We start from the raw sequence: 114097 nt of genomic DNA, 5'->3' as shown, positions 1-114097 counted from the left end.
GTACACAGTCGTGCTACTTTGTTGTGAACACGATCGTACCAACAAGGAGCGCTCATGGTTCTGGCAGTCATCGTCGCGTGCGAGATCGGATTCTGGGTGGCCATCGCCGCCGGCCTCACGCTCCGGTACGGCGCACGGCGCCCTCGTGCCGGTGCCGTGGTTCTGGCCTGCGCCCCGGTCGTCGATCTCGTCCTGCTCTGCGCCACCGTCATCGACCTCCGGTCGGGCAGTACCGCCACGTGGCATCACGCGCTGGCCGCTGCCTACATCGGCTTCTCGATCGCGTACGGACACCGCATGATCCGCTGGGCAGACGTGCGAGTCGCTCACCACTTCCGCGGCGGGCCCGCGCCGGTTCGTCTCCACGGCGCTGCCTATGCGAGAGCGTGCTGGGCGGACGTGGTCAGAACCCTGATCGCCGTGGCCGTCACCGTCGGGCTGCTCGCCGGCCTCGTCGCGCTGGTCGGGTCTCCCGAGCGAACCGAGGCGCTGACGGCCTTCATGCCCGTGCCCCTCGTCGTGCTCGCCGTCGACGTCGTCGCCGCGATCACCTACACGGTGTGGCCACGACAGCCACGACGGCGGGACATGGACGGTCGAGTCAGTTCGGCAGCATCCCGAGTCTCGTGACAGCCTCGCGCTCGGCCTGCAGTTCCGCGACGGATGCGTCGATACGGCGCCGGGAGAACTCGCCGATCTCGAGGCCCTCCACGATCTGCCAGGCGCCGCCGGAGGACCGCACGGGGAACGAGGACACCAGGCCCTCGGGCACGCCGTACGCGCCCGTCGACGGGAATGCGACGGACGTCCAGTCCTCGGCGGGAGTGCCCAGGACCCAGTCGCGCACATGATCGATGGTGGCGTTCGCCGCGGAGGCAGCGGACGACGCACCGCGCGCCTCGATGATCGCGGTACCGCGGCGCGCCACCGTCGGCACGAAGACGTCCTCGAGCCAGGCGGTGTCCGCGGCGAACTCGGCTCCCGACCGGTCACCGACCCGCGCGTGGAAGATGTCCGGGTACTGCGTGGCGGAATGGTTGCCCCAGATGCTGACCCGCGAGATCTCACCCACCGGGACGTCCGCACGGGCGGACAGTTGCGCGACGGCGCGGTTGTGATCGAGCCGGGTCAGCGCGGTGAACCTATCTGCGGGGATGCTGGGTGCGTGCGCCGCGGCGATGGCCGCGTTGGTGTTGGCGGGATTTCCCACGACCACCACCCGGATGTCGGATGCGGCGCCCGCCTCGAGAGCGGCGCCCTGCGGCCCGAAGATCGACCCGTTGGCCTCGAGCAGGTCGGCGCGCTCCATCCCCGCGGTGCGAGGGCGAGCGCCGATCAGCAGTGCGACGTTCGCGCCGTCGAACGCGTCGACCGGATCGTCGTGAATTTCCACCGACCGCAGCAGGGGGAACGCGCTGTCGTGCAGTTCCATGGCCGTGCCCTCGGCTGCGCGCAGTGCCGGCGGGATCTCGAGAAGCCGCAGCGTGACGGACGTGTCCGGACCGAGCATCGCACCCGATGCGATGCGGAACAGTGCCGCGTAGCCGATGCTGCCGGCCGCGCCTGTGACGGTGACGATGCTGTGCGCCATGTGAACTCCTTCGTTCCCCTCGACCGTAGATCCGGCAGTCGACCGAGTGCACGGATGTGTGTCGGACTGCACCCGATCACCGTTCCATCGGGCTCTCTCTCGCTCTCTAGCGATGCGACTAGAAACATAAATATCGTCCTGTGCACGTCCGATTTGCCTGACCACCATTCCTCGTTCACAGTGACGCCATGACCCTGTCGGACAGTTGGGCCAGCAAACAGGCCACGGTGACGCGCGTGGGGGCGGCCGAGGCCGTCCTGCGCGAGCTGCGTTCGGCGATCGAGAGCGGCGAACTCGAGGTCGGCACCAAGCTCCCGTCCGAGGCCGCTCTCGCGACGCGCTTCGGCGTCAGCCGGTCGGTGGTCCGCGAGGCACTGCGCTCGACCACGGCTCTCGGACTGACGGAGACGCACACCGGCAAGGGAACGTTCGTCCTGGCGAAAACCGTCGAGACCGACAGAGTCTTCGGCAACCATTCCGTCGATTCCCTGCGCGAGGCCCGCCCGCACATCGAGATTCCTGCCGCCGCACTCGCTGCCGAACGGCGGACGCAGGAGCAGATGGACGCGATCCGCAGCCTGTTGAATCGGATGATCGCCGAGAACGATCCCAAGGAGTGGGTCCGTCTCGACGCGGAGTTCCATCTGCTCATCGCGACCGCGAGCGGCAACGACGTCTTCGCCGCCGTCATCACCGAGATCCGCGAGGCCCTGTCGCAGCAGTCCGAGATGGTGAACCTGCTGCCCGACCGTCGGCACCGGTCCAACGTCGAGCACGAGAGCATCGTCGACGCCATCGATTCCGGGTCCGGCGAGGCCGCGTCCGAGGCGATGAGCCGACACCTGACGCACGTGCAGGACGCACTCGGCCAGCTCCGCGGCCGATGACTCCCGTGGTCCGGACCCGCCCTCGGCATCACTTAGAATGAGCAGGTCACAGCGCCGTACAGGCTCGCCCACCAGCACGTCGGGAAGGTCCACCATCACACAGCCGCCAGCCCTGCAGAACGTCGAGACGCCCGATGTCTACCTCGTCCCGCCCGACAGCGGCGAGATCGAACGGGCGCGCGTCGCGTCCGCGGCGTCCCGACATCGGTTGACCGAGCGCTCCGACATCGTGTGGGTCAAGGACAAGTTCGCACTGTCCATCACCACCACGACGCCCCACGAGGCGATGGTGGAGGACCTCTTGTTCGTCCGTGATGTGCTGGACGCGACCGCAATCGAGTACCTGCTCGTCCGCGGCAACGACGAGCGGCCCGTCATCGCCATCGACAGGCACGACAGGCCGACGTTGCGCGATGCCCTGGTCGCGGCCTGCGCGGACGAGCCGTTCTACTCCAAGCCGATGGACGTCAAGGGATCCCCGGCACTGCTCATCGCGGACGGACTCCTGGCGTCGGCCACGCAGGCGCGGATCTTCCGGTTGTTCCGCCCTCGTGCGCACCGCCCGAGCGGGCTCTTCTACGGATCCGGCAAGGGCATCCAGATCGAACTGTGGGAGTTCTCGGACGACACGATCGTTCTCCCCGTCGAGAACTCGCTGACCCGACGCACCATCCGTCAGGACGAGGCGGTTCGTGGCACGGTCGAGCGCTTCGGCCGACACTGGCCGACCATCGAGAACATGTTCGCCGACCACGCGTCGGACATCGACTTCGACATCGACCTGATCTTCTCCTGGGTCGACGGCACCGACGTGGAGTGGCAGGCGGAACGCGCGGCGATGCTGCGTGAGGTCGTCGTGGGCGAGGGCGACGATCACGAGGCCCGCTTTCGCCAGATCGACGAACTCAAGTACGCACTGCGCTCGGTACACCTGTACGCGCCGTGGATCCGGCGCATCTTCGTCGTCACCGACTCACCGAAGCCGGGGTGGCTCGACGACCATCCCGACGTCACGTTCGTGCGCAGCGAGGAGTTCTTCACCGACACCTCCGTGCTGCCCACCTACAACTCGCAGGCCGTGGAATGCCAGCTCCACCACATCGACGGTCTCGCCGAGCACTTCCTGTACTCGAACGACGACATGTTCTTCGGCCGCCCGGTCGGTCCCCAGATGTTCTTCTCACCCGGCGGCATCAGCATGTTCGTCGAGGCGGGAACCCGGATCGGACTGGGCTCCAACGACGAGCAGCGCAGCGGATTCGAGAACGCCGCGCGGGTCAACCGTCGCCTGCTCCACGACCGATTCGGTCGCATCACCACGCGCCACCTCGAGCACGCTCCCGTGCCGCTCCGGCGCAGTGTGATGTTCGAGCTCGAGAAGGAGTTCCCCGACGAGTTCGCGGCCACGGCCGCCAGTCGGTTCCGCGCGAGCTCCAACATCTCGGTGACCAACTCGCTGTACCACTACTACGCCCTGCTCACCGGCCGCGCCGTGGTGCAGACACAGGCCTCGGTCAAGTACGTCGACACGACGATGCGCAGTGGACTGCGGGACATGGACCGCCTGCTCGCGAAGCGGTCGATGGACTTCTTCTGCCTCAACGACGGCAGCTTCCCCGAGATCGACGCCGACGAGCGCGCAGCGGCGGTGACGACGTTCCTGAGCACCTACTTCCCGGTGCCGGCGCCCTGGGAACAGGCCGTTACACCAGCCGGCTGATCGCCACAGCTTCTACTGCCGGCTGATCGCCTTCTGGGGAGCGTCGGCGATGACGACGCCGGCATCGTGCAGGCGCTGGGCGGCCTCGTCGGCAGACACGTAGGTGCCGACGGTGTCGCCCGTCCCGATGGGCACCACCGAGTGGACCACCGTGTCCTGGTACAGATGCACCAGGTTGTAGGCCTGCGCCCCGTCGCGCCCGCGTTGCGCACCCACCGGGACGTTGAGGTCCTGGGTGTAGCAGGTGGCCGACGCCACCGACACCGGGATTCCGGCGAAGGTCGCGGACGTGGAGTAGTGCAGGTGGCCCGCGAGGATCGCCCGTACGTCGCTGCCCGCGAGCACCTCCGCGAGCGAGTCCTGGTCGCGGAGTTCCACCAACACCGCGAGATCCTGCACGCAGGGAACCGGCGGATGGTGCAGCGCGAGCACGGTGCCGTCCGGCGCGGGCACCGCGAGTTCTGCTGCGAGCCAACGTAACTGATCCGCGGAGATCTGGCCGTAGTGGTGGCCGGGGACGGTGGAGTCCAACGTGATGACCCGCAGTCCGCCGATGTCGTAGACCCGGTCCACGGGCTCGGTCGATCCGCGCTCGTCGAGCAGGCCGCGACGGAACGCCGCTCGGTCGTCGTGGTTGCCCATCGCCCAGATCACCTCGGACCCCAGGGCTGCGGCGACCGGATCGACCAGTGCGCGCAACGAGTCGTACGCGTCGGGCTCGCCCTTGTCCGCGAGATCACCCGTGAACACCAGAGCCTCCGGCCGGGCACCCGTCGCCTCGAGCTCCGCGAAGATCTGGCGAAGACGCGCCTCGCTGTCGACCGCGTCGTACAACTCGCCCGCGCCGACCAGGTGCGTGTCACTGATGTGCAGGAGGAAATGGTCCGGCCGTGGATGCTCGGCGGTGCGCCAGGTCTGCTCGACTGGCTCCATGAGTTCTCGCTTCCCAGTGCTCCCGGATCGGAGCTCGGCACCGTGTGTGGACCGGCCTCCGTCCACCCTAACCACAGGAGGTGACGCGCCGCCGAACGTCGGGCGACACGGGGTTGACCACATACCGTAGGGGGGTATGGTAGTTCTCATGACCACGAAGACCGTCACCGTCGTCGGAATGACCTGCCAACACTGCGTCGCAGCCGTGACGGAGGAGGTGAGCGCCCTACAGGGAGTCACCTCGGTGCGCGTCGATCTCGAGTCCGGACGCGTCGATGTCGAGTCCGACACACCCGTCGACGACGCTGCCCTCGCGGCCGCGGTGGACGAGGCCGGGTACGAGCTGGCTCAGCCGTGACCACCGGGGAGAAGTCCGCGAACATTCAGCTCGACATCGGCGGCATGACCTGCGCGTCGTGCGCCAACCGCATCGAGAAGAAGCTCAACCGCCTCGACGGTGTGACCGCGACGGTCAACTACGCCACCGAGAAGGCGAGCATCGCCACGGACGCGACCGTCGATACCGGGGACCTCATCGGCACCGTCGAGAAGGCCGGCTACACCGCGACCGTGCACGAACCCCACCGACCGGCCGGCCCTCCCGCAGCCGAGTCCGATGCCGCCGCAGCCGAGTCCGATCCCCTTCGCACGCGTCTGCTCGTGTCGACGCTGCTGTCCGTTCCCGTCATCGCGATGGCGATGATCCCGCCGCTGCAGTTCGACAACTGGCAGTGGCTCTCGCTCACCCTCGCCGCGCCCGTCGTCGTGTGGGGCGGGCTGCCGTTCCACCGCGCCGCCTTCACCACCGCGCGGCACGGTGCGACCACCATGGACACCCTGGTGTCGGTGGGCACGCTCGCTGCCTTCGGCTGGTCGCTGTACGCGCTCTTCTTCGGCCACGCGGGCATGCCCGGCATGCGCCACGTCTTCGAGTTCACCGTCTCGCGTGGCGACGGCAGCGCGAACATCTATCTCGAGGCGGCGGCCGGCGTCACGACGTTCCTGCTCGCGGGTCGGTATCTGGAAGCGCGGTCCAAGCGCAGCGCCGGTGCCGCCCTGCGTGCGTTGCTCGAGGTCGGCTCCAGGAACGCGACCGTGCTGCGCAACGGCAGTGAGGTCAGTGTGCCCGCCGACGAACTCGTGGTCGGAGACCGCATCGTCGTCCGGCCGGGCGAGAAGATCGCCGCCGACGGCACCGTCGAGAGCGGCACGTCCGCCGTCGACGCCTCGATGATCTCCGGTGAGTCCATCCCCGTGGAGGTCGGTCCGGGCGCCACGGTCACGGGCGGGACCGTCAACGTGGGTGGCGCGCTCACCGTCGTCGCCGACCGCGTGGGCGCGGACACGCAGCTCGCGCGCATGGCCCGCATCGTGGAGGACGCGCAGAACGGCAAGGCCGAGGCGCAGCGCCTGGCCGACCGCATCTCGGGCGTCTTCGTTCCCGTCGTGATCGGTCTCGCCGTTGCCACCCTGCTGGGCTGGGTCCTCGTCAGCGGCAGCTGGTCCGCCGCGTTCACCGCATCCGTCGCGGTCCTCATCATCGCGTGCCCGTGCGCGCTGGGCCTGGCCACTCCGACAGCCCTGATGGTGGGCACCGGACGCGGCGCCCAACTCGGCGTCCTCATCAAGGGACCCGAGGTGCTCGAGCGCACCCGCCGCGTGAACACCATCGTGCTGGACAAGACGGGCACCATCACCAGCGGTGTCATGAGCGTGCAGTCCGTCGTGGGCGACGCTCGCGACGACGCGCTGCGGTTCGCCGCGGCGGCGGAGTCCGGTTCCGAGCACCCGGTCGCCCGCGCGATCGTCGACGCGTACCGGTCCGCGCACGGAGAGCCCGTCGCCGGCACCGACTTCACCACCACGGCGGGACGCGGTGTCACAGCGACGGTCGACGGCCACCGCGTGGTCGTGGGACGCCCCGGCCTGGTGGGCGGCGCACTGCCCAGTGCTCTGCAGACGGCCTTCGAGGACGCCGAGGCCACCGGGGCCACCGCGGTCGTCGTCGGGTGGGACGACGAGGCCCGCGCCGTCATCGCGGTCTCCGACACCGTGAAGGAGACGTCCGCGCAGGCGGTCTCGGAGCTCCGCGCACTGGGTCTCGACCCGATCATGCTCACCGGTGACAACGAGCCCGCAGCCCGCACGGTGGCCGCCTCGGTCGGTATCGACACCGTCATCGCCGGTGTGCTGCCGGAGCAGAAGGTGGACGCGATCCGCGAGCTGCAGGCGTCGGGCAAGGTCGTCGCCATGGTCGGTGACGGCGTCAACGATGCTGCGGCACTGGCGACGTCGGACCTCGGACTCTCGATGGGCACGGGCACCGACGTCGCGATCGAGGCCGGCGACCTCACGCTGGTGCGGGGAGATCTGCGCGTCGCGGTCGACGCGGTGCGCCTCTCGCGCGCGACCCTCCGCACCATCAAGGTCAATCTCTTCTGGGCCTTCGCCTACAACGTCGCGGCGATCCCGCTCGCGGCCGCCGGACTGCTCAACCCCATGCTGGCCGGTGCCGCGATGGCGCTGTCGTCGGTCTTCGTCGTCACCAACAGCCTGCGGCTCCGATCCTTCCGGTCCTCGGTGGTGTGACTCAGCCTACGAGCAGGGCTCGGACTCGGCCGTCACGCAGCCAGAGTCCGAGCCACGCGGCGATGCCGACGTAGATCGCGAAGAACACCGTGCTGACGAGTGGCTGGTCGGTGCGCCAGTTCGTGATCACCGCTCCACCGAGGTAGCCGGTCAACAGGACGGCACCCAGCGGCGCGGTCCGCGGAATCACGTACAGGGTCACGATCACGAGGCAGACGACGCCGATCTTCGGGGCCATGTCGACGGGGAGTCCGAGTTCGGCGGACGCGTCCTTCACGACGTCGAGGTTCAGCAGATGGATCACGGCGTCGAACAGCATGAAGACGACCACCAGCGCGCTGACGATCCATCCTGCTCGAACAGCTCCGCGGGACGGTGCGGTGGTGGTGGCGCGGGTGAGGTGTGTGGTCATGTGACTGTCGCCCGCGTACGCCACGGAAACGCATCACTAAGCCCCGAAATTTTCCTCGGCGAGTCGTCCCTGCGAGGACTATCCTCCTCGCATGACTGCGACGCAGGAGCTCGGCAACGACTTCATGACTCTCGCGGAACCGTACCGCCGCGAGCTCCTCGCGCACTGTTACCGCATGACCGGATCCATCCACGACGCGGAGGATCTGGTGCAGGACACCCTGGTCCGAGGGTGGAAGGGGTACGCCAACTTCAAGGGCGACTCGTCGCTGCGCACGTGGCTCTACCGCATCGCCACGAACACCTGCCTCACCTCGCTCGAGGGCCGCAAGCGCCGACCGATGCCGTCGGGGCTGGGTACGCCGTCGTCCGATCCGTCGGACGAGCTGGTCGAGCGCCACGAGATCGCGTGGCTCGAGCCGGCGCCGCCGTTCGGCGATCCGGTGGACGACGACCCGGCATCGCTGATCGGCTCGCGTGAATCGGTGCGGCTCGCGTTCGTGGCCGCGTTGCAGCATCTGTCCGCGCGGCAGCGAGCCGTCCTCGTACTCCGAGAGGTGTTGCAGTGGAGGGCATCCGAGGTAGCCGAACTGCTCGGCACCTCCACTGCTGCAGTCAACAGCCTGCTGCAACGTGCGCGCGGCCAGATCGAGGCGATCATGCCCGACGAGAACTCCGTGTCCGAGCCGGAGTCGCCGGAGACGCGAGAGTTGTTGCGACGCTACGTCGAGGGATTCGAGACGTACGACATCGACGGCATCGTGAAACTTTTCGCAGCAGAGGCGGTCTGGGAGATGCCGCCGTTCACCGGGTGGTACCGCGGCCCGGCCGACATCGGCGCCCTCATCTCGACGAAGTGCCCCGCGACCGGCCCCGAATCGATGCGGATGATGGCGACCACCGCCAACGGGCAGCCGGCCTTCGGCCTCTACATGCTCGGAGAGGACGGGGTGCACCGCCCGTTCCAGCTGCACGTCCTCGAGATCATCGACGCCCGCGTCGCGCACGTCGCGTGCTTCTTCGATGTCACGCTGTTCGATCGGTTCGGCCTGCCTCCGGTGTACCCGGGCTGAGCCCGGGCCACCTGCCGCGGCTCACATGTCGGGAGGCGTGGCCTCGCCCGAGGCGACGGCCGGGTCCATCCAGGTCACTTCCCACACGTGACCGTCGAGGTCGCGGAACGACCGCCCGTACATGAAGCCGTGGTCCTGCGGATCCATCCAGTCACTGCCGCCCGCGGCGAGCGCCGCGTCGGCCATGGCGTCGACGGCCTCCTTGCTGTCGGCCGACACGGCCAGCAGCATCTCGCGCGAGGTGGAGAGGTCGGCGACGTCGTCGCGGATGAAGTCCTTGAAGCGCGGGACGTTCAGCAGCATCACGACGGCCTGCTCGTTGATGATCAGGCACGCAGTGTTCTCGTCGCTGAAGGTGTCGTTGAAAGAGAATCCCAGCGACGTGAAGAACGCGCGGCTCGCGGCGACGTCGTGGACGAAGGTGTTGACGAAGATCATGCCGGACATGGTGTCTCCTGGTGTGGTGTCGTCGGCCCCGGCGTCAGGGCCACTCACCACTACCGACACCGCCCGAGCGGAAAAGTCATCGCGCGGGCGGTGTCGGTCGTGCGGCGTCAGGCCGCGGTGGCGTGCAGGTGCTGCTCGGCGAGCAGGCGGTAGGAGAGCAGTCGCTCGTCGGTGTCATCGATACCGCTGGCCACGATGACCTCGTCCGCCTGCGCGTGCGCGGCGAAACGATCGATGTAGTCCGACGCCTCCGCCGGCGTTCCGACGGCCGAGTACTTCACCATTCCCTGGATCTGTCGGCCCGCGGGCGAGTCCATGATCATGTCGACCTCCTCCTCGGAGAAGGAACGGCCACGTCCCACCATCTGCACCACCCGGCGACGCAGACCGGCCGTGAACAGCTCGTGCGCGCGAGCAGACGTCGGTGCGACCGTCGCGTTGACGGCGGCGATGACGTAGGGCTCCGCGAGCTGCGCGGACGGCTGGAACGTGTCCCGATAGACGGCCACGGCCTCCTCGAGCGAGTCGGGGGAGAAGTGCGACGCGTTGGCATACGGAAGGCCGAGATGTGCGGCGAGCTGAGCACCGAAGAGGGAGGACCCCAGAATGTAGAGCGGCACATCGGTTCCCGCGCCCGGCACTGCCTGCACTCCCGGAACCCGACTCGAACCAGACAGGTAGCCCTGGAGTTCGAGAACGTCCTGCGGGAAGGAATCGGCCGACGACGGGTCACGGCGCAGCGCACGCATGGTGGTCTGATCGGATCCCGGTGCTCTGCCGAGACCGAGATCGATACGGTCCGGATGGAGTGTGGCCAGCGTTCCGAATTGCTCGGCAATGGTCAGCGGAGAATGGTTCGGCAACATCACTCCACCCGATCCGAGACGAATGGACGAGGTGTGCGCGGCCACGTGTGCGATGAGGACCGACGTCGCCGAGGACGCGATGGAGGGCATGTTGTGGTGCTCCGCGTACCAGACTCGCCGATATCCGCTCTCCTCCGCGAGGCGGGCCAACGCGACACTGGCATCGAAACTGCTTCGAGGAGTTTCACCCTCGCCGACCTGTGCGAGATCGAGTACGGACAGTGGTACGGCCACGAGCGTTCACCCTTTCGAGAAAAGAAGACTTCTCAGGTGCGAACGCCGGCCCGGCGGAGAATATTTCCCGAGCCGCGTGACCTCGAACGACCGGACCGTGCGGTATCGAGGTCGGCGCGGGCGCACGACTCCGAACCGGAATTGGCAGTGACTCGCTAATCGGGCTTCGAGATGGATAAACTCTGGCGGAAGAACCGCGTTGGTGTTCGGAACCACGAGTCGAGACGGCTCGATGAATACCTGTCCGGTTCGGTCGGGGAACTCACCATCGAAAGGAACCACAGCGTCATGGCGAAACAGGTCTTCGTGGAATTGGTCGACGATATCGACGGCGCACCCATCAAAACGGGTAAAGGGGAGACCATCGGTTTCTCGGTCGACGGTGTGGAGTACGAGATCGATCTCGGTGTGAAGAATGCCAAGGAGTTCCGCAAACAACTCGATTACTGGACCGAGCACGCCACCAAGGTGTCGTCGCGCGGCAAGAAGGCCATCGCGAAGAAGGCGTCCGGAACGGCGACGCAGGTCGGCTCGTCTCCGCGAGATCCCTTGCAGACCAAAGCTATCCGTGAGTGGGCGAATCAGAACGGGTACACGGTCTCGAGCCGCGGACGTATTCCGGCCGAAGTCGAAGAGGCGTACAACTCCGCCCAGTGACGTTCGGGCTGAAGTGACGTCAGGGCTGCAGTGACGTCATGACTGCAGTGACGTCAGGGCTGCAGTGACGTCATGACTGCAGTGAGCGCCGGCGCTGCAGCATCCACCGTCCGGCCGACCCTGCCGACAGGACCCCGATTCCGACCACCACCGCCGCCGCGGGCAGTGTGACCGCCAGCAGGACGCAGCCGCAGAGCCCGAGGATCTGCAGTGCCCGCGGCCACCGGCGATCGGAACCGGTCTGCGTGAATGCCGCGGCATTGGCCACGGCGTAATAGACGAGAACTCCGAACGACGAGAATCCGATCGCGTTCCGCACGTCGAGCGTGAGAACCACGACCACCACCACGGCGGCCACGGTGATCTCCGCGGCGCGCGGAACCGAGCGGCGCTCGTCGACGTGCGCGAGGTATCGCGGCATGTCCCCTTCCCGCGCCATCGCCATCGTGGTGCGGCCGATCCCCGCGATCAGTCCCAGCAGGGCTCCGAGAGCCGCGGCCGATGCCCCGACGCGCACCACCGGGCCCGCCCAGTGTGCCCCGACCGCGTCCATCGCAGCGGCCACCGGAGCCGTCGAGCGCGCGAGTGCGTCCGCCCCGAGAACGTGCAGCAGCATCACTGCGACGGCCGCGTAGATCACGACCGCGCACGCGAGGGCGCCGACCACGGCGCGCGGGATGGTGCGCGCCGGGTCCCGCACCTCCTCTCCGAGCGTCGCGATGCGCGCGTACCCAGCGAAGGCGAAGAACAGGATCCCCGCGGATTGCAGAACGCCCACCGGACCCGAGGTCGCCGAGAACCCGGCGCCCGTCACGGTGGACGAGCCGGTCGCACCGACGATCAGTGCCGCGGCGAGCACGACGAGCACCACCGCCACGAGCACGCGCGTGACCGACGCGGTGCGGGTGATGCCCAGGCAGTTGACCGCCGCCAGCGCCACCACCGCGATCACGGCGAGCGCCCGTGCGTGCTCGGGCCACGCGTACGCGCCGAACGTCAGGGCCATGGCGGCACAACTCGCGGTCTTGCCGACCACGAAGCTCCAGCCGGCCAGGAAGCCCCACCGGTCACCGAGTCGCGCTCGCCCGTAGGCGTAGGAGCCGCCGGACGTGGGGTGCACCGCGGCGAGCTGGGCAGTCGACGTCGCGTTGCAGAACGCCACGACGGCGGCGACGGCGAGCCCGAACAACAGCCCGCCACCCGCGGCCGCCGCGGCCGGTCCGAAGGCGGAGAACACCCCGGCGCCGACCATCGATCCCACGCCGATGACGACGGCGTCGCGCGTGGTCAGTCGTCGTTGCAGCGGCATCGACGAAGCATAGGGACCCTCGGTGAACGCCGAACGGAGACACCGCGACTTCGATGAATCACGATTAACCGAAATCGGGGAAACCGCAGACGGGCGGCTGTCCCATGGATTAGCGTCGCGGAGGTACCCGAGCCTCGAGGAGCGACTTTGTCACCGCAGACTTCCTACTCGTCCGGCCCGACCGACACGCCGCTGCTCGACGAGACGATCGGACGGAACTTCGATCGCACCGCCGCGCGGGTGGGCTCGTCGGACGCCCTCGTGGACGTCGCGTCCGGTCGCCGGTGGACGTACGACGAGTTGCGATCCGACGTCGACGATCTCGCCCGCGGCCTGCTCGCTCGCGGAATCCGTCGCGGGGATCGCGTGGGGATCTGGGCACCGAACTGCCCGGAGTGGACCATCGTCCAGTACGCCACCGCGAAGATCGGCGCGGTGCTGGTGACCATCAACCCTGCGTACCGTGCGCACGAGCTGCAGTACGTGCTCGACCAGTCCGGCGCCACCATGCTGGTGGCGGTCCGGGCACACGGCACCTCGGACTACGCCTCGATGATCGACGCCGTGCGCGGCGAGTGCACCGATCTGGCCCACGTCGTCTACATCGGCACCGACGACTGGACGGGCCTCGTCACCGATGGTGCGTCCGTCGACGTCGACGAACTCGACCGTCGCAGTGCCGAACTCGGTCCCGACGACGCCATCAACATCCAGTACACCTCCGGCACCACGGGATTCCCCAAGGGCGCCACGCTGAGCCATCGCAACATCCTGAACAACGGCTACTTCGTCGGCGAGCTCTGCCATTACACCGAGGCGGACAGTGTCTGTATTCCCGTGCCGTTCTATCACTGCTTCGGGATGGTGATGGGAAACCTCGCCTGCACCTCGCACGGTTCGACCATGGTGATCCCGGGACCGTCGTTCGATCCGGCAGCGACACTGGCCGCGGTCTCCGCCGAGCGGTGCACCTCGCTCTACGGAGTTCCCACCATGTTCATCGCGGAACTGGCCGTTCCCGACCTGGCGGAGCACGATCTTCGGTCGCTGCGCACGGGCATCATGGCCGGATCACCCTGTCCCACCGAGGTGATGAAGCAGGTCATCGACGTCATGGGAATGGCGGAGGTCTCCATCTGTTACGGGATGACCGAGACGTCCCCGGTGTCACTGCAGACCCGCTCCGACGACACGATCGAGCAGCGCGTGTCCACGGTCGGACGAGTCGGACCGCATCTCGAGGTGAAGATCGTCGACCCCGTCACCGGGGAGACGGTTCCCCGCGGAGAGCCCGGTGAACTGTGCACACGGGGGTACTCCGTGATGCTTGGTTACTGGGACGACCCCGAGAAGACCGCCGAGGCACTCGATTCCGAGCACTGGATGCACACGGGCGACATCGGCACCATGGACGACGACGGCTACGTCGCCATCACCGGGCGCATCAAGGACATGGTGATCCGCGGCGGCGAGAACATCTACCCCCGCGAGATCGAGGAGTTCCTGTACTCCCACCCCGACATCCTGGACGCCCAGGTCATCGGTGTGCCCGACGACAAGTACGGCGAGGAACTGATGGCCTGCGTCCGTCTGCGTGAGGGCGCCGCGGCCATGACCGTCGACGATCTCCGGGCATACTGCGCCGGCCGCATCGCGCGATACAAGATCCCGCGCTACCTGCGCGTCATGGATGCCTTCCCCATGACCGTGACCGGCAAGATCCGCAAGATCGAACTACGCGAGGAAGCCACGCGCCTGCTGAATTGACGGAACGGCTGGGTCGATCGAACGGCTAGGGTGATCAGGCTGCGTGGAACAGCATGGTCTCGGCGGTGAGTCCCGGGCCGAACGCCATCGCGCATCCCGACCCGGTGTCCCCTCGCTCGAGCATGTCCGCGAGCACGAACAGCACGGTGGCCGACGACATGTTGCCGTAGTTCTCGAGCACGCGGCGCGACGAGGTCAGAGCGTCCGCGTCGAGGTGCAGCGCGCCCTCCACCGCATCGAGGATCGAGCGACCACCGGGATGCACGGCCCACAGGTCGATCGACGACGTCTCCGCCCCCGAGAGCACCGTCTTCATCGTGGTCTCGTCCAACGCGCGCGACAACGAGCCCGGCACCCTGCCGGAGAGCACCATGTCGAACCCCATGCCGCCGATGCGCCAGGTGATGAGGTCGCGGGAGTCCTCGATCATGAGGGCCTGGAAGGAGTCCATGGCCAGACCGGTGGACTCGGCAGTGACCAGCACGGCCGCGGCGCCGTCGCCGAACACCAGGAACGACAGCATCGTCTCGAGATCGTCGGTCTGCTGCATGTGCAGCGAGCACAGTTCGACGCTGACCACGAGCACCTTCGCGGCGGGCTCGGAGCGCACGATGTGGTGGGCGAGCTTGAGACCGTTGATGCCGGCGAAGCAGCCCATGAAACCGACCTGGGTGCGCTCTGCCGTGGTGGGCACGCCGCACTGCTTCATGATCTCGAAATCGATTCCCGGAGTGTAGAACCCGGTACACGTCAGGACGATGAGATGGGTGATGTCCGCTGCCGCGTCGCCGAGGCCGAGCCCGTCGACGGCACGAACGGCGAGTCCGGGAGCGGTGCGCTCGAACTCCTGCATCCGCGCCTGCGTGTCGACGGCGTTGGGATCGTCGCCGTAGAAACTGGCGATCGACGGGAACGCGGACCACCGGTGGGAGATCTGCGCGCGATCCGCCATGCGGCGGAACAGCAATTGCTTACGTCGCAGCGTGAACGTGCTGTCGGCGTAGGCGACGAAGTCGTCGTGGACGTCGTGCTCGGGAACGGCGGTCGAGATGGCATTGATGTATGCGGTCGTCACAGGTGCCTCTCGTGAAGGTGGGGGCTCGACAGGTCGAGTTCCCCCTGACCACCGCAGTCAACCACCGAGCGGGGCCTCGCGTCGGACAGAATGACCGTCATGAGAATCGAGGACCGTTCCTGGGTGGAGAACGCACTGCGCATCGTCGAGGCCGACGCGAACCGCAGCGCGGACACTCATCTGCATCCCTTCCCACTGCCCACCGAGTGGGGCATCGATCTCTACCTCAAGGACGAGTCGGTCCACCCCACCGGATCGCTCAAGCATCGGCTCGCACGGTCGCTCTTCCTCTTCGGCCTGGCCAACGGGGACATCGGGCCCCGCACCACGCTCGTCGAGGCGTCGTCCGGGTCGACCGCCGTGTCGGAGGCGTACTTCGCCCGGCTCGTCGGCCTCGAGTTCGTCGCGGTCATGCCGGCCACCACCAGCCCGACGAAGATCGCGCTGATCGAGCGCTACGGCGGCATCTGTCGCCTCGTCGAGCACTCGGGTGCCGTGTACGACGTCGCGGAGGAACTGGGTGCGCAGAGGGACTGGCTGTATCTCGACCAGTTCACCAATGCGTCGGTGGTCACCGACTGGCGTGGCAACAACAGCATCGCCGCCTCCATCTTCGATCAGATGGCCCTCGAACGGTTCCCCGTCCCCACCTGGGTGGTGGTCGGCGCCGGCACCGGTGGCACCAGCGCGACCATCGGCCGGTACTGCCGCTACCGGCGCGTGCCCACCCGGGTGTGCGTCGTCGACCCCGAGGGATCCGCGTTCTTCGAGGCATGGCGCGACGACACCCGCGGCGCCGTCGGCACCGGATCGCGCATCGAGGGAATCGGTCGGCCCCGCGTCGAGCCGTCCTTCGTCCCCGCCGTCATCGAGCACATGATGCAGATTCCCGATGCCGCCTCGGTGGCGGCCGTCCGCATGCTCGATCAGGTGACGGGCCTGCACGCCGGTGGATCCACCGGGACCAACCTCGTCGGCGCGTTCCGGTTGGCAGCGGACATGAAAGCTCGCGGAGAGCAGGGCAGCATCGTCACGCTGCTGTGCGACGGGGGAGAGCGCTACGAGGGCACCTACTACGACGACGCCTGGGTGACGAGCCACGGCATGAACCCCGACGCACACCGCGCCTGCATCGACCACTTCCTCGCGACGGGCGTCTGGTCGGAGTCCGTGTGATGACTCTCTACTCGGAGCTACCCGCCCGCCGGACCCGTCAGGTGGTCGCCGACGTGGTGGTCGCGGTGTGGACGATCGTCTGGGTCCGGGTGGGCCTGGCGCTGCACGACGCGGTGATGGCGCTGGCTGCGCCCGGACGCGAGATCGCCGACGCCGGAAGCGGACTGGAGAACAACCTGCGGTCCGCGGGCGAACGGGTGTCGTCGGTCCCGCTCATCGGTGACGACGTCCGCACGCCGTTCGACCGGGCCGGGGACGCCGGCGCCGCACTACGTGGTGCGGGTGAGGCGCAGGTCGCGGCGGTCGAGGCGCTGGCGACGTTCCTCGGCGTCACCGTCGCCCTGCTCCCCATCGTCGCGCTGCTTCTCCTGTGGCTCCCGCGGCGGATCCGTTTCGCCCGGCAGGCCACCGCCGCGGCGGCGCTGCTCCGGTCCGGCGCCGACCTCGATCTCTTCGCGCTGCGTGCTCTCGCCCGGCGACCGCTGACGGAACTGACCGACATCCATGCCGATCCCGCCGGCGCCTGGCGCGCGGGCGACCCCGCCGTGGTCCGCTCGCTCGCAGCGCTCGAGCTGGCGGCGGTGGGGATGCGCGTACCCGGTCCCGACCTTTCGACGTCCGGCGGCGCCACGGCCGTTTACGCTGAGCCCATGGCCGAGAAGACGACGAAGGACGACTCCACCGACGAGCCCAAGGGCGGCCGACCCGGACCCGCCGATCAGGGCGGCGCCGGCGGTATGGCGACGCGAGAGAACGCTCCCGACGTCGCGGAGTCGGAAGCGACGAACGACGCCGACTAGGACACCGCGCATGTCGACACGACGATTCCTCACCGCGGCAGTGGCCGCGTCCGCCGCCGCCGCTCTGTGCGCGGCTCCTGCGACCGCCGCACCGGAACCCGGTGCCTATGTCGCACTGGGTGATTCGTTCTCGGCCGGAAGCGGAATAGCACCGCAGACACCGTCCGGGATCTGCGGTCGGTCCGCGGTGAACTACCCCACGCTGGTCGCTCGCGAACTCGGCATCGACACGGTGCGCGACGTGACCTGCGGCTCGGCGGAGAGCACGAACCTCACCGGTCCGCAGACCGGACTCGGCGGCGGAGTCGCCGCGCCGCAGTTCGACGCGCTCGGTGCGGACACCACGCTGGTCACCCTCGGCATCGGCGGGAACGACATCCAGTTGGTTCAGCTCGCGGCCGGCTGCATCAGCCTGCTTCCGGCTCCCCTGACGCCGTCGTGCTCCGATCGCCCGGACGTCTACAGCGACCGTATCGAGGCGTTCGCCGCGACGTACGACTCGATCCTCGACGAGATCGCCGGCCGGGCGCCGGCCGCGCAGGTGGTGATGGTCGGGTATCCCACCGGCATCAGGCCCGGCGGCTGCCTCGACTCGCAACCCGTGCGGCCCGCGGACGCGACCTACCTACAGGCCCGCATCGATCAGCTCAACGCCGTCATGAGTCGGGCCGCCGCCGCGCACGACGCCACGTTCGTCGACCTCGCGCCGACCACCCGCGACCACGACGTGTGCGCCGCCGACAGCTGGATGGTCGGCGCGGTGCCGACGTCGCCCGACGCGGTGGCGCCCCTGCATCCCACGGCGGCGAGTCACGAGAACACCGCGCGCGAGATCGTGGCCGCACTGCGCTGACGCACGGTGCACCACCGACTGCCTCGCTCGACCGCTGCCGTTGGTCATCGTGCTCACTCGCTCGGTTGTCTCTTGCGCACTGTGCGGTGTGGTGATTGTGTGACCTGACACACAGCGTTCACGAGTGCACTCACGAGGAGCATCCGCCATGTCCACGGTCAAGACATTCCTGCTGCCGGACCTCGGCGAGGGGCTCGCCGACGCCGAGCTGCTCACCTGGTCGGTCGACGTCGGCGACACCATCACCCTCAACCAGACCATCGCCGAGGTCGAGACCGCGAAGGCGTCCGTCGAACTGCCGTCTCCCTACGCCGGGGTGGTCGTGGCGCGGCACGCCGAGGAGGGCACCACCATCGACGTGGGCGCACCGTTCCTCGACATCGAGGTGGCGGGTCCGGCCCCGGCCGACACTGCCGGTCCGGCTACCACCGACGAGGCGGCAGCCGACGCGCGTCCCGAGCCGTCGGTCGAGAAGGCGGAGACCGAGACGGTCGAAGCCGCGCCGACGCGGACGCCCGTCCTCGTCGGCTACGGAGTCGCGGAGGAGACGTCGAGTCGACGGCCCCTGGCCGCGCCGCCGGTACGCAAGGAGGCGCGCGATCGCGGTATCGATCTCGCGACCGTGGCCCCGACGGGGCCGCACGGCAACGTGACCCGCGACGACCTGGCCGTCTCCTCCGCCCCGCTCACGGACGAGGAGCGCACGCCGATCAAGGGCGTCCGCAAGCACACCGCCGAGGCCATGGTGCGCAGCGCCTTCACCGCGCCGCACGTCACCGAGTTCGTCACCGTCGACGTCACGCCGATGATGGAGCTGCTCGACGAGCTGAAGGCGAGCTCACTGCTGGCCGGTGTCCGCGTGACGCCGCTCGCTCTCGTCGCGAAGGCCCTGCTCATCGGTGTCCGGGAGCACCCGAGCCTCAACTCGTCGTGGGACGAGGCGGCGAACGAGATCGTCACCAAGAAGTACGTGAACCTCGGTATCGCCGCGGCGACACCGCGCGGGCTGATGGTTCCCAACATCAAGAACGCACAGACCCTCGGATTCCGCGACCTGTGCTCGTCGCTGTCCGCGCTCACGGCCGTCGCCAAGGAGGGGAAGACCGGTCCGGCGGAGCTGGCCGACGGAACGATCACGATCACCAACATCGGCGTGTTCGGCATCGATTCGGGCACCCCGATCCTCACGCCCGGCGAGGCCGCCATCCTGTGCTTCGGGGCCGTCCGGCGTCAGCCGTGGGAGTACCGCGGGGAGATCGCGCTGCGACACGTCACGACCCTCAGCCTGTCGTTCGACCACCGGCTCGTCGACGGCGAACAGGGCTCGAAGTTCCTGTCCACCGTCGCGACCCTGCTCTCGGATCCGGTGGGGTTCACGGCACTGGGATAGTGGTGCGGTGACCAGCATCCATCACGCTACCGTTCGAGACGTCGATCCCGTTGCGCTGTACCGCGTCCTGCAGTTGCGCACCGAGGTGTTCGTCCACGAGCAGGGCATCGTCGGCGAGCAGGAGATCGACGGGCGCGATCTCGAACCCACGACCACCTTGTTCTGGTCGGAGGAGCCGAACGGCGACGTGCTCGCGACACTGCGGGTGCTGCAGGACGAGGTGCCGGCCCACATCGGCCGCGTCGCCACGGCGTCGGCGGCACGCGGACGCGGGCTGGCCGCCGACCTGGTGCGGGCGGCGATCGAGTTCGCGGGCACCGACGTCGCGATCTCCGCCCAGGCCTACCTGGAGGAGTGGTACGGGCGCCTCGGCTTCGTGCGCACCGGGCCGAACTATCTGGAGGCAGGAATAGACCATCTGCCGATGCTGCTGACCCGTACCTGACACCAGGAGGACACATGCAGATCGATCTGAGCGGCCGGACAGCCCTCGTCACAGGTTCCACGCAGGGCATCGGCTACGCCATCGCCGTCGGCCTCGCCCGAGCGGGAGCGACCGTGCTGATCAACGGCCGGTCCGACGCGTCCGTCGGTGCGGCTATCGACCGCCTCACCGCGGAGGTACCCGACGCGACGGCCGTGGCGGCCCCGGCGGACGTCAGCACGGAGGACGGCACACGCGCCCTGGTGCAGGCGCACCCCGACGTCGACGTCCTGGTGAACAACCTCGGAATCTTCGGCGCCACACCGGCTCTGGAGATCGATGACGACGAGTGGCGCCGTTACTTCGAGGTCAACGTCCTCGCCGCCGTGCGTCTGATCCGCGCCTACCTCCCGGGCATGAAGGACCGCGGCTGGGGCCGGATCCTGTCCATCGCCAGCGACTCGGCCGTCGTGATTCCGGCCGAGATGATCCACTACGGCATGTCCAAGACCGCGCTGCTCGCGGTGTCGCGCGGCTTCGCGAAGGAGGCGGCCGGCTCGGGCGTGACCGTCAACTCCGTCATCGCCGGACCGACACACACGGGAGGTGTCGAGACCTTCGTCCGCGATCTGGTGGGCGACGAGTTGCCGTGGGACGAGGCGCAGCACGAGTTCATGGTGAAGTACCGCCCGCAGAGCCTGATCCAGCGACTCATCGAGCCCGAGGAGATCGCCAACATGGTGGTCTACCTCAGTTCACCTCTCGCGTCGGCCACCACGGGCGGCGCACTGCGAGTCGACGGCGGCTACGTGGACTCGATCCTGCCCTGACCAGCGGGCCACTCCGCGAGGTCCGCGGCGATGCGTGCAGTGCTCTCGAGGAACTCGCGCAGCAGGGCGTCGCCGTCCTCGGCCTTCCGCACCGCCGAGTAGGGGAGCACGAACTCGCCGAGATCGCGATCGAAGTACGCCTGCGCCGGCTCGACGGCCGCGGTGTCGAAGCCGTCGGGTTGCGGGTAGGCGTACGAGTAGAAGATGCCCTCCGACGCCCCGCCGGGCCAGTACCCGGCGCTCGACACCTCCTCGTTGTAGGCCTCGTGCATCACCCAGTCGGGGCAGTTGGGCACCCCTCCCGGATGCTGCGCCGCGGGGCGACCCGAGAACCGGGTCACCGCCAGGTCGAAGGCCCCCCAGAAGAAATGGGACGGACTGGACTTCCCGCGGAACCCGCCGCGGAACGCGGAGAACACCCGATGCGCCGACACCAGCGAGCGCCAGTATCGCGTCATCGCCTCGGCGTCGTAGCTGGCATGCACGGTGTCCTCGGCGAACGGGATCGACGGGTCGACCTCGACAGGGGAGCCCATGATCGAGACGTGGACCCCGAGCGCGTCGAGGTGGGCGAAGAACTCGTCGTGGAAGTCCGCGACCGTGCGCGGCCGCAACTCCATCTCGCGTGCGTCGCCCCACGTGGTCTCGATGGTCAGCCGGTGTCGGAGGAAGTCGAAGCGGATCTCTACTCCGCCGCCGCGGTACGGCATGAGCGAGGTGGTGAGTCCGGACGCATCGACGTAGGACGTCACTCCCCACCAGTGGTTGAGCGGTGGCGCCAGAGCCATGCGCACCTTGCCGACGATCTGCGTCCACATGTGCACGGTGTCGCGGGTGTCCTGCCACGAGTCCACGAGGAGTTCAGGCCAGGCATCGTTCGTTTCGGTCACTGCATCCCTTTCACGGAGATATCGGCGCACACGTAGGACGATGGTCCCATGACGACACTCGCTCCTCTCGGTCTTCACCACGTCACCGCCATCGCGTCGGACCCCGGCCGGAACGTGGAGTTCTACACGCGCGTTCTCGGCCTGCGGTTGGTGAAGCAGACCGTCAACTTCGACGACCCCGGCACGTACCACCTGTACTACGGCGACGAGCACGGGAGCCCGTCGTCCCTCATCACCTTCTTCCCGTGGAAGGACGTCGAGCGAGGGCGGCAAGGAACGGGTCTGGCCACCTCGACGGCGTTCAGCGTTCCGGGCTCGTCGCGGTCCTTCTGGCACGACCGGCTCCGGGAGCTGAACGTGCGCGTCGAGGCGCCGGTGACCCGCGGCGACGACGAGGTCCTGCGCCTGTACGACCACGACGGCATGGTCCTCGACCTGATCGCCTCCGACGGGGACACCCGCTCCGGCTGGGACGGCGTGGCATCGGTGCCCACCGAACACGCGGTGCGCGGACTGCACTCGGTCACCCTCACCGAGACGACACTCGACGCGACAGCCGAGCTGCTCACCGACCGGATGAGCATGACCGTCGCCGCGGACGGTGCCGCGAGCGCGCGCTTCGCCATGGCCGCGGGCGGCGCGGGCGCGCTGGTCGACGTCGTCACCGACCGCAGCGACCGTGGTCTGCAGGCAGGCGGCACCGTTCACCACGTCGCCTTCCGTGCGCCCGACCACGAGACGCTCACCGCCTGGCGCACCGAGCTGATCGACAGCGGCGCGCACGTCACCGAGATCCTGGACCGGCAGTACTTCCAGTCGATCTACTTCCGGGAACCGGGCGGCGTGCTGTTCGAGATCGCGACCGAGGCACCGGGATTCGACGTCGACGAGCCACTGCTCGAACTCGGGCGCTCGTTGAAGCTGCCGCCGTGGCTCGAGCCGACGCGGGAGCAGATCGAGCAGAATCTCCCGGCACTCCCGGTGGAGGACGCGTCGTGACGTGGACGCAGGTGACCGACGGCCAGGCGCTGACGGCGATGTTCGGCACGCCGAGCTTCCGCGCCGCCCACAAGGATCGCCCCCGGCTGCATCCGCTCGACCGTGACTTCCTCGCGGCCTCGCCGTTCTGCCTGGTGGCCACCTCCGACGAGACCGGACGGTGCGACGTCTCGCCGAAGGGAGACCCGCCCGGCTCGCTGGTGCACGTCCTCGACGACGCCACCATCGCGCTGGCGGAACGGCCCGGCAACAAGCGGATGGACGGGTACCGCAACGTGCTGAGCAACCCGTTCGTCGGGCTCGACTTCCTGGTCCCCGGCCGCGGGGACACGCTGCGCATCAACGGCCGCGCGCGGTTGATCTCCGACGCGCCGTTCTTCGACGACCTCGTGGTCAAGGGACACCGCCCGATCCTCGCGCTCGTCGTCGACATCGAGCAGGTCTTCCATCACTGCGCCAAGGCGTTCCTGCGGTCACGGCTGTGGGAGCCGGACACCTGGAATCCGTCGGTGCTCCCGACGGTCGCCGAGATCTCCAAGACGCTGATCCCCGAGTCGCCGGAATCACTCGAGGAACTGCGGGCGTACTACGGGCCGGCGTACGAGGAGTCGCTGTACCGGTCGTAGTGCGCTCCGCGCCTGTGCGCCTCTTGCGCATCCAGGCATACGCAAAAGGCGCACGGGCGCGAAGCGCACTGGGTAACGTCCCACCCGTGGCGGACGCAACGTTGTCGGTGCTGATCTACAGCAGCCACGCGTCCACGCGGGCGCTCGTCCACCAGGCGCTGGGCCGTCGCCCGCACCCCGACCTGCCCGAGATCGAGTATCTCGACGTGGCGACGGCGCCCGTCGTGATCGAGCACCTGGATCGCGGCGGTGTCGATCTGGTGATCCTCGACGGCGAGAGCGCCCCCGTCGGCGGGATGGGCCTCGCGAAGCAGCTGCGCGACGAGATCGACCCGTGTCCACCACTTCTCGTGCTCACCGGCCGCCCCGACGACGCGTGGTTGGCCACGTGGTCGCGTGCCGACGCGTCGGTGTCGCACCCGATCGACCCACTCGAACTCGGCCGCGCCGTGGTGGGACTGCTCCGCAACTCTGCCTGATGCCCCGCCGGATCTCCGATCTGTGACGCCGGATCTCCGATCTGTGACGACGCCGGGGATCACCGATTCGCGACGATTGTGAGCCCGAGTCACCAAACCGGACCCATCGCGACGAAAAAGTCCTACTGTGTGGCACAGATCACCTCGAGGCGTAGGGCGGTTCCGGTCGGAACCCACGACACGGGCAGGAGTTCGAGTGGCATGAACGCATATGTGCCGGTCCTCGTTCTCGGCGCGATCGCGGTCGCCTTCGCGCTGTTCTCGGTCCTCGTGGCATCGGAAGTGGGACCGAAGCGATACAACCGCGCCAAGCTCGACGCGTACGAATGTGGCGTCGAGCCCACACCGCAGCACATCGGCGGCGGTCGCTTTCCGGTCAAGTTCTACCTCACCGCAATGCTTTTCATCATCTTCGACATCGAGATCGTGTTCCTGTACCCGTGGGCTGTGCACTTCGAGGCGCTGGGTGTGTTCGGTCTCGCCGCGATGGCCCTGTTCATCGTCAACGTTTCCGTCGCCTACGCATACGAGTGGCGTCGTGGAGGTCTCAGCTGGGACTGATCCACTCGCCGTGGAAGAAGTGATCGCATGGGATTGGAAGAGAAGCTGCCGAGCGGCTTTCTGCTGACCACTGTCGAAGGCCTCGCCGGCTTCGCCCGTAAGGGGTCTCTGTGGCCCGCGACCTTCGGACTGGCGTGCTGTGCGATCGAGATGATGTCGACGACGTCAGGCCGGTTCGATCTCGCCCGATTCGGTATGGAAGCCTTCCGCGCCTCCCCCCGCCAGGCCGATCTCATGATCGTCGCGGGCCGGGTGAGCCAGAAGATGGCGCCAGTGCTCCGGCAGGTGTACGACCAGATGGCCGAGCCCAAATGGGTTCTGGCGATGGGTGTCTGCGCGTCCTCGGGAGGAATGTTCAACAACTACGCCATCGTGCAGGGCGTCGACCACGTGGTACCGGTCGACATCTATCTGCCCGGTTGTCCGCCGCGGCCCGAGATGCTGATCAACGCCATCCTGCAGTTGCACGCGTCGATCCAGGCGATGCCGCTGGGCGTCGACCGCGAGAGGGCCATTGCCGAGACCGAGAAGGCCGCGCTGAGTTCTCCGTCCGTCATCGACGCGAAGACGCTGCTGCGATGAGAGCGCGGGGCATGTTCGGAGTGCGCGGTTCGGGCGACACGTCGGGTTACGGCCGACTGGCGCCGCCGAAACCCCGACACGACAACGCGAGTCGACCGTTCGGTGGGGACCACGACGTCGTGGCGGACGCACTGGAGTCGGCGCTCACGGCTCGGGGCGAACGCTGGGACGACGCCGTCGAGCGTGCCGTGCTCCACCGCGGTGAGCTGACTCTGCACATCGCGCGTACGCACCTCCCCGCTGTCGCGTCCGCGCTACGCGACGACGAGGCACTCCGCTTCGAACTGTGTCTCGGCGTCAGTGGCGTCCACCAGCCCGGCGAGACCGGACGCGAACTGCACGCCGTCTACCATCTGCAGTCCATCACGCACGGTCGTCGGTTGCGTCTCGAAGTGTCTGTGCCGGAGTCCGACCCGCGCATTCCGTCGCTGTGCGGCATCTACCCCACCACCGACTGGCACGAGCGCGAGACGTACGACTTCTTCGGCATCGAGTTCGACGGGCACCCGTCCCTGACACGCATCGAGATGCCCGACGACTGGGTGGGACACCCGCAGCGCAAGGACTACCCGCTGGGCGGCATCCCGGTCGAGTTCAAGGGCGCGCGGATCGCGCCCCCCGATCAGCGCAGGTCGTACAACTGATGACACTCGAGAAGGATCACACCACGCCGACCGTCTACACCGCGTCGGGCCAGGACTGGGACGAGATCGTCGACCTCGCCGGCACTGCCGGTGAGGAGCGCATCGTCGTCAACATGGGACCGCAGCACCCTTCCACGCACGGGGTCCTCCGCCTCATCCTCGAGATCGAGGGGGAGACCGTCACCGAGGCGCGGTGCGGAATCGGCTACCTGCACACCGGTATCGAGAAGAACCTCGAGTACCGGAACTGGACGCAGGGCGTCACCTACGTGACGCGGATGGACTACCTGTCGCCCTTCTTCAACGAGACGGCGTATTGCCTCGGCGTGGAGAAGCTGCTCGGCATCACCGACGACGTGCCGGAACGCGCGACCGTGATCCGGGTGTTGCTGATGGAACTCAACCGCATCTCCTCGCACCTGGTCGCTCTGGCCACCGGCGGCATGGAGCTCGGCGCGGTCACCGCCATGCTCTTCGGATTCCGGGAACGTGAACTGATCCTCGACATCTTCGAGACCATCACGGGCCTGCGGATGAATCACGCGTTCGTCCGGCCGGGCGGTCTGGCGATGGACCTGCCCGACGACGCCGTGCCGAAGATCCGGGACCTGCTGCACCTGTTGCCGATCCGCCTGCGCGACATGAGCGCGATGCTGGACGACAACCCCATCTGGAAGGGTCGGACCCGCGGTATCGGGTATCTCGATCTCACCGGGTGCATGGCGCTCGGGATCACCGGTCCGGTGCTGCGTGCCACGGGGTTACCCCACGATCTCCGTCGCGCGGAGCCCTACTGCGGCTACGAGACCTACGAGTTCGCCGTGATCACCGAACAGGAGAGTGACTGCTACGCGCGGTATCTCATCCGTGTCGACGAGATGAGCGAGTCGCTGAAGATCGTCGAACAGTGCCTCGACCGACTGGCGCCGGGACCCGTGATGGTGTCGGACAAGAAGATCGCGTGGCCTGCGGACCTGGTCTCGGGCCCCGACGGACTGGGCAACTCCCGCGAGCACGTGCAGAAGATCATGGACGGATCGATGGAATCGCTGATCCACCATTTCAAGCTCGTCACCGAGGGCATCCGCGTGCCCGAGGGACAGGTGTACGTCGCGGTGGAGTCACCCCGCGGCGAGCTGGGTGTGCACATGGTCTCCGACGGTGGATCACGGCCCTATCGGGTGCACTTCCGGGACCCGTCGTTCACCAATCTGCAGGCCGTCGCGGCGATGTGCGAGGGCGGCATGGTGTCCGACGTGATCGCGTCCGTGGCGAGCATCGATCCCGTGATGGGTGGGGTGGACCGATGAGCACACGGGAACCGGTGGCGATACCCTTCGGACCCCGTCCGGAGGAACGCGTCCAGCTCGTGCGACCCGGCGCCCGGCGTACCTACCCCGAGGACGTGCTGGCCCGCCTCGAGGCGGACGCGGCCACCATCGTCGCCCGCTACCCGCGCGCCCGGTCCGCGATCATCCCGATCCTTCATCTGCTCCAGGCCGAGGACGGGTACCTCACCCCCGCCGCGATCGACTTCTGTTCGGACACACTCGACCTCACGGGTGCCGAGGTCGCGGCGGTGGCGACGTTCTACTCGATGTACCGCCGCGAGCCGACAGGCGACTACCTCGTCGGCGTGTGTACCAACACTCTCTGCGCCGTGATGGGCGGGGACGCCGTCCACGAGGCCCTCGTCGACCACCTCGACGGCGTCACGGACGGCACCGTGACGCTCGAACACATCGAGTGCAACGCCGCTTGCGACTACGCACCGGTGGTGATGGTGAACTGGGAGTTCTTCGACAACCAGACTCCCGAGTCGGCGCGCACGCTGGTCGACGAACTCCGCGCCGGGCGCCCGGTCACCCCGACGCGCGGGGCGACCCTGTGCACCTTCCGCGAGACCTCGCGCATCCTGGCGGGCTTTCCCGACACCCGGCCCGGCGCGCTCGACGCACCGACCGCCGGCGAGGCGACGCTGGCAGGCCTGCGTGTCGCGCGGGAGAAGGACATGCGCGCCCCCGATCACGCGGAACCCGACGCGGCGGCGGCAGCCGAGCCGCCGACGGACTCCACCCCGGACAAGCCCGCGCCCGCCCCGTCGGCCGAGGTGCCCCACCCGGACGGCACTGCAGCGAAGGAGGCCCGGCCGTGACACTCACCCCGGTTCTGAGCCGCTACTGGGACGAGCCCGAGTCCTGGACTCTGGACACCTACCGCCGCCACGGCGGGTACGACGGACTCGCTGCAGCCCTGGCGATGACACCCGACGAGGTCATCGGCACGGTCAAGGACTCCGGCCTGCGTGGTCGCGGCGGCGCCGGTTTTCCCACCGGCACGAAGTGGAGCTTCATCCCCCAGGACGGCCCGACACCCGCGGACCAGACCGTGCCGCACTACCTGGTGGTGAACGCCGACGAGTCGGAGCCGGGCACGTGCAAGGACATGCCGCTACTGATGGCAACACCGCACGCGCTGGTCGAAGGCATCGTGATCGCGGCGTACGCCATCCGCTCGTCGCACGCGTTCGTCTACCTCCGCGGTGAGGTGGTGCCGGTGCTGCGGCGGCTGCAGGCCGCGGTCGCCGAGGCCTACGCCGCGGGGTACCTGGGCACGGACATCCAGGGCTCCGGGTTCGATCTGGACCTCGTCGTCCATGCGGGGGCGGGCGCCTACATCTGCGGCGAGGAGACCGCACTGCTCGACTCCCTCGAGGGGCGCCGCGGCCAGCCCCGGCTGCGGCCACCGTTCCCCGCCGTGGCGGGGCTCTACGCGAGCCCGACCGTCGTCAACAACGTCGAGTCCATCGCGAGTGTGCCGACGGTCCTGGCGCGCGGGACGCAGTGGTTTCGCTCGATGGGCAGTGAGAAGTCACCCGGCTTCACCCTGTACTCGCTCTCCGGCCACGTCACCCGCCCCGGACAGTACGAGGCGCCGCTCGGCATCACGTTGCGCGAGTTGCTCGAGCACGCGGGCGGTGTCCGCGCCGGGCACACGCTGAAGTTCTGGACACCGGGCGGATCCTCCACCCCGATCTTCACGGCCGAGCACCTCGACGTCCCGCTGGACTACGAGGGCGTGAGTGCCGCGGGATCGATGCTCGGTACGAAAGCACTCCAGATCTTCGACGAGACGACCTGCGTGGTCCGCGCGGTCCGTCGCTGGAGCGAGTTCTACGCGCACGAATCGTGCGGGAAGTGCACCCCGTGCCGCGAGGGCACCTACTGGCTGGTGCAGATACTCGCGCGCCTCGAGAACGGCACCGGATCGGAGGGTGACCTGCAGAAGCTGCTCGACGTCGCCGACAGCATCCTGGGAAAGTCGTTCTGCGCGTTGGGAGACGGGGCTGCCAGCCCCATCGTCTCGTCGATCGCCCACTTCCGGGACGAGTACGTCGCGCACGTGGAGCAGGGTGGTTGCCCCTTCGATCCGCACCTCTCCACCCTGATGGCAGGACAACTGACATGACCGCGGTGCAGAACGACGGCGCGCGCGCCGAGACGACGGTGGACATCACCCTCGACGGTGTCCCGATGTCGGTCCCGAGAGGCACCCTGGTCATCCGGGCGGCCGAGATGCTCGGTGTGCAGATCCCGCGGTTCTGCGACCACCCACTGCTCGACCCGGTCGGCGCGTGCCGGCAGTGCCTGGTCGACGTCGAGGGCCAACGCAAGCCCCTGGCGTCGTGCACCACCACGGTGTCCGACGGCATGGTGATCCGGACGCAGCACAGCTCGGAGATCGCCGAGAAGGCGCAGCGCGGAGTGATGGAACTGCTCCTGATCAACCATCCGCTGGACTGCCCGGTGTGCGACAAGGGCGGTGAGTGCCCGCTGCAGAACCAGGCCATGTCCACCGGCCGCACCGAGTCGCGGTTCACGGAGACCAAACGCACGTACCCCAAGCCGATCCCGCTGTCGACCGAGGTCCTGCTGGACCGGGAGCGCTGCGTTCTCTGCGCCCGGTGCACGCGTTTCTCCGAGCAGATCGCCGGTGACCCGTTCATCGACCTGCTCGAACGCGGTGCGCTGCAACAGGTCGGCATCTACGGCGCCGAGCCGTTCGAGTCGTACTTCTCCGGCAACACCGTGCAGATCTGTCCGGTGGGGGCACTCACCAACACCGCCTACCGTTTCCGGGCGCGGCCCTTCGACCTGGTGTCGACTCCCAGCGTCTGCGAGCACTGCTCCAGTGGGTGCGCCCAGCGCACGGACCATCGCCGCGGAAAGGTCCTGCGTCGGTTGGCCGGCGACGATCCCGAGGTCAACGAGGAATGGAGCTGCGACAAGGGCCGCTGGGCGTTCGCGTACGGCACGCTGCCCGATCGCCTCGACACCCCGTTGGTCCGACGCGGAACCACCCTCGAGCCCGCGTCGTGGTCGGAGGCCCTGGCGGTGGCCGCTCGCGGCCTGACGGAGGCCCACGGACACGCCGCGGTGCTCACCGGTGGCCGTCTCACCGTCGAGGACGCGTACGCCTACAGCAAGTTCGCGCGGATAGCGCTGGGTTCCAACGACATCGACTTCCGGGTCCGCCCGACGTCCGAGGAGGAGACCGACTTCCTGTCCGCTCGGGTGGCCGGCCGCGGGATCGACGTCACGTACGCCGCACTCGAGGCCGCACCGATCGTCGTCCTCGTGTCCTTCGAACCGGAGGAGGAGAGCCCCATCGTCTTCCTCCGCCTGCGGAAGGCAGTGCGCGGGGGGCACACTCGCGTACTGACACTGGCGACCTTCGCGTCGCCCGGCAGCACGAAGCTGAGAGCCGACGTGCGTCCCACGGTGCCGGGGACGGAGGCCGCGGGGCTGGCGGACCCGGACGTGCTCGAGCAGCTGCGCGTGCCGGGCGCGGTGATCCTCGTCGGCGAGCGCGCGGCGTCGAGCCCCGGCACCCTCGCCGCGGTCGCGCGCACCGCCGACACCACCGGCGCCCGCGTCGCGTGGATCCCCCGCCGTGCCGGCGACCGCGGCGCCCTCGACTCGGGTGCGTTCCCCACCCTCCTGCACGGTGGTCGCCGGGTGGACGACCCCGCGGCTCGGCACACGGTGGCCGCGGCGTGGGGTGTCGACGATCTGCCGGCGACACCGGGACGGGACACGGTCGGCATCCTCGGCGCCGACCTCCGCGCGCTCGTCGTGGCCGGTGTCGAGCTCGACGACCTCCCCGATCCCGACGCGGCCCGCGCCGCGCTCGACCGAGCCCCCTTCGTCGTCGCACTGGACCTGCGCAGCAGCGAGGTGACCGACCGAGCCGACGTCGTGTTCCCGGTCGCCGCCGTCGCGCAGAAGGCCGGATCGTTCACCACCTGGGAAGGCCGCCGGCGCACGTTCGGAGCAGCACTCCCGACGCCGTCCATGATGGCCGACCTGCGGGTCCTCGACGCGATCGCCACCGAGATGGGTCACCGCCTCGGACTGCCGGACGCCGACGCGGCACGCCGCGAACTCGACGCGGCCGGGTCGGCACCCGGGACTCCCGACGTTCCGAATCGCGGCAGCGCGTCTCCGACCGCCCTCGGCGCAGGAACCGCCGTCCTGGCCGGCTGGCGGATGCTGCTCGACGCCGGGCGGATGCAGGACGGGGAGACCGATCTCGCCGGCACGGCGCGGACCCCCGTCGCCCGGCTGTCGCCCGCGACCGCGGCCGACACCGGGGTGTCCGACGGTGAGCCACTGACCGTCTCCACCGACTCGGGGTCGATCACGCTGCCGCTCCGCGTCACCGCCATGCCGGACCACGTGGTCTGGCTGCCGTGGAACTCCGCACCGTCCCGGGTGAGTGCGTCCCTCCACGTCGCACCCGGCGCCGTCGTGCGTCTCTCGGCAGGAGCACCGTCATGACCGACCTCTCCGTCTTCGGGATCGACCCACTGTGGCTGGTCGTCGCCAAGGCGCTCGCCGTCTTCGGCTTCCTCGTGCTGACACCGCTCATCGCGATCTACGCCGAGCGCAAGGTCATGGCCTGGATGCAGATGCGCATCGGCCCCAACAGGGTCGGGCCGTGGGGCATCCTGCAGAGCCTCGCCGACGGTGTGAAGCTCGCCCTGAAGGAGGGGATCGTCCCGAGGGGCGTGGACCGTCCGATCTACCTGCTGGCACCGATCATCTCTGTCGTCCCCGCCTTCATGGCCTTCGCCGTGATCCCGTTCGGCCCCACCGTCTCCGTGTTCGGGCACATCACGCCGCTCCAGCTCACCGACATGCCCGTCGCCGTGCTCTACATCCTCGCGGTGACCTCGATCGGTGTGTACGGCATCGTCCTGGCCGGGTGGTCGTCCGGTTCCACGTATCCGCTTCTGGGAGCACTTCGCTCGACCGCACAGGTGATCTCGTACGAGGTGGCCATGGGCCTGAGCTTCGCGGCCGTGTTCCTCTACGCGGGCACCATGTCGACGTCCGGCATCGTCGCCTCGCAGGAGCGCCTGTGGTTCGTCGTGATGCTGCTGCCGTCGTTCCTCGTCTACATCACCTCGATGGTGGGCGAGACCAACCGTGCGCCGTTCGACCTCCCCGAGGCGGAGGGCGAACTGGTCGGCGGATTCCACACCGAGTACTCCTCGCTCCGGTTCGCCATGTTCATGCTCGCGGAGTACGTCAACATGGTCACCGTCTCGGCGCTCGCGACCACGCTCTTTCTCGGCGGCTGGCGCGCCCCTTTCCCGATCAGCCTGTGGGACGGCGCGAATCAGGGCTGGTGGCCCGTTCTCTGGTTCACGATCAAGGTGTGGGGCTTCCTGTTCGTCTTCGTCTGGCTCCGCAGCACCCTGCCGCGCCTGCGTTACGACCAGTTCATGAACTTCGGGTGGAAGGTGCTCATTCCCGCTGCGCTGCTGTGGATCATGGTCATCGCGGCCGTGCGCGTCCTCCTCCTCGACTCCCCGCACGTCCGGCCGGTCACCGTGGTGGTGTCACTGCTGTACACCGCCGCCCTGATCGCCGTGCTCGCCCGGACGCTACGGCGTGGGCGCCTGGAACGGACCCACTCCGGTGCGACGGCGGACCAGCAGGGGATCGATGCCGCGGCGGGCGGGTTCCCCGTGCCTCCGATGCCGGACCGCTCACCCGGTCCGGCCCGCCCTCGACCCATCACCAAGGAGACGACCGATGCCTGAATTCCTGGGTCCTGTCAAGGGTTTCGGCGTCACGTTCGCCACCATGTTCAAGAAGCCGGAGACCGAGTCGTATCCGGAGGAGAAGGTGCCGACGGCGACGCGGTACCACGGCCGTCACCAGCTCAATCGCTACGCGGACGGCCTGGAGAAGTGCATCGGCTGCGAACTGTGCGCGTGGGCGTGCCCCGCCGACGCCATCTACGTCGAGGGTGCGGACAACACGGAGCACGAGCGGTACTCGCCCGGTGAACGGTACGGGCGCGTCTACCAGATCAACTACCTGCGGTGCATCGGCTGCGGTCTGTGCATCGAGGCGTGCCCCACCCGCGCCCTGACCATGACCAACGAGTACGAGATGGCCGACGACAATCGTGCCGATCTGATCTACGAGAAGACCGATCTGCTGGCCTCGCTCGCCGAGGGGATGGACGCGCCCCCGCACGCCATGGCCGACGGCGCCACCGACGAGGACTACTACCGCGGGTCGGTCACCGCCCGGCGGGAGGCGGACCGATGATCGTCTCGACCTCCGAGGCCGTCGCCTTCTGGATCCTCGCCCCGCTCGCTCTCATCGGCGCGCTGGGCGTCGTGGCGTCGGCGAAAGCCGTGTACTCGGCCCTGTTCCTGGCATCGACGATGGTGGTGCTCGCGATCTTCTACATCGTCCAGGGTGCCGTCTTCCTCGGTGTCGTCCAGATCGTGGTCTACACCGGCGCCGTGATGATGCTCTTCCTCTTCGTGCTCATGCTCGTGGGGGTGGACTCGTCCGACTCGCTCGTCGAATCGCTACGGGGGCACCGCATCGCGGCCGTCGTCGTGGGTCTCGGTTTCGGCATCCTGCTGATCGGGGGGCTCGGCAACGCCGCGCTGAGCGACTTCCGCGGTTTCACCGCGCAGTCGCCGGCGAACGTCGAGGGGCTCGCCGAGCTGGTGTTCGTACGCTACGTGTGGGCCTTCGAGCTCACCGGAGCGCTGCTCATCACCGCCACGATCGGCGCCATGGTGCTGACCCACCGAGACGCTCTCGGCCGCAACAGAACCCAGAAGGAGCTGTCGCAGGACAGGTTCCGCTTCGGAGACCGAGTGACACCGCTGCCGAGCCCGGGGGTCTACGCACGCCACAACGGTGTGGACCGGCCCGCTCGTCTCCCCGACGGCAGCGATGCCGAGTCGTCGGTCAGTCGGCAGTTCCGCGACGGGCCGAGCCGATGAACCCCGAGTACTACCTGTACCTGTCCGCGGCCCTGTTCACCATCGGCGCCGCCGGTGTTCTGCTGCGCCGCAACGCCATCGTCGTCTTCATGTGCATCGAGCTGATGCTCAACGCCGCGAACCTCGCCTTCGTGACGTTCTCGCGGATGCACGGCGGCCTGGACGGCCAGGTGTTCGCGTTCTTCACGATGGTCGTCGCCGCCGCCGAGGTGGTGGTGGGCCTGGCCGTGATCATGGCCATCTTCCGCTCCCGCCGATCGGTCTCGGTCGACGACGGCAGTCTGTTGAAGTACTGACATGGCGACGACTCTCGTTCTGCTGCCGCTGGTTCCCCTCGCCGGAGCCGCAGTGCTGCTGCTGGGCGGACGCCGGAGCGATGCGTGGGGCCACCTGCTCGCCTGCGCGGCGATGCTCGCGTCGTTCGCGCTGGCCGTCGTCGCCTTCGTAGACATGGCCGGGCGGGCGGCGGAGGACCGTGCGCTCTCGCACACGGTCTTCACCTACATCCCGATCGAGTCGCTGCAGATCCAGTTCGGTCTCCGCCTCGACCAGCTGTCGGTGTGTTTCGTGCTGCTCATCACCGGCGTCGGAACCCTGATCCACGTGTACTCGATCGGATACATGCGAGACGACCCCGCGCGCCGCCGTTTCTTCGCGTACCTCAACCTGTTCGTGGCCGCGATGCTGCTGCTGGTCATGGCGGACAACTTCCTCGGCCTGTACGTCGGATGGGAGGGCGTGGGCCTCGCGTCGTACCTGTTGATCGGGTTCTGGTCCACCCGGCCGTCGGCGGCCTCGGCCGCACGCAAGGCGTTCGTCGTCAATCGTGTCGGCGACATCGGACTGGCCGTCGCGCTGATGATCATGATCTCGTCCGTCGGATCCGTCTCGTACGACGACGTGTTCGCCGGGGTCGACGGCATGGGCGACGGCACCGCGACCGCACTCGGCCTCGTCCTCCTGCTCGCCGCGTGCGGCAAGTCGGCGCAGGTGCCACTGCAGTCGTGGCTGGGCGACGCGATGGAGGGTCCGACGCCCGTCTCGGCGCTCATCCACGCCGCGACGATGGTCACCGCCGGTGTCTACCTCATCGTGCGGTCCGGGCCCGTCTTCGAGGCGTCCCCGGCCGCCCAGAACGTCGTCGTGCTGGTCGGCGCCGTGACGCTGCTCTTCGGGGCCGTCATCGGCTGCGCGAAGGACGACATCAAGAAGGCTCTGGCCGCGTCGACGATGAGCCAGATCGGGTACATGGTGCTCGCGGCCGGCCTCGGCCCCGCCGGGTACGCGGTCGCGATCCTGCACCTGCTCACGCACGGATTCTTCAAGGCCGGCCTGTTCCTCGGCGCCGGGTCCGTGATGCACGCGACGAACGACGAGACGGACATGCGGCGGTACGGCGGACTACGCACACTCCTGCCGATCACCTACGTGACGTTCGGGCTGGCCTATCTCGCCATCATCGGTGTCCCACCGTTCTCGGGGTTCTTCTCGAAGGACGGCATCATCGAGGCCGCGATCGACGCCGGCGGTGCGAAGGGTGCGGCGCTCGGCGCGGCCACCCTGGTCGGCGCGGGACTGACCGCCTTCTACATGACGCGGGTCATGATCCTCACGTTCTTCGGCGAGCGGCGGTGGCGGAGCGGAGTCCACCCGCACGAGGCGCCCGCGAGCATGACCGGCCCGATGATCGTGCTGGCCGTCGGATCCGTCGGTGCCGGTGCGCTTCTCGCGATCGGCACCCGATTGGAGGTATGGCTCGCCCCGGTCGTCGGTGAATACGACCCCGCACACCTCGTACCCGCGTGGGTCGTCACCCTCGCGGTGCTGGTGACCGTCGCCTCGGGTGTCGGCGTGGCCGTGCGCATGTACGGCCGATCGGCGATCCCGGTGACCGCACCCACGGGGTCGGTCCTCACCGCGGCCGCCCGCCGAGATCTGTACGGGGACGCGGTGAACGAGGCCGTCTTCATGCGGCCGGGTCAGCGGGCGACCGCCGCGGTGGTCACCGCCGACCGCGTCGGCGTCGAGGGAGTGGTGAGTGCCGTCGCCACCGCGGTCCGGGAGTCCTCCACCCGACTACGCCGGTGGCAGAACGGGTTCGTCCGGTCGTACGCCCTCTCGATGTTCGCCGGAGCCGTCCTGGTGGTCGTGGCCCTGACCGTCGCACTGGGAGTGACGCGATGACCGGTCTCCCTGTGCTGAGCGCCCTCTGGCTCGTCCCGCTGATCGGAGCGCTGGCCGTGATCGCCGTGCCGCCCACCCGGTCTCCGGCCGCCCGCGCGGTGGGACTCACGACATCGTGCGTCGTGCTGATCCTCGCCGTGCTGTGTGCGATCGGATTCGAGGCGGGCGCGCCGGGATACCAGTTCGTGGAGCAGCACGAGTGGATCCCGAGCTTCGGTGCGGGCTACACACTCGGGATCGACGGCATCGCACTGACTCTCGTACTGCTGACCGCGGTGCTGGTCCCGATCCTCCTGCTGGCCGGGTGGAACGACACCCCGCCCGCGTCGCGCTCACGCCGCACCCACACCTACGTCGCGTTGATCCTCGTCGTCGAGTCGATGGTCATGGTCTCGTTCGTCTCCCTCGACATCCTGCTCTTCTATCTCTTCTTCGAAGCGATGCTCGTGCCGATGTACTTCCTCATCGGTGGCTTCGGCCGTGATGCCGGACGTGCGCGCTCCGCCGCGGTGACCTTCCTGCTCTACAACCTCGCGGGCGGGCTCGTCATGCTGGCGGCGGTCATCGGCCTGTACGTCGTCACGGCCTCGGATGCGAGTCCCTTCTCGGCGGGCACGTTCGACCTGCGCGCCATCGCGGACGCCGCGGCGGCGGGCGAGCTCGGCGCCTCTCCCGGCGTGCTGAACGCGCTGTTCCTGGGATTCCTGGTGGCCTTCGCCGTGAAGGCGCCGCTGTGGCCGCTGCACACCTGGTTGCCCGGCGCGGCGACCGAGAGCACCCCGGCCACCGCGGTGCTGATGATGGCCGTCGTCGACAAGGTGGGCACCTTCGGGATGCTGCGGTACTGCCTGCAGCTGTTCCCGGAGTCGTCGGCGACGTTCGCGCCGGTGGTGATCACGCTCGCCGTCGTCGGAATCGTCTACGGCGCGGTGCTGGCGATCGGCGCGACCGACATCATGCGCCTCATCGCGTACACGTCGATCTCGCACTTCGGGTTCATCATCCTCGGCATCTTCGCCATGACGAGCCAGTCGCAGGCGGGGTCCGCGCTGTACATGGTGAACCACGGGATCGCGACGGCTGCACTGTTCCTCGTCGCAGGGTTCCTCGTCACCCGGCGCGGGAGCGCCCTCATCGCCGACCACGGGGGTGTGCAGAAGGTGGCGCCCGTGCTCGCCGGGACGTTCCTCGTCGCCGGACTGGCCACGCTGTCGCTTCCCGGCCTCGCCCCGTTCGTCAGCGAGTTCCTGGTCCTCGTGGGCACCTTCCCTCGCTACGGCGTCGCGGCGGTGATCGCGGCGTCGGCACTCGTGCTCTCGGCGGTCTACGTGCTGTGGCTGTATCAACGGGTGATGACCGGGCCCGTCGCCGCCGGCTCGGAACGGATCCGCGATCTCGTGCCGCGCGAGATCGCCGTCGTCGCACCACTTCTCGTGCTCGTCATCGCGCTCGGCGTGTACCCGAGACCCGCGCTGGACATCCTCACGCCGGCCGTCGAACGCACATCGGTCGAGCAACTCGAGACAGGAGTGGCCGCGCCATGACCATCGACACCCCGTCCCTCGAGTACAGTCTGCTGTCGCCCATGATCATCGTGCTGGCGGCCGCGGTGATCGGCGTCCTGGTCGAGGCGTTCGTTCCCGCCGATCGGCGCCGCGTCACCCATCTCGTGCTCGCCCTCGGCGCACTCGCGGCAGCATTCGCCGCCGTCGTCGCGCTGGCCGGAACCAGCACCGTCGCCGCGGTGGGGTCGGTGGCCGTGGACGGGCCCACATTGTTCCTGCAGGGGGTCATCGTCGCGGTGTCCGCGGCGTCGGTCGCACTGATGGCGCATCGTTCGTCCGAGCATCCCGAAGTGGCCGCCGTCGATGCCTTCACGCCCGCCGCGTCCACGGTGCCGGGCACCGTCGCCGAGGCTCGCGCCGTCACCGCCCGGGTCACCCGCACCGAGATCTACCCGCTCACCCTGTTCGCCGTCGGCGGCATGATGGTGTTGCCGGCCTCGAACGATCTGCTGAGCATGTTCGTCGCGCTCGAGGTGCTCTCACTCCCGCTGTACCTCCTGTGCGGTCTCGCGCGTCGTCGGCGTCTGCTGTCCCAGGAGGCGTCGCTCAAATACTTCCTCCTCGGAGCGTTCTCGTCGGCCTTCTTCCTGTTCGGCACGGCGCTGCTCTACGGCTACGCGGGCAGCGTCCGACTCGACGACATCGCCGATGTGGCCGACGGGGACCAGATTCTCGGCGTGCTGGGGGTCGGGCTCGTGGCCGTCGGCCTGCTGTTCAAAGTCGGTGCGGTGCCGTTTCATTCGTGGATCCCCGACGTGTACCAGGGCGCTCCCACGCCCGTGACCGCGTTCATGGCGTCGGCCACGAAGGTGGCGGCCTTCGGCGCGCTGCTGCGCATTCTCGTCGTGGGCGTGCCCGATCTCCAGGACGCGTGGCGGCCGATGCTGTGGGCCGTCGCCATCGTCACCATGCTCGTCGGAGCCGTCATCGCGGTGACGCAGACCGACGTCACGCGCATGCTGGCGTACTCGTCGATCGCCCACGCGGGCTTCATCCTCACGGGTGTCTCCGCGGGAGCTGACGGGGTGTCCGCCACGCTGTTCTATCTCGCGGCCTACGCCTTCAGCACACTCGGCGCCTTCGCCGTGGTGTCCCTCGTGCGGGATCAGGGCGGTCAGGTCACCGAACTGTCCCGGTGGGCGGGCCTCGGACGATCGTCGCCCCTGACCGCAGCGGCCTTCGCGCTGTTCCTGCTCGCCTTCGCCGGCATCCCGTTGACGAGCGGCTTCACGAGCAAGTTCGCCGTCTTCCAGGCCGCACTCGAGGACGGCGGTGCCGCACTGGTGATCGTCGGCGTCGTCAGCAGCGCCATCGCCGCGTCGTTCTATATCCGCGTCATCGTGGTGCTGTTCTTCACCGAACCGGACGGACCCTCGGCGACGATCACCCACGGGACGGGTGCGACCGTGGCCGTCGCCGTCTCGGCCGTCGCCACCGTGGTGCTCGGGGTCTTCCCGCAACCGCTGCTCGACCTCGCCGAGCGCGCTGCTGCCGCGATGGTCTGACCCCCTTCTCCCGCCCCGTTCCCGCCTAATTCCCGCGAGTACGTCCGAAGTGTCGTGAATCGGCGGGGAATCGCGACCCTATGGACGTACTCGCGGGGGATCAGTGGGGGTGCCGTCAGCTCAGGGCAGCGACGAGTCGATCCGCCAGAGCCTTGGTCGACGCGGGGTTCTGGCCGGTGTAGACGGTGCGGTCGACGATGACGTGGGGCGACCAGGCATCCGCCGCCGAGAAGCTCGCTCCACCGTCACGCAGACGGGTCTCGAGCAGCCAGGGCGCCTTGTCGGCCAGTCCGGCCTGCTCCTCCTCCTGGTTGGTGAAGCCCGTGAGCTGGTACCCGGAGAAGGGCCAGCTGCCGTCGTCGCGCTTCGCCGACAGCAGCGCGGCGGGTGCGTGGCACACGGCCGACACGATCTTGCCCGAATCGAGGAACTCGGTGACCAGGGCGCCGAAGTCGTCCGACACCGCGAGGTCCTCCATCGGGCCGTGACCACCGGGGACGAAGACCACGTCGAACGACGACGCCGTCTGGTCTTCGAGGCGCGCAGGTGACGCGAGCACGTCCTTCACCGACTCCAGGTAAGACTTCAGATCGGCGACCTTCGCCTCGTCACCGCCGTTCGCCTCGACGGCCAGCGATCCCTCGTCGACGGTCGGGGTCACACCACCGGGCGTCGCGACGACGATGTCCCAGCCGGCCTCGGTGAAGGTCCGGTGCGACTCGACGAGCTCCTCCGCCCAGTACCCGGTGGGGTGCGCGGTTCCGTCCTTCAGCGTCCAGTGATCCGATCCGGTGACTACGTACAGAAGCTTCGTCATGCGGTGATGTCCGTTCGTCGAGGAATGCTTGCCGTCATCGTGTACCCGTCCGCGCCGTGCCGACCCGGGAACGGATGAAGCTCACCGATCGTTGAGGGAGTAAAGCCCGTCACACCACACTCTGCGAGGTACACCATGAGCGGCAAAGGACAGTTCGGTTTCGATCCCGAGGACTTCGAGCGCGTCGCTCGCGAAGCGGGCGAAGGCCTGCGGGACATGCTGGGGCAGGCCATGAAGATGGCCGATCAGTCCGGCGGAGGCGCTCCGTGGGCCGGCATGTTCACGTCGGCCGCTCCCACGTCCGCCCCGGAGCCGGAGACCACGGGTCAGAAGGGCGACGGGGTGTGGGCCGTCTACTCCGTCGACTCCGACGGGTCGGCGAGCGTCGATCAGGTCTTCGCGACCGAACTCGATGCGCTGCGTGCCCACCGGGACAACGTGGACCCGAATCGCAAGGTGCGCTTCCTCCCCTACGGTGTCTCGGTCGGGATCCTGTCGGCCGGTTCGGAGCTCTCCACCGAGGAGTGATCCCCTCCTGCTTGCACCGTCCGCTTCCGGGCCGTGAACTTCTGAGCCGTGAACTTCTGGGGCATCACCCCGAGGAAGAAGTGCACCAGCGGGCCGATCGCGAGCGCGTACAGCACCGTCCCCACACCGGCCGTGCCGCCGAGGAGCCATCCGGTTCCCAGCACCGCGAGTTCGATGGCCGTGCGCACCAGGCGCACGGACAGTCCGGTCCGCGCGACGAGTCCTGCCATCAGACCGTCGCGCGGGCCCGCGCCCAGGCCGGCCGAGATGTAGGCCGCAGTGGCGAGACCGTTGAGGACGATCCCTCCGGTGAGCAGTGCCGCGCGTGACGGCATCGAGGCGACGTCGGGCAGCCATCCCAGCGCGAGGTCGACGCTCACCGCGATGATGACGATGTTGGCGACGGTTCCGATGCCCGGCCGCTGACGCAACGGGATCCACAGCAGCAGCACCACGACGCCGGTCACCGCCGTGATCGCCCCGAAGCTGATCGGGAGCCGACCGGCGAGCCCTTGATGGAACACGTCCCACGGGTTGAGTCCCAACCCACCGGTGATCATCATGGCCATCGACGTGCCGTAGAGCATCAGACCGCCCACGAGCAGGGCCGTCCGACATGCGATGTCTCGGGAGTTCATGCCGTCGAGTCTGTCCGCCCGCCTCCTCACGATGTGCAGTCCACCGACCCGCAGTGGACTGAATATCAGCCGCCGTACCCGATCCGGGGACCCGTACGAGCACGGCGCATCACCGCGGGTGAGCAGTCTGTCGCAACGGTCTCCACGTGCGGTTGCGGTAGTGGATACTGCACTCGATAACAACGAAGCCGTTGGGGACGACTGAGATGTCACAGGGGGTTCCCGTCCATGCGAAGGACGACCTTGCCTGCGACACCCGAGCCGGACATGCGCAGTCCGGCAGCGCGGGCCGCCACCGACCTCGCCCTGTTGACCGCCGCCGTCTTCATCGCCGCGATCATCGGAATCCACTCCCGGCCGCCGGGACTCCTCGCCTCGGTATGGGTTGCCAACGCGGTCACGCTGAGCGTCTTCGTACGCTGGCCCCGCACCTTCACCGCGCCCGCGGCCGTCGCAGCACTGCTCGCCCTCGTCACCGCGGATCTCGTCTCGGGTACCGACGTCTACGCGGCGGTCGCGTTCAACATCGCGAACATCGTCGGCGTCCTCGGCGGCACACTGGTGATCCGTCGCCGACACCCCGAGCCGATGACCTTCGCCGGGTCCGCGAATTTCGCCCGGATGTGCGTCGGCATCGTCGTCGCGGCACTTCTGTCGATGACGGTCGCCACCCTCTCGAGCAGCCGACTCGGACCACACGCGCCCGCCGTCGACGCTCTGAGCTGGTTCGCGTCCGAGCTCACGAGTTACCTGCTCATCGTCCCCGTACTGCTGTCCTTCCGCGCCTCGACGCCGCGCCGCCGCAGCGCACCTCCCACGCTGCGCCGTCTGATCACAGGGGAGACGGCGCCGATAGCGCTGACGGCCCTGCTGATGTCGGCCGGACTCATCGTCCAGGGCCCGTTGTTGTTCGCCCTGCCGCTGCCCGCTCTTCTCTGGTGCGCCACGCGGGTCCCGATCTTCGGCACCGCGCTGATCACCGCACTGTGGTCCGCGTGGACGCTGCTCTTTCTCGGACGCGGTGAACTGCAGATCGGTGGAGTGCTGAGCGCGGACGTGCAGGACAGCGCCTCCGCGGTGCTCTCCGTCGCATTGGTCGCACTCGGACCGCTGCTGGTCGCCGCCGTGTCTCTGGATCGGATGGCCGTGCAGAACAAGCTGCGCGAGGCCCTCGAGTACGACAGTCTCACCGGCGTCCTCTCCCGTGCCGCCTTCCTGCGACGGAGCCAGCAACGCCTCGACACCCTCATCACCGACTCGCGGCCGGTCGCGCTGCTCATGCTCGACCTCGACCACTTCAAGTCCATCAACGACACCCTCGGCCACGCCGTGGGCGACATCGCGTTGGTCCGTAGCGCCGCCTGCATCCTGGGCGCCCTACCGAACGGCGCGATCGCCGGGCGCATGGGCGGCGAGGAGTTCGCGATCCTGCTCCCGCACGCGGATCAGGAGGACGCTGCTGCCATCGCCGACTCCATCCGTCGCGATCATGAACGGTTGCACATACTCTCGTCGCGCACGGCGACGGTGAGCATCGGGTTGACCTGGACGAGCTACGCCCCGCAGTCGGTCTCGCCGCTGCTCGTGTCCGCGGACCACGCACTGTACGACGCCAAGCGACTCGGCCGGAACACGGTGGTCGCGGTCAGCCTCGACTGACCGACGTCAGGCGGCGACCTGCCATGGCCGCTCGCGTCGCCCCACCGCCCACACGACCGCGAGGATCGCCGCGAACAGCGCGGACACGAGCACCAGCGTCGCCACCACACCCGAGTGCAGCACCACCACGGTGCCCAGGATCGCGCCGAGGAACATCGCGACGACGGAGGACAGTCGACGCAGTACGGCCGCCCCGTCGCGCTTCCGGAGGTCGGACCCGATGCCGGTGAGGGCCATCGTCAGCACGGTGGTGGTCATGTCCGGAACGGCGATATGCCGCACCGCCGCGTTCTGCAGGCCCAACCCCAGTGCGAGCAGCACGACGATGAGGTATCCACGGCCGGCGCCGTCCACCATGAGGATCGCGGCGATCAGCGACGCGATCGCGAGGACGAGCTCGACCCCGAGTGCGTTGCGCAGCAGATGATCTCGGCGCCCACCCGCCCGCGTGATCAGTGTTCCGCCGACCATCGCGCCCAGCAGGAATCCGACCAGGGCGAGCACGGAGCCCCACAACGAGAAACCGGGCGCCCCGCCCAGCGCGAAACCGATGAACACGACGTTGCCCGTCATGTTGGCCACGAACACCCGACCGAGAGCCAGCAGGCTGAGCGCGTCGATCGCACCGGTGACGACCGTGACGGCCAGCAGGATCATCGGCAGCGGCCCGTGGCGGGGATGCGCGACGTACTGCGAGAAGCCATGTGTGGTCACGGCCACGCATTCTGCCCCAGCAGCGCGGATACAGTCGGGTGATGACCACCTCGAGCAGGACCCTGACCGCGGCGGACGGCACGCTGAACGTCCACACCGGGGTGACCGGTCGAGCATCGAAGATGGGGCACCGGCTGACCCTCGCGTTCCGCGACTGGAGCGTCACCGTCGACGAGTCGGACGGCGCACCGACGGCGGTCTCGGTTCGGGTGCGCGTCGACTCCATGGAGGTCGTCAGCGGCGAGGGCGGCGTCACACCGATGTTCGGCCCCGAGAAGTTGCTCGCGCGGTCCAACGCCCTCGGCACGTTGGACGCGTCGGACCATCCCGAGATCCGCTACGACGCGACCACCGTCGAGTCGACGAAGGACGGCTACCGTCTCGACGGCACGCTGACGATCCACGGCGTGACACGCGAGCACACCGTCGACCTTTCGGTCTCCACCTCCGACGGGACGACGCACGTCGCCTTCGACGCGGTGGTGACGCAGACGGACTTCGGCGTGAAGCCCTACTCCCAGCTGCTCGGATCGATGAAGGTCGTCGACGACGTCGACGTGTCCTTCTCCGCCTCGATCTCGTAGCCGGTCCCGGCGATCCCGGCCGACTAGCCCCGCGCCATGTCGACGAAGCGCGACAGGTGCAACTGGTGCGCCACCGTGATGGTGGCCGTGGGTCCGTTGCGGTGCTTGCCGAGGATCAGGTCTGCCTCGCCGCCGCGGGGATCGTCGCGCTCGGTCGCATCCGGCCGGTAGAGCAGGATGACCATGTCGGCGTCCTGCTCGAGCGAGCCGGACTCACGCAGGTCGGAGACCATCGGCTTCTTGTCCGTACGCTGCTCGGGACCACGGTTGAGCTGACAGATGGCGACCACCGGAACCATGAGCTCTTTGGCCAACAGCTTCAGCGATCGCGAGAAGTCCGAGACCTCCTGCTGACGCGACTCCACCTTCTTGCCGGACGACATCAGCTGCAGGTAGTCGATGACGATGAGCTTGAGATCGTGTCGCTGCTTGAGTCGCCGCGCCTTGGCGCGGATCTCCATCATGGTGAGGTTGGGGGAGTCGTCGACGAAGAGTGGTGCCTCGCTGATCTCGCTCATCCTGCGGGCGAGGCGGGTCCAGTCGTCGTCCGTCATCTTTCCCGAGCGCATGTCGCCGAGCTTGATCTTGGCCTCGGCGGAGAGGAGACGCATGACGATCTCGGTGCGGCTCATCTCGAGCGAGAACATGACGCTGGCCATGCCGTGCTTGATGGAGCACGAGCGCATGAAATCCATTCCGAGAGTGGAGTTGTGTGTCGGCACCATCGAACGACCGGCGAGATAGAGGTGGTCCGTGTTATCGACCTCGACACATCTGACCGGCACCGAGTCGACGCGACGAACGTCGACGATGAAGCGACTCGAAGACCTGGACACATTCGACGAGGCACGACGCTCTTTGTGCAGCAACTGCTTTCGATGCAGACCGAAGACCACATCATCGGTCGAGAAGGTGAGTGTGAACGCCGTCGACGACGCCTCGGTGCGTCCTGCCACCCTCTTCGTCGATCGATGTACTCGGTACCCCAGACTGACGATGAGTTCCTCGACGTCGAGTGCCAGTCGCTCATCGGTCACACTGAACTGCGCGGATCCGCCTGCCGTGACGGTCCCGTCGGTGTCCAGCAGGCCGGCGAGTACAGCTCGCCGCTGCGACTCCGACGACCTGAGGTACGCCATGGGAATGTGCTTGTTGTTCAACACACCAAGTGTTCGGAGGCGAGCTTGCACCGTCCCCGAGGCGTTTCGGCACTTCTGGCACATCCGAAGTCCGGTGCACAGCTCACCGCAGAGCGGGCACAGCGGCTGATCCACCACGTCATCCTGGAAACGAGCCCGGCCACCGCATGAACGGCCGCAGGTACGCACCTGAGAAGAGAACGGCACGAAGCGTTTTCCGCACACCGTACAGAACTTGGCCTGCACAGGTTCGGGTGCGGGAAGCTGAATCGAGTATCGCAACTCAGCAGCTGCGGATCGAACGGCCACCAACCCCTCACCTTCGATCCGAGCAATGATCTCGGGATCGTCGGAGGTGATCTGCGCGCAAGCGCTGGTGCCGTCCCCCAACCACGCGCCCAGCGTGTAGGGAGGGACGGCAAGGACCGCGTCCGGACGCTGAATCGGCTTCGCATTGGTCACCGAGTGATTCAGTCGAGCGTCCTTGGTCGCGCACCTGACCGAACCGGCGATCTGCTCGGTGGTTCGCACCTCGGCGAACGTTCCTTGGTTCTTGGTCCTGTTGTATCGAGCAGCCGCAGCCTGCGCCGAGTTCCGCGATGCGCGGGTATCCGTGAGCCACTGATGCTCCGCGTCGGCCACGATGACTGTGCCGTCGGAGAACTCGACCTCGTAACACGGCCGACCGACCATCACGTCGGTCGCAGCGACGACCCGAGTCGCAGATCCGGACGCATCGATGAGGTGGTCCCCGACCTCGACTTCACCCATCGTCGTCCACCCAGTGGGCGTCGCCAACGGCGTGTCGAGGGCGAGCGCCTTGCCCACACCCGGCCTCGCCGCGACGATGATCATCTGGCCCGGGTGCAGACCGTTGGTCACCTCGTCGAGCTCGGTGAACCCGGTGGGGACACCGTTCGACATGCCGCCGCGGCTGGCGATGGAGTCGATCTCGTCCATCGTGGGCTGCAGCAGTTCCTCGAGCTGGACGAAGTCCTCCGCGGTACGCCGTTCGGTGACCTCGTACACCTCGGCCTGAGCCCGGTCGACGACCTCGGACACGTCCTGACCGTCCGCGCCCGCGTAGCCGAACTGGACGATGCGCGTGCCGGCCTCGACGAGGCGACGCAGGATCGCCTTCTCGACGACGATCTCGGCGTAAAACGACGCGTTGGCCGCCGTGGGGACCGTCTGCGTCAGCGTGACGAGGTAGGGCGGGCCGCCGATGCGCTTGAGCTCGCCGCGCCGTTCGAGCTCGGCGGAGACGGTGACCGGGTCTGCGGGGTCACCGCGGCCGTACAGGTCGAGGATGGCGTCGTAGACCATCTGGTGGGCCGGGCGGTAGAAGTCACCGGGCCGCAGCACCTCCAGGACGTCCGCGATGGCGTCCTTGCTGAGCAGCATGCCGCCCAGCACCGACTGCTCGGCAGCCATGTCCTGCGGGGGCTGACGACCGAAGTCCTCGCCGGGAGCCTCGGACGGCCCCTGGTAGTCGTTCGTTCCCCGATCGTCCACGACTGCCACCGATGTTCGCCGCCCTCTCGCTCGACCGAAGCTCGCCCCCGGAGATGTCGTCCGTCCTCGACCGTGTCGGCCGAGTCCGTGCTCACCACGTTGTACCCCCGGCCTCCGACACGGCCCGAACACGTGAATGCACGCGCGTGCGCGAGCGGCTGTCCGGCGGTCGACGAGGCCCGTCGATGGTGTGCCGGAGGGACGTTAGGTGCTCGGTCCGCCAGCACCAAACGGGCCTGTTGAGCAATCTGTGGACGGGGTGTGGACAACGCAGGCGAGTCGTGTTGACCACCTGTGCAGAACCTGTGCAGTATCAAGATCACAGTGCCCATCGATGCACGTCAGGGGGATTTCGCAATTTTTCTCTCTGTGGATGAATTCGCACCCGGCGTGTCCCGCCGACTTGACATGCCGGGCGTGTCAGGTCTCCGTGGCTGGAGTTATCAACATGACCTGGGTCACATGTCGGTATCCACCGGTCAAACCGACGACTGATTCTGATCCGGTCCGGATAACAGCCGCCGGACATGCGGCGGGGCGCCGCGATGCCCTGCATCGCGGCGCCCCGTGGCGACCGTCGTCAGTTCTGTGCGGACTCCTGATCGAGCTCGGTGACCGAGGCCGCGTCGACGAGCACGACCCGCGCCGTGGGAATGTCGAAGAAGAGTCCGACGACCTTCAGCCTCCCCTCGGCGACCGCCTTGCCCACCACGGCGTGACGCGACAAGGTCTGCAGCTGTACTGCCACGTTCACCATGGCGAGCTGGTCGATCTCGGAGAACCCGAGCTCCGCGGCGTCCCGCGCGACGGGGTGCCCGCTCCGGAAGGCACTGAGACTCGCCCGGCCGTGCGAGAGCCACTCACCCACCACCCCGTCGGCGTCGTGAGCGTCCGCGAGCAGCCCTCGCATGGCTCCACAGCCGGAGTGGCCACAGACCACGACGGAACTGATGGCGAGCGTGTTCACGCCGTACTCCAGAGCCGCCTCGAGCGAGGTGTCCGGATCGCCGACCGGGATCAGATTGCCCATGTTGCGGACGGTGAAGAGGTCTCCGGGTCCGGCGCTGGTGATCGTGTTCGGCAGCACGCGCGAGTCGACACAGCTCAGGAAGAACGTGTCCGGGTCCTGGAACTCGCTCAGCTTCTCGAGGTGCGGGCGCATGGACGACGCGCTGCGACGGTGGTACTCCTCCACACCGGCCAGGACCGGCCGGAGTGCCGCCGGGGTGACGGCGTCGGCGGTGAACGGCCCGGAGTGGCTGTCGACGGTCTGCCATTGCGACCACGGCATGAACGTGCGCGCGGACAGCATGTGGGGCATGCGTCTCGGTGGCCCGGCCGTGGCCGACGCCATGTCCACGGCGCCGACCTCGTCGACGACGACGGTGCCGCCCGTCGCCTCGTACTGCTTCGTCCACTCGTGCAGCGCGTCGTACACCGCGTGGTCGAGGAAGTCGACGGTCAGCTCGATCGTCACGGATCGGCCGGCAGGAACGGACTGCAGCACCCGCGTGAGGCGAGGAAGCGACAGGAAGCTGAGCGATCCCTCCACCACGACGCGCCAGGAGTCCTCGGTGAGCTGCTCGGCACGCACCCGTGCCCACAGCACGCGGCGCAACACCATCAGGACGGAGATGGCGAGCCCGATCAGCACACCCTCGAGCAGATTGAGGGTGACGACACCGACGACCGTCGCCGCGTACACCACCACGTCGCCGGTCCTCGTCGCCGAGCGGATGTCCGCGAGCTTGACCAGCTGCACACCGATCATGACGAGCAGACCTGCCAGTGCGGCGTAGGGGACCAGCTCGACCACACCGATGAACAGGACCGAGAAGATGAGAACCCAGACACCGTGCAGCACAGCCGAAGCGGGGGATTGGGCGCCGGATCGGACGTTGGTGGCGCTGCGCACGATGACGCCGGTGACGGGCAGTCCGCCGGCGACACCGGACACCATGTTGGCGGCGCCCTGACCCATGAGTTCGCGATCGAAGTTGGTGCGTCTGCCCGAGTGCATCTTGTCGATGGCGACTGCGGAGAGCAGACTCTCGACGCTCGCGATCAACGCGATGGTCAGCACACCGGTCGCGAACGCTGCCCACTGCCCGTCCGGGAATGCCGGCAACTCCACGGCCTCGATCAGGTTGCCGGGCAGATCGATTCGTTCGACGTTCATCGAGAAGGCCAGTGAGAGACCGGTTCCCGCGACCACGGCCACCAGCGGGCCGGGGACCTTACCGAGTGGGCCGGTGATGCGCGGCCACAGCAGCATCAGCGCGACGACCACGCCGCCGATGGCGACCGGCGCCGCCTCGGCGTTCAGGATCGAGGAGGGCAGGGACGTGATGTTGGCGACCGCAGAGCTCTGGCTCTCACCGCCGAGCAGCACGTGGATCTGCTGCAGTGCGATGGTGATACCGATACCGGCCAGCATCGCGTGCACCACCACCGGCGAGATGGCGAGCGCCTGACGGGCTATGCGGCTCAGGCCCAGTGCCACCTGCAGCACGCCGGCGAACACCGTGATGAGACACGTGATGCGCCATCCGAACTGGTTCACCAACTCGGCGACCACCACGGTCAGGCCCGCCGCCGGCCCACTCACCTGCAGCGGGGAGCCGCCCAGCGCACCGGCGAGGATACCGCCGATGACGGCCGCGATGAGGCCTGCCATGACGGGGGCGCCCGAGGCCACGGCAATACCGATGGAGAGCGGCACCGCCACGAGGAACACCACGAGGGATGCGGGGACGTCGTATCGGGTGATGCTCGCCAGCCGGTCGCGCGGCGAGGGGCTCGGGTCGGGGACGGGTGGTTCGGCAGGGCGGTCGAGTTGTGCAGTCACGGTGAAGCCTCCAGGCGGACACTGATGGTGTGGGTCTGTGCGGTTTCGTCGGTGCAGGACGCCCGATCTCTCGTCGGGCGCATCGTCGGGCTCGGTCGGGACAGACGTCGGTAGGGACAGACGTCGGTCTCGCCACAGATGAGTCAAGACATCGTGAAGAGTACGTAAAGGTTTCGGCACGCCGTCGGCCTCGGACGGTGTTCGAGACGCGTTCCCCTCGGGGTTCGGGGACGATGCCAGTGGGCCCGCCCGGAAACACACACCGAGCACAGAATCACTGCCTCACTCGCGCTGGAGGACGGTCGAGGCAGGCAGGAAAAGAACGCACGCAAATGCAGAATGCCCCGGCCGAGAATCGGCCGGGGCATTCTGTATTGCGTGCGAGGTGATGCTTACGAGGCGGTGACCTCGAGGTCGAACGACGCGGTCACATCGGGGTGCAGCGCGACGGAGATGCGGTGCGTTCCGGTGGACTTCACGTGCGACTTCGGCAGTTCGATGCTGCGCTTGTCGAGCACCGGGCCACCGGCGCTCTTGACGGCAGCGGCGACGTCGGCCGCGGTGACCGCACCGAAGAGCTTGCCCGAGCCGCCGGTTCGCACCGACAGCGTCACGGACGTGAGGCCCTCGATGGCCTGCTTGAGCTCGTTGGCATGGTCCAGCCCGCGCACGGCGCGAGCTTCCTGGGCACGACGGATGCCCTCGACCTGCTTCTGCGCTCCGCGGGTGGCCGCAATGGCCAGCCCACGGGGCAGCAGGAAGTTACGTCCGTAGCCGTCCTTGACCTCGACGGTGTCTCCGGGTGCGCCGAGGTTGTCGACATCAGCGGTGAGGATGAGCTTCATGGTTACCTTTCCCCTTATCGCGCAGTCGCGGCGTAGGGCAGCAGTGCTACCTCACGCGAGTTCTTGACTGCGATGGCGATGTCCCGCTGGTGCTGGACGCAGTTGCCGGTGACACGACGAGCGCGGATCTTGCCGCGGTCGCTGACGTACTTACGCAGCAACGTCGTGTCCTTGTAGTCGATGGACGTGTTCTTTTCCTTGCAGAAGGCACAGACCTTCTTCTTGATCACCTTGTCGCGCAACGGCGGTTTAGGCATGGACAATCTCCGAATCTTGATTCACTGCATGTGTGGTGCGTACCGGATCAGAACGGCGGTTCGTCGTCGCCGCCGCCACGGGAGCCACCGAACGATCCCGATGCCTGCGGGGCACTGCCCCACGGATCGTCACCGCCCGAGCTGCCACCGGACGAACGACTCGACGAGCCACCCGATCCACCGGAGGAACCACCGAACCCGCCGCCGCTGTTGCCGCCGCCTCCGCCGCTGCCACGACTGACCTTGTTGACCTTGGCCGTCGCGTAGCGGAGGGAGGGACCGACCTCGTCGACCTCGAGTTCGACGACAGTGCGCTTCTCGCCTTCACGCGTCTCGTAGGAACGCTGCCGCAACCGGCCCGTGACGACGACTCGCGCTCCGCGGGTGAGTGACTCCGCGACGTTCTCCGCAGCCTCGCGCCAGATGTTGCAGCGCATGAAGAGTGCGTCGCCGTCCTTCCATTCGTTGGACTGACGATCGAACGTGCGGGGCGTGGACGCGACGGTGAAATTCGCGACCGCTGCACCTGCGGGGGTGAATCGGAGTTCGGGATCGGCCGTCAGGTTCCCGACGACGGTGATGACGGTTTCGCCTGCCATGATTCCTCTTTCTCGTGCCTTGTCAGCGCATGATCTTCTCGGTTGCCGTCAGCCTAGGGCGAGACGGTGACACGAGGGATCACTTGCCGCGGCGCAGAACCTTGGTGCGCAGCACCGATTCGTTCAGGCCGAGCTGGCGATCGAGCTCCGACACCGTGGCGGGCTCCGCGTTGATGTCGATCACCGCGTAGATGCCTTCGGCGTGCTTCTCGATCTCGTAGGCGAGACGGCGCTTTCCCCACACGTCGACCTTGTCGACCTTGCCGCCGTCCTTGCGGATGACGTTCAGGAACGTATCCAGCGACGGGGCGACCGTGCGCTCGTCGAGATTGGGGTCGAGGATGACCATCAGTTCGTAATGACGCATAAGACCTCATCACCTCCTATGGACTGTGAAACGGTCACGGACGATCCGTGACAGGAGGGTCGTTGCGTCAGCAACCGGTCCAGGCTACCTGGACAGCGGCTCACCACGAAATCGACGGATCGATGGTGCGGACAGCACGGTGCGAGGTCCGCGGCACCTACTCTTGTCCTCATGACCCCCGGCCGCGCGACCGTCTCCGGTCGCGCCGGTGTCGCCACGGCGGCCACCGTCACCGCGGTCTCGGTGATCACGATGGTGCTCGGCTACCTGAACAAGGCCCGGTGCGCCGGGGCGCCGCTCGACGAGGCCGGGCGCAGCCTCTCGTTCGATCGTGTCAAGTACTCGTCCGTCTGCTATTCCGACATCCAGTTCCTGTGGCTCGATCGCGGGATCGACCAGCACCTGTTCCCCTATCTGACCGGTGGCATCTCCGCCGACGGCACGCTCACCGGCGGAACCGTCGAGTATCCGGTGCTCAGCGGCGTTCTCATGTGGATAGGCGGGATCGCCAGCCACACGGATGCACAGTTCCTCTTCTTCTCGGCGCTCCTGCTCGCACCGTTCGGTGCGGTGACGGCCTGGATGCTCGGACGCCTCGCCGGCCGCGTCGCGCTGCTCTGGTCGGCCGGCCCCGCACTGGTCCTGTACGCCTTCCACAACTGGGAACTCCCTGTCGTCGCGACGGCCGTCGGCGCCGTGTACGTGATGTCCACCCGCATGCCGCTCCGACGTCGGGCGTACGTGGCGTCGGCACTTCTCGCGGTGGGCTTCTGCCTCAAGCTCTATCCGGGCGCGTTCGTTCTCCCGCTCGCGCTGTACGTCCTGGCGGGGGGAGTGGGCGGGACGGAATCCCCCGGGGCTGCAGGCCGATCGCCCCGACGACTCGACCTCCGGGGAGCGGCCGGGGTTCTCGGCGTCGCCGGCGCCGTCGTGGCAGCCGTCAACGTGCCCTTCGCGGTACTCGGCTACGACGGCTGGCGTGCGTCGTTCGCGTTCCAGACGATGCGGCAGGCCGACAACACCACCAACTCCATCTGGTACTGGGGACTACGGGTCCTCTACGACGTGCCGTCGGCGACACCGGACATGAACGCCGCGAACGCGGTGGCGTACCAGAACATGGTCTCGACGCTCTCCCCGATGTTGGTGCTCGTGTCGTTCGCCGCCGCGCTGTGGTTCGGCTGGCGCCGATTCCTCGGGGAGGGAACCTACCCGTGGGTGCAGGTCAGCGCGGTGATGCTCGTGACGTTCCTCCTCTTCCACAAGGTGCACTCACCGCAGTACACGCTGTGGCTCGTACCGTTCTTCGTCCTACTGCACGTTCCCTGGCACGTGGTGACGGCATACCTGATCACCGACGTCGTACTCGGTGTCGGCGTCTTCCGTTACTTCGCCGCGTTGTCGAGTGGCAGCGACGCGACCATCGAGGAGAATGTCGTGGTGTTCGGGGTGTGGGTGCGCGCCGTGCTGTTGGTCGTCCTGATCGTTCTGTTCGCACGGTCCCGTCGCCGCACTCTCGACGCCGGCCCCACCCGGTCCCCGCGCCGCCGGACCGACGCAGAAGCAGAGGTACCCGTGTGAGCAGCACGCCGTTCGATCCCGGTCCCCTGCTCGGCGAGCACGTGCACCTCGAGCCGCTCACCATCGATCACGTGGGCGAACTGGCCGCCGCCGCGGACGACCCCGCGATCTTCCGGTGGACCGGCTCCGTCGTGTCCGACGACACGACTGCCCGCGCGTACATCGATTCCGCGCTCGCGGACACGACGCGGCGGGCGTTCCTGCAGCGGGACACGCGCACCGGTGTCGCGGTGGGGACCACGTCCTACTACCAGATCGACGCCCGCAACCGGAGCCTCGCCGTCGGGTACACCTGGCTCTCGCGCTCGGCGCAGGGCACCAGGATCAACCCCGAATCGAAGTTCCTCCTGCTCGAACACGCTTTCGGCTCCGCCGACGTGGTGCGGGTGGAGTGGCACACCGATGCGCTGAACGAGCAGTCCCGTGCGGCGATCTCCAAGCTCGGCGCGCAGTTCGAGGGTCTTCTGCGCAAGCACCGTCGCCGCATCGACGGATCCTGGCGCACCACTGCGCTGTTCTCGATGACGGACGACGAGTGGCCGGACGCGCGGGAAGTCCTACGCACCCGCATCGGCAGCTGAGTCGTCCGTCGACCTGCGCGTTTTACAGAATGTGTGCACTCGTGCGGCACAGTTCACTCGACGTCACCCTCCGGGGAACGATGACAGAACCGACTGTTCGGTGAGATACTGCTGAAGAATCCGGCAGATCGACCGAAACCAGGGACACGAGAAACAAGGGCACACCAGTGACGACCACGACTCGGCGCCGACCGGATCAGGACGGCTCGGCCACCGTCCGCACCGATGGCCACACCGACAGCACCACCTACCAGCGCCCCAGCCTCACGGTTCGTGAGATCGAAGTTCTCATCAGCTGGTTCCGCTGCGATTCCAAGCCGGCCGTCGCGGCCAGCATGTTCCTCTCGCTCGGAACGGTGAACACCCACCTGACGCGGATCCGTCAGAAGTACGCGGCCGTCGGCCGACCCGCACCGACCAAGGCATCCCTGGTCGCGCGGGCCCTGCAGGACGGCCTGATCGACATCGACGAACTCTGAGGTCCGCCCGTCACTCCTGGATGTGCACCTTGGCGTCGTCGGCATGCCCCTCGGCCGCGAGGCGCCGGTTACGGCGCACGCTGGACAGGAACGACAGTCCGATGAGGACCACACCGACGAGTCCGGTGATGATCTCGTTGATGTGCACGCCGATCGAGACCAGCAGGATGATCGACAGTGCGCCGATGGCCCAGTGGGCACCGTGCTCGAGGTACACGTAGTCGTCGAGCGTGCCCTTGCGCACCAGGTAGACCGTCAGCGACCGGACGAACATCGCACCGATGAAGCCGAGGCCCAGAGCGATGATGATGGGGTCGGCGGTGATGGCGAACGCGCCGATGACGCCGTCGAAGCTGAAGGACGCGTCGAGGACCTCGAGGTAGAGGAACAGGAAGAAACCGGCCTTGCCGGTCGCCTTCGCGAGGTCCGACGGCCCGCCGGAGGTCTCCTCCTCCTCGTCTTCACCGGGGACGTGGAACAGATTGCCGAGGCCGTTCACCGCGATGTAGGTGACCATGCCCAGCACGCCGGACACCATGACCGTGGAGATCTTGTCGTCCTCCGCCATGAACTCGGCCGCGAGAACCAGCAGGATGCCGGCGACGATCACGGACATCATGTCGAGCTTGCCGGCCTTGGCCAGCGGCTTCTCGATCCATGAAAGCCAGGTGTGCTCGCGCTCCTCGAAGATGAAGCCGAGGAACAGCATGAGCAGGAACATGCCACCGAACGCGGCGATCTGCGGATGCGCGTCGGTGATCAGTGTCTCGTAGGACGGGCTGCCGTCGGGGAAGTACGCGGCATCGTCCGCGGGCGGGTTGAGAGCGAGGCGTAGCGCCGCCACGGGGCCCAGGCCCGACGCGGCCCAGACGATGACCAGCGGGAACACCAAACGCATACCGAAGACGGCGATGATGATGCCGATGGTGAGGAAGATCTTCTGCCAGAACTCGCTCATCCGGCGCAGAACCGTCGCGTTGATGACCGCGTTGTCGAAGGACAGCGACACCTCGAGGATGCCGAGGATCACGACGAGCGCGACGGCCTGCCAGCTCCCGTAGATGAAGGCCACCACGATGGCGAGCGCGGTGATCGCGAACGACCATCCGAAGATGCGTAGAACCACGGGTGGTGGCCTTTCTCTGGTGTCGATCCCTGCGGGCTCCGGCGACGGGAGTCGTTGCCCCGACATGCAACGGAGAGTGTCGCAGCGCCGTCCGACGAGGACGACGCGCAACACTCTCCGGTACTCGGACCGAATGCCCCGTCGAGCGGGACATTACTCCTTCACAGGTGTCAGACGTTCACTCCGAAGTCGCGAGCGATGCCGGCCAGACCGGAGGCGTAGCCCTGGCCCACGGCGCGGAACTTCCACTCGGCACCGTTGCGGTAGAGCTCACCGAAGACCATGGCGGTCTCGGTCGAGGCGTCCTCGCTGAGGTCGTAGCGGGCGAGCTCGGTGCCGTTGGACTTGTCGACGACGCGGATGTACGCGTTGCGGACCTGCCCGAACGACTGCGAGCGCGCGTCGGCCTCGTAGATGGACACCGGGAAATTGATGGTGTCGATGTTCGGCGGCACGGCGGAGAGCTCGACATTGATGACCTCGTCGTCGCCGTCGCCCTCACCGGTGGTGTTGTCACCCGTGTGCTCGATCGATCCGTCGGGGCTCTTCAGGTTGTTGAAGAACACGAAGTGCTGATCACTGACGACCTTCTTGTCCGTTCCGAGCGCGATGGCGCTCGCATCGAGGTCGAAGTCGGTACCGGTGGTCGTGCGGATGTCCCATCCGAGACCCACCGAGACGGCCGTGAGGTTCGGTGCGGCTTTCGTGAGGGAGACATTGCCACCCTTGGTCAGGCTGACGCCCATGGCTCGAGTCCTTTCGGTTGCGTGCTGGCGGGCGCGTGCTGGAAGTGCTGCCCACTCGCGTTCATACCCTGAACGTGCGGCATCGCACCAGCGTTCCCTCGAGCCGGTACGACTCGAGAATGCCGACACGTCCGTCAGTACCATCGGGCGGGTGACACACCGCTGGCCCGGGCGCCTGAGCCGCGGCCGGGCGCGCACCGAGGCGGTCGCCGCCATCCGGGCCGACACGGTCCGGACCTTCCTCGACATGGACAAGCGTCAGTCGATCGCGTCCGCGGGAGTCGACGCACTCGAACGACTGGGCAGATCGGACGACAGTCTCCGAGCTCGCTGGCGACCGGTGGAGGAGCAATGCTTCGCAGCGGGTTCCTCCTACCTGGGGGCCACGGAGCGCCCCGAGTCCGACGCGACCGAGGAGGCGTACGACGCCTTCGCCGGTGCCATCGCCCATCTCTCCGCCGCCAGCGCCGCGGTGGACCAGTTCTACGAGGCGCATCGGGCACGGCTCGAACACGCGCTGAGCGAGTACGCCGCGGTCCCGCGACTGGCGAACGACGCACGCACCGCGGCGACCTCCGTGCTGGCGACCGTCACCGGATCGGAGCCGCATCATTCCTACCGCTCGGTGCGTGACGCGGTAGACGCGGTGCACCGTGCACTGGACGGTCTCGCAGCCGCGGAATCCGGTGGCAGCGGCACCGCGGTCACCGGCCGCGCGGCGCAGGTGCGCTCCGCCGTGGACGATCTCCGCCGCGCTCTGGCGGAGGCACCCGGCCGCGCCGGATCGGCGTCCACCGCCCTGGCATCGGTCCGCACCCGACTCCAGGCGGTCGGCACCAAGGCCGAGTACATCGCGCCTGCCTACTCCGCCCTGCTGCGCGAGTTCGTGGCCGCCAGCTCGGACGATCTCTCCCGAGCTCGGGAGAACTGCGAGACCCACATGGTCGAGGCGGCCCGCGACATCGACGACGCGGCGACCGCACGCGACGGAGGCGATCCGGAGGAGGCACTCGACCGGATCACCGCCGCACGGCAGCATCTGTCCGACGCGGAGGCCGACATCGAAGCCGTCACCGGACGCCTGGCGCGCCTGCGCGAGGTGCGGGACGACCCGGGCGCGGTGGATCGGCGCGTCCGGTTCCGGTTGCGCGACGCACAGCTGCTGGCGGTGGACCGGGGACTGGTTGCCGAATGGGGCTCGGTGTTGGATGCTCAGCTCGCACGGATCGAGAGGGCCGCCGAGGCACTCGGAACGGGCCGGCCCGACTACTGGGCGTACCTGCGCGAACTCGATTCCGTCGAGGACTTCATCTCCGGGGTGGTCGACCGCATCCGCGGCCGACAGCGTCGGACCTGATACGAAAGGGGTTGCAGTGCAGCACTTCTCTCACCTGGAACCCGCCACACTCGAGTACCTCTTCCACCGGCCGCCCGTCGCCGTGACCGCGGAGAGCGACCTCACGACGCGTGCGCTGGCGCTGGGCGCCACGCTCTACGTCCCGGCCACCAGGGCGAACCTGGTGGAGACGGTGCGCAAGCGTGCGGCCGAGGGCTCCCGGTCCGTCGTGCTGGATCTCGAGGACGCCGTCGCCGACGGTGACCTCCAAGCGGCACGCGGACACGTCGTCGCCGCGCTGGACGCCCTCGCCGTCGACCCGCCCGAGGCCGCCGTCTTCGTCCGCGTTCGCACGGCGGAGGACATGCACCACGTCTGCGACCGTCTCACCACCGGCATCGACGTCCTGCACGGCTTCGTTCTTCCCAAGTTCCGGCCCGAGACCGGCGAGCGGTTCCTCGAGGAGGTGGCCGCGCGGTCGGCCGCAGCGGGCCGACACCTCGTGGTCATGCCCGTGATGGAGTCCCGCGAGATGGTCTACCGGGAGACCCGCGACGACGAGTTGGCCGGCGCCCGTGACGTGCTCGGCCGACACCGCGACAGTGTCCTGGCGGTGCGCGTCGGCGCCACCGACATGAGCGGCGCCTTCGGGATCCGTCGCGACCGCGACCTCACGATCTACGACGTGCGCGTGGTCGCGGACACCATCGGCGCCATCGTCAACCACCTCGGGCGCAGTGACGGAACGGGTTTCGTCGTCACCGGCCCGGTCTGGGAGTACTTCGCCGACCACGAGCGGCTGTTCCGCCCGATGCTGCGGGCGACGCCGTTCGCCGAGCACGACGCCGTGCGCTTCCGCCAGCAGCTGGTCAGCCGTGACATCGACGGTCTGCTCCGTGAGGTCGCGCTCGACCGCGCCAACGGACTGCACGGCAAGACCGTCATCCACCCGTCTCACGTCGCCGCCGTGCACTCGTTGTCGGTGGTCACCCACGAGGAGTATCAGGATGCACAGGCCATCGCATCGTCGTCCGGCGGAGGCGGCGTCCTCGCCTCGGGCTACGGGAACAAGATGAACGAACTCGGCCCGCACCGGCCGTGGGCCGAGCAGACGCTGCGCCGGGCCGCCGTCTTCGGCGTCACCGCCGAAGGTGTGTCGTTCGTCGACGTGATGCAGGCACTGGCCAGGCGTCCCGCGTCCACGACCGGCACTGCACGATGAGCCGCGCGATGGATCGCCGACTACCTTGGGCGACAGCCGAACTGGGGCTCGTCCTCGAGCACGGCACCTCGTCGGTGGGCCGGCGGGTCGGCGACCTGGTGCAGCCGGGGCTGCGACGCAACCCGCGCCGGGCCCACCTGTTGGTGTCGACCGTTCTGGGCAAACACATTCCGCAGGATCCGGCCGAGGTGATCCGAGCGGGTGAGCTGCTGGGCTCCCTGTGCGCCGACGTGCTCGCCGGCCACGACGACGGAGTGGTGGTGCTCGGATTCGCCGAGACCGCCACGGGACTCGGCCACTGTGTGGCGACGCGTCTCGGAGCGCGGTCCTACATCCACTCGACTCGTCGACCGGTCGAGGGATTCGCCGTGCACGGCGAGTTCGAGGAGGGCCATTCGCACGCGACGGATCATCGCCTCCTGCCCACCGATCCGGAACGCGACCTTCCTCCGTACCTCCCGATGGTTCTGGTCGACGACGAGATCTCGACGGGAACGACAGCCCTCGGTGCCATTCGTGCGGTACATGCTCTCGCACCCCGTGCGCGCTACGTGATCGCCTCACTCGTCGACATGCGCTCGGCGGACCACCGCCGCGAGACCGATCGTGTCGCAGCGGAACTCGGTGTGGTCATCGACTCGGTGTCGCTCGCGACGGGCACCGTGCATCTGCCGGACGACATCATCGCCGTGGTGGAGGCGTTACCGGCCGCACCCGCACCGGTGGATGCTCCACGACCTGGATCCGTCACGCGGGTCGACGTGCCCTGGCCGGCCGGGGTTCCCGACGGCGGTCGCCACGGTTTCCGGGCGGCGGACACCGCCGCCTTCGACGCCGCGGTCGAGGAGTCGGCCGATCTGCTGCGGCCCCATCTCGGCTCGGACACCACCGTCGTGATCGGGCACGAGGAACTGATGTACCTCCCGCTACGGATCGCCCGGGCACTGTCGGACCGAGGGACGCCGACGCTGTTCCAGACCACCACCCGCTCACCCGCTCACGTGCTCGACGAACCGGGATACCCGCTCCGACGCGGCTTCTCCTTCCTCGCACCGGAACCTGCGGCCGGTGGCCGACGTCATCTCTACAACGCCCGGGTACCGGACGAGACGGCGCCGAGCCCCGTTCTTCTCGTCGTGGATCCGCCCGCGGACACCGAGGCGTTGACGGGTCCGGACGGCCTCGTGGACGCCCTCACCCGCACCGGCATCGACGTCACCGTCGCCGTGGTGGCGGCGGAGCCGCACTCGCTGCGGACGGGGTCTCGATGACGGCACCGCTGCACGGTCCGGCGTTCGGGTCCTACGCGGCGGACGAGGTGTCCTGGCTCCTGAAGGATCTCTCGCACGTCTCGCTGGAGGCGGACACCGCGTCGCGGGAGCAGCAGATCCAGTCGGGCGCAGCGCACTACGCCGAGAGCCTGCCCGTCGAGTATCAACCCGACGCCGCCTACCGCGACCTGTTCGCCACCGTCCTGGAGGAGAGTGCGACCCGCCTCGCCACCGCGGTCGGCGTCGTCACCGACCTGGTGATCGCCGAGCGCGGTGAGAACCTGGTGCTCGCCTCTCTCGCCCGCGCCGGCTCTCCCATCGGCATCCTGATGCGCCGCTGGGCGCGGGACGTGCGTGGTCTCACGTGGCCGCACTACGCCGTCTCCATCGTGCGGGACCGGGGGATCGACTCCGCCGCGCTGCACCACCTCGCCCGCCACCACGATCCTGCCGACGTCGTCTTCGTGGACGGGTGGACCGGGAAGGGCGCCATCGCCAGGGAGCTGACCGCCGCCCTGGACCACGTCCACGATTCGGGTGGCCCGCGCTTCGACGACCGGCTCGCGGTACTGGCGGACCCCGGGCACTGCGTCACCACCTACGGGACCCGCGACGACTTCCTCATTGCATCGGCGTGCCTGAACTCGACCGTGTCGGGCCTGGTCTCGCGCACCGTGCTCAACGACACGCTCATCGGACCAGCTGAGTTCCACGGCGCCAAGTTCTACGCCGATCTCGCCGCGGTCGATGTGTCGAACCTGTTGCTGGACACAGTGTCTGCGCGGTTCGGTGATGTCACCAGCGCGGTGGCGACGGGACTGTCGGACGTCCGTTCTGCCGATCGGACTCCGACGTGGAGCGGGTGGGCCTCGGTCGAGCGCGTACGGGAGGAGTACGGCATCAGCACGGTCAACTTCGTCAAACCCGGGGTGGGAGAGACCACCCGGGTGCTGCTCCGCCGGGTCCCGTGGCGCGTTCTCGTGCGCGACGCGGACGCGCCGGAACACCGCCACATCCGCATGCTCGCCGAGGCGAGGGGAGTGCCCGTGGACGTCGTTCCCGATCTCGCCTACTCCTGCGTGGGTCTGATCCGGGACGTCTCGTGACCGAGGCGAGGACCGCACTGGTCGCTACCGATCTCGACCGCACGATGATCTACAGCGCCGCCGCGTTGGCGGAGGGTCGTGCGGACGAACAGAGCGGTGACGACGACGTGCGCTGCGTCGAGTACTACGAGGGCGAGCCGCTGTCCTACATGACGGCACGCGCTGCGGGCCTGCTCACCGCTCTCGCGTCCGAGACGGTGGTGGTGCCGACCACGACGCGCACCGTCGAGCAGTTCCGACGCATCACCCTGCCGGGAGCACCCTGGCGCCATGCGATCACGACCAACGGAGCCACCATCCTCGTCGACGGCGAGCCGGATCTCGACTGGCGCCGTTCTGTCGAGGACGCCGTCGCCGCCTCCGCGGTGCCGCTCGCGGAGGTGACCGCGGAGATGACACGGCGGGGCGACGATTCGTGGGTGCTCAAGCAGCGGACAGCGGACGATCTGTTCTGCTACCTCGTCGTGAACGTGGAGACGATGCCCGACGGGTTCGTCGACCAGTTCGCACACTGGTGCACCGAGCGCGGATGGGGCGTGTCCCGGCAGGGCCGTAAGGTCTACGCGATGCCCGACGCGGTGTGCAAGTCGCATGCCGTCGCCGAGGTGCGCCGACGGTGCGTGAGCGCGGGAGTACTGGACACCGACGCCCCGGTGCTCGCCGCCGGGGACGGCGCCCTCGACGCGGAGATGCTCCGCGCCGCGACCTTCGCCATCCGTCCGCGGCACGGTGAACTGGAACTGCTGCAGTGGGACGCCCCCGGCCTGGTGGTCACCGAACGGTCCGGCGGCGCTGCGAGCGAGGAGATCCTGCACTGGTTCCGCTCGACGGCCGGCACGTCGGGCGCCGCCGCTGCCCGGCCGACACACGTACGCTGAATTCGGACGTACCCGACCACCCCGGAAGAGGACGAGACGTGGCTGCACAGCCGTTGACCAAGGGACAGAATGCTCCTCTGTCCACCGCCACCGTTCGCATCGGTCTCGAGCTGACCGCGCCCGCGGACATCTCGGCCCTGCTCGTGACCGACAGCGGCAAGGTTCGCTCCGACGCCGACTTCGTCTTCTTCAACCAGCCCGCCGGCCCCGGAGTCCAGCTGGTCCCCGGCCAGGGTGGCCCGCAGGAGGTCGCCGTGACCCTCGCCGGTGTCCCGGCCGACATCACGCAGATCCGTGTCGTCGTCACGCTCGACGACGCGTCGAGCAGCTTCGGACGCGTCTCCGCGCCCACCGCCCACGTGATCGACGGCGGCACCGGCGCGACGCTCTACTCGTACACCGTGGACGGCCTCACGACGGAGTCCATCGTCATCGCGCTCGAGCTGTACCGGCGCGGCGACGGCTGGAAGGTCCGCGCGGTGGGCCAGGGGTACGCGGGCGGATTCGCCGCCCTCGTCGGCGATCACGGCGTCTCGGTGGACGACGCTCCCGCTGCGGCACCCGCGCCTGCAGCACCCACACCTCCGCCCGCCGCTCCCACACCTCCGCCGGCCCCCACGCCTCCGCCCGCGTCACCTCCGGCACCTTCTGCGCCCGCGGCCCCCGCCGAGGTGAGCCTGACGAAGGCTCGGCCCGTCAGCCTCACCAAGGGTCAGAAGGTGACGCTGAAGAAGGACGGTGGCGTCGCACTGACCACCATCCGCATGGGCCTGGGCTGGGACCCCATCAAGAAGGCCGGCTTCTTCGGAGGCGGGCGCAGCGCGGACGTCGATCTCGACGCCTCGGCGCTGATGTTCTCCGGCGACAAGCACGCCGACGTCGTCTACTTCGGCCAGCTGCGGTCGAAAGACGGGTCGATCGTCCACCAGGGCGACAACCTCACCGGCGAGGGCGAGGGCGACGACGAGGTGATCACGGTGGACCTGACGCGGGTGCCCGCCCATGTGAGCTCGATCGTCTTCATCGTGACCTCGTACCGCGGGCAGACGTTCGAGCAGGTGGCGAACGCGTTCACCCGCCTGGTGGACAACACGATCAACACCGAGCTGGCACGCTTCACACTGCAGGGCGGCATGCCGTTCACCGGGCTGGTCATGGCCAAGGTGTACCGAGCCGGCAGCGAGTGGAAGCTGCAGGCGATCGGCGACGGCATCAACGCCAAGCACGCGGGCGAAGCGTTGCCGCAGCTCCGTCCGTACCTCTCCTGACGAGGAGTCGTAGGCTCGGGTCGTGACCTCGTCGAACGATCCCTCCGTCTTCGAGTACGGCGTGGACGGCCCCAAGCTGATCGTCGTGGGCCTCGACGGCTCCGACTCGTCCTGGCGGGCGGCCGCGTACGCCGCCGGACTGGCGCGCCGGCAGCACTCCAAGCTCGTGTTGGTCTACGTGCAGACGCTGGCGGCCGGCGCCTTCGCGCAGGCGAGCGGCGTGGTCTACGACTCGGGGAGCCAGGTCGCGGACCAGCTGCTCACCGAGATCCGCGACCATGTGGTGCGTTTCGGCGAGCACCAGCACGTGAACTGGGAGTTCCGGACGTTCCGCGGCGACCCGGCGATGGGACTCGCCGCCGTCGGCGACGAACTGCGTGCCGACGCGATCGTCGTGGGCACGTCCGAGTCCGCCGGGCACCGCATCTTCGGCTCCGTCGCCGTCCGACTGGTCAAGCTGGGTCGGTGGCCGGTGACCGTGGTGCCCTAGGCGGTGGCGCCGCATCCGCGATCGGAACCTCGACGGGCCGCGGACGCACCATCGCCGGCACCCACGACGGGTACGCGTCGGGTGCGCCGTCGAGTACACCACCGGCCGGATCGTCGTCGCCGCTGCGACGCACCAGATCGTCCACCGGCCGGTAGATCTGCCGCATCACCAGGACACACAATCCGACGACGGCGAGATCGCGCACCAGGACGGTCGCCGTGAAGTACTGCTCGGGCAGACCCTTGTCGGCCACGCCCAGGTAGTACATCATCCGCGGAACCCAGACGAGTGCGTCGATGGTCATCCACGCCAACAGGATTCGCCGGTGCGGTAGGGCCAGGACCGCGAGCGGCACCAGCCACAAGGAGTACTGCGGACTCCACACCTTGTTCGTCAGCAGGAAACCGGCGACCACGAGGAAACACAGCTGCATCAGGCGAGGACGCCGCGGAGCCGTCAGCGCCACCCAGCCGATGGCGAGGCACACGACCACGAAGAGCAGCGCCGTCACGAGATTGAGGATCACCGGCTTCTCGCCGGGACCGAGCGGGCCGTCGAATCCGGCCCAGCCGCTGAACGACCGGGCCACGTTGTAGAGCGAGTCCGGATCGGCGCCGCGGTCGGAGTTCAAACGGAAGAATTCCGACCAGCCGCGCGGAAACAGCAGTGCGATGGGCAGATTCACCAGAACCCACGCCGAGAGCGCTGCCGCCGTGGTCCGCGACCAGTCCCTGATGTTTCCCGTGCGGATGCACAGCACGAGGAGCGGGCCGAGCAGGAACAGTGGGTAGAGCTTCGTCGCGCCCCCGATACCGAGCAGGACACCGGCCAGCACCGGCCTCCGCCGCGCCCACGCCAGCAGCCCACCGGAGGCGAATGCCGTTGCGAGAGCGTCGAAGTTGGTGAAGACGTGAACGATCACCAGAGGGGAACATGCGGCCAGCGCGGCGTCCCACACCCGGCGTCCCGCCAACATCGTGGTCGCCCAGATCGTCACGAGCCAGGCGAGAGCGGAGCCGAACGCCACCACGTTGAAATACAGCGCGACCGTGAGCGCCTGCGGCAACCACGGGACCGCGGACCACGCGTGGGCCACCTGCATCGACACGTACTGGTACAGCCCCGCCACCACCGGATACTCCATGTACCGGGTGATCGTGGAGCCGTCGGAACCCGTTTCCTCCCATGACTTCTTGTACGGGAACGCGCCCTGATCGAGTCGCTCCGCACCGTAGAGGGGGACCACGTCGGAGTAACACATCGCGACGTACTGACGGCTCCCGGTCCAGTCGAGTCCCAGCTCGCCGCCGGGGCCGTTCGGGGCCTGCTGGATGCACGCGGCCTTCCCGAACCAGCCCAGCGCGAGAAAGACGACCGTGAACGCGAAGATCACCCGCAGTGGCGTGATGTGGCGCTGCCGCCCCACCAGCGCGTGCTTGCCCACGGGGCCGCCCACCACCGTCGACAACTCCGCGACCATGGGGTCGGTCAGACTCGGCCGATCGCGACGACGAGCGGAGCGTCGATCCGTCGCCAACTCACCCGGACTCGCCAACAACTCGTCGGACGAATGGTCCCGACCGGCCTCCGGCCTGCCCGCCGAGTCGTCCCGACCGGCCTCCGGCCTGCCCGCCGAGTCGTCCCGACCGGCCTCCGGCCTGCCCGGCACCCCTAGCCGCCGGGCGGCGTGGCCGGCTCCGGAACCGCCCCGTCGTCGGGCGGGGTCACGGCGGAGGGTTCGGTCGGAGCCGGGGCCAGACCGGGAACCGGAATCGTGATGCCCGGCAGGATCTCGACCTGCGACGGGACGACGACCGGCGGAGCGACGGGCTCAGGCGTCGTGGGCTCCGGCGCGGCCGAGGAGGACGTCTGCGGTGCCGCCGTCCGAGTCGGCGCGGGTGCCGAGTACTGCGGCACACCGGCCTGGCCGGCGATCGCACCCGGTGCGGGGAACGACTCGACGGGCGAGCCCTCGAGGGACGCGTCGAGCGTGTCCTTCCAGATGTCCGACGGGAGTCCGGAGCCGTAGATGGGTCCGCCGTAGCTGTTCTCCAGCGGGAGGCCCTGCTCGGTACCGACCCACACCGCCGTCGCCAGAGACGGCGTGTACCCGACCATCCAGGCATCCTTGTTCTCGCCGGTGTCACCGAGCTGCGCGGTGCCGGTCTTCGCGGCGGAGGCGCGTCCCTCGGCCAGGTTGTGGCCGTTCGAGTAGCCCGCGATGGGACGCATGGCTGCGGTGACGTTGTCCGCGACGGCAGGGTCGACCCGCTGCTCGCCGGGGTCCGCTCCACGATCGAGCAACACGGTGCCGTCGGCCGTCACGACCTTCTGCACGAAGTGCGGTGCGTGATAGGTCCCCGACGCGGCGAGCGTCGCGTAGGCGCTGGCCATGTCGATGACGCGGGACTGGTACTGCCCGAGCACGATGCCGTTGTTGGGTCCGGCGCCGTTCGGCTCGGTCAGGGTCTCGCCGATGCCCTCGACCTCGGTCGGGATACCGAGGCGGTGCGCCATGTCGGCCACCGCCTGCGGGCCGCCGTCGAGGCTGAGCTGCAACCGATAGAAGCTCGTGTTGAGCGACCGCTTGAGCGCCTCGGCGATGGTGCAGGTGCCGCAGGACTCGCCCTCGACGTTGCCGATGGAGATGCCGTTGACCGTCAGCGGTGAGCTGTCGTACATCTGGGAGAGCGGGATACCCTGATCCAGTGCGGCCGCCAGGCCGAAGACCTTGAACGACGAGCCGGTCTGCAGGCCGGACTGCGCGAAGTCGAAGCCACGGCCGTCGACACCGCCGTAGTACGAGCGCACCGCACCGGTGCGGGGGTCGATCGACACGGACGCCGTGCGCAGCTCGGACGGTTCGCCCTCCATGTTGGAGTTCACGGCGTCGATGGCGGCTTGCTGATCGCGCGGATCGATCGTCGTGGTGATCTGCAGTCCGGCGGTGTTCAGGTCCTGCTCACTGATGCCCGACGCGGTGAGCTCCTTGAGCACCTGGTTCTTGATCAGTCCGTTCGGTCCGGCGTCGGCGGCGTCGCCGCTGTCCACCGAGGCGAGCGGTCGCCACTGCGGGTACTGCATCGCCTGGCGCTGGGTCTGATCGAGCGCACCCATCGTGACCATGCCGTCGAGAACGTAGTTCCAACGGCTCTGGGCACCCGTGGGGTTGTTCTCCGGGTCGAGTCCGGACGGCTGCTGGATGGTGGCCGCGAGCACGGCACCCTCCTCGACGCTCAACTGCTCGACGGGCTTGTCGAAGTACGCCTTCGACGCGGCCGCGATGCCGTACGCGCCACGGCCGAAGTAGATGGTGTTGAGGTACGCGGCGAGGATGTCGTCCTTGGTCCACTGACGCGCCATCTTCGAGGAGATGACCAGCTCGCGCATCTTGCGGGTGAGCGTCCGCTCGGATCCCACGAGCGCGTTCTTCACGTACTGCTGTGTGATGGTGGATCCACCACCGGCGCTGTCGCGTCCCAGCACGTTGTCGCGGGCGGCGCGCGCGAAGCCGGTGACCGAGAATCCGGGGTTCGAGTAGAAGTCGCGATCCTCGGCCGACAACACCGCGTTGCGGACGTGCTCGGGGATCTGTCCGATCTCGACATCGGTGCGATTGCCCTCGGGAGGCACGACCGTACCGAGGACGGACGTCCCGTCCGACGCGAGGACGGTGGCGACCTGGTTGGTCTTGATGTCTCCGGGCCGCGGAACGTCCTCGACGACGTACGCGACCATGAACACCAGGACCGGAACGACCATGCCCAGCGCGATCAAGCCGTACAGCGTGCGCCGCAGAACCTTCCACTTCGACTTCTTCTTCGTCTTCGTGGCAGTACCTCCTGATGGCGGCTCGGTGGGTCCTCCACCGAACCGGTCCCGGTCACCGTCGGCATCGCCACGCGAGTGGGATGTCACGGGCCGGGAGGGTGGAACGTCGGTCGCCCGCGGATCGTCCGAGTACGGGCGCGGTTGCGAGAACGCCTGCGACCGCGGCGGGGGCGCGGTCGGGGGAATCTGGGTGGTGTCCGGTCCGCGATCGTCGTAGGACGGCGGACCGTAGGTCGGGCGAGGACGACGCGGGTAGTCGGCCGGCGGCCAGCTCGGCGGGGGCCCACCGGGGCCGTCCTGGCGGGGCGCGCGCGGCGGGGGCGGACCCGACGGCCGCTGCTGGGGGTCGCGGACCGGCTCGTGGCTCGGGCGCTCGTGACGCGATGGTTCCCCGGGCCCGTCGGGTCGACCGTGGCGGCCGGACGGACGCCCGCGATCGTCACGGGAACTGTCGTAGGGGGAACTCACTCACGTACTCCACTGTCAGGACGCACGCGTGACCAGGTGACGACGGTCAGGTGTGCGTCGGGCTCGTTCGACTCGGTTGCGCGGGGGACCACCGACGGACGGTACCGCCGACGACCTGCGTCCGTCACTCACTGGCCGTGCGTCGGCGCGAGGCGGAGCGTGTGCGGGGGCTCTTGGGTGCCGGAACGGCTCCCAGGACGTACGACTGCACGAGGTGGTTCCAACTGCAGGTGCGGCAGACCTCGACGACGTGCACGGAGAACTCCTCCTGCGTGCCGGCGAGGCGGGTGAGTTCGTCCGCGGTCCGGGCCGAGCCGTTCATCGTCCCCAGCTTCTCCCCGAACACCCAGGAGACCAGCGTGAGCTGCTCCTTCCGGCAGACGGGGCACGCCACGGTGGACGGCCGACCGTGGAACTTGGCCGCTCGGAGGAGGTAGGGATCGGCGTCGCAGACCTGGGCCATCGCCGTTCGTCCGGAGTAGACCTCGGCGAGCAGCGACTTGCGCTGCAACGCGTAGTCCACCACCTGCCGCTGTGATCTCACGGTGACCAGAGTACGTGCGCCGTCGGGGTGGGTGACCGGTGAACCCCGCCGCGGGACGGGAAGTAGTACGCAACACACACGATCGCCCTAGGCTCGACGTGTGCCGATCAGCCGTCCTCCCGAGATGCGCGCTCGTGACCGAGATCGCGTCCATGCGTGCGCCACGCTGGACGAAGCATTGGACGACAACCAGTTGACCGCCGAGGACCACGCCATTCGCATCGAGAAGGCGACACGAGCGGCCACTCTGGGTGATCTGCGCGCGCTGATCGACGATCTGCAGGGGCACACGGACCTCCACCCACTCCGTCGACGTCTGCTCGAGAGAGTCGGGATCGTGGACGGAGGCCGGCTCGCGGTGATCGGTACGGCATCCGCCGCAGCGGTCGCACTCGCAATCCTGGGCGGTGCCTGGGGCGTGCAGACGTACCGGGACGGATCGACCGCCACGAGTGCCTACGGGCCGGAGGGGTATCTGTCGGTCACAGCGATCGACGACATCCTGACGGCGGCACCCGATGCCGTCGGAAGCGACTCCGCCTACTCGGTCGTGTTCTTCCGCGACCGAGCGACGTTCTCGGTGCAGGATCCATCGAACGAAGGCACGACGCGGACATTCACCTACCGGGACGGCGACTGGTCCGGACCGAGTGCAGGTGAGCCCACGGACGACATCGCGGTGCAGTACGCGCAGTTCGATCCCACGGTTCTCGCCGGCCTCGTCCTGGGCGCACCGGAATCCACGGGCGTCGCCTCCGCCGAACAGGTGTCCTTCGTACTCCGGGCCGGCGAATCCGGCGGCGAGGTCGCCGTACGCACCTCCGACGACGCAGGAGCACGCGGCACGCTGGTGGCCGACTCCGACGGGTCGATCACTCGAGTCGACGACACGATCGGCCGGTGACGCGATGACACGTACTCGACCTCGTCAGCTTCGTGCTCGCCGGATCGATCGTGTCGTCGCTGCCGGCATGCTCGAGGCGGCGTATGCCGACGGTCAACTCGACTACGACGAGTACCGCCGGCGCTCGGACAGCGCGAACTCGGCGACCACGGTCGGCGAGTTGGACGCGCTCGGGGTCGATCTGCAGTCCTTCGAACCCGTGCCCGACGTGGAGCCGGTCGGGCGCGGACGGCGGCGTCGGTTGCTCACCGCAGCGGCAGTCGTCGTGGTCGCGGCCGGCGTCGTCGTGGGCGTTCAGGAGGTCACGGGCGAGCACGGCAGAGCCGGCTCGTCCGAGCTCCGGCAGGCCGACGTGGTGCCCATCGTGGCGACACCCCTCGCCTTCGACACCGCCGCGGGGCTCGCGGACTTCCGCTCGCGTTACCTCGCCCGATTCGACGATCCCGCTGTGATCAGCCTGTACATCGACCTCGGTGACGACACTGCTGTGGTCGAGCGGGTCGCGCCCGACGGTCTGCAGGAGCGGGTCGAGGTCGACTCCGGGTTCGAGGTGTCCGCGAGACGGCCCCCGCTCTCGCGCGATGTGCGGACCTTCGACGTCACGGCGCTCGACACGAGTCGTCTCGCCGAGAGAATCGCGCAGGCCCCGATCGAACTGGGTCGCACATCCGGCGCGGTGGACACTGTCAACCTGAGTTACGAGAGCGGGTCCGACAGCCCGGTCGTGCGGATTGACGTCCGGTCGGAAGGCCCGGGAACAGAGGACGTCGGACTGGGGACGGTCGTGGTGGATCTGTCCGGGAACACGGTGGCCGTCCTGCCGCGGTGAGTCCGCTCCGGGACGGGTCATCGACCAGGTGTCGCCGCGCTCCCACATCCCGCGACACCGGCCTGTCATCTGGCGATACCGCTGAGGGATCTCCGGCGATCGGCGCCCGTGATCAGGACCGCGTCGCTGCATGCACCACGAGTCGTGTTCATGTTCTCGACGGTTACATGTACCCCCATATATCGGCCCGATACATGTGGCGGTTATAGTGAGCGAGCGTCATCTCTTGGCGCGGACTCGGGTCGGAACGGGAAGGGGACCGCACATGCTCGAACTGGCGATCCTCGGCCTGCTCCTGGAGACACCCATGCACGGCTACGAGCTTCGTAAGCGACTCACCGGACTTCTCGGTGCCTTCCGGGCCTTCTCGTACGGTTCGCTCTACCCCACCTTGCGTCGTATGCAGGCGGCCGGGCTCATCGTCGAGAACCCCGGAGTCCAGGGCGCCGTCAAGCGTCGGGCACGTCGCGTCTACGAACTCACGCCGGCCGGCCGAGCTCGGTTCACCGAGCTGGTCGCGGACACGGGTCCGCAGAACTACACAGATGATGGATTCGGCGTACACCTGGCCTTTTTCGGGCGCACCCCCGCTGAGGCGCGGATGCGGATACTCGAAGGTCGGCGTCGCCAGGTCGAGGAGCGCCGTGAGGGGCTCCGCGACGCCATCGGCCGAGCAAGTGGGTCGTTGGACAGGTACACGCGCGGATTGCATCAGCTCGGCCTCGAGTCGAGCGAGCGCGAAGTGCGGTGGCTCAACGAATTGATCGCTGCCGAGGCAATGGCGATCACTTCGGAGAGTCCACCGCCCGCACCCACGACCGACACCTCGGCCGTGGCACACCCGGAGAGCACGTCGGCTCCGGCCACCCGATACGGAAAAGAAGGAGAACCCGACCATGAGTGACAACAGCACTGCGGTGCGCGTGGCCATTGTGGGCGTGGGTAACTGCGCGTCGTCCCTGGTTCAGGGCGTGCAGTACTACAAGGACGCCGACGAGAACACCACCGTTCCCGGCCTCATGCACGTGAAGTTCGGCAAGTACCACGTCCGCGACGTCGAGTTCGTCGCCGCGTTCGACGTGGACGCCAAGAAGGTCGGCTTCGATCTGTCCGAAGCCATCTTCAACAGCGAGAACAACACGATCAAGATCGCCGACGTGCCCCCGAGCGACGTCAGCGTCCAGCGCGGCCCGACACTCGACGGCATCGGCAAGTACTACTCGGAGACCATCGAGATCTCCGACGCGGAGCCCGTCGACGTGGCGCAGGCACTGCGTGACGCGAAGGTCGACGTGCTCGTCTCCTACCTGCCCGTCGGATCCGAAGAAGCCGACAAGTTCTACGCGCAGGCCTGCATCGACGCGAAGGTCGCGTTCGTCAACGCGCTGCCCGTCTTCATCGCGTCCGATCCGGTCTGGGCCAAGAAGTTCACCGACGCCGGTGTGCCCATCGTGGGCGACGACATCAAGAGCCAGGTCGGTGCCACCATCACCCACCGCGTCATGGCCAAGCTGTTCGAGGATCGCGGCGTCCAGCTCGATCGCACGATGCAGCTGAACGTCGGCGGCAACATGGACTTCCTCAACATGCTCGAGCGCACGCGCCTCGAGTCGAAGAAGATCTCGAAGACGCAGGCCGTCACGTCCAACCTCCAGCGTGAGTTCAATGCGAAGGACGTGCACATCGGCCCGTCCGATCACGTCGGCTGGCTCGACGACCGCAAGTGGGCCTACGTCCGCCTCGAGGGTCGCGCGTTCGGTGACGTCCCGCTCAACCTCGAGTACAAGCTCGAGGTCTGGGACTCCCCGAACTCCGCCGGCGTCATCATCGACGCCGTGCGCGCCGCGAAGATCGCTCAGGACCGTGGAATCGGCGGACCTGTCGTGCCCGCGTCCGCGTACCTGATGAAGAGCCCGCCGAAGCAGCTCGCCGACGACATCGCTCGTCAGCAGCTCGAGGCGTTCATCATCGGCTCCGACGAGCAGTAGCCACTCTCGAACGTCCCGACGGGGTCGTCACGGTCGATCACTCGGCCGCGGCGACCCCGTCGGCGTCTCACCGGTCGAGCGGGCCGTCGGGGACGCCGAGCAGGTACGACGTGGTGCCGCGGACACCGTCGGACACGAACACCTGGAACGTCTGATCGCAGGTGTCGGTACCGAAGCGGACGACGGCGAGTCGATGATGCGCACCCGTCACGCGCGGCCCCCGCGGAGGAGACGATTCCGTGAGCGGTCGGCGACGTGCGGACGCCGCCGCGTCGTGCTCGTACGTCACGACGGTGCCCTCGGTGGTGACCACGCCGACGGCCGTGATCGGTTCCGTCGCACTCGTGGACAACACCGGCCGGATCACGATCTCCCCCACCTCGTGGTCTCCGTCGGTGACGACGATGGTGAAGCGGTCGGAGCCGAACGACGACGGGTCGTCCTCCCACCGGTCCACCGACGCCGTACGCGAGTAGGTGAACATCCCGTCGGACGCGACGTCCGCGGTACCGCAGGACGGGCCGGAACCCAGTCGGTGGCTCCGCTGCGGACGCAGGGGCGAGGCGACGGACCCCGCCACCAGGCAGGCCGTGACGGAGGTTCGAGGCATGGGTCGCTCCTGAGGGTCGTGCGCCGGCCGGGTCGGCCGATTTCTTCTCTCTCACCGTGCCCGACGCCTGCACACGAAGTGCAAAAGTGCCTGTATGCGGCGCGAATACGCCCGGCTGACTAGGCTTGCAAGGTGACGAGTGATTCACCCGCCTCCATCAGACTCGTCGGTGCCGTCACCGTCGAGCGCGGTCCTCGGGTGGTCGATCCCCGCATCATCGGCGGGCCGCGCTGTGTCGAACTGCTGTCGTATCTGACGCTCAATCGCCATCGCGAGGTCTCGCACGACGAGTTGGCGGACCTGCTGTGGCCGGAGAAGCGGCCCCGGACCTGGAACTCGGTACTGCGCGGGGTGATCTCGAAGGTGCGGGACGTGCTCGACGCCGCCGACATCGCGGGTACGTCGATCGTGTCCCGTACCGGCATGGTGCGACTGATCCTCCCGGCCGACACGACGGTGGATCTCGAGGAGATCCGGGATGCGTGCCGTCGCAGCGAGGGGTCGCCCGCGGACCGCGCCCGCGATGCCCGGACGGCGTTGCGTCTGCTCGCCGAACCCGTGCTCGTCGGAGCCAACGGCGCGTGGGCGGACGACGTCCGGCGGGAGTTCGACGACCTGCGGCTCACGGCCCTCGAAGCGGACGCCACCGCGTCGATGGATCTCGGTGCGTACGAGAACGCCGTGTCCTCCGCGGAGTCCCTGCTGGCCGCCGACCCCCTGCGCGAGAGCGCGTACCGCATCGCCATGCGTGGCTACGTGGCACTGGGGGACCGCGGACAGGCTCTCGGGGCGGCGGCGCGATGCCGAGCGGTGCTGGCGGACCGGCTCGGGGTGAGCCCCTCACGCGAGACCCAGTCGCTGTACCTGGAGTTGTTGGAGGACGACACCGAGACCACCCCACCGCAGCGCGAGGAGCCGCCGGTGGGATCCGCCTTCGTCGGACGCGATGTCGAGATGAGCCGCATCGTCGAGGACCTCGAGGCGGCCGCTGCCGGTCAGGGGCGGTTTCTCCTGGTCTCGGGTCCGCCGGGGGCAGGGAAGACGTCACTCGCCCGCGCCGTGATGCAGCGTGCCCGCGCCGCCGGGACGGACGTGGTGTCGGGTCGCTGCAGCGAACACTCGACCATCCCGTACGAACCGTTCGTGGAGGCGGTCACCCGCGACCTCGACTCGCGCGGCGTCATCGGAGCGCGTCAGTGGCTGCGGACCAACGGCGCCGACATCCTCGGCATCATCCCCGGGGCGGCACGTCGATTCGGGGACCTCATCCCCCCGCACGTGGACGACGACCGCACAGGGGCGTCCGACGCGGTGCAGCGGTGGCTCGTCGGACCCGCTCGACAGGCCCCGACCCTGCTCGTGATCGACGACCTGCAGTGGGCCTCCGGCACGACGGCCGCCCTGGTCCGCCATCTCGCGCGGTCGACGCGGAACGATCGACTCTGCATCCTCGCCACCGTGCGGGACGAGAACCTCGTGTCCCCGGAACTCCAGGCGACCCTCGACGTCACCCGGTTGTCGGCGGGGTTCCGCGAGATCACCCTGGGCGGACTGTCTCTGGCCGCGGTGCACGACCTCCTCCGCGAGCAGAACTCGACCCTCGACCCCGAGGCCATCGTGGCACGGACCGGTGGCTCCGCCCTGCTGGTCGCGGCCGTGATCGCGGCACACGAGCGCGAACCCGGCGGCTCGCTCCCGTTCACGGTCACGGACGCGGTGCGTCTCGCGAGTCGCGAACTCAGCTGTGACGCAGTCACTCTGCTCGAACTGTGCGCGGTGACCGGGGTGACCGTCTCGCGCCCGCTGCTGCGGGCCGCCTCGACGATCCCGTCCGATCTCCGTTTCGCCGAGACCCTCGACGAACTGCTGGCCGTGAACTTCCTGGTCGCCGGCGACACCGACGACGAGCTGGTGATGAGACATGCTCTCGTGCAGTCGACTCTGTACGACGCGATACCCGGGTCGCGGCGAGCGCAGATGCACTCCGACGTGGCTCGGGCCCTGGTCGATCTCGGCGCCGACACCACCGCCGACGAACTCGCGCGCATCGCGTACCACTTCGGCAGGGCGTTGGACTCCGACCGCTCCGAGGCCGCGCTCTACGCACGGCGTGCCGGCGACGCCGCCTACGCGGTGTCCGCGTACGAGGACGCGGTGGTGGGGTACCGGACCGCCCTTCGGAAGATGGTGCCGCACGGCGACTCCCGAGAGCGGTGCCGACTGCTGATCGACCTCGGCCGGGCGCAGCGCAAGTGCATCGACCGGTCCTACCGGGCCACTCTCTTCGACGCGATCGCCATGGCGCGGAGACTGGGCGACGTCGACCTGCAGGTCGACGCGACGCTGGCGGACACGATCAGCGGTGCGGGCCTGTTCCAGATGTTCGACCCGTTGCCGGAACGACTCGACAGCCTGCACGACGCACTGCACGTCCTCGAGGACTCCGGCCGCGCGAACAGCGCCGCCACGGCCAAGGTTCTGGTACTACTGGCCATGGAGCTGAGCTGGACCGATGACTGGAAGGAACGCCGCGACCTTCTCGAACAGGCTGTGACGCTCGCGCATTCGGTGGGAGACCGCAGTGCCCTCGAGTCGGCGCTGCGCGCGATGCTGTGGTGCCTCCTGGTGCCCCAGTGCTGGGATCTGCGCCAGGAGGCGATGACACGCCTCGTCGAGCTGGAGTCGACATCGTCTCGGCGGCATCGCGATCCGTCCGCCGCCACCATCCTGGCCAGGACCCAGCAGGCGTTCGGCGACCTCGGCGGCGCCGCCTCGACACTCGGCGCGGTCACCCGGGCAGATCTCGCGGACGACCCCGAGATGACTTGGGCCATGGTGTGTTCCAAGTTCGGCGTGGACGTGTCGGCAGGACGACTGGTGCGCGCCGAGACCATGCTGGCACGAATCTGCGAGACGCCCGACGCCGCGCTCGGCAGCCACACCTACGGCCGCGAACACACGTCGATCCTCACCCTCCGGACGATGCGCGGAGATCTCCGGCACTTCGCGGATCGGCGCGACGAGATGGCCACGATGTTCGACCTGATCCCGGCGTTCCGCCCGGTCGTGGCGTCCTCGCTCGCCGACGTCGGACGCATGGACGAGGCGCGCGAGCTGATGGACTGGTACGACGGGCAACGGCTCGCGGCGATCGCCCCGGACATGCTCTGGCTGATGTCGATGACCTTCATCGCCCGCGCCGGTGCCACGGTGGGCAACACACTGGTGTGCACCGACGTGTACGAACGGTTGCTGCCCTACGCGGAGCAGACCGTGTCGGTTGCCCCGAGCGTCTTCGGCGTGGTGCACCACCACCTGGCCGACGCGTCCCTGGCCACCGGTCACGTCGAGCGAGCGGGTCGCCATCTGCACGCCGCGCGGCGCCTGCACGTCGCCCGCGGCTTCGAGGGATGGAGCGCGGAAGACGCGTATCTCGGTCTCCGCATCGAACACGCCCGCACCGGACGGCTCGCGACTCGCGCTCTGGCGTCGGCCCGCACTCGTGCGGACGTCATCGGAGCCTCGGCGGTCCGGCGGCGCATCGACGCCGTCGCGGCACTGGTGGAGAACTCCGAGCGCTGACTGCTACTCGCCGACGCGGCCGTCCGCAAGACCCTGCGAGCGCCTGTGGACGGCCGTCCCCGGGGACGCTCGGTGGACCCGGCTCACGGCTGGTCCGGGCGTACTCTCGGCCCGTGAGTTCAGACAGGATGGTGGCCCGCATCGGTGGGCTTCTGCGTCAGGCCGAGTCCACGGACAATCCCCACGAGGCCGAGGCGTTCATGGAGGCCGCGCAGCGTCTCGCGACCGCCGCCTCGGTCGATCTGGCCGTGGCACGCTCGCACACCGCCTCGCGCGAGAAGCGGGCGACGCCGGTGCAGCGCGTCGTCCACATCGGGGAGCACGGCAAGAAGGGCCTGCGCACCTACGTCCTGCTGTTCGTGGCCATCGCCCGCGCGAACGACGTGCAGTGCGACGTGGCGCAGTCGTCGACGCAGGTGTTCGCGTACGGGTTCGAGAGCGACATCGACACGTGCGAGGCCCTGTACGCGAGCCTGCTCGTGCAGATGGTGCGCGCGAGCGACACGTACATCTCGTCGGGTGCGTACCGGGACGCCACCGTGGACCGTGAGGTCACCGTCGTCCGAGGACGCCGGCGCTATCGCACGGTCGAGCGGGCGCCGCTCGCCGGCGTCACTGCCAGGATCGAGTTCCAGACCGCGTTCGCGCACCGGGTCGGCGAGCGTCTGGCCGCCGTCAAGAAGGAGGCCGAGGCCGAGGCGGTCGCCACGGAAGCTCCCGAGGCCGGCACCGCACTGGTGTTGCGTGACAAGGAGATCGAGCTGCGCGACTTCTACCGGTCCGCTTCCACCGCCCGGGGTACCTGGCGCGGCAGCTCGGGTCGCTCGTACTCGTCGGAGGCTCGCCGAGCCGGAGACCACGCCGGTCGACGTGCACGCCTGGGCAATCAGAGCGAGATCGGCGGCCCCCGAGGACAACTCGAACGGTGACCCGCGACAGCCAGCGCTCCCGCGTCTACGACGCCGAGCATCAGGTCCGCACCATGTTCGACCGCGCGGACGAACGCGGCCTGCGCACCGTCGAGATCCTCGGATCCACGGTCACCCTGCCGATCGAGCGGCGCTTCGCCTCGCTCGACTCGGTCCAGACCTACGTCGACGGCGTCACCGCTCTGGACTGGGTGCGCAGCAAGTGGCCACGCGCGGCCGTCCCGGTACGGGTCCGGGCCCGCTCGGGCGCGGGCGCCGCGCACTACGAGGTCGACACCGCCACCATCGCTGTCCCACTCCACGTACGGGGACGCGCCTGGGCCCTGCGCGAGATGGTGGTGCTGCACGAGATCGCGCACCATCTCGAACCCGGCGATCCGGACGACCACCGCGAACCGGCCCACGGCGGCGCGTTCGTCGATCGCTATCTCACCCTGGTCTCGGAGATCATCGGCGCCGAGGCAGGTTTCGTCCTCCGCGCGACGATGCACTCGTGTGGAGTGCGCATCGGTTGACAGGCCGGGCACCATGGAAGCGACAGCCAGCGCACTCACCGAAGGATCACACATGTCCGTTCGCATCGGAGTTCAGCTTCAGCCCCAACACGCCCCCGATTACGGCCTCATCCGCGACGCGGTGTTGCGGTCCGAGGACGCCGGCGTGGACATCGTCTTCAACTGGGATCACTTCTACCCGTTGTACGGCGACCTCGACGGCGCCCACTTCGAGTGCTGGACGATGCTGGGCGCCTGGGCCGAGCAGACCTCGAACGTCGAGATCGGCGCGCTCGTCACCGGCGGCGGGTACCGCAATCCCGACCTGCTGGCCGACATGGCGCGCACCGTGGACCACATCAGTGGAGGACGGCTGATCCTCGGCATCGGCGCCGGGTGGAACCAGAAGGACTACGACAATTTCGGCTACGACTTCGGCACCGCCGGCTCACGCCTGGCACTGCTCGACGAGAGTCTCGCCCGCATCACGTCTCGTCTCGCCGTCGGCAATCCGGCGCCCACTCGCCACATCCCGATTCTCATCGGCGGCGGTGGTGAGAAGAAGACGCTCAAGATGGTCGCCCGCTACGCCGACGTCTGGCACAGCTTCGCCGACCTGGACGCGCTGAAGCACAAGTCCGAGGTCCTGGCCGGACACGGTGAGACCGTCGGCCGCGACGTGTCGCAGATCGAGCGATCAGTGGCGTGGCCGGGCGCGGACGACGCCCAGGCCTTCGTCGACGCCGGAGCCACGCTCTTCACGGTCGGCGTCAACGGCCCCGACTACGACCTCACCGAGCTGACCGGTGCGATCTCCTGGGCGCGGTCGCACCAGGGCTGACAGTCAGCCGGACTGCTTTCCGAACAGGCCCGAGCTGCCGTGTCCGCCGTGCGAGGAGGCGAACTCGTACGCGGACTCGGCATGCTCGTGTTCGTCGATGCCATCCGTCTCGTGCTGCGGATCCGCTCTGATCCCGATGGTCAGCTTCAGCACCGTGGCGATGGCCGCGGTGACCAGGAACGCGTACGCGAGAACGACGACCACGGCGACGGCCTGTCGACCGAGCTGCGTGACGCCACCGCCGTAGAACAGGCCGTCGACACCGGGCGGCATGTCGCTGCTCGCGAGGAGGCCGATCATGAGCGTGCCGACGATGCCGCCGACCAGGTGCACTCCGACCACGTCGAGCGAGTCGTCGTACCGGAAGCGATACTTGAGGCCGATCGCCAGGGCGCAGGCGACACCGGCAGCAGCGCCGACGCCCAGAGCGCCGATCGGGGTGACGGCCGTGCACGACGGCGTGATCGCCACCAGACCGGCGACGACGCCCGACGCCGCGCCGAAGGATGTGGCCTTCCCGTCGCGGATCTTCTCGACCACCAGCCACGCCACCATCGACATCGCGCCCGCGCCCATCGTGTTGACCAACGCGACCGCGGCGACGCCGTCCGCCGCGAGCGACGATCCGGCGTTGAAGCCGAACCAGCCGAACCACAGCAGCCCGGCACCCACCATGACGGCGGGCAGGTTGTGCGGCCGCATCGCCTCGCGGGGCCACCCACGACGCTTGCCGACGACCAGGGCGAGCGCCAGTCCGGCCGCGCCGGCATTGATCTCCACCGCGGTGCCTCCGGCGAAGTCGATGGCCTTCAGCTGGTTGGCGATCCAGCCCCCGGTCTCCGCGGTGACACCGTCGAACGCGAACACCCAGTGTGCGACGGGGAAGTAGACGAGTGTCGCCCAGAGGCCGGCGAAGATCACCCACGGCATGAAGCGCATCCGGTCGGCGACTGCGCCGGACACGAGCGCCACGGTGACCATCGCGAAGCCTGCCTGGAAGGCGACGAAGGCGAGCGCCGGAACGGTTCCCACCAGCGGGATCTCGACCGCGCCGCCCCCGGTTCCGAAGCTGCCGCCGATCAACGAGGTGAGGCCGGCGAACTGCGTCGGGTCCCCGATCCACCCACCGACGCTGTCGTCGCCGAACACCATCGAGTACCCGAACAGGACCCACAGCACCCACACGACCCCGATGGCCGACAGGCTCATCATCATCATGTTCAGCACGCTCTTCACGCGCACCATGCCGCCGTAGAAGAACGCGAGCCCCGGAGTCATCAACAGAACCATCGCGGCACTGGCCAGAACCCACGCCGTGTTGCCGGCATCCGGAGCGCCCGTCAGCGGGTACTCGAGACTGGAGTACATACGAACACCTTCCGTCCCCCGGCGCACACCCTCCAGGCGTCCTGGATAGTCGGTGACGTGCGCCCCGACGGAGACTAGACCCCTGGTCGGAGCGGTCCCCACGGCGATCACCGGCAACAGATCACTGAGCACAACCATTGCGCGTTCGACGTTTCGGTGCTCCCGGCACGTGAGCCCTAGTGTTCATCTCATGCTTGCGCACCGCGTGGGACGGAAATTCATCGTCCTCGTCTCCACACTTCTCCTCGCCGTCCTCCTCGCGTCCTGCGGCACCTCGGACGGCGGCTCGTCGGACGGCTCGTCCGCTGCCGCGGCACCGACCGAACTGTGCTCACCACCCGGTGTGGACAGCGCGTCGTCCACGCCGACCAACTTCGACGCCGCGGCCGCCGCCGCGACCGAGGATCGGTACACGACGCCGTCGGTCACGCCCCTCGACCGCATCGACACCTCGCAGCTCGGACTGATCACGCCCGGCCAGCTCACCGTCGGCACACTCTCCGATGCGCCGCCGAGCATCTGCGTCGACGGCTCCGGCACCTACACCGGCTACGACAACGAGCTGCTGAAGGCCGTCGCCGCCAAGCTCGGTCTGCAGATCAACTTCTCGGGCACCGAGTTCTCGGGTCTGCTCGCGCAGGTCGCCGGCCGACGCTTCGACGTCGGCTCCTCGTCCATCACCACCACCGACGAGCGGCGCAACACGGTCGGCTTCACCAACGGCTACGATTTCGGCTACTTCTCCCTGGTCGCGAAGGCCGGCGGACCGATCACCGCCTTCGAGAACCTGGGGCCGGACACCCGTATCGGCGTCGTGCAGGGAACGGTGCAGGACGACTACGTCGTCAACACCCTGGGCCTGGACCCGGTGAAGTTCCCCGACTACAACACCGCGTACGCGAATCTCCGCACCGGACAGATCGACGCCTGGGTCGCACCGTCGCAGCAGGCCGAGGGCCTGGTGAAGCCGGAGGACGGCACCGCGATCACGCAGAACACGTTCAGCCTCAACAACTTCGTCGGGTGGGCCGTCGCGCGGGACAACCAGCCGCTGATCGACGCGTTGAACTCCGGCCTCGACGCGATCATCGAGGACGGGACCTGGGCGCAGCTGTACTCCGACTGGGTGCCGCGCGAACTCCCGGAGGGATTCGAGCCCGGTAGCAAGGCAGCGCCGCAGCCCGAGCTTCCCGACTTCGCGGCCATCGCCGCCGAGAACGACGCGAATGCCCCGGCCGCGCAGGCCGTCGCGCCGAAGTCGACGTTCGAGCAGCTCGGCGACACGTTCTTCGACTGGAACCTCTACAAGCAGGCGCTACCGGACCTGCTGAAGACCGGCCTGCCGAACACCCTGATCCTGGCGCTGGCATCGGGCATCATCGGCACGGTTCTCGGCATGCTGCTCGCACTGGCGGGCCTGTCCCGCACCCGCTGGCTGCGCTGGCCGGCGCGCGTCTACACCGACATCTTCCGCGGACTGCCCGCCGTCGTGATCATCCTCGTGATCGGTCTCGGCATCGGACCCGTCGTCAGTGGACTCACCGGCAACAACCCGTACTGGCTCGGTGCGGTGGCGTTGTCGCTGCTCGCGGCCGCGTACATCGGCGAGATCTTCCGATCCGGCATCCAGAGCGTCGAGAAGGGGCAGATCGAGGCAGCGCGTGCACTCGGGTTCAGCTATCGACGCTCGATGCGCCTGGTCGTGGTTCCGCAGGGTGTCCGACGCGTCCTGCCGGCCCTGGTCAACCAGTTCATCTCGTTGATCAAGGACTCGTCGCTGATCTACTTCCTGGGTCTGCTGGCCACGCAGCGCGAGCTGTTCGCCGTCGGTCGTGACCTCAACGCCCAGACCGGAAACCTGTCACCCCTGGTGGCGGCCGGACTCGTCTATCTCGCGATGACCGTCCCGCTGACCCACCTGGTCAACTACATCGACAAGCGTCTGCGCGTCGGCAAGGCCGAGCAGACACTCGACCCGGTCGAGCAGGCCATCGTCGTGGAAAGAGGCTGACACATGACCACCGCACCCTCGACCGAGCCGTTGACCGGCGTCTCACTCGCCGGCCGTGACCTGCACCTGTCCTTCGGCACCAACAAGGTCCTGCGCGGCGTCGACATCGACGTCGCCGCAGGAGCCACCACCACGGTCATCGGACCGTCCGGGTCGGGCAAGTCCACGCTCCTGCGCGTGCTCAACCGACTGCACGAGCCCGAGCAGGGCGACATCCTGCTCGACGGGCGCTCGGTGCTGAAGGACGATCCCGACGCGCTGCGCCAGCGCATCGGCATGGTGTTCCAGCAGTTCAACCTGTTCCCGCACCGCACCGTCCTCGACAACGTCGCGCTCGGTCCCTGGAAGTTGAAGGGACTGAGCAAGGACGACGCGCACGCCGCCGCGCTCGCCCAGCTCGACAAGGTGGGCTTGAAGGAGAAAGCGGGCTCACGCCCGGGCAACCTCTCCGGCGGTCAGCAGCAGCGCGTGGCCATCGCGCGAGCACTCGCCATGGAACCGCAGGTGATGTTCTTCGACGAGGCCACGTCGGCCCTCGACCCGGAGCTCGTCAAGGGCGTGCTCGCCCTCATGGCGGACCTCGCGACCGGCGGCATGACGATGGTCGTCGTCACGCACGAGATGGGCTTCGCCCGCTCGGTGTCCGACCGTGTGCTGTTCATGGATCACGGCAGTGCCGTCGAGGTGGGCCCGCCCGCAGCGCTGTTCGACGACCCGCAGACCGAGCGACTGCAGAGGTTCCTGTCCGAGGTGCTCTGATCCCCGAGCCGCGAATGTGACGCGGCGCACAGCATCCCGCGTACGGTAGAGAGATGCCGACATTCGCACTCGAGCATGTCGGCGCTCTACATCGAACGGGAGCAGAACACATGGCCGACAACAGAGCCGTCGCCTACGCCGGAGCGGGCAAGGTCGAGGTGATCGACATCGACTTCCCCAGCTTCACGTTGCAGGACGGGCCGGGAGTCAATCCGGCCAGTGTGGGGCGCGAGTGCCCGCACGGAGTGATCCTGAAGGTGGTGTCCACCAACATCTGCGGCAGCGACCAGCACATGGTGCGCGGCCGCACGACGGCACCCGAGGGTCTGGTGCTCGGGCACGAGATCACGGGCGAGGTCATCGAAGTCGGTCGCGACGTGGAGTTCATCAAGCAGGGTGATCTGTGCTCGGTCCCGTTCAACATCGCGTGCGGCCGATGCAAGAACTGCAAGGAGCGCAAGACCGGAATCTGCCTGAACGTCAATCCTGACCGTCCCGGCGCCGCCTACGGCTACGTCGACATGGGCGGCTGGGTCGGCGGCCAGGCCGAATACGTCATGGTGCCGTACGCGGACTGGAACCTGCTGAAGTTCCCGGACCGCGACCAGGCCATGGAGAAGATCCTCGACCTGACCATGCTGTCCGACATCTTCCCCACGGGCTTTCACGGCTGCGTCACCGCCGGGGTGGGCGTGGGCTCCACGGTCTACATCGCCGGCGCCGGTCCGGTCGGGCTCGCCGCCGCAGCCAGCGCGCAACTGCTCGGCGCTGCGGTCGTCATCGTCGGTGATCTCAACGAGAGTCGCCTGGCGCAGGCCCGCAGCTTCGGCTGCGAGACGGTCGATGTCAGCAAGGGCGATCCCAAGGATCAGATCGAACAGCTGCTCGGGGTGCCGGAGGTGGACTGCGGCGTCGACGCCGTCGGGTTCGAGGCACGCGGTCACGGTGACGGCTCTGCCACCGAAGCGCCTGCGACAGTGCTGAACTCGCTCATGGACATCACCACCGCGGGCGGTGCGCTCGGCATTCCGGGGCTGTACGTCACCGGCGATCCCGGCGCATCCGACGAGGCAGCCAAGGTCGGTGCGTTGTCCCTGAGCCTCGGCACCGGCTGGGCGAAGTCGTTGTCGTTCGCCACCGGCCAGTGCCCGACGATGCAGTATCACCGCGGCCTGATGATGGCGATCCTGCACGATCGCGTGCAGATCGCGAAGGCCGTCAACGCCCGCGCCATCTCGCTCGAGCAGGCTCCGCAGGGCTACGCCGACTTCGACTCCGGTGAGGCCACGAAGTTCGTGCTCGACCCCCACGGGCTCCTCGGCGCGGCCTGACCGACTCTCGCGAGGTGGGCTGTCGCGCCCACCTCGCGAGTGCGCGTCAGCCCAGGAACGCGAGCAGTTCCTGGTTGAACCGATCCGGGTGCGAGGTGTTGAACCCGTGCGGGCCGCCCTCGACGAGTACCAGGGTGCTGTTCGCGATCGCCTCGTGTGAGCGCTTGCCGCTCACCTCGAACGGAACGACGGCGTCCGCGTCGCCGTGGATGACGAGGGTGGGGACGTCGATCTTCGGCATGTCCTCACGGAAGTCGGTGCGCGCGAACGCCTCGATGCACCCGAGGATCGCCGGTGTCGACGCTTCGGCCGCCATGTCCACCGCGTACTGACGATCCTCCTCCGAGACCTTCAGCTGGCCGTTCGCGCTGAAGAAGTTGGTGGCGAAGCCGTCGAGGAAGGCGTTGCGGTCCTCCTCGACGCCGTTCTCGAAACCCGCGATCGTCTCGTCGTCGAGGCCGCCGTCGGGGTTGTCCTCGGACTTGTAGAGGTACGGGGGAACAGCACCGGCGAGAACCGCCTTCGCGATGCGGTCGCTGCCGTACTTCGCGAGGTAGCGCACCACCTCGCCGCCGCCCATGGAGAAGCCCACCAGCGTCACGTCCCGCAGGTCGAGCGTCTCCAGCAGGACCGACAGGTCCGCGGCGAACGTGTCGTAGTCGTAACCGGACTCGGGCTGCGCCGAGCTGCCGAATCCACGCCGGTCGTACGTGACGACGCGGTGGCCCGCGTCGAGCAGTGCGACGATCTGGGGCTCCCACGACCGCTCGTTGAGCGGCCAGCCGTGGATCAACACCACCGGCGCGCCCTCGCCTCGGTCCTGGTAGTGCAGGTCGATCGGGGCGTCGTTCTCGACTCCCACCGAGAGCATCGGCATGTCGTGCCTCCTTCGTCGCGGTGTCTCCGCGTCGCTCTCGGTCTACCCGAACCGGGGCCCGACGACACCCGTTCGCCCACCGTTCACCTCCCTGCACCCGGGGAGTTGCTTACCTTCCCTTTGCCTTTTGCCCGGCACTCCTACGGTCGACCGGTGACCACGATTCCGCTTCCCCTGATCGTCTCCCATCAGCACGACGGCAGCTCCTCACGGTCGTCGCTGACGTGCAAGTACAAGTGCGGCGACGCCTGCTTCCACGAGGTGCCCAACACGTCGTCGAGCGAGTACTTCGGCGACATCGTCAAGACGGCGATGACGCGCCGCGGCATCCTGCGCGGTAGTGCGATGGCCGTGCTGGCCGTCGGCGCCACCAGCGCCCTCGCCGCCTGCGGCACGGAGGACTCGGGCACGGCCACCACCGCGTCGGCCACCCCGACCCCGGAGCCGCGTGGACTCGACTTCACCGCCGTCGCGCCCAACACCGAGGACGCAGTCGTCGTCCCGGAGGGGTACGAGCAGGCCGTCGTCATCCGGTGGGGCGACCCGGTGGTCGAGGGTGCGCCTGCCTTCGACTTCGACAACCAGACCTCGGCGGCCCAGGAGAAGCAGTTCGGATTCAACAACGACTTCGCGGGTCTGCTGCCGATCGACGGGTCGTCCACCGAGTACCTGCTGGTGGTCAACCACGAGTACACGACGGAACCGTTCCTCTTCAAGGGGTACGACGCGGAGAACCCCACGGCGGAACAGGTGGCCATCGGCCTTGCCGCCCACGGTCTCTCGGTGGTCCAGGTGACCGGTGAGAACGGCTCGGGCAAGCTCACCCCGCAGATGGGCCGCTACAACCGTCGCATCACCGGATCGACCGAGTTCGTCCTCACCGGACCCGCGGCCGGCAGCGATTTCCTCAAGACCTCCGCCGATCCCACCGGCACCACGGTGTTCGGCACGTTCAACAACTGCTCCGGTGGCGTCACCCCGTGGGGCACCGTGTTGTCCGGCGAGGAGAACATCAACCAGTACTTCGCCAACGCCGAGAGTGTGACCGACCCCGTGGTCGCCGAGCGTCTGGCGCGCTACGGCGTGGAAGGTGCTGCGTCCGAGCGCAAGTGGGAGCGATTCGACAAGCGCTTCGATCTGGCGCAGGAGCCGAACGAGGTGAATCGCTTCGGCTGGGTCGTCGAGGTGAACCCGTGGGATCCCACCGCAGCGCCGATCAAGCACACGGCACTGGGCCGGTTCAAGCACGAGGCCGCGACCATCCACGTGACCGACGACGGCACCGTGGTCGCCTACAGCGGTGACGACGAGCGTTTCGACTACATGTACAAGTTCGTCTCCAGCCGGAAGATGATGCAGGGCACCGGCGCTGCGGCGCTGCGGTCCAACGTGACGCTTCTCGACGCCGGAACCCTCTACGTCGCGACGCTCTCCGGTGACGCGCCCGACCAGATCGACGGCTCCGGAAAGCTCCCGACGACGGGACAGTTCGCCGGCAAGGGCGAGTGGATCCCGTTGTTGCGTACCGGCGAGGACGGCCGCGGCGAGTCCCTGGTCGACGGCATGTCCGCCGAGGAGGTCGCCGTCTTCACGCGCCTCGCCGGTGACAAGGTCGGCGCCACCAAGATGGACCGGCCGGAGGACTTCGAGCCGAACCCCGTCACCGGCAAGGTGTACGTGGCGCTGACCAACAACTCGAACCGAGGCACCGAGGGCAAGGCCGCCGCCGACGAGGCGAATCCGCGGGACAAGAACAAGAACGGCCAGGTCCTCGAGCTCGACGACGACCACGCCGGGACCAGTTTCACGTGGAACCTCCTGCTCGTCTGTGGCGATCCCGCAGCCGCCGACACCTACTTCGGTGGCTTCGACAAGTCGCAGGTCAGCCCGATCTCGTGCCCGGACAACCTGGCGTTCGACGCCGACGGCAACCTGTGGGTCTCGACGGACGGCAACGCCCTCGACTCCAACGACGGCCTGTTCTCGGTGGTTCTCGACGGTGACCGCCGCGGCCAGACGAAGCAGTTCCTCACCGTGCCGAAGGGCGCCGAGACCTGCGGTCCGATCGTGCAGGAGCAGCGTGTCGTCGTGAGCGTGCAGCACCCGGGCGAGGAGGACGACGCCAGTGCCGACGCCCCCGCCTCGCACTGGCCCGACGGTGGCGATTCGCAGCCCCGTCCGTCGGTCGTCGCGGTGTGGAAGGTCTGACCTTCTCCCTGCCGTCGTGGACCGCGGTCAGCCCAGCCAGTCGAGCACGCTGGCCGCGGTCCACGATTGCTGCATGCTTCCCAACGGCTCTCCGGTGAACGGCTCGTAGTACTCGGCGAAACTGCCGTCGCCGGCCTGCCGCAGCCCCTCCTCGCGCAACATCGCCGACCGCTCCGACCACCCGCGTCGGGCGAAGGCCCACGAGAACAGCCACGTCACCACCGGCCACACGGGACCGCGCCAGTACTCGCGAGGTCGGAAGTCCCGCGAGATCGGCGACGTCGACGGGGGGACGGCGTACTTGAAGTCCGGGTGCCCGCAGAAGCGCGGACCCTCGAAGAGTCGCAACAGCGCCCGCTCGGTGTCACGAGGCAACCCACCGCACAGCAGCGGCGCGAACATCGCCATCGTGTCGGTCTTGATCCACTCCCCGGACCGCACGTCGCGATCCCGAGCCGCGCCGGAACGCGCGTCGGTGGTGGCGACGACGCCGCTCCGGAACCGGTCGGCCCAGGCGCGCAGGTCCCGCACGTCCGCATGAGGCCGGGAATGGTCCTCGCCGATTGTGGCCAGCACGTCACAGGCGACGGCGAAGATCGCGCTGACGAACACGTCCTCCACCGCGAAACTCATGGCGCTGTTCAGCGCGAGATCGTCGTACCGCGCGAGCTTCATCTCCTCGAGCAGCCAGAGATAGCGGTCGTACTCGATGTTGCTCGGGCGCTGCGACGAGTCGGTGACGATGGACGTGTCCTCCCGGGTGTACGGCGGCACCGCCCCCGGAATCACCCTCGCGTACGCCGCGTCCCAGCGCGGCGAGTTGTCCATGCCCGATTCCCACCCGTGGTACAGCGTGATGCGCCCCGTGTGGTTCTGATCGCGTGCGTGTGCCAGCCAGCGGTGCCACCGCACCAGATCCGGCCATCGCCGATCGAGGAACTCACCGGCGACCTGCCGCGTGGTCCGCCCACGTCGACGGGCGTGATCGAGAATGCGCTGCACGGCGATGGCGTGCACGGGGGGCTGCGTGATCCCCGAGGTGTGGACGCCGACGGGCGCGTGCGCGGCGAGTTCGTTCACCTGCCAGCGCGCGGGCCCCGGAAAATATCCGTCGACGCCGCCGGCGAAGACGATGTGCGGGATCATGCCGTTCGACCACTGTGCGGACAGCAGGGTGTCGAGCTCGACGACGGCCCGTTCGACACTCAACGGGGCGAGCCCGACCGCCACGAAGGCGGCATCCCAGCTCCACATGTGCGGGTACAGGCGCGGAGCCGCGCTGGTCATGGTGCCCAGATCGTTGCCGCGCAGGAGGTAGGCGGCCCGTGCTGCGAGCTGAGTCGGGGTGAATCCGGGGGCGGCCATGGGAGACATCATCCGTCGGACGGCGCGATCCTGCAGGACGCGCCGGTGAGTCGGGGTGCGGGCCCGGCGCGTCGGTCGCATACTGAGCCATCGGCGTCGAACGCGCCGGGGCAACTGGTCGGGGGTGGTGGGTGTGACGACCGCGTCGATGTCCGCGCTGGTCGGGTGGCTGCCGGACGACCCCGGTCACGATGCTCTGGGTCTCGCCGCACGCATGGCGACCACTGCCCGCGCCGCGGGCGGCGCGATGACGGTCCGAGCGTGCACCGTGCTGCCGCGGACGTGGCCGTTCCCGTCGATGGCGCACGTGGACGCGGAGTACCGACGCTGGCTCGAGGAGCGCGGCACGGATGCGGCCGCTCGGGCCGATGCAGCGATGGCGGACCTGCTCACACCGGCCGATCTGGGATCGCCCTCCGCCTTCTTCGCCGAGAACGCGGCCGAGTCGGCCGCGCTCACCGCGGCGGCGGCCACTCACCATGCCGACCTGGTGGTGCTGGGCAGCTCCGACGGTCCCGACGATCGCTTCACGCCGGGGAGCACGAGCGAGACGCTGCTGCACTCGTCGGCGGTCCCGCTGGCACTGGCTCCGCGCGGCGCACGCCGCCGCACCGACGCCGTCGCCCGCATCTCCTGCGCCTACACCGGGACCCCGGAGGCCAAGGATGCGCTGTACTCCGCGGCGGCTCTCGCGGTGCGCTGGAACACCGCGCTGCGCCTGGTGGCGTTCGCACCACGACGCTCGACGACGTATCCCCCTTTCGGCGGCTACGACGCGGAGGATCTGGTGACGTCGCAGTGGCGCGAGCAGGCCACCGCGATGCTGCACTCCGCGGCGTCCGACGTCACGTCCGCCTACCCGTCCCTGTCCCCGACCTGCGCGGTGGGCTCCGGCGGGGACTGGCAGCACGTGGTGGACTCGATCGAGCTGGGACCGGAGGACCTGCTGGTGCTCGGTTCGTCCCGCCTCGGACCGCTCGCCCGTGTGTTCCTCGGCTCCACCGCATCGAAGATACTGCGGCACAGCCCCGTTCCGATTCTGGTCGTTCCCCGTGGAAGCCGATTCGCTCGGTGAACCGCGCCGATAGTGGAGGAAACATGAGCGATCCGAGCAACGGTTCGGGACTGCTGCGACGCAAGTCGATCAGCGACATCGCAGCACTGGAGGCGACGGGCGAAGGTCGGCTGAAGCGGTCGATCACCACGTTCCAGCTGACGTGCATCGGCGTCGGCTCGACCGTGGGCACCGGCATCTTCTTCATCTTCTCCTCCGCCGTCCCGGTCGCGGGGCCCGCCGTCATCTTCTCGTTCGTCATCGCCGCCGTCACGGCCGGCCTGACGGCGCTCTGCTACGCCGAGCTGGCGTCGTCGATCCCGGCCTCCGGGTCGACCTACACCTACACGTACACCACCATCGGCGAGTTCGTCGCGATCCTCGTCGGCGCCTGCCTCATCCTCGAATACGGCGTGTCGACGGCCGCGGTGTCGGTGCTGTGGTCCCAGTATCTCAACGACCTGCTCGATCGTACTGTCGGACTACGCATTCCGGACGTGCTGTCGCATGCACCCGGGGACGGGGCCGGCTTCGGCGTCAACCTGCCCGCCATCGTGCTCGTCGCGCTGTGCGCCGTGTTGCTGATCCGCGGAACGAGCGAGTCCGCTCGTGCGAACGCCGTCATGGTCGTCATCAAGATCGGTATCCTCGCGATGTTCGCGATCGTCGGTTTCACCGGATTCAGTCTCGAGAATCTGGAGCCGTTCGCCCCGTTCGGAGTCGCCGGTGTCGGTGCGGCGTCCGGCCTGATCTTCTTCTCGTTCATCGGACTCGACGCGGTGTCGACGGCCGGCGAGGAGGTGCACAATCCCAAGCGCACGCTGCCCATCGCGCTCATCAGCGCGCTGGTGGTGGTCACGCTGATCTACCTGTTGGTGACGATGTCGGCGATCGGCGCGCAGAAGTACACCGAGTTCGAGGGCCAGGAAGCCGGTCTCGCCGAGATCCTGCAGTACGTCACAGGATCGAGCTGGCCGTCGATCGTGCTGTCGGCGGGCGCCGTCGTCTCGATCTTCTCGGTCACGCTGGTCACCCTCTACGGGCAGACTCGGATCCTGTTCGCGATGAGCCGCGACGGTCTGATCCCGACGGTGTTCTCGCAGGTGAACCCTCGCAGCCTCGCACCGGTGAAGAACACGATCATCGTGGCGTTCTTCGTGTCCCTGCTCGCGGGTTTCCTGCCGCTGGACTTCCTGGCGGACCTGGTGTCGATGGGCACGCTCGTGGCCTTCATCGTCGTCTCCGCCGGAGTGATCATCCTGCGCCGCCGCGAGCCGAACATCGAGCGCGGCTTCAAGGTTCCGCTGTACCCGGTGCTCCCGATCCTGTCGGTCTGCGCATGCCTGTACCTCATCAGCACCCTGCACATCCAGACGTGGATCCTCTTCGCGGTCTGGCTGGCGGCCACGTCGGTGCTCTACTTCACCTACTCACGACGGCGATCGGCCCTGGAGCCGAACAGGCTCCAGGGCTGATCGAACCGTGACGGTCAGCGACCGATCGTGGCGTGCATCTCCCAGACGATGACCTCGGCTGCGGACGTCGTCGACAGTGTCTGTCCACCACCGCCCTTGATGCGGACCGCGTCGCCCTCGCGCAGCAGGCCCACGCCCTCGAGCGACGCCTCGCCGCGGGCGACGAAGACGTGCAGGAACGGAGCGTCCGGAAGGTCCTGAGCCGGGGTGTCGGAACGCAACCGTGCGACGTGCATCGCGGCGTACTTGTTCTTGATGCGGATCGCCGAGTGGTCCTTGTAGGCGTCCATTCCCGACGCGACCGGAACCAGCCCGCCCGAGAGCAGTTCGTCGTCGATCTCGAGCTGCTCGTACCCGGGGGTGATGCCGGCCTCGTCGGGCACGACCCACATCTGCACGAAGTGCACCGGGTCCCGATGCTTCTGCGACGGGTTCTCCGTCGACGCGAGACGCCACGAGTCGTTCTTCTCCGAGTGCAGGATTCCCGTGCCGGCGCTCATCCGCTGGGCGAGCCCCGGGTAGATGAGCCCGTTGTGCCCGATGGAGTCCTGGTGCACGAGCGATCCCTGCAGGACCCACGTGACGATCTCCATGTCCCGGTGCGGGTGCGTGTCGAAACCGGTACCCGCGTCCACGATGTCGTCGTTGTTCACCATCAGCACCCCGTGGTGGGTGTTGTCGGGATCGTAGTGATGTCCGAACGAGAACGAATGGTGCGAGTCGAGCCAACCGATGTTCGTGGCCGGCCGGTCGTCGGCGCGACGGACGTCGAGTTCGGGTGCGGTGGAGGTCGTCATGGGGGTCCCTTCTCGGGATGGAGAGTGAGACTACCGAGCGAGCTTGCCCGCGATGGTGACGACGCGGGTGGCGAGATGTCCGAGGGCGGCGCGGGTCGCGTCGTCCAGGTCGTTCTGGTTGTCGGGTCCGGTGACGTGGCCGACGCCGTAGGGGTTGCCGTCGGCGAACTTCAGTCCGTCGGTGTAGCCGGGGGGAACGAGGATGCCGCCGAAGTGCATGAGCGAGGTGTACAGGTTGACGATGGTCGTCTCCTGGCCGCCGTGGGCCGTCTGGCTCGAGGTGAACGCGGCGTAGGCCTTGTCGGCGAGCTTGCCCTGGGCCCACAGGCCACCGAGCGTGTCGAAGAAGGTCTGGAACGGGGACGCGACGCTGCCGAAACGGGTCGGCGAGCCGAAGATGACGCCGTCGGCCCACACGATGTCGTCACCGGTGGCGGCCGGCAGATCCTTGGTGGCCTCGTAGTTGGCAGTCCAGGCCGGGTTCTCGGCGAAGGTCGCCGGGTCACGGGTCTCGGCGATGTGCCGGACGCGCACCTCGGCGCCGGCCGCCTGAGCGGCCTTCTCGAGCTCGGCCGCCATCGTGGTGCCGTGGCCGGTGGAGGAGTAGTAGAGGATCGCGAGCTTCGTCATGAGTGACCTTTCGGAAGAGGGACGTGGTTCGGGGGTGATTCGGACTCAGAGAACGTGGTGGCCGTACATCTCGCCGAGCGGGTCGGCGATGAGTTCGAGCCGTGCACCGTCGGGATCACGGAAGTAGATCGAGACTCCACTGTGCTCCGTGAGCTCGACGCCCGCATCCGTCAGCTTGGTCCGCAGGTGTTCCCAGCGGTCGGGTTCCACGCTGATGGCCACGTGGTGCAGTCCGCCGAGCACCTCCTTGTAGGGGCCGACGTCGAGGCCGGGGAAGTCGAAGAAGGCGAGGAGGTTGCTGTTCCCGATGTCGAAGAAGAAGTGCGACGAGCCGGGATAGTCGCGGTTCTCGATCAACTCGGTCAGTGGGAACTCGAGCACACCCTGGTAGAACAGGATGGTCTGCTCGACGTCGCTACTGATCAGCGCGGTGTGGTGCAGTCCGCGCGCCGAGGACGTCGGGCGGGACTCCGCAGGCTGCAGGTGCAGGCCCCGCAGTCGGTCGCGCCGGGCCTCGAACTCGTCCGAGCGCTGCTGCTCGTCGGCTGTCATGCTCATCGTCTCCGCCTTCGATCGAATCGTTGCGTTGTCAACTACCGAGAACAGTACCGCACATGGTTGCGCTGTCAACTACTTGGGTAGACTGGTGTCATGACTCAGTGGCTGACCGAGGACGAGCAGCGCGCCTGGCGCTCGTACCTCGACGCGACGCGTCTGCTCATGCAGACGCTCGATCGGCAGCTCACGCGCGATTCCGGGATCTCCTTCACCGATTTCGAGCTGCTCGTCGTGCTCTCGGAGGCGCCCGGCCGACAGATGCGGATGCGCGACCTCGCCGATGCGGTGACCACCACCCGCAGTGGCGTCACCCGGGCGATCACCCGACTCGTCGACGCCGGCTGGGTCGTCCGCGTCGAGTGCGAGGACGACCGTCGGGGGATGCTCGCGGAACTCACCGACGCGGGTATGGACAAGCTCGCGGCGTCGAGCCCCGGCCATGTCGGCGCCGTCCGGGCGTCGATGTTCGACGTCCTCACCGACGACGACGTCGCGACCTTCGCGAGGGCGTACTCCGACATGCGGACGCACATCCAGAAGGGCGCCGGATAGCCTCGCTGTATGCCACGCACAGCACTCGTCACCGGAGCCGCCCGCGGACTGGGAGCGGGAATCGCTCGCCTGTTGTCCGCCGATCACGACGTCTGGGTCGGGGGATCGACGGCCGACTCCGTCGCGGGCATCTCCGACGAACTGATCAGCGCGCGGCCGTGGCCGGTCGACCTCACCGATGCGGACGCTCTCGCCGCGGCCACCGCGGACATCACGAGCCTCGACGTCCTGGTGCACAACGCGGGCGTCGCCGATCTCGGCACGGTGGAGACGCTGACGCTCGCGGACTGGCGACACACGTTCGAGGCCAACGTCTTCGCGGTGGCCGAGCTCACCCGCCTCCTGCTGCCCGCGCTCCGAGCAGCCGGCGGCCACGTCGTGCTGATCAACTCGGGCGCCGGCATCAGGGCCAACCCCGGATGGAGTGCCTACGCGGCGAGCAAGTTCGCGCTGCGGGCCTTCGGCGACGCACTGCGCCTCGAGGAGCCGACCCTGCGCGTGACGTCCGTCCACCCCGGGCGCATCGACACCGACATGCAGCGCGCGATCGTCGCGGGCGAGGGCGACGCGTACGACGCCTCGAAGTACCTCACCGTCGAGACCGTCGCCCGCGCCGTCCGCCAGGCCGTGGACACCCCCGCCGATGCGCATCCCACCGAGATCGTCCTGCGCACAAGGTGATCGGGGATCAGGGGCGAGCGTGACTCAGTGCTCGTTCGCCTTGACCACGAGCACGGGGACCGGACTGTCGAGCAACACGCGCTGAACCGTGCTGCCGGTCAGGAACTTTCCGACCGCGCTTCGGCGACGTGATCCGATGATCACCAGCGTGGCACCGACATCCGAGACCAGATCGACGAGAGCCCCCGCCGGATCACCGCCGTCGGGTTCGACGCGCACCGTGAAGGAGTTCTCTCCCAGCACCTGACGTGCCTGCGCCTCGGCTGCGTCCCGGTGGGCGGTGGTGACCGAATCGGCGTCGATCACCGACAGGACGACGAGATCGGTTCCCCTCAGCGTCGCCTCCGCCTGTCCCTGCACGAGCGCCTCACGGCCCTCGGGTGTCGAATTCATCGCTACTGCAACGGTCATGACGGTGCCTTTCACATCGGGGAGACTCAAGGTTCACCGAGATTCCGTCACGGCGACGTACGTTTCGCGGTATTCGTCCGTGCACACTATGGCCACAACTCGGATTCCCTGGACTATTCGGACATCCAGAACCTAGCCTCCTGATGTGACCGAAACCACTCCTGAGTTGTCGTGCCCATGCAGATCACAGTGAAGCGCGCGCTCGGCACGCTCGCTGTCGTCGCCGTCGTCGCCGTCGCCGGCATCGACGCGGCCGGCAGCGCCAGCGGATCCGACGCCCGCGCCAAGTTGACCCTGATCGCTCCCGCCGCCGCGGGAGGTGGATGGGACCTGGTGGCGCGTGAGTCGCAGCAAGCACTCCGTTCCGACGGCATCGTGAACAACGCCCAGGTGGTGAACGTCCCCGGAGCCGGCGGGACCATCGGGCTCAGTCAGCTCGAGAATCTCACGGGCCAGTCGACCACGGTCATGGTGACCGGCACGGTCATGCTCGGTGGTATCGCGATCAACGATTCCGACATCACCCTGCAGGACACCGTGCCCATCGCCAAGATGGCCGAGGACTTCGAGGTCTTCGTCGTGCCGCGTGATTCGCCGTACCAGAACATCGAGGACTTCATCACCGCATGGCGGGCCAACCCCGGTCTCCCCATCGGCGGCGGTTCGCTCGGCGGTATCGACCACATCGTCTCCGGTCAGCTGGCACAGCAGGTCGACATCGATCCGGCGGCGATCAACTACATCGCGTTCTCCGGCGGAGGTGAGGTGCTGACCTCGCTGCTGTCCAACACCGTCGGCATCGCCGTCAGCGGATACAACGACTTCCGCGACCAGATCGAATCCGGGAACGTCCGCGCCCTCGCGGTGGCGGCACCCGAACCCGTCGAGGGGATCGACACGCCGACGTTCAAGGAACTCGGGTACGACGTCGACCTGGTCAACTGGCGCGGATTCGTCGCACCTCCCGGCCTCTCCGACACCGACAGGCAGACGCTGATCGAGATCGTCACCGAGATGCAGGAGACAGAACAGTGGGACACCGCCATCGAACGCAATCGATGGAAGCCGTCCTTCGTCACCGGGGACGACTTCGGTGACTTCCTCGAGGTCGAACAGACCCGCATCACCGACATCCTCCGAGAGTTGGGCCTGGTATGAGTGAGAGTGTTTCGACCACGCGGGCGGAAACGCCGCCCGATACCGATCGTGGTTTCCTCCACGGTCGGAGTGGACTGGTGGTGTCGGGGCTTCTCGTCGCCCTCGGCCTGTTCCTGATCTACGGCACCGTCACCATGGACGTGCCCGACACCGCGACATCGCCCGGCCCGCAGGTCTTCCCGGCCATCATCGCCGGACTGTGCTTCGTGATCGCCGTACTCGTCGCGGTTCAACTGCTCCGCACTCCGGACGAGGTCGACCTCGGCGTCGACGAGGCCGGCGAGCCCAACACCGGAACCGTGTCCAACTGGCGCTCCGTCGGCATCACCGTCGGCTCGATCGCCCTGTTCATCGCCCTGCTGAATCCACTGGGATGGGTGCTCGCCGGTGCGCTGCTGTTCTGGGGCGTCTCGATCGGACTCGGCGGCACCCGGTACGTCTTCGACGCCGGTGTGGCGCTGGTCATGTCGTCCGTCGTCCAGCTGGTCTTCTCCGGTGGACTCGGGCTCACGCTGCCCGGCGGCATCCTCGCGGCGGTGTTCTGATGGACGCACTCTCCAATCTCCTCGACGGCTTCGGCACCGCGCTGACGCCCATGAACATCGTGTGGGTCGTCGTCGGCGCCCTGCTCGGCACCGCGGTGGGCGTCCTTCCCGGTCTCGGATCAGCCATGGCTGTCGCCCTGCTCCTGCCCGTGACGTTCACCCTCGAGCCCACGTCGGCGCTCATCATGTTCGCCGGCGTCTACTTCGGCGGCCTGTTCGGTGACTCGATCTCCGGCATCCTCATGAACACCCCCGGAAACAGCACGGCGATCGCGGGAACGTTCGAGGGGCACCGCATGGCGAAGAACGGCCGCGCCCCACAAGCGTTGGCCACCTCCGCCATCGGCGCCTTCATCGGCGGCATCATCGCCACCACCCTCGTGGTGTTCTTCGCCCCGACGCTCGCCGACCTGGCCACGAACTTCGGACCCGCGGAGTACTTCGCCCTGGCGGTGTTCGCCTTCATCGCGACGTCCGCAGTGGTGTCCGACTCCGTCCTCAAGGGTCTCAGCGCACTGCTGATCGGCCTGACACTCGCCGTCATCGGTATCGACGGACCCTCCGGCGCATCACGGTTCACGTTCGAGGTGCCGGCCCTGTTCGACGGCATCTCCGTGGTGGTCATCACGGTCGCGATGCTCGCCCTCGGTGAGGTCATCTTCATCGCCTCGAAGATCGGCAAGCCCGACGACACCACGCTCATCCCGTCGAAGGGTCGGCCCTTCCTCAGCAAGGCCGAGTTCCGCGAGGCGATGCCGGCGTGGTTGCGCGGCACCGCATTCGGAGTTCCCTTCGGCATCATCCCCGCCGGCGGCGCCGAGGTGCCGAGCTTCCTGGCCTACGGCACCGAGCGCCGGTTGGACCGACGCAGCAAGAACCCGATGTTCGGCAAGGGTGCTATCCGCGGCGTCGCCGGGCCGGAAGCCGCCGGCAACTCCACAGCCGGCACCGCGATGGGTGCGCTCCTCGCTCTCGGACTTCCCACATCGGCGACGGCAGCGATCCTGCTCGCGGCGTTCCAGCAGTACGGGATCCAGCCGGGTCCGTTGCTGTTCGAGCGCAACGGAGAGGTCGTCTGGGCACTGCTCGCCAGCCTGTTCGTCGGCATGGTCGTCCTCCTGATCCTGAACCTGCCGTTCGCACCGCTGTGGGCGCAGCTGCTCAGGATTCCCAAGAACTACCTGTACGCCGGCATCACCGTGTTCGCCTCACTCGGCGTATACGCGGTGAGCGCCTCGATCGTGGACCTCATCGCCATGCTCGGACTCGGCATCATCGGATTCATGCTGCGCCGTTTCGGAATCCCGTTGGCGCCGGTGCTCATCGCCGTCATCCTGGGACCGCTCGCCGAGGATTCGCTGAGACGAGCCCTGGCCGTCAGTGAAGGGGACGTCTCCGTCCTCGTCGGCAGTGGCATCACCGTCGTCCTGTACACGTTGATGGTCATCGCGGTGGTCTTCTCCATCGTGACGAAGGTGCGGTCGCGGGCGAAGGTGGACTTCTAGAGCACCGTGCTTCACCCCTCACCCCTCGCCCCCCGCGAGTACGTCGACAGTGTCGTGGTCCAGCAGCTGATCACGACGGTCAGGACGTACTCGCGGGGGGTTCGTGGGTGTTCACCCCCGCGTCACCCCACCGTGACTCAATGAGCGTCATGGGATACGACGAGACCTTCCTGTCCACCACCCCGCTGCCGATCCCCGCCCGGCCGGACCTGACCGTCCTGACCTACACGCACTTCTCGGTGTCGATGGATACCTCGCGGCGCCTCGCCGCCGTGACCGCGGTGAACATCGACGGCGGCGCGTTGCAGGAGGTGGACCGCGGAGACGACTGGCGCCTCGACCCGCGCCTGCCGGCGACACAGCAGGCCGGCCCGGAGCTGTACGCGGACAACGACATCGACCGTGGGCACCTCGTACGACGACGCGACCCGGTGTGGGGTTCGCGTGACGTCGCCGAGCAGGCCAACGAGGACGCGTTCCACTACACGGTGTGCGGACCGCAGACGGCCACGCTGAACCAGTCCAAGACTCTCTGGCTCGGCCTCGAGGACTACGTGCTCGAGCACGCGCGGACGTACGGGCAGACGATCTCCGTCTTCAGCGGCTGCGTGTTCGCCGAGGACGATCCCGTCTACCGCGGTGTCGCGATCCCGCGGCGCTTCTTCAAGATCGCGGCCTGGTGGCAGAACGACGTGCTCGCCGCGACCGGCTACGTGCTCGACCAGTCGGAATCGCTGGCACCCATCCTCGAACGCGGCGTCCTGGCGAGCGACATCCCTCCGCTCGGGGCGTACCGCACGTATCAGGTGCCGATCACCGACATCGCCGCTGCGACCGGCCTGGCGATGGCCGAGCTGACGGCGGCGGACCGCCTCGCCCTGGTTCCCGGCGTCCGGCCCGTGGAGTGGCGCGAGATCGAGAGAGCCGACGACCTGGTGTGGTGAGGTCGGTCCCGTCTCCTCCCCGCGAGTACGCCGGGGAGGAGGTGGGGACTTCCCGAGCTAGAGAACGATGTTCACCATTCTGCCCGGCACGACGATGACCTTCTTCGGCTCCTTGCCGTCGAGAAGTGCCACAATCTTCTCGTCCGCCAGGGCCACCGCCTGCACGTCCTCGCGGGACGCGTCGGCAGCGACGGTGATGCGCGAGCGCACCTTGCCGTTGACCTGGATCGGGTAGTCCACCGTGTCGTCCACGAGCCACTTCTCGTCGACCGTGGGGAAGGGACCGTGAGCCAGCGACTCGCTGTGGCCCAACGTGTTCCACAGTTCCTCGGCGATATGCGGTGCGAGAGGAGCCAGCATCAGCACCAACGGCTCGACGGCGTCCCGAGGTGCGCCCTGCGGGTACTCCTTCGTGAGGTGGTTGGTGTACTCGATGAGCTTCGCGCCGGCCGTGTTGTCGCGCAGCGCAGCGTAATCCGCGTCGACACCCTCGACGGTCCGGTTGAGAGCCTTCAGCGTGGCGTCGCTCGGCGTCGCGTCGGTGGTCCGGACGGCTCCGGTCTCCTCGTCGACCACCAGACGCCACACACGCTGCAGGAATCGCTGCGCGCCGACGACGTCCTTCGTCGCCCAGGGGCGCGAGGTGTCCAGCGGACCCATCGACATCTCGTACATGCGCAGGGTGTCGGCGCCGTACTCGGCGAAGATCTCGTCGGGCGAGACCGAGTTCTTGAGCGACTTGCCCATCTTGCCGTACTCGCGGTTCACCTCGGCGCCCTGGAAGAAGTACTTACCGCCCTCTTCCGTCACCTCGTCCGCCGGGACGTAGACGCCGCGCGCGTCGGTGAAGGCGTAGGCCTGGATGTACCCCTGGTTGTACAGGCGGCGGTACGGCTCCTTCGAGCTGACGTGGCCCAGATCGAAGAGCACCTTGTGCCAGAACCGGGCGTACAGCAGGTGCAGCACAGCATGTTCGACACCGCCGACGTACAGGTCCAGGCCGCCGGGATCGTTCTCGCCGTGGATGTCCGGACGCGGGCCCATCCAGTACGCCTCGTTCTCCGGTGCGCACATCTGCTCGGAGTTGGTGGGGTCGATGTAGCGCAGCTGGTACCACGAGCTGCCGGCCCACTGCGGCATGACATTGGTGTCACGCGTGTAGGTCTGCAGACCGTCACCGAGGTCGAGCTCGACGTTCACCCAGTCGGTCGCCTTCGCCAGCGGGGGAGACGGTTCACTGTTCGCGTCGTCGGGATCGAACGAGACGGGAGCGTAGTCCTCGACCTCCGGGAGTTCGACGGGCAGAACGGTTTCCGGCAACGGGTGTGCCTTGCCGTTCGCGTCGTACACGATCGGGAAGGGCTCGCCCCAGTAGCGCTGACGCGCGAACAGCCAATCACGCAGCTTGTACTGGATGGTGCCCTTGCCGTGGCCGTCCTTCTCCAGCTGCTGGATGACCCGCGCCTTCGCGGCATCCACGTCGAGCCCGTCCAGGAAACCGGAGTTCACCAGCTCACCGTCTCCGGTCCACGCGGACTCGTCCACGTCGCCACCCGAGATGACCTGCACAACAGGCAGTCCGAACTTGGTGGCGAACTCCCAGTCGCGCTGGTCGTGACCCGGAACCGCCATGATCGCGCCGGTGCCGTAGCCCGTCAGCACGTAGTCCGCGATGAAGACCGGCACCGACGCGCCGTTCACCGGGTTCACGGCGAAGGCGCCGGTGAACACACCGGTCTTCTCCTTGTTCTCCTGGCGCTCGAGGTCCGACTTGGCTGCGATCGCGCGACGGTACGCACCGACTGCGAGGACGGGAGTTCCCTCACCGTGCGTCCAGCGCTCGTCGGTGTCCGTCGGCCATGCCGCCGCCGTGATGTCGTCCACCAGCGGGTGTTCGGGTGCCAGCACCACGTAGGTGGCGCCGAAGAGCGTGTCGGGGCGAGTGGTGAACACGTCGATGTCGGCGGTGCCGGACCCGTGCGGCAGGCCCGCTTCGAAGGTGACCTCGGCGCCGCGGGACCGTCCGATCCAGTTGCGCTGCATCGTCTTGACCTTGTCCGGCCAATCGAGCAGATCCAGATCGTCGATCAGACGATCGGAGTAGGCGGTGATGCGCATCATCCACTGGCGCAGGTTCTTCCGGAACACCGGGAAGTTCCCGCGATCACTGCGACCGTCGGCCGTGACCTCCTCGTTGGCCAGCACGGTGCCGAGACCCGGGCACCAGTTGACCAGCGAGTTGGACTCGTAGACCAGCCGATGACCGTCCAGGACGTCGCGGCGCTCGGAGACGGACAGGGACTCCCACGACCGTCCGTCGTCGAGAACCCGCTCACCGGAAGCGAATTCGGCCTCGAGCTCGGCGATCGGACGAGCCTTGCCCGACTCGGTGTCGTACCAGGAGTCGAAGATCTGCAGGAAGATCCACTGCGTCCAGTGGTAGAAGTCGACGTCCGTCGTCGCCAGCGAGCGACGCGTGTCGTGACCCAGGCCCAGCCGCCCCAGCTGCCGGCGCATGTTGGCGATGTTCGCCTCGGTGGTGGTGCGCGGGTGCGTGCCCGTCTGCACCGCGTACTGCTCGGCGGGCAGGCCGAAGGCGTCGTACCCCAGGGTGTGCAGAACGTTGCGGCCCTGCATGCGGTGGTAGCGGGCGAACACGTCCGTCGCGATGTAGCCGAGCGGATGGCCGACGTGCAGACCGCTGCCGGACGGGTACGGGAACATGTCCTGCACGAACAACTTGTCGGTCGGAACCGGATCGCCGGTGCTGAGCTCGCCCACCGGATTGGGTGCGTCGAACGTCCCCTCGGCAGCCCACCGCTCCTGCCAGCGCGACTCGAGGGAACCCGCCAGATCCGCCGTGTAGCGGTGGCCGGGGGTCGTGTCGGGGGAGGTGTCGCCGTGTTCACTCACCCGACCAGCGTAAAGCGTGACGATCCGCACGCGGACGCCCGGCCACGACGCCGTAAAGTGGTGATCGTGATTGTCGTGTCCGTGATCCTTCTGCTCGTACTCCTCGTCGGCGCCGTGGCGCTGGGCGCGGTGGCGTTCCTCGGTCTGACCGGCCGCTTGAAGCGCAACTCCGTCGCCGGGGTCCGGACGGAAGCGAGCATGCGCTCGGACGAGACCTTCACCGTCGCCAACAGGGTCGCCGGCCCGACGACGGCCGCCGCCGCGGTCTTCCTGCTGGTCGGCGCAGTGTCGACCCTCGCGCCGGGCGGCATCTTCGGCGTGGTCGCCGCCGTGCTGACCACCGTCGCCGCGCTCGTCACCGCCGCGTACGGCGGTGCCATGGGTACCCGCGCCGCGGCTGCGATACCGGTCGAGGAGACCGGCGGGTGCGGCCACAGCTGCATCTCCTGCAGCCTCAAGGACGCGTGCCAGCCGTCCTGACGTGGCGTTCTCCCTGACAGGCACCATCAGAGCGCTCGACGGCTTCGTCCTCGCGATCTTCGCTGCTGCCATCGCAGCCACCGTGTTCCCGGTGTCCGGCACCGCGGCCGATGCCCTGTCGTGGGTCACCACGATCGGCATCGGCCTGCTGTTCTTCCTCTACGGGATCAGACTGTCTCCCCGTGACGCCATGGACGGTGTCCGGCACTGGCGACTGCACGGAGTCGTTCTCGCCTGCACCTACCTGCTGTTCCCCGTCCTCGGGCTCGGTGTACGGGTGCTCGCACCGGGGCTGCTGACCGACGACCTCTACACGGGCATGCTGTACCTCTGCCTCGTGCCGTCCACGATCCAGTCGTCGATCGCCTTCACCTCGATCGCCCGCGGCAACGTCGCCGGTGCCGTCGTCAGCGCGTCGCTGTCCAACATCGTCGGAGTGTTCGCGACGCCACTGTTGGTGGTCCTGCTGATGAGCACGACGGGCGGAGCGAGCATCGACGCCGGGTCGATCGTCGACATCATGCTGCAGCTCCTGCTGCCCTTCGTCGCCGGACAGTTAGCCAGGCGGTGGCTCGCGGGATGGGTGGCGCGGCACCGGTCCAGCACCCTGCTCGTCGACCGTGGATCGATCCTGCTGATCGTCTACGCCGCCTTCAGCGCGTCCCGCGTCGAGGGAGTGTGGTCCGCGACCACGCCGTGGCAGATCGTGGCGGTGGTGATCCTGTGCAGCGCACTGCTCGCCGTCGTTCTCGCGGCGACCGCCGGAATCGCCCGAGCACTCCGCATGTCACGCGACGACCGCATCGTCGTGGTGTTCTGCGGCTCGAAGAAGAGCCTGGCCAGCGGCATCGCGATCGCGTCGGTGCTCTTCGTCGGGCAACCCGTCGGCGTGATCGTGCTTCCCTTGCTGATCTTCCACCAGATCCAACTGGTGGTGTGCGCCGTCCTCGCCGGTCGCTACGAACGCCAGGCGATCAGGGATTCTTCCGCATCGACTTCCTGATCTCGTCCAGTCGCGCCGAGCCGGCTCGTTCCCGCTCCGCGAACTTCTCCGCCTCGGTGCGTCCGATCGTGCTCTCGGCGTCCAGCTCGGTGGAACCCACCGCGCGCCCCGAACGCCCGTCGATGCGTTCGCGCACCGCGTCGAAGGTGGGCACTCCGGCATCGGTGAACCCGGTCGGTGAACCGCCGCCCATCTGCGGGATGTCGTTCACGGACGGGGTGCGCGGCACGACGTCGGGATCGACGGACGCTTCCGGGGTGAGGCCCAGCGCGGCGTCGTACACCGCCCGCAGCGCCGGGCGAGCACTCGTGAGCGCGACGACGAGATCGAGTACCTCCGCATCGGGCAACGACGCGGCCCGGTCGGACGAGAAGTCGGTCATGTCACCAGGGTAGGCCCGAACGCCCCGGTGATCGTGGACTCCCGACCCCGGAATGCGGGGCTGGAAGTCCACGATCGGGCGGCTACGGCGTCGGCATCCCGCCGTTGACGTTCAGCGTGTCGCCGGTGACGTACCCGGACTCGGCCGACGAGAGGTACACGTAGGCACCGGCCAACTCGGCGGGCTGACCCGCACGACCGAGCGGCGTCTCCTGGCCGAACTCGGGCAGCGCCGACGTGGGCTGTCCGCCGGACGCCTGCAGGGGCGTCCAGAACGGACCGGGAGCTACGACGTTGACGCGAATCCCACGAGGAGCGAGTTGCTGCGCCAGCGCCTTGCTCATCGTGTTGATCGCCATCTTGGTCGTCGCGTAGTCCACGAGCCCCGGTGACGGCGTGTAGGCCTGGATCGAGCTCGTGTTGACGATGGTCGAGCCTGCCGGCATGTGCGGAACCGCTTCCTGAATGATCCAGAACAGCGCGTACACGTTGGTCTTGAACGTGGCGTCGAACTGGTCCGGGCTCAGGTCCTCGAGCTTCTCGACGTACTGCTGCTTGCCGGCGACGTTCACGAGAAGGTCTATGCCACCGAACTTCTCGACAGTGGTGCGGACGATGCCGCGAGCCGCGCACTCGTCCGTGAGGTCGGCGGGAGCGAGTACCGCCGTCCGCCCGGCGGTGCGCACCAGGTCGGCCACCTCCTGCGCATCCTTCTCCTCCGACGGCAGGTAGTTGAGGACGACGTCGGCGCCCTCGCGGGCCAGCGCGATGGCGACGGCGCGGCCGATGCCGCTGTCCGCACCGGTGACCAGTGCCTTGCGCCCGGTCAGCCGACCGGTGCCGCGGTAGCTGCCCTCACCGTGGTCGGCCTTGGGCTCGAGTTCCGCGGCGAGGCCCGGCGGATCCTGGTGCTGCTCGGGGTACCCGTCCTGTCGGTACTGGGTGACGGGATCGGTGAACGTGTACTGGTCGGTCATCGCCGTGGCATGCCCCGGCCGCGGGGGGTGCCAAACAGGTGTCACCGGGCACGTGGCGGGTACCACCGAAGACATGGCCCCGAAGTTCACCGGCGCAGGCACCTTCGTGCCCGAGTCCGACGATCTCCGCGTTCTCGCCGACGCGGCCCGCAGTTGCCGGGGATGCGACCTGTGGGAGCCCGCGGAGAACACGGTGTTCGGAGCCGGCACCCCGTCCGCTCGCATGATGCTCATCGGCGAGCAACCGGGGGATCAGGAGGATCGACGGGCACAGCCCTTCGTCGGCCCGGCGGGTGCGCTCCTGAATCGTGCTCTGGCGCAGGCGGACATCGACCGGGAGCTGACCTACGTCACCAACGCGGTCAAGCACTTCAAATTCACGCGTGCCGACCGCGGCCCGCGTCGCATCCACAAGAAGCCGCTGCGCTCGGAGGTCGTCGCCTGTCACCCGTGGCTCGAGGCGGAGATCCGCGCCGTCGACCCGTCCGTCGTGGTCCTCCTCGGCGCGACGGCGGCGCAGGCCATGCTGGGGACCTCGTTCCGGATCGGTGTCGACCGGGGGCGCGTCCTCGAGGTGGGCGAGGCGAGAGCTGTTGCCACCGCGCACCCGTCGGCCGTCCTCCGAGCGCCGGACGACGAACGCGATGCCGCGTTCGACGCACTCGTCGCCGATCTACGAGTGGCCGCATCACTCCTGGAATGACACCGGAAGTTCACAGGCACCGCCCCGGTCACCGCAGTAGCGTGGCGTCGTGACGAGAATCCCGCGAGACGGAACGATCTCTCCTGCCTACACCGGGCGCTTGGCCAACGATCCCGTTCCGGCGCTGCGACTGCCGGACGACCGCATGGATCCCGACGTCACCTACCGCTTCATCCACGACGAGCTGATGCTCGACGGCAGTTCCCGTCTCAACCTCGCCACGTTCGTCACCACGTGGATGGAGCCCGAGGCCGAGAAGCTGATGGCCGAGACGTTCGACAAGAACATGATCGACAAGGACGAGTACCCGGCCACCGCGGCGATCGAGGAGCGGTGCGTCAACATGGTGGCGGATCTCTGGAACGCGCCCGGGCTCGACCCGACCGATCCGTCCAGCGCGACGGGCGTCTCGACCATCGGCTCGTCCGAGGCCGTCATGCTCGCCGGTCTGGCACTGAAGTGGCGGTGGCGCGCACGTCGGACCGCGGCCGGTGCGGACACCGGTCGGCCCAACCTCGTGTTGGGGACGAACGTCCAGGTGGTCTGGGAGAAGTTCTGTCGCTACTTCGACGTGGAGCCGAAGTACCTCGACATGGAGCCGGGACGCTACGTCGTCACGGCCGACCAGGTGCGCGACGCCGTCGACGAGAACACCATCGGCGTGCTCGCGATCCTCGGGACCACGTTCACCGGCGAACTCGAACCCGTCGAGGAGATCGCGGCCGTGCTCGACGAGATCGCCGCGGCCGGCGGGCCGGACGTTCCGATCCACGTGGACGGTGCCAGCGGCGGTTTCGTGGTCCCGTTCCTGAATCCGGACCTGGTGTGGGACTTCCGGTTGCCGCGCGTGAGGTCCGTCAACGCCAGTGGTCACAAGTACGGACTGACCTACCCCGGTCTGGGATTCGTCGTGTGGCGCGAGAAGGAGGACCTCCCCGAGGACCTCGTGTTCCGCGTCAACTACCTCGGCGGTGACATGCCGACGTTCACCCTGAACTTCTCACGCCCCGGCAATCAGGTGATCGGTCAGTACTACAACTTCCTCCGCCTCGGCCGCGCCGGCTACACGGATGTCATGACCTCGCTGCGCTCGACCGCGACCCGCGTCGCCGACCACCTGCGCGAGCACGGCGACGTCGACGTCATCTCCGACGGGTCCGACATCCCGGTGGTGGCATTCGCGCTGCGCGAGAACTGCGGCTTCACCGTCTTCGACGTCTCGCACGAACTCCGCGCCCGCGGGTGGCAGGTTCCCGCGTACACCATGCCGGCCCGTGCCGAGTCGGTCTCGGTCCTGAGAATCGTTGTGCGAGAGGGCTTCTCGGCAGACCTGGGCAGGATGCTGTGCGAAGCGATCGACGCCGTCCTGGCGTCGCTCTCCACCGACGGCGACGGGCACTCGCACGCTCGGCACTTCGCCCACTGACGAGAACTCCCTGACGAGAACGTCGGTCTCAGTTCCGGTCGACGTCGATCGGGTGCGTCGCCAGCATCGCCAGCGGCAGCGGCTGACGGCGCAACACCTGCGCCCACAGATCGACCCGCGGCGGGCCCACGACGTCGGACGGCAGCGCGGACACCACCATCCAGTCGTCCCGCTCGAGCTCTCCCTCGAGCTGTCCGAGCGTCCATCCCGAGTAGCCGGCGAAGATGCGCATGCCCTCCACCAGCGGGGCGATCGCGGCCGGGTCGGAGTCCAGGTCGACCATCACGACACGGCCGTCCACTCGACGGATGCCCCGCACGTCGTCGACGTCCACGCCGGACCGCAGCGTGGCCAGACACAGCGCGGAGTCGCGTTTGACGGGTCCGCCCACGTAGAGCGCTTTCGGGGACGCCGCGAGATCCGACCACTGCGGCAGCACGGTGTGCACCGCCGTCTCGCTCGGCCGATTGATGACGACGCCCAGGCTGCCGGCGTCGTTGTGCTCGATGATGTAGACCACGGTGCGACGGAACGTCGGTTCGACGAGTTCCGTGGACGAGACCAGCAGCGATCCCGGCCGCACCACCTGATCGGCCGACGCGGTCCGGTCCTCCGGTTCTTCTGCGTGTGCCACCTCCTCATCATGGCACCGGCAGCCTCGACAGTGCGAGAGATGACGAGCCGAGGCGGCGGTTAGTGTCACCCGAGTGACCCGAACGGAGCGGACCGGCGCCGTCGACGCGCTGCGATCCGTTCGGCACGAGCCCGGAGCACCTCGTCTGGTCGCGTTGCGTGTCGCCTCCCAGTTCGGGGACGGCATGTTCCAGGCCGCCCTCGGCGGCGCCATCCTTTTCGACCCGCAGCGCGGGGGCGATCCCGCCGCGATCGCCGCCGGTTTCGCGGTGCTGCTGTTGCCGTACTCGCTGATCGGTCCGTTCGCCGCGCGGATTCTCGACCGCGTCGATCGAGCGACCGTGCTCGCCCGCGCAGGCATCGTCAAGTCGCTCCTCATCCTGTGCGCCACGGGGCAACTCGTCGCGGGCGCCTCGACGACGGCCGTCCTGGTCACGGCCCTCGCCGTCGTCGGAGTGAGCCGGTTCGTCCTGGCAGGCCTGTCCGCGTCGCTACCGCACGTCGTTCCGGTGCGATCGCTCGTCGCGACCAACGCCGCCCTGGTCACCGTCGGCGCAGTCGTGTCCGCCGCCGGCGCGTCGGTGGCGGTCCTGGTGCTCGGACTCGTCGGGCCGTCGGATCGGGCGACGGCCCTCGCGACGGCCGTGTCCGCTGTGGGTGCCGTCGCGGCGACTCTCCTCGCGCGCGGCTTCGCTTCCGGACAGCTGGGTCCCGGAGCCGCCTCGGCGTCCGCACCGGGCAGCCGTGTTCTCGCCGACTGGGTGTCCGGGTTCGTCGCGGTGCGCCGTACCCCGTCCGTCGCCGCCGCGCTGGTGGGAGTGGGTGCCCACCGGGTCGCCTTCGGCATCGACACCCTCGTCATGGTGCTGGTGCTGCGCGAGGGCGCGCGCTCGTCCGTCCTGCCCGGCGGTGTGGCGGGCTTCGGGTTGACGGTGGGTGCCGCCGCGGCGGGCATGTTCCTCGCCGCACTCGGCACGCCCGTTCTCCTGCCGCGCCTCGGCCGCACGCGCACAGTGGTCGGTGCGCTGGTCCTGGCCACGCTCACCCAGGCCACCCTCGTCGTCGCACTGGTGCCGGACCTGCTGATCCTCGCGGCGTTTCTCCTGGGGTTCGCAGGTCAGACGGTCAAGCTGACCGCCGACGCGGCCATGCAGACGGACATCGACGACGACACTCGCGGACGCGTCTTTGGAGTGCAGGACACCGTGTTCAACGTGGCGTTCGTCGGCGCCGTGGCGGGCGCGGCCTTGGTGATCGGTCCGGGGTCGACCGCGGTCGACACGTCCGCAGCCATCGTCTGCGTCGTGGCCGGCGTCGTCGCCTACGCGGCGGCAGCGGCGATCGCGCTCCGGCTCGGCGTCAGGACCTCGCCGCCCACCACGCCAGGAGCTCCTTCTCCGCATCCTCACGACTGAGCGGCCCGCGATCGAGGCGGAGCTCCTTCAGGAACTTCCACGCCTCTCCCACCTGCGGGCCGGCCGGAATGCCGAGCAGTTCCATGATGGCGTTGCCGTCCAGATCCGGACGCACCCTGGCCAGGTCCTCCTGCTCGGCGAGTGCCGCGATACGCCGCTCGAGATCGTCGTACGTGGCCTGCAGGGACGCTGCACGTCGCTTGTTGCGGGTGGTGCAGTCGGCGCGGACCAGCTTGTGCAGCCGGGGCAGCAGATCGCCCGCGTCGGTGACGTACCGACGCACCGCCGAGTCGGTCCACTGACCCTTGCCGTAGCCGTGGAAGCGCAGATGCAGGAAGACGAGCTGCGCGATGTCGTCGGTCAGCTTCTTCGGGAACTTCAGTGCGCGCAGGCGGCGACGCACCATCTTGGCGCCCACCACCTCGTGGTGGTGGAAGCTCACCCCGCCGCCGGGCTCGTTGCGTTTGGTGTCGGGCTTGCCGATGTCGTGGAGCAGCGCCGCCCATCGGAGCACCAGGTCCGGATCGCCGTCCTCGAGGTCGATCGCCTGCTGCAGAACCGTGAGGGAATGCTGATAGACGTCCTTGTGCTGGTGATGCTCGTCGATCTCGAGCGTCATCGCCGGCACTTCCGGGAGGATGCGTGCCGCGATCCCCGTCTCGCACAGGGCGTCGATGCCGTCGACGGCGAACTCGCCGAGAATCAGCTTGTCCAGCTCGGCGGTGACGCGTTCGACCGTGATCCGGTCGATCTGCTCCGCCATGTTCTCGATCGCCGCGCGGACCCGCGGCAGCATCGTGAAGCCGAGCTGGGCGACGAACCGCGCAGCGCGCAGCATCCGGAGCGGATCGTCGTCGAAGGACGCCTCCGGGGTGGTCGGCGTGTCCAGGACTCCCTCGAGCAGCGCGTCGAGGCCACCCAGGGGATCGACGAACTCGCCGGCCCCGTCCGGCCCGATCCGCACCGCCATGGCGTTGAGCGTGAAATCGCGCCGGACCAGGTCGTCCTCGAGCGTCGAGCCGTACTGCACGATCGGATTCCGGGACACCCGGTCGTACTTGTCGCTTCGGAACGTCGTGATCTCGATCTGCCGACCGTGCTTGACCGCACTGACGGTGCCGAAGTCGATGCCGGTGTCCCACTGATGGTCGGCCCAGCCCGCCAACAGCGCCTGCACGTGCTCGGGCAGAGCGTTCGTCGTGAAGTCGAGGTCACTGCTCAAGCGGCCCAGGAGAGCGTCCCGGACGCTCCCGCCGACGAGGTACAACTCGTGGCCCGCCGCAGCGAACAACGACCCCAGTGGACCGAGGATGTCGTCGTGCGCACGCAGGGCCACGGCACCCGACGCGAGGAGCCGTGCGCGGCGGTCCGGATCGGTGGCAGGCGGGGGAGGCACGACGTCACACCCTACCGAGGCGCGCACTTCGCGGTGCGTCCCACCGGGAGCAGGGCAGACGGAACTAGTATCGATCGGGTGTCCGGTGCCGAGCGAGCCAAGAGAACACGTCGCGGTGTGCGACGGCGTCCTCGTGCCGCCGCCGACCCCGGAACACGAGGGGCCGACAAACCCACGCTCCGCACCGTTCGGGAGACCTCGGCCGGTGGCCTGGTCGTCGACGGACTCGACGGACCCCGCGACGGACTCTGCGCCGCCCTCATCGGTCGCACCGACCGACGAGGCCGACTGCTGTGGTCGCTGCCCAAGGGTCACATCGAGCAGGGCGAGACGCCCGAGCAGACCGCCGAGCGGGAAGTGGAGGAGGAGACCGGCATCACCGGGTCCGTCCTCGCGCCACTGGGAAGCATCGACTACTGGTTCGTGACCGAGGGACGACGCGTCCACAAGACGGTCCACCACTACCTGCTGCGGTCCCTCGGCGGCGAACTGTCCGACGAGGACGTCGAGGTCACCGAGGTGGCCTGGGTGCCGCTCAGCGAACTCCACTCCCGGCTCGCGTACGCCGACGAGCGCAAGCTCGCCGAACGGGCCGGCGAGATGATCGACTCGATGGCGCGCGAGAAGTCCGCCGACACGCAGAATCCCCGACCGGTCTCCGACCTTCCCGCACCATCCCGACCGGTCTCCGACCTTCCCGCCTCCCCCCGACCGGTCTCCGACCTTCCCGCACTATCCCGACCGGTCTCCGACCTTCCCGCACCATCCCGACCGGTCTCCGACCTTCCCGCCGCCGAATGACCCGGTCCGCACCGACGGCCCGGCGCCTCGCCGTGGTCATGGCGACCCTCGCGGTGCTCGCCTGGCTGGCCGTCCCCGCGGGAGCGCAACCCTTCAACCCGCCCAGCGACCCCACCACGACGCGGAGCACACCGTCGCCCTCGGCCACGCTGGCGCCACCGGACACTTCGATCGACGGCACGTTCCTCTCGATCTCGGTCGACGAGGTCACCCCGACCACCGTCTCCACCAGCAGCCCGCCGGTCGTCACCGTCACGGGAACGGTCACCAACGTCGGGGACCGCGCGGTGTCCGACATCTCGGTCCGTCTCCAGCGGGCGCCCGCGGTACGCACGGCGGACGAGCTCCGGACATCGCTCACCGAGGATCAGGATCGCTTCGACACGGTCGGGCCGTTCGAGTCGCTCACCGGCGACGGAACGGACACCGCCCTGCAACGCGGCGACACGCTGCCGTTCGAGCTGACGCTGCCCCTGCGCTCGACCACCGGGCCGTCATTGCGCCTGGATCGGCCGGGCGTCTATCCGATGCTGGTGAACGTCAACGGCAACCCCGAGTACGGGCAGGAGGCACGGCTCGACGATGCCGCCTTCCTGCTCCCTGTATCCGGGTTGCCGCGGGACGCCACGGTGGTCGATCCGGTCGCTCCCGACGCCGCCCCGCTCCCGCCGGACACCGGACGCCCCGTCGCCACCACCCTGCTCTGGCCACTGGCCGACCGTCCACACCTCGCGGCGGGCCTACCCGGCTCCGTCGACGAGGAGGTGCGACTGAACGACGACGACCTCGCAGCCTCGCTGTCCGCCGGGGGTCGGCTCGAGGGGCTGGTGTCGGCACTGGAGTTCGCGACCGGTCCGACCGTCGACACCGAGGGCGCACTCGCGTCCTCCACGTGTCTCGCCGTCGATCCCGATCTGCTCGTCACCGTCTCGAGCATGACCCGGGGCTACCTCGTGGTCGACGACCCTGCCGATCCCACCGGCCCCGCCTCCGAGGGCAGCGGCGCCGTCGCCGCCGCGTCGTGGCTCGATCGCGTCCGCACCCTCGCGTCCTCGATGTGTGTCACCGCGGTGCCGTTCGCCCAGACCGATCTCGCAGCCGTCGCTGCCGTGGCCGACCCGACTCTGACGTCCGCCGCGATCACGACTCCGGCGGACGTCGCCGACTCGATCCTCGGAGTCACGTCCCGCCGTGATCTCCTGTGGCCGGACGCGGGTGCTCTCGATGATGCGGGGGCGGCCATGGTCGCGGCGTCGGGCCGGACGGTCGCACTGCTCGCACAGGACGCCGTGCAGACCGTCAGTACGCCCGACACGGTGACCCTCACGACCGATGCGGGCACCCCTCCGCTGCGTGCCGCGCTCTACAACACCGAGGTCTCCACCGCGCTGTCCGCGGTGGGCGAGCACCCGACGACCCCGTCCGTGACACCGCGTGAGCAGGTGTACGACGTCGCCGAGGACTCGCGCACGGCCCGATTGCAGGACGCGTTAGGCGCATTGCACTTCGATGCCCTGAACACCGGTGCCACGGACCCGGTCGCTGCGACCGACGGCCCACGATCGCTCACGGTCGCGCCGCCTCAGACGTGGACTCCCGACCGCGACGAGGCCTCCGCTGTGCTGGGCACCATCGCGGGACTGTTCCGCAGTGGTCTCGCGACACCGCGCTCGCTGTCGGACCTCCTCGCCGTTCCGCCGCCGCTGGAGGCGGCCGAGTCGGACTACCCGGACGCGGCCGTGGAGGACGGCGCACCGGCCGATGTCCGCGACGCCGCGGCTGCCCAGAACGCCCGCATCGGTGCCCTGGGGGCCGCGCTCATCGACGACTCCCGCGCCGCGATCTCGCCGGCGCTGTACCTCGCCCCGCTACGGGAGGATCTCCTGCGGGCGATGACCACGTCGGATCGACGGGGCGGGCAGCGCCAGGAGTCGGACGAGGCCGCGCGCCGCCGGGCCGCCGCCGTCGTCGCCGGTCTCGACCGTCTGTACGGCTCCGTGACGATCCTCGCGCCCGGCGGTGTCTTCACCCTCGCCTCGGAGGCCAGCCCGCTGCTGTTGGTCGCGCGGAACGATCTGCCCATCGGCATCACCGTCGACCTGGCGGTCGACGCGCCCGACGCGATGCAGATCGAGAACATCGGCCCTCAGCAGCTCCCCCCACGCGGAAGTCGTTCCCTGCAGATCCCCGCTCGAGTGAGCGATTCGCGCAAGATGGTGGTGGAGTTTTCTCTAAGCACCACCGACGGGACGCGACTCGGGCAGGCTGCGACCGTCAACGTGCGGTCCAATGCGTACGGTCGTGCTTTGGCGATCATCACAGCAGGCGCCGGTGCGCTCCTGCTGCTGCTCGCGGGCCGACGGTTGTGGCACCGGTTCCGGGGGCAACCGGATCCCGCCGACGAACAGTAAGGATTCTCGATGACGGGGAGCATTCCTCACGGGCGACGGGACGCCGTACCGCGGGCGCCTCGCGCGCCCTGGGAGCGCAGCTCCGATCCGGTGCAGCAGCGCAGTTCCGATCCTGTGCAGCAGCGCAGTTCCGAGTCTCCGCAGCAGCGCAGCTCCGACGCAGCTCAGGATCCGATGATGGTGCCGACGAGCGTCGCGCCCCCGGTCCGTCCTGCCGCCCCGACCCGCATCCCCCCGGCCGCGGCATCACCGCAGCCGGCATCCGGATCCGGCTCCTCCCGCCTGCTCTCGGCAACCGGCGCGATCGCGTTCGCGACGTTGATCA

The 114097-nt window shown here is 68.4% G+C and carries 107 protein-coding genes (1 of these 107 only partly in view); 72 read left to right on the top strand and 35 right to left on the bottom strand.

All coding sequences use genetic code 11. The features are described from left to right. Positions 1 to 54 precede the first annotated feature (54 nt). Entirely contained in the window at positions 55 to 630 is a 576-nt protein-coding gene (locus HQ325_RS11485; RefSeq protein WP_027506061.1) for a hypothetical protein, read from the top strand. Here the strand turns inward: HQ325_RS11485 and HQ325_RS11480 are convergent. After that, positions 602 to 1591, bottom strand: coding sequence for a malate dehydrogenase (locus tag HQ325_RS11480; RefSeq protein ID WP_222629589.1), 990 nt, complete (start codon positions 1589 to 1591; stop codon positions 602 to 604). The genes HQ325_RS11485 and HQ325_RS11480 overlap by 29 nt on opposite strands. Positions 1592 to 1779: 188 nt before the next feature. Here HQ325_RS11480 and HQ325_RS11475 point away from each other — a divergent pair, with 188 nt between their 5' ends. Then, entirely contained in the window at positions 1780 to 2478 is a 699-nt protein-coding gene (locus tag HQ325_RS11475) for a FadR/GntR family transcriptional regulator (protein ID WP_222629587.1), read from the top strand. 286 nt (positions 2479 to 2764) lie between these two features. Beyond that, a complete protein-coding gene (locus tag HQ325_RS11470) occupies positions 2765 to 4198 on the top strand; it encodes a stealth family protein (protein ID WP_374107231.1) in 1434 nt (477 codons plus the stop codon). Between the two features lie 12 nt (positions 4199 to 4210). On the opposite strand, the gene HQ325_RS11465 is transcribed toward HQ325_RS11470, so the two are convergent. After that, positions 4211 to 5131, bottom strand: coding sequence for a phosphodiesterase (locus HQ325_RS11465; protein WP_222629583.1), 921 nt, complete (start codon positions 5129 to 5131; stop codon positions 4211 to 4213). 148 nt (positions 5132 to 5279) lie between these two features. On the opposite strand from HQ325_RS11465, the gene HQ325_RS11460 reads away from it, so the two are divergent. Continuing rightward, positions 5280 to 5489 carry a heavy-metal-associated domain-containing protein gene (locus HQ325_RS11460; RefSeq protein WP_222629581.1) on the top strand — a complete coding sequence of 70 codons (210 nt, stop codon included), beginning with the start codon at positions 5280 to 5282 and terminating at the stop codon, positions 5487 to 5489. Continuing rightward, a complete protein-coding gene (locus tag HQ325_RS11455; protein ID WP_308014509.1) occupies positions 5486 to 7720 on the top strand; it encodes a heavy metal translocating P-type ATPase in 2235 nt (744 codons plus the stop codon). The genes HQ325_RS11460 and HQ325_RS11455 overlap by 4 nt, the downstream gene beginning before the upstream one ends. A gap of 1 nt (position 7721) precedes the next feature. Here HQ325_RS11455 and HQ325_RS11450 read toward each other — a convergent pair whose 3' ends face one another. Continuing rightward, positions 7722 to 8132: a DoxX family protein gene (locus HQ325_RS11450; RefSeq protein ID WP_222629579.1), complete on the bottom strand. Its 411-nt coding sequence runs from the start codon at positions 8130 to 8132 to the stop codon at positions 7722 to 7724. A gap of 91 nt (positions 8133 to 8223) precedes the next feature. Between HQ325_RS11450 and HQ325_RS11445 the strand changes: the two genes are divergently transcribed. Then, the gene (locus tag HQ325_RS11445) at positions 8224 to 9204 is read left to right on the top strand and encodes a sigma-70 family RNA polymerase sigma factor (protein ID WP_222629578.1); all 981 of its coding nucleotides are present in this window, start codon (positions 8224 to 8226) and stop codon (positions 9202 to 9204) included. A 21-nt stretch (positions 9205 to 9225) separates the two neighbouring features. Here HQ325_RS11445 and HQ325_RS11440 read toward each other — a convergent pair whose 3' ends face one another. Both HQ325_RS11440 and HQ325_RS11435 read right to left on the bottom strand, forming a co-directional pair. Further along, entirely contained in the window at positions 9226 to 9651 is a 426-nt protein-coding gene (locus HQ325_RS11440) for a VOC family protein (RefSeq protein ID WP_222629576.1), read from the bottom strand. Positions 9652 to 9758: 107 nt separating this feature from the next. After that, entirely contained in the window at positions 9759 to 10751 is a 993-nt protein-coding gene (locus HQ325_RS11435) for an LLM class flavin-dependent oxidoreductase (protein WP_204869358.1), read from the bottom strand. Positions 10752 to 11039: 288 nt separating this feature from the next. Here HQ325_RS11435 and HQ325_RS11430 point away from each other — a divergent pair, with 288 nt between their 5' ends. Beyond that, positions 11040 to 11408, top strand: coding sequence for an Lsr2 family protein (locus HQ325_RS11430; protein WP_222629573.1), 369 nt, complete (start codon positions 11040 to 11042; stop codon positions 11406 to 11408). A 70-nt stretch (positions 11409 to 11478) separates the two neighbouring features. On the opposite strand, the gene HQ325_RS11425 is transcribed toward HQ325_RS11430, so the two are convergent. Beyond that, entirely contained in the window at positions 11479 to 12717 is a 1239-nt protein-coding gene (locus HQ325_RS11425) for an APC family permease (RefSeq protein WP_222629570.1), read from the bottom strand. A gap of 147 nt (positions 12718 to 12864) precedes the next feature. Here HQ325_RS11425 and HQ325_RS11420 point away from each other — a divergent pair, with 147 nt between their 5' ends. Then, the gene (locus HQ325_RS11420) at positions 12865 to 14484 is read left to right on the top strand and encodes an AMP-binding protein (protein WP_222629567.1); all 1620 of its coding nucleotides are present in this window, start codon (positions 12865 to 12867) and stop codon (positions 14482 to 14484) included. A gap of 34 nt (positions 14485 to 14518) precedes the next feature. Here HQ325_RS11420 and HQ325_RS11415 read toward each other — a convergent pair whose 3' ends face one another. Next, entirely contained in the window at positions 14519 to 15559 is a 1041-nt protein-coding gene (locus HQ325_RS11415) for a type III polyketide synthase (RefSeq protein WP_222629564.1), read from the bottom strand. Between the two features lie 90 nt (positions 15560 to 15649). On the opposite strand from HQ325_RS11415, the gene HQ325_RS11410 reads away from it, so the two are divergent. The 6 genes from HQ325_RS11410 to HQ325_RS11385 all read left to right on the top strand — a co-directional run bounded on the left by HQ325_RS11410 (position 15650) and on the right by HQ325_RS11385 (position 21032). Beyond that, positions 15650 to 16735: a PLP-dependent cysteine synthase family protein gene (locus tag HQ325_RS11410; RefSeq protein ID WP_261778209.1), complete on the top strand. Its 1086-nt coding sequence runs from the start codon at positions 15650 to 15652 to the stop codon at positions 16733 to 16735. Then, the gene (locus tag HQ325_RS11405; RefSeq protein ID WP_222631162.1) at positions 16732 to 17535 is read left to right on the top strand and encodes a hypothetical protein; all 804 of its coding nucleotides are present in this window, start codon (positions 16732 to 16734) and stop codon (positions 17533 to 17535) included. Before HQ325_RS11410 ends, HQ325_RS11405 begins: the two co-directional genes overlap by 4 nt. A 10-nt stretch (positions 17536 to 17545) precedes the next feature. Next, positions 17546 to 18388 carry an SGNH/GDSL hydrolase family protein gene (locus HQ325_RS11400; protein ID WP_222629561.1) on the top strand — a complete coding sequence of 281 codons (843 nt, stop codon included), beginning with the start codon at positions 17546 to 17548 and terminating at the stop codon, positions 18386 to 18388. Positions 18389 to 18536: 148 nt separating this feature from the next. Continuing rightward, positions 18537 to 19778 (top strand): dihydrolipoamide acetyltransferase family protein, encoded by a 1242-nt coding sequence (locus HQ325_RS11395; protein WP_222629558.1) that lies wholly within the window; start codon positions 18537 to 18539, stop codon positions 19776 to 19778. 7 nt (positions 19779 to 19785) lie between these two features. Further along, positions 19786 to 20223, top strand: a complete 438-nt coding sequence (locus tag HQ325_RS11390) for a GNAT family N-acetyltransferase (protein WP_222629556.1) — start codon at positions 19786 to 19788, stop codon at positions 20221 to 20223. Between the two features lie 14 nt (positions 20224 to 20237). Continuing rightward, positions 20238 to 21032, top strand: a complete 795-nt coding sequence (locus HQ325_RS11385) for an SDR family NAD(P)-dependent oxidoreductase (protein ID WP_222629553.1) — start codon at positions 20238 to 20240, stop codon at positions 21030 to 21032. Here HQ325_RS11385 and HQ325_RS11380 read toward each other — a convergent pair. Continuing rightward, the gene (locus tag HQ325_RS11380; protein ID WP_222629551.1) at positions 21008 to 21922 is read right to left on the bottom strand and encodes a DUF5996 family protein; all 915 of its coding nucleotides are present in this window, start codon (positions 21920 to 21922) and stop codon (positions 21008 to 21010) included. The two genes, HQ325_RS11385 and HQ325_RS11380, sit on opposite strands and share 25 nt — an antisense overlap. Before the next feature lie 48 nt (positions 21923 to 21970). Here HQ325_RS11380 and HQ325_RS11375 point away from each other — a divergent pair, with 48 nt between their 5' ends. The 17 genes from HQ325_RS11375 to nuoN all read left to right on the top strand — a co-directional run bounded on the left by HQ325_RS11375 (position 21971) and on the right by nuoN (position 39390). Then, a complete protein-coding gene (locus tag HQ325_RS11375; protein ID WP_222629549.1) occupies positions 21971 to 22921 on the top strand; it encodes a ring-cleaving dioxygenase in 951 nt (316 codons plus the stop codon). Continuing rightward, positions 22918 to 23547, top strand: coding sequence for an MSMEG_1061 family FMN-dependent PPOX-type flavoprotein (locus HQ325_RS11370; protein ID WP_308014511.1), 630 nt, complete (start codon positions 22918 to 22920; stop codon positions 23545 to 23547). The genes HQ325_RS11375 and HQ325_RS11370 overlap by 4 nt, the downstream gene beginning before the upstream one ends. Positions 23548 to 23633: 86 nt before the next feature. Next, the gene (locus HQ325_RS11365) at positions 23634 to 24026 is read left to right on the top strand and encodes a hypothetical protein (protein ID WP_222629547.1); all 393 of its coding nucleotides are present in this window, start codon (positions 23634 to 23636) and stop codon (positions 24024 to 24026) included. Between the two features lie 201 nt (positions 24027 to 24227). Then, a complete protein-coding gene (locus HQ325_RS11360) occupies positions 24228 to 24587 on the top strand; it encodes an NADH-quinone oxidoreductase subunit A (protein ID WP_027506038.1) in 360 nt (119 codons plus the stop codon). A 27-nt stretch (positions 24588 to 24614) separates the two neighbouring features. Further along, a complete protein-coding gene (locus HQ325_RS11355; RefSeq protein WP_027506037.1) occupies positions 24615 to 25169 on the top strand; it encodes an NADH-quinone oxidoreductase subunit B family protein in 555 nt (184 codons plus the stop codon). Further along, a complete protein-coding gene (locus HQ325_RS11350; protein ID WP_222629545.1) occupies positions 25166 to 25813 on the top strand; it encodes an NADH-quinone oxidoreductase subunit C in 648 nt (215 codons plus the stop codon). The genes HQ325_RS11355 and HQ325_RS11350 overlap by 4 nt, the downstream gene beginning before the upstream one ends. Then, positions 25813 to 27123: an NADH dehydrogenase (quinone) subunit D gene (nuoD, locus tag HQ325_RS11345; protein ID WP_222629543.1), complete on the top strand. Its 1311-nt coding sequence runs from the start codon at positions 25813 to 25815 to the stop codon at positions 27121 to 27123. Before HQ325_RS11350 ends, nuoD begins: the two co-directional genes overlap by 1 nt. Continuing rightward, positions 27120 to 27968 carry an NADH-quinone oxidoreductase subunit NuoE gene (gene nuoE / locus HQ325_RS11340; RefSeq protein ID WP_222629541.1) on the top strand — a complete coding sequence of 283 codons (849 nt, stop codon included), beginning with the start codon at positions 27120 to 27122 and terminating at the stop codon, positions 27966 to 27968. The genes nuoD and nuoE overlap by 4 nt, the downstream gene beginning before the upstream one ends. Then, the gene (gene nuoF / locus HQ325_RS11335; protein ID WP_222629538.1) at positions 27965 to 29281 is read left to right on the top strand and encodes an NADH-quinone oxidoreductase subunit NuoF; all 1317 of its coding nucleotides are present in this window, start codon (positions 27965 to 27967) and stop codon (positions 29279 to 29281) included. The genes nuoE and nuoF overlap by 4 nt, the downstream gene beginning before the upstream one ends. Next, on the top strand, positions 29278 to 31653 hold the full coding sequence (locus HQ325_RS11330) for an NADH-quinone oxidoreductase subunit G (RefSeq protein WP_222629537.1): 2376 nt from the start codon (positions 29278 to 29280) through the stop codon (positions 31651 to 31653). Before nuoF ends, HQ325_RS11330 begins: the two co-directional genes overlap by 4 nt. After that, positions 31650 to 32924, top strand: coding sequence for an NADH-quinone oxidoreductase subunit NuoH (gene nuoH, locus HQ325_RS11325; protein ID WP_222629535.1), 1275 nt, complete (start codon positions 31650 to 31652; stop codon positions 32922 to 32924). The genes HQ325_RS11330 and nuoH overlap by 4 nt, the downstream gene beginning before the upstream one ends. Beyond that, complete coding sequence (gene nuoI, locus HQ325_RS11320; protein ID WP_222629532.1) at positions 32917 to 33441, top strand: NADH-quinone oxidoreductase subunit NuoI; 525 nt, start codon at positions 32917 to 32919, stop codon at positions 33439 to 33441. Before nuoH ends, nuoI begins: the two co-directional genes overlap by 8 nt. Further along, a complete protein-coding gene (locus tag HQ325_RS11315; protein ID WP_222629530.1) occupies positions 33438 to 34136 on the top strand; it encodes an NADH-quinone oxidoreductase subunit J in 699 nt (232 codons plus the stop codon). The genes nuoI and HQ325_RS11315 overlap by 4 nt, the downstream gene beginning before the upstream one ends. Further along, the gene (gene nuoK, locus HQ325_RS11310) at positions 34133 to 34432 is read left to right on the top strand and encodes an NADH-quinone oxidoreductase subunit NuoK (RefSeq protein WP_222629527.1); all 300 of its coding nucleotides are present in this window, start codon (positions 34133 to 34135) and stop codon (positions 34430 to 34432) included. The genes HQ325_RS11315 and nuoK overlap by 4 nt, the downstream gene beginning before the upstream one ends. Position 34433: 1 nt before the next feature. Then, positions 34434 to 36320, top strand: coding sequence for an NADH-quinone oxidoreductase subunit L (gene nuoL, locus HQ325_RS11305; RefSeq protein ID WP_222629525.1), 1887 nt, complete (start codon positions 34434 to 34436; stop codon positions 36318 to 36320). Beyond that, positions 36317 to 37864: an NADH-quinone oxidoreductase subunit M gene (locus HQ325_RS11300; RefSeq protein ID WP_222629523.1), complete on the top strand. Its 1548-nt coding sequence runs from the start codon at positions 36317 to 36319 to the stop codon at positions 37862 to 37864. Before nuoL ends, HQ325_RS11300 begins: the two co-directional genes overlap by 4 nt. After that, positions 37861 to 39390 (top strand): NADH-quinone oxidoreductase subunit NuoN, encoded by a 1530-nt coding sequence (gene nuoN / locus HQ325_RS11295; RefSeq protein ID WP_222629521.1) that lies wholly within the window; start codon positions 37861 to 37863, stop codon positions 39388 to 39390. The genes HQ325_RS11300 and nuoN overlap by 4 nt, the downstream gene beginning before the upstream one ends. A gap of 115 nt (positions 39391 to 39505) precedes the next feature. Here nuoN and HQ325_RS11290 read toward each other — a convergent pair whose 3' ends face one another. Beyond that, positions 39506 to 40207, bottom strand: coding sequence for a type 1 glutamine amidotransferase domain-containing protein (locus tag HQ325_RS11290; RefSeq protein ID WP_222629519.1), 702 nt, complete (start codon positions 40205 to 40207; stop codon positions 39506 to 39508). Between the two features lie 135 nt (positions 40208 to 40342). On the opposite strand from HQ325_RS11290, the gene HQ325_RS11285 reads away from it, so the two are divergent. After that, complete coding sequence (locus HQ325_RS11285) at positions 40343 to 40735, top strand: hypothetical protein (protein WP_222629517.1); 393 nt, start codon at positions 40343 to 40345, stop codon at positions 40733 to 40735. On the opposite strand, the gene HQ325_RS11280 is transcribed toward HQ325_RS11285, so the two are convergent. Continuing rightward, the gene (locus HQ325_RS11280) at positions 40678 to 41373 is read right to left on the bottom strand and encodes a YitT family protein (protein WP_222629515.1); all 696 of its coding nucleotides are present in this window, start codon (positions 41371 to 41373) and stop codon (positions 40678 to 40680) included. The two genes, HQ325_RS11285 and HQ325_RS11280, sit on opposite strands and share 58 nt — an antisense overlap. Positions 41374 to 41616: 243 nt before the next feature. Between HQ325_RS11280 and HQ325_RS11275 the strand changes: the two genes are divergently transcribed. After that, the gene (locus tag HQ325_RS11275; RefSeq protein ID WP_222629513.1) at positions 41617 to 43032 is read left to right on the top strand and encodes a diguanylate cyclase; all 1416 of its coding nucleotides are present in this window, start codon (positions 41617 to 41619) and stop codon (positions 43030 to 43032) included. A gap of 6 nt (positions 43033 to 43038) precedes the next feature. Here HQ325_RS11275 and HQ325_RS11270 read toward each other — a convergent pair whose 3' ends face one another. Continuing rightward, the gene (locus HQ325_RS11270) at positions 43039 to 43746 is read right to left on the bottom strand and encodes a YoaK family protein (protein ID WP_222629510.1); all 708 of its coding nucleotides are present in this window, start codon (positions 43744 to 43746) and stop codon (positions 43039 to 43041) included. 41 nt (positions 43747 to 43787) lie between these two features. Between HQ325_RS11270 and HQ325_RS11265 the strand changes: the two genes are divergently transcribed. Continuing rightward, complete coding sequence (locus tag HQ325_RS11265; protein WP_222629507.1) at positions 43788 to 44330, top strand: YceI family protein; 543 nt, start codon at positions 43788 to 43790, stop codon at positions 44328 to 44330. Between the two features lie 23 nt (positions 44331 to 44353). Here the strand turns inward: HQ325_RS11265 and dnaB are convergent, their stop codons facing one another. The 6 genes from dnaB to rpsF form a co-directional block, all read right to left on the bottom strand. Continuing rightward, the gene (gene dnaB, locus HQ325_RS11260) at positions 44354 to 46993 is read right to left on the bottom strand and encodes a replicative DNA helicase (RefSeq protein WP_222629503.1); all 2640 of its coding nucleotides are present in this window, start codon (positions 46991 to 46993) and stop codon (positions 44354 to 44356) included. A gap of 571 nt (positions 46994 to 47564) precedes the next feature. Beyond that, entirely contained in the window at positions 47565 to 49832 is a 2268-nt protein-coding gene (locus tag HQ325_RS11255) for a bifunctional SulP family inorganic anion transporter/carbonic anhydrase (RefSeq protein WP_222629500.1), read from the bottom strand. A gap of 392 nt (positions 49833 to 50224) precedes the next feature. Continuing rightward, positions 50225 to 50677 carry a 50S ribosomal protein L9 gene (rplI, locus tag HQ325_RS11250; protein WP_222629498.1) on the bottom strand — a complete coding sequence of 151 codons (453 nt, stop codon included), beginning with the start codon at positions 50675 to 50677 and terminating at the stop codon, positions 50225 to 50227. Positions 50678 to 50691: 14 nt separating this feature from the next. Beyond that, entirely contained in the window at positions 50692 to 50934 is a 243-nt protein-coding gene (gene rpsR / locus HQ325_RS11245) for a 30S ribosomal protein S18 (protein WP_027506021.1), read from the bottom strand. A gap of 47 nt (positions 50935 to 50981) precedes the next feature. Further along, a complete protein-coding gene (locus tag HQ325_RS11240) occupies positions 50982 to 51533 on the bottom strand; it encodes a single-stranded DNA-binding protein (RefSeq protein ID WP_027506020.1) in 552 nt (183 codons plus the stop codon). Positions 51534 to 51612: 79 nt separating this feature from the next. Then, positions 51613 to 51900 (bottom strand): 30S ribosomal protein S6, encoded by a 288-nt coding sequence (gene rpsF / locus HQ325_RS11235; RefSeq protein WP_027506019.1) that lies wholly within the window; start codon positions 51898 to 51900, stop codon positions 51613 to 51615. A gap of 171 nt (positions 51901 to 52071) precedes the next feature. On the opposite strand from rpsF, the gene HQ325_RS11230 reads away from it, so the two are divergent. The 3 genes from HQ325_RS11230 to HQ325_RS11220 all read left to right on the top strand — a co-directional run bounded on the left by HQ325_RS11230 (position 52072) and on the right by HQ325_RS11220 (position 54541). Further along, on the top strand, positions 52072 to 53481 hold the full coding sequence (locus tag HQ325_RS11230) for a hypothetical protein (protein ID WP_222629496.1): 1410 nt from the start codon (positions 52072 to 52074) through the stop codon (positions 53479 to 53481). Continuing rightward, positions 53478 to 54062, top strand: a complete 585-nt coding sequence (locus HQ325_RS11225; protein WP_222629494.1) for a GNAT family N-acetyltransferase — start codon at positions 53478 to 53480, stop codon at positions 54060 to 54062. Before HQ325_RS11230 ends, HQ325_RS11225 begins: the two co-directional genes overlap by 4 nt. A gap of 167 nt (positions 54063 to 54229) precedes the next feature. Continuing rightward, positions 54230 to 54541 (top strand): LuxR C-terminal-related transcriptional regulator, encoded by a 312-nt coding sequence (locus HQ325_RS11220; protein WP_222629492.1) that lies wholly within the window; start codon positions 54230 to 54232, stop codon positions 54539 to 54541. 10 nt (positions 54542 to 54551) lie between these two features. Here HQ325_RS11220 and HQ325_RS11215 read toward each other — a convergent pair whose 3' ends face one another. Both HQ325_RS11215 and HQ325_RS11210 read right to left on the bottom strand, forming a co-directional pair. Further along, positions 54552 to 55667: a DUF475 domain-containing protein gene (locus HQ325_RS11215; RefSeq protein ID WP_027506016.1), complete on the bottom strand. Its 1116-nt coding sequence runs from the start codon at positions 55665 to 55667 to the stop codon at positions 54552 to 54554. Between the two features lie 170 nt (positions 55668 to 55837). Beyond that, positions 55838 to 56413: a TerD family protein gene (locus tag HQ325_RS11210; RefSeq protein WP_027506015.1), complete on the bottom strand. Its 576-nt coding sequence runs from the start codon at positions 56411 to 56413 to the stop codon at positions 55838 to 55840. A 151-nt stretch (positions 56414 to 56564) separates the two neighbouring features. Between HQ325_RS11210 and HQ325_RS11205 the strand changes: the two genes are divergently transcribed. The 7 genes from HQ325_RS11205 to HQ325_RS11175 are packed head-to-tail and all read left to right on the top strand — an operon-like array spanning position 56565 to position 63984. Then, positions 56565 to 57770 carry a hypothetical protein gene (locus HQ325_RS11205; RefSeq protein WP_308014515.1) on the top strand — a complete coding sequence of 402 codons (1206 nt, stop codon included), beginning with the start codon at positions 56565 to 56567 and terminating at the stop codon, positions 57768 to 57770. Positions 57771 to 57786: 16 nt separating this feature from the next. After that, positions 57787 to 58971 (top strand): HpcH/HpaI aldolase/citrate lyase family protein, encoded by a 1185-nt coding sequence (locus HQ325_RS11200; RefSeq protein WP_222629490.1) that lies wholly within the window; start codon positions 57787 to 57789, stop codon positions 58969 to 58971. Beyond that, positions 58968 to 60242: a phosphoribosyltransferase family protein gene (locus HQ325_RS11195; protein ID WP_222629488.1), complete on the top strand. Its 1275-nt coding sequence runs from the start codon at positions 58968 to 58970 to the stop codon at positions 60240 to 60242. The genes HQ325_RS11200 and HQ325_RS11195 overlap by 4 nt, the downstream gene beginning before the upstream one ends. Further along, complete coding sequence (locus tag HQ325_RS11190; RefSeq protein WP_222629485.1) at positions 60239 to 61348, top strand: cysteine protease StiP family protein; 1110 nt, start codon at positions 60239 to 60241, stop codon at positions 61346 to 61348. The genes HQ325_RS11195 and HQ325_RS11190 overlap by 4 nt, the downstream gene beginning before the upstream one ends. A 44-nt stretch (positions 61349 to 61392) precedes the next feature. Next, positions 61393 to 62226, top strand: coding sequence for an HAD family hydrolase (locus tag HQ325_RS11185; protein WP_222630955.1), 834 nt, complete (start codon positions 61393 to 61395; stop codon positions 62224 to 62226). Positions 62227 to 62264: 38 nt separating this feature from the next. Beyond that, a complete protein-coding gene (locus tag HQ325_RS11180) occupies positions 62265 to 63494 on the top strand; it encodes a TerD family protein (protein WP_308014516.1) in 1230 nt (409 codons plus the stop codon). Positions 63495 to 63516: 22 nt separating this feature from the next. Further along, positions 63517 to 63984 carry a universal stress protein gene (locus tag HQ325_RS11175; RefSeq protein ID WP_027506008.1) on the top strand — a complete coding sequence of 156 codons (468 nt, stop codon included), beginning with the start codon at positions 63517 to 63519 and terminating at the stop codon, positions 63982 to 63984. On the opposite strand, the gene HQ325_RS11170 is transcribed toward HQ325_RS11175, so the two are convergent. The 3 genes from HQ325_RS11170 to HQ325_RS11160 form a co-directional block, all read right to left on the bottom strand. Continuing rightward, the gene (locus HQ325_RS11170; protein WP_222630951.1) at positions 63947 to 65464 is read right to left on the bottom strand and encodes a glycosyltransferase family 87 protein; all 1518 of its coding nucleotides are present in this window, start codon (positions 65462 to 65464) and stop codon (positions 63947 to 63949) included. The two genes, HQ325_RS11175 and HQ325_RS11170, sit on opposite strands and share 38 nt — an antisense overlap. A 191-nt stretch (positions 65465 to 65655) precedes the next feature. Beyond that, complete coding sequence (locus tag HQ325_RS11165) at positions 65656 to 67746, bottom strand: transglycosylase domain-containing protein (RefSeq protein WP_222630950.1); 2091 nt, start codon at positions 67744 to 67746, stop codon at positions 65656 to 65658. Positions 67747 to 68407: 661 nt separating this feature from the next. After that, positions 68408 to 68827: a DUF5318 domain-containing protein gene (locus HQ325_RS11160; RefSeq protein ID WP_222629483.1), complete on the bottom strand. Its 420-nt coding sequence runs from the start codon at positions 68825 to 68827 to the stop codon at positions 68408 to 68410. Between the two features lie 100 nt (positions 68828 to 68927). Between HQ325_RS11160 and HQ325_RS11155 the strand changes: the two genes are divergently transcribed. The 4 genes from HQ325_RS11155 (at position 68928) to HQ325_RS11140 (ending at position 72548) form a co-directional block, all read left to right on the top strand. Beyond that, on the top strand, positions 68928 to 69731 hold the full coding sequence (locus HQ325_RS11155; RefSeq protein ID WP_222629482.1) for a DUF1707 domain-containing protein: 804 nt from the start codon (positions 68928 to 68930) through the stop codon (positions 69729 to 69731). A gap of 4 nt (positions 69732 to 69735) precedes the next feature. Beyond that, the gene (locus HQ325_RS11150; RefSeq protein WP_222629481.1) at positions 69736 to 70560 is read left to right on the top strand and encodes a DUF1707 domain-containing protein; all 825 of its coding nucleotides are present in this window, start codon (positions 69736 to 69738) and stop codon (positions 70558 to 70560) included. Between the two features lie 265 nt (positions 70561 to 70825). Further along, on the top strand, positions 70826 to 71464 hold the full coding sequence (locus HQ325_RS11145) for a PadR family transcriptional regulator (RefSeq protein ID WP_261778216.1): 639 nt from the start codon (positions 70826 to 70828) through the stop codon (positions 71462 to 71464). Further along, positions 71457 to 72548 carry an inositol-3-phosphate synthase gene (locus tag HQ325_RS11140; protein ID WP_027506003.1) on the top strand — a complete coding sequence of 364 codons (1092 nt, stop codon included), beginning with the start codon at positions 71457 to 71459 and terminating at the stop codon, positions 72546 to 72548. Before HQ325_RS11145 ends, HQ325_RS11140 begins: the two co-directional genes overlap by 8 nt. Before the next feature lie 67 nt (positions 72549 to 72615). On the opposite strand, the gene HQ325_RS11135 is transcribed toward HQ325_RS11140, so the two are convergent. Further along, on the bottom strand, positions 72616 to 73158 hold the full coding sequence (locus tag HQ325_RS11135) for a hypothetical protein (RefSeq protein ID WP_222629480.1): 543 nt from the start codon (positions 73156 to 73158) through the stop codon (positions 72616 to 72618). A gap of 132 nt (positions 73159 to 73290) precedes the next feature. Between HQ325_RS11135 and HQ325_RS11130 the strand changes: the two genes are divergently transcribed. From HQ325_RS11130 to HQ325_RS11115, 4 genes are all read left to right on the top strand, one after another. Continuing rightward, positions 73291 to 76740: a BREX system ATP-binding domain-containing protein gene (locus tag HQ325_RS11130; protein ID WP_222629479.1), complete on the top strand. Its 3450-nt coding sequence runs from the start codon at positions 73291 to 73293 to the stop codon at positions 76738 to 76740. 113 nt (positions 76741 to 76853) lie between these two features. Beyond that, positions 76854 to 77669 carry a DUF2786 domain-containing protein gene (locus tag HQ325_RS11125; RefSeq protein WP_056440912.1) on the top strand — a complete coding sequence of 272 codons (816 nt, stop codon included), beginning with the start codon at positions 76854 to 76856 and terminating at the stop codon, positions 77667 to 77669. Continuing rightward, positions 77666 to 78184 carry a TIGR04338 family metallohydrolase gene (locus HQ325_RS11120; protein WP_222629478.1) on the top strand — a complete coding sequence of 173 codons (519 nt, stop codon included), beginning with the start codon at positions 77666 to 77668 and terminating at the stop codon, positions 78182 to 78184. The genes HQ325_RS11125 and HQ325_RS11120 overlap by 4 nt, the downstream gene beginning before the upstream one ends. A 52-nt stretch (positions 78185 to 78236) precedes the next feature. After that, positions 78237 to 79004, top strand: a complete 768-nt coding sequence (locus HQ325_RS11115) for an LLM class F420-dependent oxidoreductase (RefSeq protein WP_027505998.1) — start codon at positions 78237 to 78239, stop codon at positions 79002 to 79004. Between the two features lie 3 nt (positions 79005 to 79007). Here HQ325_RS11115 and HQ325_RS11110 read toward each other — a convergent pair whose 3' ends face one another. Beyond that, the gene (locus HQ325_RS11110) at positions 79008 to 80372 is read right to left on the bottom strand and encodes an ammonium transporter (RefSeq protein WP_222629476.1); all 1365 of its coding nucleotides are present in this window, start codon (positions 80370 to 80372) and stop codon (positions 79008 to 79010) included. Positions 80373 to 80562: 190 nt separating this feature from the next. Here HQ325_RS11110 and HQ325_RS11105 point away from each other — a divergent pair, with 190 nt between their 5' ends. From HQ325_RS11105 to fdhA, 3 genes are all read left to right on the top strand, one after another. Then, positions 80563 to 82383, top strand: a complete 1821-nt coding sequence (locus tag HQ325_RS11105; protein WP_222629475.1) for an ABC transporter substrate-binding protein/permease — start codon at positions 80563 to 80565, stop codon at positions 82381 to 82383. Positions 82384 to 82386: 3 nt separating this feature from the next. After that, positions 82387 to 83142, top strand: coding sequence for an amino acid ABC transporter ATP-binding protein (locus tag HQ325_RS11100; RefSeq protein ID WP_056440906.1), 756 nt, complete (start codon positions 82387 to 82389; stop codon positions 83140 to 83142). 110 nt (positions 83143 to 83252) lie between these two features. Beyond that, positions 83253 to 84473, top strand: a complete 1221-nt coding sequence (gene fdhA, locus HQ325_RS11095) for a formaldehyde dehydrogenase, glutathione-independent (RefSeq protein WP_222629474.1) — start codon at positions 83253 to 83255, stop codon at positions 84471 to 84473. Positions 84474 to 84519: 46 nt separating this feature from the next. Here fdhA and HQ325_RS11090 read toward each other — a convergent pair whose 3' ends face one another. Continuing rightward, the gene (locus HQ325_RS11090) at positions 84520 to 85350 is read right to left on the bottom strand and encodes an alpha/beta fold hydrolase (RefSeq protein WP_222629472.1); all 831 of its coding nucleotides are present in this window, start codon (positions 85348 to 85350) and stop codon (positions 84520 to 84522) included. Between the two features lie 153 nt (positions 85351 to 85503). Between HQ325_RS11090 and HQ325_RS11085 the strand changes: the two genes are divergently transcribed. Then, positions 85504 to 87558: a PhoX family phosphatase gene (locus HQ325_RS11085; protein ID WP_222629470.1), complete on the top strand. Its 2055-nt coding sequence runs from the start codon at positions 85504 to 85506 to the stop codon at positions 87556 to 87558. Between the two features lie 27 nt (positions 87559 to 87585). Here HQ325_RS11085 and HQ325_RS11080 read toward each other — a convergent pair whose 3' ends face one another. Continuing rightward, positions 87586 to 88923, bottom strand: coding sequence for an amylo-alpha-1,6-glucosidase (locus HQ325_RS11080; RefSeq protein WP_222629468.1), 1338 nt, complete (start codon positions 88921 to 88923; stop codon positions 87586 to 87588). A gap of 133 nt (positions 88924 to 89056) precedes the next feature. On the opposite strand from HQ325_RS11080, the gene HQ325_RS11075 reads away from it, so the two are divergent. Beyond that, positions 89057 to 89998, top strand: a complete 942-nt coding sequence (locus tag HQ325_RS11075) for a universal stress protein (protein WP_222629465.1) — start codon at positions 89057 to 89059, stop codon at positions 89996 to 89998. 23 nt (positions 89999 to 90021) lie between these two features. After that, a complete protein-coding gene (locus HQ325_RS11070; protein WP_222629462.1) occupies positions 90022 to 91452 on the top strand; it encodes an amino acid permease in 1431 nt (476 codons plus the stop codon). A gap of 14 nt (positions 91453 to 91466) precedes the next feature. Here HQ325_RS11070 and HQ325_RS11065 read toward each other — a convergent pair whose 3' ends face one another. Genes HQ325_RS11065 through HQ325_RS11055 form a run of 3 tightly spaced genes read right to left on the bottom strand, consistent with a single transcriptional unit; the run spans position 91467 to position 93431 of the window. After that, complete coding sequence (locus HQ325_RS11065) at positions 91467 to 92249, bottom strand: pirin-like bicupin family protein (protein WP_027505989.1); 783 nt, start codon at positions 92247 to 92249, stop codon at positions 91467 to 91469. Between the two features lie 30 nt (positions 92250 to 92279). Beyond that, complete coding sequence (wrbA, locus tag HQ325_RS11060; RefSeq protein ID WP_222629459.1) at positions 92280 to 92879, bottom strand: NAD(P)H:quinone oxidoreductase; 600 nt, start codon at positions 92877 to 92879, stop codon at positions 92280 to 92282. Positions 92880 to 92924: 45 nt separating this feature from the next. Further along, on the bottom strand, positions 92925 to 93431 hold the full coding sequence (locus HQ325_RS11055) for a VOC family protein (RefSeq protein ID WP_222630949.1): 507 nt from the start codon (positions 93429 to 93431) through the stop codon (positions 92925 to 92927). 99 nt (positions 93432 to 93530) lie between these two features. Here HQ325_RS11055 and HQ325_RS11050 point away from each other — a divergent pair, with 99 nt between their 5' ends. Continuing rightward, positions 93531 to 93989: a MarR family winged helix-turn-helix transcriptional regulator gene (locus tag HQ325_RS11050; RefSeq protein ID WP_027505986.1), complete on the top strand. Its 459-nt coding sequence runs from the start codon at positions 93531 to 93533 to the stop codon at positions 93987 to 93989. 9 nt (positions 93990 to 93998) lie between these two features. Continuing rightward, positions 93999 to 94670, top strand: coding sequence for an SDR family oxidoreductase (locus HQ325_RS11045; protein WP_222629456.1), 672 nt, complete (start codon positions 93999 to 94001; stop codon positions 94668 to 94670). Positions 94671 to 94694: 24 nt separating this feature from the next. Here HQ325_RS11045 and HQ325_RS11040 read toward each other — a convergent pair whose 3' ends face one another. After that, the gene (locus HQ325_RS11040) at positions 94695 to 95081 is read right to left on the bottom strand and encodes a universal stress protein (RefSeq protein ID WP_027505984.1); all 387 of its coding nucleotides are present in this window, start codon (positions 95079 to 95081) and stop codon (positions 94695 to 94697) included. 177 nt (positions 95082 to 95258) lie between these two features. Between HQ325_RS11040 and HQ325_RS11035 the strand changes: the two genes are divergently transcribed. From HQ325_RS11035 to HQ325_RS11020, 4 genes are all read left to right on the top strand, one after another. Beyond that, positions 95259 to 96239 carry a tripartite tricarboxylate transporter substrate binding protein gene (locus HQ325_RS11035; protein WP_261778225.1) on the top strand — a complete coding sequence of 327 codons (981 nt, stop codon included), beginning with the start codon at positions 95259 to 95261 and terminating at the stop codon, positions 96237 to 96239. Beyond that, a complete protein-coding gene (locus tag HQ325_RS11030; protein ID WP_027505982.1) occupies positions 96236 to 96784 on the top strand; it encodes a tripartite tricarboxylate transporter TctB family protein in 549 nt (182 codons plus the stop codon). The genes HQ325_RS11035 and HQ325_RS11030 overlap by 4 nt, the downstream gene beginning before the upstream one ends. After that, the gene (locus HQ325_RS11025; RefSeq protein WP_222629451.1) at positions 96784 to 98289 is read left to right on the top strand and encodes a tripartite tricarboxylate transporter permease; all 1506 of its coding nucleotides are present in this window, start codon (positions 96784 to 96786) and stop codon (positions 98287 to 98289) included. The genes HQ325_RS11030 and HQ325_RS11025 overlap by 1 nt, the downstream gene beginning before the upstream one ends. A gap of 140 nt (positions 98290 to 98429) precedes the next feature. Next, complete coding sequence (locus HQ325_RS11020; RefSeq protein ID WP_222629448.1) at positions 98430 to 99233, top strand: DNA/RNA non-specific endonuclease; 804 nt, start codon at positions 98430 to 98432, stop codon at positions 99231 to 99233. A gap of 57 nt (positions 99234 to 99290) precedes the next feature. On the opposite strand, the gene leuS is transcribed toward HQ325_RS11020, so the two are convergent. After that, positions 99291 to 102146, bottom strand: coding sequence for a leucine--tRNA ligase (gene leuS / locus HQ325_RS11015; RefSeq protein WP_222629445.1), 2856 nt, complete (start codon positions 102144 to 102146; stop codon positions 99291 to 99293). A 66-nt stretch (positions 102147 to 102212) separates the two neighbouring features. On the opposite strand from leuS, the gene HQ325_RS11010 reads away from it, so the two are divergent. Next, positions 102213 to 102626, top strand: coding sequence for an SdpI family protein (locus tag HQ325_RS11010; protein WP_222629443.1), 414 nt, complete (start codon positions 102213 to 102215; stop codon positions 102624 to 102626). A gap of 1 nt (position 102627) precedes the next feature. Then, positions 102628 to 103629, top strand: a complete 1002-nt coding sequence (locus tag HQ325_RS11005; protein WP_308014522.1) for a bile acid:sodium symporter family protein — start codon at positions 102628 to 102630, stop codon at positions 103627 to 103629. Here the strand turns inward: HQ325_RS11005 and HQ325_RS11000 are convergent. Both HQ325_RS11000 and HQ325_RS10995 read right to left on the bottom strand, forming a co-directional pair. After that, the gene (locus tag HQ325_RS11000; RefSeq protein WP_222629441.1) at positions 103601 to 104011 is read right to left on the bottom strand and encodes a PspA/IM30 family protein; all 411 of its coding nucleotides are present in this window, start codon (positions 104009 to 104011) and stop codon (positions 103601 to 103603) included. The two genes, HQ325_RS11005 and HQ325_RS11000, sit on opposite strands and share 29 nt — an antisense overlap. 82 nt (positions 104012 to 104093) lie before the next feature. Then, a complete protein-coding gene (locus HQ325_RS10995) occupies positions 104094 to 104987 on the bottom strand; it encodes a glucose 1-dehydrogenase (protein ID WP_222629439.1) in 894 nt (297 codons plus the stop codon). A 73-nt stretch (positions 104988 to 105060) separates the two neighbouring features. Between HQ325_RS10995 and HQ325_RS10990 the strand changes: the two genes are divergently transcribed. Next, complete coding sequence (locus HQ325_RS10990) at positions 105061 to 105690, top strand: UdgX family uracil-DNA binding protein (RefSeq protein ID WP_222629437.1); 630 nt, start codon at positions 105061 to 105063, stop codon at positions 105688 to 105690. A gap of 49 nt (positions 105691 to 105739) precedes the next feature. Then, positions 105740 to 107116: a glutamate decarboxylase gene (locus HQ325_RS10985; protein ID WP_222629435.1), complete on the top strand. Its 1377-nt coding sequence runs from the start codon at positions 105740 to 105742 to the stop codon at positions 107114 to 107116. Between the two features lie 28 nt (positions 107117 to 107144). Here the strand turns inward: HQ325_RS10985 and HQ325_RS10980 are convergent, their stop codons facing one another. After that, on the bottom strand, positions 107145 to 107750 hold the full coding sequence (locus HQ325_RS10980; protein WP_204869425.1) for a YqgE/AlgH family protein: 606 nt from the start codon (positions 107748 to 107750) through the stop codon (positions 107145 to 107147). A gap of 73 nt (positions 107751 to 107823) precedes the next feature. Here HQ325_RS10980 and HQ325_RS10975 point away from each other — a divergent pair, with 73 nt between their 5' ends. Then, a complete protein-coding gene (locus tag HQ325_RS10975; protein ID WP_222629433.1) occupies positions 107824 to 109164 on the top strand; it encodes an MFS transporter in 1341 nt (446 codons plus the stop codon). Here HQ325_RS10975 and HQ325_RS10970 read toward each other — a convergent pair. Continuing rightward, complete coding sequence (locus HQ325_RS10970; protein ID WP_222629431.1) at positions 109109 to 110560, bottom strand: CCA tRNA nucleotidyltransferase; 1452 nt, start codon at positions 110558 to 110560, stop codon at positions 109109 to 109111. The genes HQ325_RS10975 and HQ325_RS10970 overlap by 56 nt on opposite strands. A 78-nt stretch (positions 110561 to 110638) precedes the next feature. Here HQ325_RS10970 and HQ325_RS10965 point away from each other — a divergent pair, with 78 nt between their 5' ends. The 3 genes from HQ325_RS10965 to murJ all read left to right on the top strand — a co-directional run. After that, complete coding sequence (locus HQ325_RS10965) at positions 110639 to 111361, top strand: NUDIX hydrolase (protein WP_308014523.1); 723 nt, start codon at positions 110639 to 110641, stop codon at positions 111359 to 111361. Then, on the top strand, positions 111358 to 113772 hold the full coding sequence (locus tag HQ325_RS10960; RefSeq protein WP_222629429.1) for a DUF6049 family protein: 2415 nt from the start codon (positions 111358 to 111360) through the stop codon (positions 113770 to 113772). Before HQ325_RS10965 ends, HQ325_RS10960 begins: the two co-directional genes overlap by 4 nt. 174 nt (positions 113773 to 113946) lie before the next feature. After that, on the top strand, positions 113947 to 114097 hold the beginning of the coding sequence (gene murJ, locus HQ325_RS10955; protein ID WP_374107232.1) for a murein biosynthesis integral membrane protein MurJ. The gene runs 3689 nt beyond the window's last position; the window shows 151 of its 3840 coding nt (coding positions 1-151); it begins with the start codon at positions 113947 to 113949; the stop codon falls past the right edge of the window.

The organism is Rhodococcus sp. BP-349, from assembly GCF_019835845.1.
GTDB lineage: Bacteria > Actinomycetota > Actinomycetes > Mycobacteriales > Mycobacteriaceae > Rhodococcoides.
This window is presented reverse-complemented; position numbering and strand designations above follow the sequence as displayed.

What these genes read in the sequence shown, in the direction of transcription:
- HQ325_RS11485 (WP_027506061.1), top strand. Translation starts at nt 55, where the DNA reads ATGGTTCTGGCAGTCATCGTCGCGTGCGAGATCGGATTCTGGGTGGCC.
- HQ325_RS11480 (WP_222629589.1), bottom strand. Translation starts at nt 1,591, where the DNA reads ATGGCGCACAGCATCGTCACCGTCACAGGCGCGGCCGGCAGCATCGGC.
- HQ325_RS11475 (WP_222629587.1), top strand. Translation starts at nt 1,780, where the DNA reads ATGACCCTGTCGGACAGTTGGGCCAGCAAACAGGCCACGGTGACGCGC.
- HQ325_RS11470 (WP_374107231.1), top strand. Translation starts at nt 2,765, where the DNA reads ATGGTGGAGGACCTCTTGTTCGTCCGTGATGTGCTGGACGCGACCGCA.
- HQ325_RS11465 (WP_222629583.1), bottom strand. Translation starts at nt 5,131, where the DNA reads ATGGAGCCAGTCGAGCAGACCTGGCGCACCGCCGAGCATCCACGGCCG.
- HQ325_RS11460 (WP_222629581.1), top strand. Translation starts at nt 5,280, where the DNA reads ATGACCACGAAGACCGTCACCGTCGTCGGAATGACCTGCCAACACTGC.
- HQ325_RS11450 (WP_222629579.1), bottom strand. Translation starts at nt 8,132, where the DNA reads ATGACCACACACCTCACCCGCGCCACCACCACCGCACCGTCCCGCGGA.
- HQ325_RS11445 (WP_222629578.1), top strand. Translation starts at nt 8,224, where the DNA reads ATGACTGCGACGCAGGAGCTCGGCAACGACTTCATGACTCTCGCGGAA.
- HQ325_RS11440 (WP_222629576.1), bottom strand. Translation starts at nt 9,651, where the DNA reads ATGTCCGGCATGATCTTCGTCAACACCTTCGTCCACGACGTCGCCGCG.
- HQ325_RS11430 (WP_222629573.1), top strand. Translation starts at nt 11,040, where the DNA reads ATGGCGAAACAGGTCTTCGTGGAATTGGTCGACGATATCGACGGCGCA.
- HQ325_RS11425 (WP_222629570.1), bottom strand. Translation starts at nt 12,717, where the DNA reads ATGCCGCTGCAACGACGACTGACCACGCGCGACGCCGTCGTCATCGGC.
- HQ325_RS11410 (WP_261778209.1), top strand. Translation starts at nt 15,650, where the DNA reads ATGACCGTCATGAGAATCGAGGACCGTTCCTGGGTGGAGAACGCACTG.
- HQ325_RS11400 (WP_222629561.1), top strand. Translation starts at nt 17,546, where the DNA reads ATGTCGACACGACGATTCCTCACCGCGGCAGTGGCCGCGTCCGCCGCC.
- HQ325_RS11395 (WP_222629558.1), top strand. Translation starts at nt 18,537, where the DNA reads ATGTCCACGGTCAAGACATTCCTGCTGCCGGACCTCGGCGAGGGGCTC.
- HQ325_RS11385 (WP_222629553.1), top strand. Translation starts at nt 20,238, where the DNA reads ATGCAGATCGATCTGAGCGGCCGGACAGCCCTCGTCACAGGTTCCACG.
- HQ325_RS11375 (WP_222629549.1), top strand. Translation starts at nt 21,971, where the DNA reads ATGACGACACTCGCTCCTCTCGGTCTTCACCACGTCACCGCCATCGCG.
- HQ325_RS11360 (WP_027506038.1), top strand. Translation starts at nt 24,228, where the DNA reads ATGAACGCATATGTGCCGGTCCTCGTTCTCGGCGCGATCGCGGTCGCC.
- HQ325_RS11355 (WP_027506037.1), top strand. Translation starts at nt 24,615, where the DNA reads ATGGGATTGGAAGAGAAGCTGCCGAGCGGCTTTCTGCTGACCACTGTC.
- HQ325_RS11350 (WP_222629545.1), top strand. Translation starts at nt 25,166, where the DNA reads ATGAGAGCGCGGGGCATGTTCGGAGTGCGCGGTTCGGGCGACACGTCG.
- nuoD (WP_222629543.1), top strand. Translation starts at nt 25,813, where the DNA reads ATGACACTCGAGAAGGATCACACCACGCCGACCGTCTACACCGCGTCG.
- nuoE (WP_222629541.1), top strand. Translation starts at nt 27,120, where the DNA reads ATGAGCACACGGGAACCGGTGGCGATACCCTTCGGACCCCGTCCGGAG.
- HQ325_RS11330 (WP_222629537.1), top strand. Translation starts at nt 29,278, where the DNA reads ATGACCGCGGTGCAGAACGACGGCGCGCGCGCCGAGACGACGGTGGAC.
- nuoH (WP_222629535.1), top strand. Translation starts at nt 31,650, where the DNA reads ATGACCGACCTCTCCGTCTTCGGGATCGACCCACTGTGGCTGGTCGTC.
- nuoI (WP_222629532.1), top strand. Translation starts at nt 32,917, where the DNA reads ATGCCTGAATTCCTGGGTCCTGTCAAGGGTTTCGGCGTCACGTTCGCC.
- HQ325_RS11315 (WP_222629530.1), top strand. Translation starts at nt 33,438, where the DNA reads ATGATCGTCTCGACCTCCGAGGCCGTCGCCTTCTGGATCCTCGCCCCG.
- nuoK (WP_222629527.1), top strand. Translation starts at nt 34,133, where the DNA reads ATGAACCCCGAGTACTACCTGTACCTGTCCGCGGCCCTGTTCACCATC.
- nuoL (WP_222629525.1), top strand. Translation starts at nt 34,434, where the DNA reads ATGGCGACGACTCTCGTTCTGCTGCCGCTGGTTCCCCTCGCCGGAGCC.
- HQ325_RS11300 (WP_222629523.1), top strand. Translation starts at nt 36,317, where the DNA reads ATGACCGGTCTCCCTGTGCTGAGCGCCCTCTGGCTCGTCCCGCTGATC.
- nuoN (WP_222629521.1), top strand. Translation starts at nt 37,861, where the DNA reads ATGACCATCGACACCCCGTCCCTCGAGTACAGTCTGCTGTCGCCCATG.
- HQ325_RS11290 (WP_222629519.1), bottom strand. Translation starts at nt 40,207, where the DNA reads ATGACGAAGCTTCTGTACGTAGTCACCGGATCGGATCACTGGACGCTG.
- HQ325_RS11285 (WP_222629517.1), top strand. Translation starts at nt 40,343, where the DNA reads ATGAGCGGCAAAGGACAGTTCGGTTTCGATCCCGAGGACTTCGAGCGC.
- HQ325_RS11280 (WP_222629515.1), bottom strand. Translation starts at nt 41,373, where the DNA reads ATGAACTCCCGAGACATCGCATGTCGGACGGCCCTGCTCGTGGGCGGT.
- HQ325_RS11265 (WP_222629507.1), top strand. Translation starts at nt 43,788, where the DNA reads ATGACCACCTCGAGCAGGACCCTGACCGCGGCGGACGGCACGCTGAAC.
- rplI (WP_222629498.1), bottom strand. Translation starts at nt 50,677, where the DNA reads ATGAAGCTCATCCTCACCGCTGATGTCGACAACCTCGGCGCACCCGGA.
- rpsR (WP_027506021.1), bottom strand. Translation starts at nt 50,934, where the DNA reads ATGCCTAAACCGCCGTTGCGCGACAAGGTGATCAAGAAGAAGGTCTGT.
- HQ325_RS11240 (WP_027506020.1), bottom strand. Translation starts at nt 51,533, where the DNA reads ATGGCAGGCGAAACCGTCATCACCGTCGTCGGGAACCTGACGGCCGAT.
- rpsF (WP_027506019.1), bottom strand. Translation starts at nt 51,900, where the DNA reads ATGCGTCATTACGAACTGATGGTCATCCTCGACCCCAATCTCGACGAG.
- HQ325_RS11230 (WP_222629496.1), top strand. Translation starts at nt 52,072, where the DNA reads ATGACCCCCGGCCGCGCGACCGTCTCCGGTCGCGCCGGTGTCGCCACG.
- HQ325_RS11210 (WP_027506015.1), bottom strand. Translation starts at nt 56,413, where the DNA reads ATGGGCGTCAGCCTGACCAAGGGTGGCAATGTCTCCCTCACGAAAGCC.
- HQ325_RS11195 (WP_222629488.1), top strand. Translation starts at nt 58,968, where the DNA reads ATGAGCCGCGCGATGGATCGCCGACTACCTTGGGCGACAGCCGAACTG.
- HQ325_RS11190 (WP_222629485.1), top strand. Translation starts at nt 60,239, where the DNA reads ATGACGGCACCGCTGCACGGTCCGGCGTTCGGGTCCTACGCGGCGGAC.
- HQ325_RS11185 (WP_222630955.1), top strand. Translation starts at nt 61,393, where the DNA reads ATGATCTACAGCGCCGCCGCGTTGGCGGAGGGTCGTGCGGACGAACAG.
- HQ325_RS11170 (WP_222630951.1), bottom strand. Translation starts at nt 65,464, where the DNA reads ATGGTCGCGGAGTTGTCGACGGTGGTGGGCGGCCCCGTGGGCAAGCAC.
- HQ325_RS11165 (WP_222630950.1), bottom strand. Translation starts at nt 67,746, where the DNA reads ATGGTCGTTCCGGTCCTGGTGTTCATGGTCGCGTACGTCGTCGAGGAC.
- HQ325_RS11150 (WP_222629481.1), top strand. Translation starts at nt 69,736, where the DNA reads ATGACACGTACTCGACCTCGTCAGCTTCGTGCTCGCCGGATCGATCGT.
- HQ325_RS11145 (WP_261778216.1), top strand. Translation starts at nt 70,826, where the DNA reads ATGCTCGAACTGGCGATCCTCGGCCTGCTCCTGGAGACACCCATGCAC.
- HQ325_RS11140 (WP_027506003.1), top strand. Translation starts at nt 71,457, where the DNA reads ATGAGTGACAACAGCACTGCGGTGCGCGTGGCCATTGTGGGCGTGGGT.
- HQ325_RS11135 (WP_222629480.1), bottom strand. Translation starts at nt 73,158, where the DNA reads ATGCCTCGAACCTCCGTCACGGCCTGCCTGGTGGCGGGGTCCGTCGCC.
- HQ325_RS11115 (WP_027505998.1), top strand. Translation starts at nt 78,237, where the DNA reads ATGTCCGTTCGCATCGGAGTTCAGCTTCAGCCCCAACACGCCCCCGAT.
- HQ325_RS11110 (WP_222629476.1), bottom strand. Translation starts at nt 80,372, where the DNA reads ATGTACTCCAGTCTCGAGTACCCGCTGACGGGCGCTCCGGATGCCGGC.
- HQ325_RS11105 (WP_222629475.1), top strand. Translation starts at nt 80,563, where the DNA reads ATGCTTGCGCACCGCGTGGGACGGAAATTCATCGTCCTCGTCTCCACA.
- HQ325_RS11100 (WP_056440906.1), top strand. Translation starts at nt 82,387, where the DNA reads ATGACCACCGCACCCTCGACCGAGCCGTTGACCGGCGTCTCACTCGCC.
- fdhA (WP_222629474.1), top strand. Translation starts at nt 83,253, where the DNA reads ATGGCCGACAACAGAGCCGTCGCCTACGCCGGAGCGGGCAAGGTCGAG.
- HQ325_RS11090 (WP_222629472.1), bottom strand. Translation starts at nt 85,350, where the DNA reads ATGCCGATGCTCTCGGTGGGAGTCGAGAACGACGCCCCGATCGACCTG.
- HQ325_RS11080 (WP_222629468.1), bottom strand. Translation starts at nt 88,923, where the DNA reads ATGGCCGCCCCCGGATTCACCCCGACTCAGCTCGCAGCACGGGCCGCC.
- HQ325_RS11070 (WP_222629462.1), top strand. Translation starts at nt 90,022, where the DNA reads ATGAGCGATCCGAGCAACGGTTCGGGACTGCTGCGACGCAAGTCGATC.
- HQ325_RS11065 (WP_027505989.1), bottom strand. Translation starts at nt 92,249, where the DNA reads ATGACGACCTCCACCGCACCCGAACTCGACGTCCGTCGCGCCGACGAC.
- wrbA (WP_222629459.1), bottom strand. Translation starts at nt 92,879, where the DNA reads ATGACGAAGCTCGCGATCCTCTACTACTCCTCCACCGGCCACGGCACC.
- HQ325_RS11055 (WP_222630949.1), bottom strand. Translation starts at nt 93,431, where the DNA reads ATGACAGCCGACGAGCAGCAGCGCTCGGACGAGTTCGAGGCCCGGCGC.
- HQ325_RS11050 (WP_027505986.1), top strand. Translation starts at nt 93,531, where the DNA reads ATGACTCAGTGGCTGACCGAGGACGAGCAGCGCGCCTGGCGCTCGTAC.
- HQ325_RS11045 (WP_222629456.1), top strand. Translation starts at nt 93,999, where the DNA reads ATGCCACGCACAGCACTCGTCACCGGAGCCGCCCGCGGACTGGGAGCG.
- HQ325_RS11040 (WP_027505984.1), bottom strand. Translation starts at nt 95,081, where the DNA reads ATGACCGTTGCAGTAGCGATGAATTCGACACCCGAGGGCCGTGAGGCG.
- HQ325_RS11035 (WP_261778225.1), top strand. Translation starts at nt 95,259, where the DNA reads ATGCAGATCACAGTGAAGCGCGCGCTCGGCACGCTCGCTGTCGTCGCC.
- HQ325_RS11030 (WP_027505982.1), top strand. Translation starts at nt 96,236, where the DNA reads ATGAGTGAGAGTGTTTCGACCACGCGGGCGGAAACGCCGCCCGATACC.
- HQ325_RS11025 (WP_222629451.1), top strand. Translation starts at nt 96,784, where the DNA reads ATGGACGCACTCTCCAATCTCCTCGACGGCTTCGGCACCGCGCTGACG.
- HQ325_RS11020 (WP_222629448.1), top strand. Translation starts at nt 98,430, where the DNA reads ATGAGCGTCATGGGATACGACGAGACCTTCCTGTCCACCACCCCGCTG.
- HQ325_RS11000 (WP_222629441.1), bottom strand. Translation starts at nt 104,011, where the DNA reads ATGACCGACTTCTCGTCCGACCGGGCCGCGTCGTTGCCCGATGCGGAG.
- HQ325_RS10995 (WP_222629439.1), bottom strand. Translation starts at nt 104,987, where the DNA reads ATGACCGACCAGTACACGTTCACCGATCCCGTCACCCAGTACCGACAG.
- HQ325_RS10990 (WP_222629437.1), top strand. Translation starts at nt 105,061, where the DNA reads ATGGCCCCGAAGTTCACCGGCGCAGGCACCTTCGTGCCCGAGTCCGAC.
- HQ325_RS10960 (WP_222629429.1), top strand. Translation starts at nt 111,358, where the DNA reads ATGACCCGGTCCGCACCGACGGCCCGGCGCCTCGCCGTGGTCATGGCG.